We start from the raw sequence: 115343 nt of genomic DNA on the forward strand, positions 1-115343 counted from the left end.
GTTACAGCAGCCTGACCCCGGCCATCTGCACCGTGCAGACCAGCAGCGGCGTGATCACCAGTCTGGCCCCGGGCAACTGCAGCATTGCAGCCAACCAGCCCGGTGATGCCAACTACAACGCCGCCGCCCAAGTCAGCCAGACTCTGACCGTGGCCGACAGTGGCGCGGCCGTCACGCCACCGGGGGTGCCCACAGCGGTGGCGGCCAGTCTGGGTGTGGTGGCCAATACGGTGGAAGTCCGCTTTGTTGGCCCGGCGGTTAGTGGTGGCAGCCCCATCACCGGCTACAGCGTGGTCTCCAGCCCCGTGGGCCTGAGCGGCAGCGGAAACGCCTCGCCGATCAGGGTGACTTGCCCGACCGACTGCACCGGCTACAGCTTCACAGTGCAAGCCAGCAACAAAGCAGGTGCCAGTGCGCTATCAGCCCCGGCCGAGGTGCTGACGGACTACCAGATCAAGTCCACTTTTTTTGAGCCCGATACCCAGCCCCAAGACACCATCTTTACCGGCAGCTTCACACTCAATTCGACCACCCGCACCGTCACGGGCCTGAGCGGACTGCTGACCGAGTCAATGACCGGCCCGCCGATGATCACCGTGCCACTCACCTACCAGCTCGCATCGGTCAGCGACGGCCAGGGCGGTTTGCTGGTGAGCAGTTTTGCGCTGAACACCACCAACGTCTATTCAGAGGGTGGTTTTGCTGCCAATTCCGAGGGCTTTTACTACGGCTTTCCAACGGCCAAACACCCTGGTGCCCCCGGCGGAGTTGGCAATGCATTTGTGACGGTTTACATCAACCCGGCCGACCCCACGGCGGCGCTGACCACCGCGCAAATCAATCAGCTGGTGTACGGCGACTGCTACCCCGGCGGCATGATGGGCGACACCTGCATGACCGGCTACCGGGGGCGCGGCACCATGGGCGGCTACCCGGTGGCACAGGTGATCACCCGCCGCTAGGCAACATAATTGCCCATCAGGAGCAATGCGAGCGTTGGATTGGCGGGGGAAATGTTCTGTCGGCACCATTAATGCAATTGTGTTGCGTTAGAATCTAACGCAACCAAGTTGCAGTAAGACACCAGTCTTTTGGTGCACGCTGGTTTGGCGCCCCCACTTCTGACAAGGAACTCCATGAAACGCACCACCCTCAAGTTGTTGGCCCTGTCTGCCTTTGCAGCCAGTGGTCTGTTGACCACTTACGCCCGCGCCGTTGAGCCAGTCCCCGTGGTGGCCTCGTTCAGCATCCTCGGTGATTTGGTCAAGGTGGTGGGTGGTGACCGGGTTGCCGTCAGCACGCTGGTGGGTCCGGACGCCGACGCGCATGCGTTCGAACCCAAGCCGTCTGACGCCAAGATCCTGCTGGCCAGCAAACTGATGGTCGTCAATGGGCTGCACTTTGAGCCTTGGGCCGAGAAACTGGCCAAGTCGGCCAACTTCAAGGGCGACATTGTGGTGACATCCAAAGGCGTCAAACCGCGTGCCATGCCTGACGAAGAAGGGCATGGCCACGACACCGACCCGCACGCCTGGCAGAACCCCAATAACGTGATCCTTTATGTGCGCAGTATTGCCGCCGGTCTGGCCAAGGCCGATGCCAGCGGCGCGGCCACCTACAAGGCCAATGCCGAAGCCTATGTGAAAGAACTGCAGGCGCTCGATGCCAGCATCAGGACCCAACTGGCCGCCATTCCCATGGCCAAGCGCAAGGTCATCACTTCGCACGACGCGTTTGGCTATTTCGCCGCGCAATACAAGGTAACGTTTTTGGCACCACAAGGGGTTAACACCGATGCCGAGCCCAGCGCCAAAGAGGTAGCGCAGCTGATCCGGCAGATCAAGCGCGAAAAGGTTCGGGCGGTGTTTATTGAAAACATGCGCAACCCCAAAATGCTGGAGCAGCTCAGCAAGGATGCCGGTGCGACGGTGGGTGGAGCACTTTATTCAGATGCCTTGTCGGGTGGTGACCCGGCGGGATCCACTTACCTCAAGATGATGAACCACAACCTGATGCAATTGGTGGCCGGGATGAAGTTGAACTGACTTGCGGGTCGTTCATGGGGTAGAGATGATCAGTCGGCGCAACTGCATCCATTGGGTGTGGGTCAATGGATGGATACGGATCTCGCCGCCCTGGCCGGCGCGGACCTGATGCTCGCTGATGTCCCATCGTTCACCGGTGGCGGTCTCGACCGTGAATTGGACCGCCGCGACTCGCTGTTCAGGCAGGATCCGGTTATTGGATGAGCTGATCGCGCCGGCGCTCTCCCGGGCGTCTTGCGGGGCGTCGTGTCGGTTGAGTGTGTCACTGTCAGCTGCAGTTGGCGTTGGCAGCGCACGCAGGGTGGCCAGCAAGGCCATTGCCCTGTCTGTTGCCAGCGTGTGCGTTTTCCCGTCGATGCTGACACGCACATCATGACGATCCACTGAACGGGTGGGCGGCGCAGGTGATGTCTTGGCGGCAAGTGTGGGCTGAGGTATCGCTGCCTCGGCGGCACGGGCTGGTTTGGGCACGGCAGTGGGCGTCGGTGCAGGTGCCGCTGGCAGCGGCTCTTGTGTGGTAGCGGCGACTGGCGTTGGGGCCGCAGCGGTCATCGCGGCCCGTGTGCCCTCGGCCGCAGGCGGCGAAACCGTGTCGCCCTGCGGTTGCGCTTCTGGCAGGTCGCGGCCAGCCCACATGACCGTGATCAGACTGGCAATCAGCACGCTGGCCAATGCGCCCGCCCATGGAGCCCGGTCGCCAGGGTGCCCGAACAGCCAGCGCCACCCACTGAGTCTGGGTTTGGCATGACGTGGCGTCGGTGTTGCTTTGGTGGCGGCTTCGGTTGGAGCCGATGTGTTGTGCAGTGCTTGCTTGGCCGCCTGCAGAACGCTGGCGCCCAGTGCTGCATCGGGTTGCAGGTGCGCGTCGGGCATGTGCCGAAGTGCCTGCACCAGGCGGGCGTCGCGCAGCGCATCTTCTTGCGTGGACGGGTTGGGCTGTGGGTTCATGGTCGTCCTGTGGCCAGGGGCCACTCGTCCAGGTAGGCACCCATGCAGCCGCGCAGCTTGCTCATGGCATAGCGAAGCCGGCTCTTGGCGGCCTCTAGCGCAATTTGCAGGGTGGTGGCCATTTCTTGCAGGCTGCAGTCGTCTTCGTGATGCAGCAGGAAGGCGGCGCGCTGGGCGTGTGGCAACTGGTCCAGGCAACGCATCAACTGCTGGCCGGCGGCGCGCCAGTGCGCCGTGTCTTCGCTGCTGGGGTTGCTGCTGCCCAGGTTCGATTGCAGCCAGTCCATGGACGCGTCGCAGTCGCCGTCATCGGGCGCGAGATCACTTTGCAGCACCTCGCGCCCGCTCTTGCGGAGGCGGTCCAGGCAGGTGTTGTGGGCAATGGCAAAGGCCCAGGTGGTCCAGCGCGCCTGGCCGGGTTCAAACCGCGCGCGCGCCTGGATGATCTTCATCCAGGTGTCCTGAAAAACTTCATCGGCCTGAGCCGCAAGCGCTGACCCCAACACGCGGCGCACAAAACGAAACAGATGGCCTTCATGGCGGCGGTACAAGATCTCAAAGGCCGTGGCCTCTCCGCGGGCATAAGCCAGCATCAGTTCGTCGTCGGTCAGGTCGGTCCAGCGCATCGCGGTATTGTCACTCCGGGTGGGCGGCGTCGGCCTGGGTTGCCGGGCACCAAGTGATACGTCGGGGGCACCCCTGTGGGGTCAATTGGCGTCGAAGAAGAATATTTTCAGATGGTTAACCCCGGTGCTGCACCCGGCGCGTATCAGTCCTGCACGAATCATTTTTTTGTTCCAACCAGGAGTACACCATGCGTCATCCCATTTTTCAACGACATCTGATCGGCCTGATCATTGGTGCGCAACTTGCAATCTACACGGGTGTGGCCGTGAGTGCGGCTGCATCCGACAATGAATGGCCTGTTGCATCCCAGCCGACCGCTGCGGCAACCCAACGGCCCCCTGCATCAACCCAATGGCCTGGCGCAGCGCCGATGCCGGCATTTGGACCCTTGACGGTGCGTCCCAACTTTCAGGCACCTTCGGCAACCAGCTGCTCCTCCGGCATTCGTACGCGCCAGCTACCCGAACGCCAGGCAGCGCCGGGCTTTGGGCTATGGCCCCGGGATGTTTGGCCCCGCTCCGAGGTGCGCGGTCGTGATGCCAGGGCGGCGGGCGTCGTGTCGCCTGCCGTGGCGTCGGCCAAAGCCATGAACGAAGTGGCCAGTGCAAACAGCTCCTCAGATGCCCTCGCTGCCGCACCAGCGCCACTGCAGCAAGCCGAGCGGCGTGCGCAGCAAACTGCGGCCAATCCGATGGTCACGGCGGGTGTGGTGGATGACAACGCCAATTTTGCCGAATACCTGGCCTATCGGCAGCGCACCCAGGTGGCGCACCGGCCGCTGGACATTGCCGAGCGCTACCTGCTGCAGGTGCGCGACGCCACCGGGCGCAGCGTGCCGGACGCCGAAGTGCGGGTGCAGTCGCCAGGCGGACGGGCGATGTGGGCGCGCACCGACGCCGGTGGCCAGGTCTGGCTGTCGCCCGACGCCTTTGATGCCAGCCGTGCCAGCACCTATCAGGTCAGCGTGCGCAAGCCGGGCCGCTGGGGCATGACGCAGGCCACTGCGTTCCTGCAGCGCGGCCAGAAAAGCGCGGTCGACGTGACGCTGGACGCGGTCACACCGCAGCGCGCCCAGTTGGACCTGGTGTTTTTGATTGACGCCACCGGTTCCATGGGCGACGAGATCGACAAGCTCAAAACCACCCTGCGCACCATTGCCGCCGAGGTGGCCAAGTTGCCGGCACAACCCGACCTGTGTTTTGGTCTGGTGGCCTACCGCGACAAGGGCGACCAGTTTGAGCTGCGCAGCCACGACCTGACCCGCGACCTGGGCGCGTTTCAGGGGGTGCTGAACCAGTTGCGCGCGGGTGGCGGTGGCGACTACCCCGAAGCCATGAATGAAGCCTTGCACGATACAGTGCACAACCTGAGCTGGCGCGGCAACAACACAACCCGGATGGTGTTTTTGCTGGCCGATGCACCGCCGCACCTGGACTACGGCGGCCCTCAGTACGACGACGACATGCAGGCAGCGCTGGGCAAAGGCATCAAGGTGTTCAGCGTGGGTGCCAGCGGACTGGAGGCGCAGGGCGAATACATCCAGCGCCAGATTGCACAGTACACCGGTGGCAAGTTTGTTTTTCTCACCTACGCCCAGGCCAACAACCCCGCCAGCGGCCCGGGCCGTGAGACAGTTCACGATGTGCAGAACTACAGCGTCGACAGTCTGGACCGGTTGATCGTGCGTCTGGTGCGTGAAGATCTTGCCCGGCTGGGCAAGGGTTGAGCGTGCCGCTCTCGGGGATTCACTGGTCCAACGGCGCCCAAGGTTTGGGTAAGTTCAGCGCCAGCAGTTGATCCAGGTCATATCTATTAGCGGGCGGTGATGGAACAATCGCGCCATATGTCGCTCCTGCATACCCTGCGCAACACCCCCTGGATGGCCAAATTGGCGCTGCTGTGGTTTGCCCTGACGCTCGGGGTCGCGGTGGCCAGTCCGTTGGTCAACCCGCAGGACGACCTGGTGATCTGCACCTCGGCGGGCATGGTCAAGGTCAAGCTCCATGCCGATGGCTCGATCAGCACCGAGCCCAGCAGCGAGCTGACTTGCCCGCTGTGCGTGGTGGGTGGCGCAGCGCCGCCCGCTTTTGTCAGCCTGCAACCTGCGCCGCTGCAGGCGCTGGCGGATGTGCTGCCATGGCCAGTGGCAGTGCACGTCGCCACCTCAACGGCTGCACCGCCGCCTTCGCGCGGACCTCCGGTCTTTTTATAGCAATTTATTTTGTAGCGGTCAGCGCATGCCAGATATGGGCTAGAGGCTGATTTGATCTGCAATCTGCGCCTTTGCCGGGTGCCCGTCCGTTCCGTCCAACGCTTTTGAGTTGTCCATGTCCATGCGCTTCGATTCCATAGCCGTCCTTGGCTCCAGCAGCCGCCGTGCCTGGCTGGGCGGCTTGGCGGTGGCGGCCATGGCGTGGGGCTGCGCGCCCAGCGACAAGCCGGTACCGCACAGCCTGGACATCACGGGTGCGGCCTATGGTAAGGATTTCAGTTTGACGGACGCGCAGGGCCAGGCACGCACGCTGGCCGATTTCCGGGGCAAGGTGGTGTTGCTGTTTTTTGGCTTCACCCAATGCCCGGATGTCTGCCCGACGGCGCTGGCGGCTGCTGTGGAGGTGTTGCAAACGCTGGGGGAAGACGCCAGCAAGGTGCAAGTGCTGTTTGTCAGCCTGGACCCGGAGCGTGACACCCCAGCCATTTTGCAAGCTTATGTGAGCAGCTTTCACCCCAGCTTTATTGGCCTGAGCACCGACCTGCCTCGCACCACGGAAACCGCAGCGTATTTCAAGGTGTATTTCCGCAAGGTTCCCATGGGTGGCAGCTACACCCTGGACCACAGCGCCATCACCTATGTGTTTGATACCGCTGGTCAGTTGCGGCTGGCTTCCCCCCCCGGCCAGCAGTCTGCACGGCTGGCTGCGGATGTCCGGCAGCTTCTCAACGCTCCGGCCTGACCACGGTGCGTTTGTATTATTTTCAACCGGTCAATCATTTTCTTTCACAAGGAGTTCAACATGAACAAAACCCCATTCAATCGCCGCGACTTGCTTAAAACCGCCTCGGTCAGCGCGCTGGCACTCGGCAGCACCAGCGCCGCCCTGGCACAAGACCCCGGCAAGCCCGGTATGCCGCCGACCCAATGGTCTGATGCCTATGGCCCGGTGGCCAATCTGCCCAAAGACAAAGACCCGCTGACCAAGGAACTCGAAAAATACCCGCGCTGCCGCTACTGTGGCATGGAGCGCGCCAAGTTCAGCCACACCCGCCATCTGCTGGTGTACGAGGACGACAGTGTCGAAGGCACATGCTCGTTGCACTGCTCAGCCATCAGCCTGGCACTCAACATGGACCGTGGTCCCAAAGTCATTTATGCCGGTGATGCCGGTGCCGCAGGGGACATCAAGCCCCTGGTGGCGGTTGACAAGATGCACTATGTGGTGGACCCCAGCAAACCCGGCACCATGACCAAGGTCAGCAACTCGGCCTACGTCAATCGCGCCGCTGCTGAAGCCGCCGCAGGTGCCGAGGCTCCCAGCAAAGCCGGCGCGAAGATTGTTGATTTCAATGCCGCCTTGACCAGCGCATACCTGGTGATGGCTGAAGACACCGTCATGCTGCGCAAACGGCGCGGCGAAATGCGCAAAAAACTGGCTGCTGGCGCCTGATCGCCATGTGCCACACCTGCCCAGAAGCGGGTGCGGCGCAGCCCTTGCCAGACCAGGCCAGGGCTGCTGTTGCACACCCACTGAGTCGCCGCATCGTATTAGGGACGCTGGCGGTGGCCTTTGGCACGCTCGCCACCGGCCAAGCCGCGCACGCCAAGCCGGTGAAGCTGCCGGCACCTGGCCCGCGCGACACCTGCCCGGTGTGCGGCATGTTTGTTGCACCCTACCCGTACTGGATTGCCACCGTGCTATGGCGCGATGGCAAAGCGGTGCATTTTGACGGGGCCAAAGACTTCTTCAAGTACCTGCAGGATTTGAAAAAGTACGAGCCCGGCCGTGCCCTGGCCGAGATCAACGCCATGGGGGTCACCGACTACTACGCCACCGGGCGCATTGATGCCGGGCAGGCGTATTACGTCATCGGCTCGGATGTTCTGGGGCCGATGGGCCACGAGCTGGTGCCACACGACACGCAAGCCGAGGCCAAAGAGTTCATGACCGACCACAGCGGCAAACGCGTCGTGCGCTTTGCCGAAGTCACCCAGGCGATGCTGCTGGGGCTGGACGGCGGCAAGTTCTGATGAAAACAACCAGCGCACCCAGTACCGGCCAAGCCTTGCCCCGGCGTGGCTCCAGTCTGGCGCTGGGTTTTTTGGGCGTGCTGCTGCTGGCGTGTCTGGCGGCTTTGGCTCACACCGCATGGGCGCAACGCCAAGCTGCCCTTCGGCCTAATCTGTCGGTTGCCATGGTGCAGGCGCTGCGTCTGACCGACCTGGCGTTGTTCACCGAGGCACGCTACACCCGGCACCTGAGTCAGGCCGATGCCTTTTCAGCCTTCCAGGATGGCCCGGTGGCGCTGGAGCATTTCCCGGCCGGCTCGATGGTGATGCCCAACCGCACGTTCCCGCCATCGGGCTTTGCCAATGCTGCCCCTTTGCGCTGACCCGTCGCACACATCTCCCATGCAACACTGGTTTAACCGTCAACGCTACCTCATCGACTACACGGTAGCCGCCATGGCGCGTCAGCGTGGCAAAAACCTGGGGTTGTGGCTGATCTACACCACGCTGATCTTTGTGCTGGCGTCGGTGATTTTGCTGGGCAGCGCCTTGCGGCGCGAAGCCGCGCAGGTGTTTCAGGGCAGCCCCGATGTGGTGGCGCAAGGCCTGCGCATGGGCCGCCATGAGATGAGCCACACCGCCGACATTGAGAAACTGCAGGCTTTGCGCGGTGCACCCCGGGTTGAAGGGCGGCTGTGGGGTTATCTGTATGACACCTCCAGCGCCGCCAACTACACCCTGCAAGTGCCGTCACCCCAAGAGCCGCTGTACGCGCTGTCAGACGGCGAGGCCATCATTGGCGAAGGCGTGGCGCGGCTGCGCAAGGTGTCCGTGGGTCGCTCCATTTACCTGGTATCACCGGCCGGACCGTTTTTGAACCTCAAGGTCAAAGCCATTCTGCCCGAAGCCACCGCGCTGGTCAGCAGCGACCTGGTGCTGGTGTCGGATGCCGACTTTCGCCGCTTCTTTCAACTGGAGGCTGACGAGTTCACCGACATCGCCGTATTCGTGCGCAACCCCAAGGAAATCACCAAGGTGTCTGAAAAGGTCACCATTGCGCTGCGCCAGCACCGCGTGATCACCAAGAATGACGTGCTGCGCACCTATGAGGCGGTGTTCAGCTGGCGCGAAGGGCTGTTGTTGGCGCTGCTGTCAGGCGCGGTCCTGGCCTTTGGCATTCTGGCGTTTGACAAGGCCAGCGGCTTGTCGGCGCAGGAAAAGCGCGACATCGGCATCCTCAAAGCCATCGGCTGGGACACCGGCGACATCGTGCGCATGAAGCTGTGGGAGGCGATGCTGATCTCTTTGAGCGCGTTTCTGGCTGGGTTTGCGCTGGCCTATGCGCATGTGTTTTTCTTTTCCGCCCCGCTGCTGGAGGCGGTGCTGAAAGGCTGGTCCACGCTGTACCCGCGTGTGGCGCTCACCCCCAGCATCGACGGCTTGCAAATTGCTACTCTGGCGCTGTTAACCGTGCTGCCGTATCTGGCCGCGATTGTCGTGCCGGTGTGGCGCTCTGCCTCTGCCGACCCCGATGCGGTGATGCGTTAACCCGGGGCCCACCATGCTCGAACTGACCCAAGTCACCAAGCTTTACCACGAAGGCCAGCCCAACCAGCTGGCCGCTGTGTCCGAGGTGGACCTGTGCCTGCAGATGAGCGCGGTCACCGTGCTCGAAGGCCCCAGCGGCTCTGGCAAAACCAGCCTGCTGACGCTGATTGGCTGCCTGGCACGCCCCACCTCCGGGCGCGTGGTGCTGCACGGCGAAGCGCTGTCAGGCTTGCCCGAGCAACACCTGGCGCAGGTGCGGCGCAAGACCTTTGGCTTTGCCTTTCAGCGCTTTAACCTGATCCCCGGACTGAGCGTGCTGCACAACGTGATGCTGCCCGCCTACCCGCTGGGCTTGCCCTACGCCCAGCTGGTGGCGCGTGCGCATGATGTGATGGCGCAACTCAACATCGGACACCGCGCGGCGTTCAAGGTGGAATTACTCTCGGGTGGCGAAATGCAGCGCACGGCGATTGCCCGCGCCCTGATCAACGACCCGGCCATCGTGATTGCCGATGAGCCCACCGCCAACCTCGATGCCGCGCTGACCCAGCAGTTTCTGGATATCGTGGTGAGCCTCAAAGCCGGTGGCAAAACCATCATCCTGTCGAGCCACGACCCGCGCATCACCCGCTCTGCCGTGGTGGACCGGGTGGTGACGATGGCTGACGGGCGCATTGTGGGCAAAGCATGATCCTGCATCCCCCGGTGATGGCCCTGAGTCTGGCGGCGCTGCTGAGTGCTGGCACGTTGAGCTGGGCTGGTATTTTCTCGGTGCAACTGCTGCGCCACTGGAACCTGGCCAGCGGCGCGCGCCGTCAGATCGAACTGGAGCGCCGCACCTACCTGATCGCCACGACGCTCACCCTGGTGCTGGCCTTGCAGGGTTTTGCGTTGCTGCTGATGGTGTTCAACGCCGATGCCATGGCCCCGCTGCTGATCGGCGCGATGTGTGCGTTTGGCACCTTTAACGCCAGCGTGTTTGGCTTTCCGGCGCTGTTTGCCAAGATGGCGCTGTTTTTCGCGGCGATTGTCTGGCTGGCGATGAACCATGCCGACGTGCTGGCGCGTGACTACCCGCTGACTCGCCGCAAATACGCGCTGCTGCTGCTGATTGCTCCGCTGGGCTTGGCCGATGCGGGCTTGAGCCTGGCGTATTTTGCCGACCTCAAGACCGACACCCTCACGTCCTGCTGCGGCACCGTCTTCAACCCCGAAAAAGCCGGGCTGGGTGGTGAAGCCGCTGCGCTGGACCCTCGCACTGCGCTCATCCTGCTGGCAGGCAGTCTGGGGCTGACCACGGCGCTGGGCTGGCTGGCCGACCGCCGCCCCACCATGGCCATCGCTTACGGCGCGGCGAGCACGCTGTTCTTTGGCGTGGCACTGGCCGCTGTCGTCTCAGCCGTGTCGATCTATATCTACGAAAACCCGCACCACCACTGCCCGTTTTGCCTGCTCAAGCGCGAGTACAACTACATTGGTTTTGCGCTGTACGCGCCGCTGTTTGTGGGTGCTGCCTGCGGGCTGGCCTCGGGCGTGTTGAGCCTGCGCCCACCGCCGAGCCTGCAAACCCAGCTGGCCAACCTGACCCGGCAACTGCGCCGGGTGTCGATGGGCGGATTTCTGGTGTTTGGCGGACTGTGTGCGTGGGCCGTGGTGAGTTCAGGGTTGCGGATTTAGCCGAATTTGCGTGGCGGGTTTGACGCGGCCCAACGCCTGATGGCGCTGTCGTTGGGTACGCTGGCCGACGTGGCATTCAGCTTCGCGGCTGTCCCCCGCCCTTCGGGCTCCTCCTTGATGCCGCTACGCTGAATGCCACGCCAACCAGCGTCTGCGCGCGCTGTTGGCTGCAGTGTCATCGGCCAGCTCAGAGCATCCCGCAAAGCTCAATAGAATTTGCCCCTGTTTGTTTACCAAGGGCTCATGATGCGCGCATTGAAAAGTTGGTTGGTCGGCTTGGCCGCCTGCCTGCTGGCCCTGGCACCGTCGGTTTGGGCGGCGCAAGCCAAAGCCGGGCTGGCACTTGAAGCGGGGTTTACACCAACGCAAGACCTGACAGTCTGGCCGCTGCAAATTGCCCACGGCTACCCGCTGGTGCGCGCGCAGGTGGGCGAGGTGCAAGGGGTGTTCATGCTCGACACCGGCACCCCATGGGGCTTGCTGCTCAACAGTGCCCGCGTCAAGCTGCCTGATGCCACTCCAGTGGTGTCTGGCAGCGCCGGGTCGGGGCAAAAGCTGGAGATCAGCCGCTCCAGCCACATGCCGCCGATACAGATTCACGGCCAAAACTGGGCACAGGTGCGTGATGTGCATTCGGCTGATCTGGCGTTTATTGAACAAGGCACCGGCATGGGGCCTTACCTGGGTTTTATTGGGGCCAATTTTTTCAAGGATTCAGCGCTGACGCTGGACTACGCACGCCGCGTGGCTTTTGTGCAGCGCCTGCACCCCGACAACGGTACACCGCTGGCTGCGCTGCCCGCGGCGCAGTCGGGTGGCACGACAGTCGCCAGCCTGCACTACCGGGGCGCGCAACCCAACACACCCGTGTTGGATGCCATGCTGAGCAACACGGCGGTACGCGTCATGCTCGACAGCGGCAACCCCGGGGCCAATATCGACCGCGCCTGGCTTGCCACGCTGCAAGCCGCCGGCAGCGCCACGCCGTTTAGCCAGATGGACGGCAACACCACCTACCGCATCAGCCCACTGCTGCTGGGCGGCGCGGCCCTGGCGCTGGAAGACATCGCCAGTTACGAGGTGCCCGTCATGATCAATGGCCAGCCTGACCCACAGTTGGTCAAAATTGGCTACAGCCTGCTCAAGCACCTGGGCGTGACCTGGAACTACCGCCTGCAAACCATGACATTTTTCATGCCCTGAGCCGCTTGCGCATCGGCCACCGGCGCAGGCAACGACAATCCGGCGCTGATCATCACTCACTTACCTCCCGTTCAACCTGGGCATTCACAGCATGAATCACACCTTGCGCACCCTTACTGCCGCCGTCATGGCGGGCCTGGCCACCGCGTCGCTGGCTTGCACCGGCATTTCCTTGCAATCGCAAGACCAGGGCGTGGTCGCAGCACGCACCGTGGAGTGGGCGTTAAGCGACGCGCAGCACTACCGCATGGCGCTGTTTCCGCGTAACCAAAGCTATAGTTCGCTGACGCCAGAAGGGGCCAACGGCATGGCCTGGGCTGGCAAGTTTGGCTTTGTGTCGATGACCGCCTACGGGCAGAACTACGGCCCAGACGGCCTCAACGAAGCGGGCCTGTACGTTGGCATGTATTACCTGCCAGGTTTTGCTGAATACGCCGAGTACGACCCGGCGCAAAAAGCCAAGTCCTTGAGTGTCGGCGACTTCATGCAGTGGATGCTCTCAAGCTTCAAAACCGTCGCCGAGGTGCGCGCCAACCTCGACAAGATTCGCGTCATCAACGTCAAAGACGAGCGTTTTGGCGGCGCAGCGCTACCGTTTCACTGGAAGATTGGCGATGCCAGCGGCCAGAGCATCGTCATCGAGTCGGTGAGCGGCGGGCAACTCAAGGTCTATGACGCATTTTTAGGGGTCATCACCAACTCGCCCACCTACGACTGGCACCTGACCAATCTGCGCAACTACCTGCATTTGAGCCCCGATGCCCGCCAACCGATGGCGCTGGGCGATCTGAACCTGACCCCGCTGGGTGCCGGCTCGGGCATGCTGGGCCTGCCGGGCGACTACACGCCGCCGTCACGTTTTGTCCGAGCCACAGCGCTCACAGCCTCCGCCCGGCCGCTCAAAACCAGCACCGACGCAGTGTTTGAGGCCTTCCGCATTCTCGACAACTTCAACATTCCGCTGGGGGCCACGGTGCCGCGCAACGCGCTGCCGCAAGACATCACCAGCGCCACTCAGATCACCACCGCCGCCGACCTGAAACAGCGCAAGTTCTACTACCACACCATGTTCAACCGCGAAGTGCGCATGATCGACCTGAAAAAGATCGACTTTGGCAGCCTGAAAGCGCAAATCATCGACGACGACAGTGGGCGGCGTGACACGGTGCGCGAGCTCAAGCCGCAGTTGTAAGCGCAGCGGACTTGGGGTAGAGGCCAACCTGAAACCTGGTGCTCAGTCGGCACACGGCAATGGTGTGTTCTGTGGGTGACCGAGAAACTGTTTTTCCTGTGCTGAGACTTTGAGCCGGTTGGGCTCAAGTTTGTCCTGCAGCAGAACAGAAACATCCAGCGCAATTGATTTATGTCATTTATTGGGCTTGGGGGGTGGTGCCATAATCGCGCCCCATGACTCTATTTCATACCCTGCGTAGTATGCCGTGGCTAGCCAAACTGGCTCTGCTGTGGTTTGCCTTGACGCTCGGTGTGGCGGTGGCCAGCCCAATGGTCAACCCGCAGGAAGAACTGACCATCTGCACCTCGGCGGGCATGGTCAAAGTCATTCTCCATGCAGACGGCTCCATCAGCACCGAACCCAGCGGCGAATTGAGTTGCCCGCTGTGCGTGGTGGGCAGCGGCGCACCGCCAAGCTTCTCGATCGTGCTACCTGAGCCAGTGCAGCCCTTGGGCTATGTGCTGCAAAGCATTCCGGCGGCGCATATCGCTGCGTCCACCTCTGCACCGCCGCCATCGCGCGGCCCACCAAGCCTTCTCTAAACTATCAAGTTTGTAGCTTCTTGCGCTTATTCAGTAAGCGCTTGAAGTCGATTTGATCAGTATCTTTGGGCTATCGCGCCCGTCTTTTTGCGGCACTTTGCCAGTGCTGCCTGTTTGATTCTAATTTTGTAGCTTCCAGCGCAATCTGGATAAGGGCTACAGGATCATTTCTCATATTTTCTCGACACTTTCTCACGCCTTATCAGGTCCACCATGCCCACATTTCAATTCTCGAAACTACCCCGCGCCATCGCCTTGGCCTTGCCGGCACTGTCAATGCTCTGCAGCCAGGCACTGGCGCAAAGCACCAACACCCTGCCACCCGTGACCGTGAATGCCAACAAGACCAAGACCGCCCCAGTGCCCAGCCCCGAAGTGGTTAGCCCAGCCAGCCTGGCGGGTGGGCTATCCGCCACCAGCGACACCGCCAGCCTGTTGCGCGACGTGCCGGGCTTGAGCCTGTATGGCGCAGGCGGAGTTTCCAGCCTGCCCGCCATTCACGGCCTGGCCGATGACCGGCTGCGCATCAAGGTCGATGGCATGGACCTGATTGCCTCTTGCCCCAACCACATGAATCCGGCGCTGTCGTACATCGACCCGACCAGCGTCGGCGCGTTGCAGGTGTACGCCGGCATTGCACCGGTCAGCACCGGCGGCGACTCGATTGGCGGCACCATCGTTGCCGAATCGCGCCCACCCGTCTTTGCCGCACCCGGTGTTGGCAGCATCACCCAGGGTGAGATTGGCGCGTTTTACCGCAGCAACAACCAGGCCAGCGGTGCCAATGTCGCCGCCACCTACGCCACCGAAGCCTTCAGCATCAGCTACCGGGGCTCTACGGCCAAAGCCGACAACTACAGCGCCGGCGCCGACTTTAAAAACTACGACTTTACCGGCCGCGTGGGCCACACGCTCGCGCGCGATGAGGTCGGCTCCACCGCTTACGAGACAACCAACCACCTGCTGGCGCTGGCCTACCGCAACGACCGCCACCTGTTTGAGGCCAAGTTGGGCGTGCAAGACATGCCGTTCCAGCTCTACCCGAGCCAGCGCATGGATATGTTGGACAACCAGCAAAACAGCATCAACCTGCGCTACCTGGGTGAATTCGACTGGGGCCAGGTGGAAGCGCGCGTCTACCACGAGAAGGTTGACCATTTCATGGACTTTGGTGCTGACAAGCGCTACTGGTACGGCGGCTCCACCACCAATGGCGTGGTGGTTGGCTCGGGTGGTGCCACCGCCTTGAACGGCATCCCTTGCAGCCCGATCAGCATGACATGTGCGGCTGGCATGCCGATGTACACCGAAGGCAAAACCACCGGTGCCAGCGTGCGCGCCGACATTGCGCTCAGCCCGCAAAACCTGCTGCGCGTCGGTGGCGAACTGCAAAAGTACCGCATCAACGACTGGTGGACCCCCTCGGGTGGCGGCATGTGGCCGGGCACCTTCTGGAACATCAATGACGGCCAGCGTGATCGCACTGCGGCCTACGCCGAATGGGAGGCCCGCAGGAGCGACCAGTGGCTGACGCTGCTGGGGGCCCGCGTCGAGCAGGTCAAGATGGATGCGGGCACGGTGCGTGGCTACAACACGGCCGCTACCGCCATGGGTTTCCAGGCGCGTGACGCAGCCAATTTCAACGCGCTGGACCACAACACCACCGACAACAACTTTGACCTGACGGCAATGGCCCGCTACACCGCCAGCCCCAGCTACGAGATCGAGTTTGGTTACGCCCACAAGGTGCGCTCACCCAACGTCTATGAGCGCTTCCCTTGGTCCACCTGGCAGATGGCGGCGCTGATGAACAACTTTGTTGGCGACGGCAATGGCTACATTGGCAACCCCGACCTCAAGCCCGAGTCAGCCAACACGCTCTCAGCCACTTTCGACTGGCATGGCGCTGACCGCAGCTGGGGTTTCAAGGCCACGCCGTATGTCACGCAGGTCAGCAACTACATCGATGCGCAGCAGTGGAACGCCACCACCAATGCTCCCGCTACCGTGCTGGCCACCAACAAATTCAGTGTACTGCGCTATGTCAACCAGTCGGCGCGCCTGTATGGTGTGGACTTGTCGGGCTACCTGCCGCTGGCCAAGACCAGCATGGGCGACTTTGGTCTGAAAGGCTTGCTCAACTACACCCACGGCGGCAACCAGGACACCGGTGACGGCCTGTACAACATCATGCCGCTGAACGCCAAACTCATCGTGACCCAGAAAACCGGCGCCTGGGACAACAGCCTGGAACTGGTCGGCGTCAAGGCCAAGACTGATGTGTCAACCATGCGCAACGAAGTCAAGACACCAGGCTATGGTCTGGTCAACCTGCGCACCAGCTACACCTGGAAACAGGTGCGGGTGGACTTTGGCATTGAGAACCTGTTTGACAAGTTCTACTACTTGCCCACAGGTGGCATCTACACCGGCCAGGGCACCACCATGAGCAATCCGGCGCTGCCCAACTACCCGCAGTGGGGTACGGCCGTGCCGGGCATGGGCCGCTCGGTGTATGTGGGCTTGAATGTGAAGTTCTAAGCCCCAACTGCTCTTTGGCCCAAGCTGCAAGGCGCTTCTCTTCATATAGCTGGTAGCGCATTGCTCATAAGGGCTAGAGGCTTGTTTCATATGAAAACTGGAGTCATCATGAGTACCGCAACCCGCGACACCACTTGCCTGCACCTTGAGCCGCGCGAAGTGTTTGCACCCGATGCACCGCACCAACTGTGGCGTGTGGCCTCGGGCGCATTGCGCATTGACAGCGCCCCGCCGGATGAAGCCAACCGCTTTGTGCGCCTGGCGCTGCCCGGCGATGTGATTGGCGTGGAGCAGTGGGCGGGCACCAACGACCACCTGAGCCTGCGCGCGCTGATCGATGCCAGCCTGACCCCGGTGGAGGCCAGCGGCCCGCAGATGATGCAGGTTTTGATGGAAACCGTGGTGGTGGCACACCAGCGCTGCCGCGAGGTGGTCACACTGCGCTCGGGGCCGGTGGCGCAGCGCATCAAGGCCTTGCTGCTGATGTTTGCGCAGGGGCGGCGCGCTGGCAGCGGTTTGGTGGCCGATTGCCCGGTGCCCTACCTGGCCGACCTGAGCGACATTGTGGACGCCGCCCCCGAAACCGTCTCGCGCGTGCTCGCCAGCATGCGCGAGCACGACTTTTTGCAGGACCGCAAACCGCAAAAGGCGCGCTTCAGCAGCCAGGCACTCAAGGGCCTGGAGATGGTGGCGGGTATGTCGGCGGTGCGTCCAGCGCGCAAGTTGCGCGCCGTACCGGCCTGATTGCACTCTTGACGGGTGTCGGCAGGGCCGAACTGTTGCGCAGCGAGGGCCGCATTCGGTTAAGCTGCAGCTTGTGCAGTCTGGACAACCCTTTACGGAGACCTTTATGAGCGATTCGCAGAATTCCGGTTTTGGCAAATTTGTACCTGGTTTTGATTTTTTACAAAATCTGGCCAAGAGTGCGTCACAAACGGTGCCCCAAATGCCCAATATGGCCAACTGGATTGCGCCGACGATGAGTGTCGAAGAACTCGAAAAACGCATTGACGATCTGAAGGCGGTGCATTTCTGGCTCGACCAGAACGCCAAGGCGCTGGCCGCGACCATTCAAGCGCTTGAAGTGCAGAAGATGACGCTGGCCACCCTGAAGGGGATGAACTTCAACCTGGGTGACGTGGCCAACGCTTTCAAGCTCAAAGCGGCAGATTCGGTGTATTCCGGCGTGCAAAAAGTGACAGAAAAGGCTGCATCCACCGCCAAAACGGTGGCTGATGTGGCCGAACAGACCGAGGAAATCGCCAAGAAAGTGGGGGATGCCGCCAAACCGGCCGCCGCTGCGGCCATGGCCGGATTGGTCGACCCGATGCATTTATGGTCGTCACTGACACAGCAGTTCCAGACCATTGCGGCCAGTGCCATGAAGGAGGCCACACGCGCAACCGCCATGGACACGGCGATGGACATGGGCAAAAACCTGGCCCGCGGTGTAGCCAAAGGAGTGGTCAAGGAAGCCGAGAAAGCCGGCAAAAAGGCGGCTCAAGCGGCCGCAGCCAAAAAAACCGTGGTGAGGAATACTGCTGCCAGCAGCGTCACCAAGCCCGCCGCCAAAGCGGCTGCCAAAGGTGCCGCGCGTACAGCGGCCAAGCCTGCCGGCAAAGTGCCAGCTCAAGGTAGCCGTCGCAGCAGCCCGCGCAGTCGCTGAGTGTTATTGGGCAAACCGGCCCTGATTGTGCGCGGATGAAACTGTTTCCCTATGCCCATGCCACCCATCCGCAGTGGGTCATGGCGACCAATCTGGTGCTGGCGCAATTGCGGGCACAAATGGCGCTGCACGGGTACGCCAGCAACCCGACGCTTGGGCTGCTTTACATCACGGACCACTATGTGGCCGATGCCACCGCCATCCTGGCGCACCTGAGTGCCGAATTGCCCGAGTTGACCGATTGGTCCGGCACGGTGGGTGTAGGCATTGCCTCCAACAATGTGGAGTACATGGACGAACCCGCGTTGGCGGTGATGCTGTGTGAACTGTCGCCAGATCAATACCGGGTGTTTTCCGGGGTGTCGCCGTTGGGGTTGACGTTTGATGCCCACACGGCGCTGGTCCATGCTGACGGAGGCACCCCTGACCTGGCGGAACTGGTGAGTGAACTGGCGGAACGCACCGGTTCCGGATTTGTATTTGGCGGCTTGTCTTCCAGTCGTGCGGCTGCCGTGCAGTTTGCTGTTTCGGGGGATGGCAACGTCAAAGGGCAGGGGGCTGCCAGCGGGGTATTCAGCGGCGGACTCAGCGGTGTCGCTTTTGGTGCCGGCGTCAACCTGATTTCGCGGGTGACGCAAGGATGCCTGCCGGTGTCGCGGGCGCATCGCGTGACCGCGGCAGACCAGAATGTGGTGTTGGGTCTGGACCATGAACCGGCGCTTGAGGTGATGCTGCGTGAGCTCAAGGTTTCGCTGCAGCAGCCGCGTGAGGCGCTGCAGGCAGTGCGCGCCACACTGGTCGGACTGACGGCAGCGTCGGGTCTGCATGCGTCGCGGGAACTGCCAACGGTGACACGCACCGGCAATTTTGGCAGCGACGTGATGGTGCGGCATATCATCGGTCTGGATCCCGCCCGAGCCGGCATTGCGGTGGCGGCCAAGGTCCATGAAGGCATGGAGTTGGCCTTTTGCCGGCGCGACATGCAGGCGGCGCGTGCTGATCTGATGCGCGTGTGCGCCGAGATTCGCGAGGAACTTGAGCCGCAGGAACTGGCGTTGGAGTCCGCTACCGCGCTGGCGGCGTCAGAAGCCGAAGCAGCACCCCATCCCGCGCGCGGTATTGCGGGGGCCATTTATGTCAGCTGCACCGGCCGTGGCGGAGCGCATTTTGGTGGCCCCAGCGCCGAACTGCAGATCATTCGGCGCGCTTTGGGCGATGTGCCTCTGGTGGGGTTTTTTGCCGGCGGTGAGATTGCGCGTAACCATATCTATGGCTACACCGGCGTGTTGACGGTTTTTACCTGACACGGAACCGCTCAACCGCCGTTGGTGCTTAGCCCTTGCCTGCCGATGCGGGGTGACGTGCGGTCACCCGCAGCAGCACCTGTACCAAATGGGCCATGTTGAAGGGTTTACCCACATGGTCGTTCATGCCGGCGGCCAGACAGGCTTCGCGGTCGCTGTCCATGGCGTTGGCGGTCATTGCCACCACGGGTAACTCGCTGGCGTTCCAGCGGGCCCGAATGGCCAGTGTGGCCGCCAAACCATCCATCACCGGCATTTGCATGTCCATCAACACCACATCAAAGTGACTGCCGGGTGCTTGCAGCATGTCCAGTGCTTCCTGTCCATGGTTGGCAAGTTCAACCACGGCACCTTCTCCGGTGAGCAGTTCACTGGCAATCTGCTGGTTGACAAAGTTATCTTCGGCGACCAGCACCCGCATGCCCGCCAGGCTGCTGGGCAAGGGTGCCGACAAGGCTGATGCCGGGCCGGGCGCGGGCGCCGCTTGGTGACTCTCGGGTGCCAGATCCAACGCCAGGGTAAAGTAAAAGCGGCTCCCCTGCCCGAGGGCACTTTGCAATTCGAGTTTGCCACCCATCATCTCGATCAGGCGCTGGCTGATGGCCAGGCCCAAACCGGTGCCGCCGTAGCGCCGGCTGGTGGAGGCTTCGGCTTGTGTGAAACCACTGAAAATCCGGGACTGGTTCTCCGGCGCAATGCCAATGCCCTCGTCTTGCACGGCAAACTGAAGGCGTGCCCGGTGGCTGTCCAGATCCAGGCATTGGATGGACAGGCTCACCGTGCCGCGCTCGGTGAATTTGACCGCATTGCCACACAAATTGACCAGAATTTGCCGCAGGCGCATGGCGTCGCCGACCAATCGCTGGGGCAGCCCCGTTGCCAGATCAAGCCGCATGTCGACCGGTTTGGAGCCGATGTAGGCGTGCACGATGACACTCAGATCGTCCACCAGTTGACCCAGCACGAACGGCTGCAAGTCCAGCGTCATGCGCCCGGCTTCCGCTTTGGACAGGTCCAGGATATCGTCGAGCAAGCCCAGCAGTGAGCGAGCCGCCGACTCGCTCTTGGCGGCATAGTCGGCCTGACGCGGCGTCAACTCGGTTTTGCCGAGCAGGGTCAGCATGCCCAACACGGCGTTCATGGGCGTGCGGATTTCGTGGCTCATATTGGCGAGGAACTGGCTCTTGGAGCGTGATGCGTCCTGAGCGGCCTCGGTGGCCTGCACCAGTTCCGTGATGTCCACCCTAAACCCGACGGTATATCCATTGGGCATACGACGCTCGACAATGCGCAGCGTGCGTCCGTCACTGAGTTTTTGTGTCAGGTGGGACTGTGTTTGGCGGTGCTGGGCCAAGCGTTCACTTACCCATTTTTCGATCTCGCTGTCATTGGCGCTGTCAACTTGTGCAAACTGGCTGTGTTGCGCTGCATAGCGGATGATTTGTTCAAAACTATTGCCGACTTGCAGGATGTCCTGCGCCAGCGGGTAGAGGTCACGGTAAGGCTGGTTGAACATGGCCAGCCGGTCCTGATCATCGAACAGCACGAATGCTTCGTCAACCGCATCGATTGAGCCCTGCAACAGTTCAGCGTTGCGCTGCGCCAGATCTTCGATACGCCGACGTTCGCTGATGTCCTCAAACAGGTAAAAGCGTCCAAAGTACTGATCGTTCTCGTCGCGAATCTGGGTCGTGTAGCGCCTTATGATGCGTCCGCCAAGTAGTCTGACTTCGTCTTCCAGCACCACGCGGGCGTTGATATCCTGCAGCGGCAGGCATGAGGCGACGTAGGCGTCGGCATCTTCAATCCCTTGCAGGTAATACAGTGTGGTGTCGGAGTTCTTGAGTTTGCCGCTTTGCATGTCGTTCGCCAGGTGGCTGATGCCCCAGATCTCGCAGAAGCGGTGGTTGAAATAGAGGATGCGATCGTCACGCCCGTCCACCACCAGAAAGCCCAGCGGCGACGAGTTCGACATCTGTTGCAGCAGCGACTGATTCCAGCGCAACGCCTGTTCTGCCTGTTTCTTGTCAGTAATGTCGATGCGGATCGCCACAAACTTGACAATGGCACCGTCGTCACCAATGAAGGGGGCAATGAAGGTGTCAGCCCAAAACAGGCGACCGTCCTTGGCGCGATTGCAAATCTCGCCACGCCAGGGCAGGCCAGAGGAAATCTCGCGCCACATGTCGGCCCAGAACGCCTGGTTGTGAACGCCCGATCTCAACAGGTGGTGGTTCTGCCCGATCAACTCGCTCTTGTCAAAGCCGCTGATGCGGCAAAAGGCGTCATTCACGTCCAGAATGCTTCCGCGGCTGTCGGCGGTCGACACGATACCCAGCAAGTCCAGCGTGCTGAGCAGCGCATCGTTGTCGCGCTGGGCTGCTTCCAGCAGTGACTGGGCACGCAGGCTCTCGGTGATATCGGACTGAATGGCCATGAAACCGCTCAGTTCACCGCCATCGTCGCGCATTGGCTGGATTTCAATGGCCAGCCAGTAGTCGTGCCCCAGTTTGCTGCGGTTGAGGATTTTGCAGGTGAAGGCCTGCTGATGGTCCAGTGCGTGACGTATTTGGCGTACTGTGTTCTGGTCGGTTTGATCAGTTTGCAGCAGCGCCGGGGATCTGCCGATCACTTCCGCGAGGCTGTAACCCGAGATCCGCTCAAAGGCCGGGTTCACCCAGGTGATGTGTCTGGCCGTATCGGTAATGACCACGGCATTGGAGGTGTTCTGTGCCACCAGCGCCAGTCGCTTGAGGTCGGCTGTCATGTGGCGTGCCAGTTGCTCTGCCTTTCGGCGTGCGCTGGACTGCTGTTGCAACAGCAAGGCCAGCAGCATGCTGGTGAGGCAGCCGAACAGGCCGGTCAGCCAGGGCACATCACTGCTGACTTCGGCCTCAAAAAAGGCACTGCTGTCCGTTGTCAGCAGAAGTTGACGACCCAATACGTTGATGGTCTGCCTTGCATGAAACCGGCGTGAGCCCTCCAACTGGTTGGTGTGAAGCAGCGCATCGGACGGCTCATTGATACCGGTATCGGTCAGTGACATATGCAGTGCGAAGCCGGTTGCTTCATCCAGTCCCTTAAACAGCTCTGCCACAACCATGGGTGCCGAGAGCAGGCCAAGCAAAGCGTCCCGTCGCTCCAGTGCCGAATTCAGGCGGGCCACTTTTTTGTAAAGCGGCATGTAGATGATGACACCTGCAGACTCCCCGCGGTCCTGTACCAGTCGCAGCGGCGCCGTCATCGTTGGTTCCGCACTGTCCACAGCGAGTTCTATGGCAGCGCGTCGCGTGGCTTCGGACCCCAGATCCAGCCCGAGGACGCCGCCGTTGTCGATCGCTGGTTCAATCACCTTGACCACGTACAGGGTCGGATGCTGATCGTTACCCAGGCTGCGCAGTGCAAAGTCAGGCGAATCGTCGGCCCGCTCGCGCGCCAGGAACGCGTCGATTTGCTCGCGCTCAACCCGCTCCACAAAACCCAAGCCTCTCACCCCGGGGAATTCATTGGGCAAATCGCGTGAAAAGACGTAATCGGTAAATTCGCTGCGAGAGACACTCTCGCTGGCAATATAGAAACCGCGCAAACCACCAAGTCCCGAGACCGGATGTTTCAATCGGCGCACAATTTCGTCGACGAGGCGTTGATTGGCACGCTGGAACTGGGTGTTGGCTTGCGACTTGAACCGGTAATCAAGGTAGAAAGCAGCCGCCAGCGACATGGCCACGCCGACAATAAGCAGGCTCCAGGAAACAGCCGTTCCAGACGGCAACTGGCGACCAAGCCGAAGTTTCATTTTTTTGTTGGGTGTTCAACGAATAGATTTTTGGATTGATTATGCACTTCAGTTTTTGCGATGTGGGGGGTGCGACAGCGCCTGGCGGGTGGTTGGGGGGATGGCGCTCATGATGGCCCTGCTGCAACGCGTCAAGCAAGCGCACGTCGAGATTGCCGGCCAGGTTTGCGGGAGCATCGGTGCCGGTTTGCTGGTGCTGCTGTGTGCCGAGCCGGGGGACACACCTGGCCATGGTGAACGCATGTTGGCAAAAATCCTCAGGTTGCGCGTCTTTGCCGATGCCAACGGCAAAATGAACCACAGTCTGCAGGACATGGACGGGCAGGGCCAGGCGGGTGGTCTGCTGATCGTCAGCCAGTTCACGCTGGCAGCGGATACCACGCGCGGTAACCGGCCAGGGTTTACTGGCGCGGCTGATCCTGGTCTGGGGCAACAACTTTACATGGACTTCGTGGCGCTGGCGCGCCAGCAGCATGACCAGGTGCAGACCGGGGAGTTTGGTGCCGACATGCAGGTGCATCTGGTCAACGACGGCCCGGTGACGATTCCGCTGCGCATTGCACCATGACCGGCAGCCACCCGGCTTGACGATAATCGCGCCCCATGTCCAGGGTTTTTGATCGTCCTTCCTTGCTGCGCCGGCTGTCGCCCTGGTTTTCGGGTTTTGACGGACCGTTGGCCTTTGCCGTGTTTGTTCTGGCATGTGCGGGCCTGATGGTGATGTACTCCTCCGGCTTTGACCACGGCAGTCGCTTCGAGGATCACGGTCGCAACATGCTGATTGCGGGAGGCATCATGTTTGTGGTGGCGCAGATTCCACCACAGCGCCTGATGACCATGGCTGTGCCCTTGTACGCAGTGGGTATGACCCTGCTGATTGCGGTCGCCATTTTTGGCGTCAGCAAGAAAGGAGCCCGCCGCTGGCTCAGTGTGGGTGTCACCATCCAGCCCAGCGAGATTCTCAAGATTGCCATGCCGCTGATGTTGGCCTGGTGGTTCCAGAAGCGTGAAGGTCAACTGCGGATGCTGGATTTTTTGGTGGCGGGGGTTTTGCTGGCGCTGCCGGTTGGCCTGATCATGAAGCAGCCGGATCTGGGTACTGCCCTGCTGGTTTTGGCGGCCGGGCTGTCCGTCATTTATTTTGCCGGACTGAGCTGGAAATTGGTGGCGCCACCGCTGCTGCTGGGGGCCATCGGGATCGCGCTGCTGGTGCTGTATGAGCCGGAGTTGTGTGCCAAAGGGGTCGACTGGCCCTTGCTGCGCGACTACCAGCAGCAACGGGTGTGTACTTTGTTGGACCCGACCCGCGACCCATTGGGAAAGGGCTTTCACATCATCCAGGGCATGATCGCCATTGGCTCTGGCGGTTTTTGGGGCAAGGGGTTCATGCAGGGGACGCAAACACACCTGGAATTCATCCCCGAACGGACCACCGATTTCATTTTTGCCGCCTATTCAGAAGAGTTTGGCCTGTTTGGCAACCTGCTGCTGATTGCGACGTTTTTCTTTTTGGTGCTCAGGGCTTTGGTGATTGCGCTGGAGGCCCCCACGGTTTTCACACGCTTGCTGGCAGCTGCTATGGCGATGATTTTCTTTTGTTACGCCTTTGTCAATATGGGCATGGTCAGCGGCATCTTGCCGGTGGTCGGGGTGCCACTGCCCTTTATCAGTTATGGCGGCACCGCGATGGTGACCTTGGGGCTGGGTCTGGGCATCCTGATGTCGGTGGCCAAGTCCAAGCGGCTGGTGCAGTCCTGAGTTTTGGCGCAAGTCCTAGAATCAGGCGCATGATTTCACGCGAACCCACCATCGAACGCCTGGCGGTTGCCAAGTCCCTACTGCTGACACCTTTCGGGCTGGATGAGGTCCATTTGCGACGGGCCCTTGCCAACATCAAGACCCATCAGGTCGATGAGGCGGACCTGTATTTCCAGTACACCCGCAGTGAGGGATGGAGCCTGGAGGAGGGGATTGTCAAGACCGGCTCGTTCTCGATTGACCAGGGGATGGGTGTGCGTGCGGTCAGCGGTGAGCGCACTGCTTTCGCCTATTCGGACGACATTTCTGAGGCATCGCTGCTGGATGCCGCTCGGACGGTGCGAACGATTGGTGCTGCGGCGCAGGCACAGAAAGTGCAAGTTGCTTCCAGGAAGATCGCAAGTACGCGGACTTTATACAAAGGCGAGGACCCGATCGGCAGTCTGGATAGCGCCTCCAAGGTGCGTTTGCTGGAGCAGGTGGAGCAGCTTGCCCGGGCCAGAGACCCGCGCGTGGTGCAGGTGATGGCGGGTCTTGCCGCTGAGTATGACGTGGTCCTGATTGCACGGGCCGATGGTGTGCTGGCGGCCGATGTTCGCCCGCTGGTCCGGCTCAGTGTGACCGTGTTTGTGGAGCAGAAAGGACGGCGCGAAGCCGGCTCAGCCGGAGGTGGAGGGCGCTTTGGTTTTGCCCATTTTGACGACGTGCTGATCCGCCAGTACGTGAATGAAGCCGTGGACGCTGCACTCACCAATCTGGCAGCCCGCCCGGCACCGGCCGGGGAGATGAGCGTGGTGCTTGGGCCGGGATGGCCAGGTATTTTGCTGCACGAGGCGATTGGGCATGGGCTGGAGGGTGACTTCAACCGCAAGGGGTCAAGCGCTTTCAGTGGCCGAATCGGGCAACGGGTTGCCGCCAGAGGTGTGACGGTTTTGGACGATGGAACAATCGCTGAACGCCGCGGCTCGCTCAATGTGGATGACGAGGGCAATGCCAGCGCCCGCAATGTGCTGATTGAGGATGGCATCCTGAAGGCCTATATTCAGGATGGGATGAACGCCCGCCTGATGGGCGTCAAGCCGACCGGCAATGGTCGGCGGGAAAGTTATGCCCATGTACCGCTGCCCCGTATGACCAACACCTACATGCTTGGCGGTGACAAAAGTCCCGAGGAGATCGTGGCGAGCATGAAAAAGGGACTGTATGCGACCAATTTTGGTGGCGGGCAGGTGGACATCACTTCCGGCAAGTTTGTGTTTTCGGCCAGCGTTGCGTATTGGGTGGAGAACGGCAAAGTCCTTTATCCCGTCAAGGGAGCGACGCTGGTGGGCAGTGGCCCGGAGTGCCTCAAGCGTGTGCGCCTGATTGGCAACGACATGCAACTTGACAGCGGCGTGGGCAGTTGTGGCAAAGAAGGGCAGAGTGTGCCAGTGGGTGTGGGGCAACCCACGCTGCGGATCGACGGGTTGACCGTGGGCGGTACGGCTTGACCCAATCACCCTGCCTGGAGGGCGTTTGAAATGGCAGTGATCGGGTTTTGGGGTTGACACCTTGTGTCGTCTGTGCAGCGGGAGCGGATGCCCAATGGTGCTCCCCTTTTGATTTGATGTTGGCCATGAATCCACCCAGAACCGTGGAGGGACCATCCGCTGCTGTGTCAAACGCCAGTTGTTGGCAGCCACATAACGCCCTTCGACGGATCGCAAAGTCAGCGTTCAAGCAGATTCAACTCCCGAACATTTGTGCACTCGGATTTGCTGGCTCCATTGGCTTTGCAGTATCTGGTACTTCTGCCGATTGGCAGTTGATATCAACCAACATTGGTAATGAAGATGCGGTCGAGACTGTCACTTTGACGCACACCTCTCTCAAGAAAGTCGCCCTGAACATTGATGAATTTCAGGGGCGGTGGATCAAGGTGACTGGTCATGTTGATGACGCATCGGTATATACAAAACTCACAATGCAGGCCTTTAAGGATGCGAACCTGACATCGAGTTCTCTGGACACGATATGTTCCCGAAGGAAAGGTCCCGCGTACTGCGAGTCTGCTGGATGGGTGCCCTACGATGCCTCCAGCGCCACGCTAACCGTCTACAGTGAAAACACGCCGGCTGTTATCTCGGAGTTACGTGTCTACAGAAGTGCCGACAACATACCGATTCAGCCAAAATCATGGGTTCGGATGTCGCGATTGATCGTGAAGATGAAAGATCTTTACTATCGAACCGAGGAAGTCAACTGGGACGATCTTCGCATGCACACCAAAGCCGCAATGGCAGCTCCTGGGGATTTTGATCCTGTCCCTGGTGCTTTGACATATGTAAAAAACAATCTGCCAGGAAGTAAGCATACTTTCTTGGTCACCAAGGAACAGCGTGCATCCGGAGCCGAGGCGATATTCAAGGAAAAAGGGACAGCAGGTGTGCTGCCCTCATGCTCTGCTGTTGGACAAGGCACTTGGAAATTAGTCCTTCCGGCCACATCGACCCTCGCGCACAAGTTGAAAACAGCCTACGTGCGCGCGGCCAACCAATGCCTTCTGAGTCAGCCTTCCAGGACAAAATGGATCCTTGACCTGCGTGACAATGGCGGTGGAGACTCAGGACTGACGATCAGTGCGATCGCTCCCCTGTTCACAGCTGGCCTGTTGTTCACATGGGTGAACGGGCAAAAAGAAGAAGTGCAGGTTTTTATTACCAATGACAGTGTGAAGATGCGCGACAAGCAGGGATTTCACCAGGTCAGCGCTGACGCATCACACGTCGGTGTCCGTGCGAATGCGCATGTCATTGCGTGGATTGGGCCTGGTTGCGGCAGTGCATGTGAAGCGACGGCCGTCGCGCTGTTGGGTCGCCCGAAAACGCGTCTTGTTGGTCAAACCACAGCCGGGTATGCCACAGGCAACGAGACAATTTTCGTGAACAAGGAATACGATTTGGCTCTGACTGCGGGACGAATGAAAGACAAGTTTGGACGATTGATCGGCGACAGCGTCGAGCCGCAGGTTTTCAACGACTCAAACGATATTGCGGAGATATTGCTATCGGGAGAGAGGCAGCATGAACATTGAATGCCATGCTCGACATACGGGCAGGATTGGAAGACCGCCAGACCTGACCGCCCGAGGACTGTGCTACATTCGTGCCCCATGAATTCGGCCTGTTTCTTTTTTAGCTATTTCTGGTTCTCACGCGCCTGCGGCGGTAGAGAGAGTAGAACGTAGCTAAAAACAAGCGACCCGATTCCTCCAAAACCGCCGGCCACCCCGGCGGTTTTTTTATGTGTTTTTGAAACCTAACTTGCAAGGATGTTTGCCATGAATGCCAAAGCTGTTGCACCTGTCGATCAGGATTACTGGTCAGGGTCTACCAATACCCATGCCACCGACCGTACCGGTCAGACCGACAACGAGCGCATCAAGGACATCACTGTGTTACCCCCACCTGAACACCTGATCCGGTTCTTTCCGATCGCGGGTACTGCGGTCGAAAAGATGATCGGCCAGACCCGCCGCAACATTCACGACATCATGGCAGGACGCGATGACCGACTGTTGCTGGTGATTGGGCCATGCTCGATCCATGACCCGGCGGCTGCCATGGACTACGCCCGTCGTCTGAAGGTACAACGCGACAAGTACGCGGGCACGCTGGAGATCGTGATGCGGGTGTACTTTGAAAAGCCGCGTACCACCGTGGGCTGGAAAGGCCTGATCAACGATCCTTATCTGGACGAAAGTTTTCGCATTGACGAGGGTCTGCGCATGGCGCGCCAGTTGCTCATCGAGATCAACCGTCTTGGCCTGCCTGCTGCCAGTGAGTTTCTGGACGTTATATCGCCGCAGTATCTGGGCGATCTGATCGCCTGGGGCGCCATTGGCGCACGTACCACCGAGAGTCAGGTGCACCGTGAACTCGCCTCGGGCCTGTCGGCACCGATCGGGTTCAAGAATGGCACCGACGGCAACATTCGCATTGCCAGCGATGCCATCCATGCCGCTGCCGGCGGGCACCACTTTTTGTCGGTGCACAAAAACGGGCAGGTGGCCATCGTGCAGACCAAGGGTAACCGCGACTGTCACGTGATCTTGCGTGGTGGCAAAGCGCCCAATTACGATGCGGCAAGTGTTGCCGCAGCCTGTGCCGAACTTGAAAAATCAAAACTTCCGCAAACCCTGATGGTCGATTGCAGCCATGCCAATAGCAGCAAGCAACATGAAAAGCAGCGCGAGGTGGCCGCGGACATCAGCACTCAGATTGCCAGTGGTTCGCGTCAGGTGTTTGGTGTCATGCTGGAAAGTCACCTGCAGGCAGGAGCACAAAAATTCACGCCGGGCAAAGACAAGGCGGACAAGCTTGAATATGGCAAAAGCATCACCGACGCCTGTCTGGGTTGGGACGACTCGCTACCGCTGCTCGATCTGTTATCACAAGCGGTGCTCGCGCGGCGTGCCATCACCCGGTGAGGCAGGATCTTTGCTTCGGTCTGCGAGTGTAGACTTCATGAAAAAAATGAAGTCTAGCGCAATATCCATAAGGTTTTACAGCTATCGTTTTTGAATTATTTCAAGCAACTTGGCGGGCATTCCGCCAAAGCCGCCATTGCTCATGCAAACAATGTGATCACCGGGACGTGCACAGCGGCCGATGTGTGCCGCCAGCGTCTCGATGTTTTCATGAACCGTCACTTTGCTGCCCATGGGTTCCAGCGCCGAGGCCACGTCCCATCCCAGACCGCCGCTATGGCAAAACGCCAGATCCGCTGACGCCAGACTCCACGGCAACTGTGATTTCATGGTGCCCAGCTTCATGGTGTTGGAGCGTGGCTCGAACACCGCCAGGATGCGTTGCTGTGGGCCCAGCGTGTGTCGCAGACCATCCAGCGTGGTGCGCATCGCTGTGGGGTGGTGTGCAAAATCGTCGTACACGGTGATTTCGCCCGCATCGGTCTTGACGCGACCACGCACCTCCATGCGCCGTTTGACGTTTTCAAATCGTGCCAATGCCGCGCAGGCATCGGCCGGCAGGACGCCCACATGCTGCGCTGCGGCAATGGCGGCCAGCGCGTTGAGCTGATTGTGGGTACCACTCAGTGACCATTGAACCCGTCCTACGCCATCACCCTGATGGATGACTTCAAAGTCATCAGCTTCACCTGCCGCGTTGAAGTCAGAGACGGTTGTGCCAAAGCTGCGTTGCTCGCTCCAGCAACCTTTGTTCAATACCCGCACCAGGCTCTCTTCGAGGTCGTTCACAATGACTCGCCCGCAGGCGGGCACCGTGCGTATCAGGTGATGGAACTGGCGCTCAATGTCGGCCAGGGTGTCAAAAATATCAGCGTGATCAAATTCGAGATTGTTCAGCACGGCGGTGCGTGGCCGGTAATGGACAAACTTGCTGCGTTTGTCGAAAAACGCAGTGTCGTACTCGTCGGCTTCAATGACAAAAGTTTTCTGTTGCCCGAGTCTGGCGGAAACGCCAAAGTTGAGCGGCACCCCACCGACCAGAAATCCGGGCGCAAGGCCGGCAGACTCAAGAATCCAGCTGGTCATGGCGGTGGTTGTGGTTTTACCGTGAGTGCCCGCCACGGCGATCACGTGGCGGCCGCGCAGAATGTGCTCCTCCAGCCATTGAGGACCACTGGTATAGGGTAAACCGGCGTCCAGAATGGCCTCCATGAGCGGGTATCGGGCGCTTCCGTCTGCCAATCGGGCGCGACTGATCACATTTCCGATCACAAAAATATCGGGTTTGAACGACAGTTGGTTGGCACTGTAACCTTCGACCAGGTCAATGCCGAGCGCGCGCAACTGCTCACTCATTGGTGGGTAGACGCCCGCGTCGCAGCCAGTAACCTTGTGGCCCGCTTCGCGCGCCAAAGCGGCCAGACCACCCATGAAGGTGCCGCAAATACCAAGAATGTGAAGATGCATGTGCCCGATTTTAGGTGTCATCGGCGGAAGGGGCGCTCACTCCATCCTCGAGCCGGACTGGCGAAAGCAAGGCAAAATGCGCCGGGAATGCACCACAGCTCTGCGAAACATGCCGCCATGGCGGCACAACTTGTTGTTGAGGAAGGGCTCGAATACGGGCCGGCCAAGCGGCGCGCGGCGAAAATGCTGGGTACGCGCGGTCGCACCGCACTGCCTGGCAATGATGAGCTGGAAGCGGCTGTGCGCGACTATATTGCGGTTTTTTGCGCCCATACCCAGCCCGCAGAGTTGCTTGCCCTGCGCAGGCTGGCTCAGATCTGGATGCAGCGATTGACGGAATTCAGGCCCCATTTGAGTGGGGCTGTCTGGCAGGGCACGGCAACCCGGCGCTCCGATATTTACCTGCAGCTGTTTTGTGATGACAGCAAAGCGGCGGAAATTGCCTTGATCGACCAAGGTGTCAAATATCAGGCGCGCAGTGTCAACGGTTTTCGTGGCGAACCGGTGCCGACCTTGAGTCTGCATGTTTTTTGTACTGATTTTCAGGAGGAGGTTGGCGTGCATCTGATGATTCATGACCACGACGATGTACGTGGCGCGTTGAAGCCGGGCGCCAATGGGCGAGCGGCGCGAGGTGATGTGCACGCGTTGCAGCGTTTGCTGGCAGGGGAGTTGGCATGAGCGGGGCGTACGCGCCGTCGTCCCGCCGTGCCTGGCTGGCGGCGGGGGTGGGTGTGGCCGTGGCTTCAGTTGGCGCTGGCCTGGTGTTGCGCCGCCAACAGCAACAGGCGCGTGCGCTGACCGAGGTGGAGCAATCCCTTTGGCAACAAAAATTTGAGCAGATCGATGGAAACCTTTTGCCGATGTCCAGATTTCAGGGGGAGTCACTGATTTTGAACTTCTGGGCCACTTGGTGCCCGCCTTGCGTTGAGGAACTTCCGTTATTGAACGCTTTTTTTCAGGAAAATCGTGAAAAGGGTTGGCAAGTGCTGGGGTTGGCCGTTGATCAAGCGATACCAGTGAAAAGGTTCCTGCAGCATTCCCCGTTGGCCTTCCCGGTGGCCCTGGCAGGCTTTGCGGGTGTTGAATTGAGCCGTTCACTGGGAAATCTCAGCGGCGGTTTGCCTTACACGGTGGTTCTAGGGCGCGCAGGCGGGGTGCAGCACCGTAAAATGGGTCGTCTCAATCCCGCCGATCTAACGGCCTGGAGTGACTTGCCGGGGCGCTAGGCCGGTATTTTTCGGGCGAGTAGAATGCGCATCCCTGTCAAGATTTTTGGCTATTTAGCTAAGAGTTGCTGCTTTTTAAGATAAATTAAGCTGTTTTTGTTACTGTTCGTTGGAGACGCCATGGACCTTAGAAAACTTAAAACCCTGATCGATCTGGTATCAGAGTCAAACGTGTCGGAACTGGAAATCACCGAAGCTGAGGGTAAGGTGCGCATTGTGAAAGGCGGAGCGATTGCACCCGTGATGTATGCTCCGGTCAATGCGCCTGTGGCCGCTGCGGCCCCGGTTGCAGCGCCCGCCGTTGTGGTCGATCCCGGGGCAACGGCAGCCGAGGTCGCTGAGTCCGGCCACCTGACCAAGTCGCCGATGGTTGGCACGTTCTACCGTTCGGCCTCACCGGGTGCCAAGTCCTTTGTGGAAGTTGGTGACGCCGTGAAGGAAGGTGACACCATTTGCATCATCGAGGCCATGAAGATCCTCAACGAGATCGAAGCAGACAAAACTGGCACCATCAAACGCATTCTGGCAGAGAACGGCCAGGCTGTTGAGTACGGCCAAGGCCTGTTCATCATTGAATGAGCTCAGGCAATATCCATGTTTAAGAAAATACTGATTGCCAACCGTGGCGAGATTGCCCTGCGTATCCAGCGTGCTTGTCGCGAACTGGGTGTCAAGGCGGTCATGGTTTACTCTGAGGCAGATCGCGAGGCCAAATACATCAAGCTGGCAGAAGAAGCGGTGTGTATCGGGCCGGCGGCATCGGGTCTGAGCTATCTGAATATGCCCGCCATCATCTCAGCCGCCGAGGTCACGGACGCGGAGGCGATCCATCCCGGCTACGGTTTTTTGAGCGAAAACGCGGACTTTGCCGAGCGGGTTGAGCGCAGTGGCTTTCAGTTCATTGGTCCTACGCCAGAGTCGATCCGCATCATGGGCGACAAGGTTTCCGCCAAACAGGCCATGATCAAGGCGGGTGTGCCTTGTGTGCCGGGTTCAGAAGGGGAACTGCCGGACGATCCGGTACAGATCAAACGGATCGCCAAGAGCATCGGTTATCCGGTCATCATCAAGGCCGCTGGCGGCGGAGGTGGGCGGGGGATGCGGGTGGTACATACCGAGGCGGCGTTGATCAACGCGGTGGCGATGACCAAGAACGAGGCAGGCGCGGCCTTTGGCAACCCTGCCGTGTACATGGAGAAGTTTCTCCAGAATCCGCGCCACATCGAGATCCAGGTTCTGGCCGACAAGTACCGCAATGCGGTGTATTTGGGCGAACGTGATTGTTCGATGCAGCGGCGTCATCAAAAAATCATCGAAGAGGCTCCTGCACCTGGCATCGTGCGCAAGATCATTGATCGCGTGGGTGACCGTTGTGTCGCCGCGTGCAAGAAAATTGGCTACCGTGGTGCCGGTACCTTCGAGTTCTTGTATGAGGATGGTGAGTTTTACTTCATCGAGATGAACACCCGGGTTCAGGTCGAGCATCCAGTCACTGAAATGACCACCGGGATTGATATCGTCAAAACCCAGATCATGGTGGCAGCAGGGGAGAAGCTACCCTTTACCCAGCGGCAGATCCAGATTCGCGGGCATGCCATTGAATGCCGCCTGAACGCGGAAGATCCGTATAAGTTCATTCCCTCGCCCGGGCGGATCACCATGTGGCATCCACCAGGCGGACCGGGTGTGCGGGTGGATTCCCATGTTTATACCAACTATTTTGTCCCCCCCAATTACGACTCAATGATTGGCAAGATCATTGTGCACGGAGACACCCGCGAGCAGGCTCTGGCGCGGATGCGCACCGCATTGGGTGAAACGGTGGTGGAAGGCATCAACACCAATATCGCGCTGCATCGGGAGTTGATGATCGATGCCAAATTCATGTCCGGAGGGACCAACATCCATTATCTGGAAGGCTGGCTGGCGGATCACCCCCGCTGAGCTTGCGGCTGTATGTACGAGTTGCGCCTGATGTGTCCCGAGGAACAGGTGGAGTGGCTCAGTGATGCGCTGGATGCCCTGGATGTCTTGAGTGTCAGCGTCGAAGACGCCGATGCGCAAACCGATGCCGAACAGGCCTTGTTCGGCGAGCCCGGGATGCCGCCTCCCAAAGACGGCTGGCAGCGCTCACGGATATTGGCCCTTTTTGCCCAGCGGGCGCAGGCGACCGACGCTTATGCACTGTTGCGGCAACAAGATCAGTTCACGGGGTGTGAGTTCCTTGGGATTGAGGAGGTTCCCGAACAGGATTGGGTGCGTCTGACGCAGTCCCAATTTGCTCCGGTTGAAATCACCCCGGATTTCTGGATTGTGCCAAGCTGGCATGAACCACCGGAACAAGCGGCGGTCGTGATACGGTTGGACCCAGGTTTGGCATTTGGCACTGGCACTCATCCGACCACGCGCATGTGTCTGCGCTGGATCGCCGGGCAAGCCCGCGCCCAACCCACCGGTGCTATCGCAGAGCGGGTTCTGGATTACGGCTGTGGCTCAGGCATCTTGGCGATTGGTGCTGCCAAGTTGGGTGCCATCGATGTGGATGCTGTGGATATTGACCCCGCTGCGCTGGATTCGGCGGTGCAGAATGCGCAAGCCAACGGGGTGAAGATTCGTACTGGAATGCCAGAACTTGCCCGTGGAGCTTACGAGCTGGTGCTGGCCAACATTCTGGCCAGTCCGCTAAAGGTTCTGGCACCCTTGCTGTGCGGGCATGTGGCTGACGGGGGTGAGCTGGTGCTGGCGGGCATACTGGATCGGCAGGAACAGGAGCTGATTGAAGCGTATGCACCGTATTGCCAATTGACGGTGGCCGATCGTGAAGATGGCTGGATTCTGATGAGCGCCCGACTCGGGTAGTGCGCACATGAGTTTGTTGACGCGCTGCCCGGCTTGTGAAACGCTTTACCGGTTGGTGCCGGATCAACTGCGAATCTCACAGGGCTGGGTCAAGTGCGGCCAGTGCTCTGAGATATTTGATGCGTCTCAGCACCTGATAGAACTTGCTCTTGAAGAAGAGGAGGCCGTTGGGAAGGAGGATGTTCCGGCTGATCCCTTGGCTGTAACTTTGCCTGCACCGGAGCGTTCAACCCCCGGCGTCGTTGAGACCATTGTCGAACCCCTTGCAGCGCAGGTTACAACCGGTTCGGCCCAGGAGAGCATACCGGTTGATGATCCGATGATCGTCGCGGTGCCGGACGCCAGTTGTGTTGTGCAACATCCAGAGATTTCGCCTGAAACAATCGGTGTATTGCCACCGGTGGATGAAGCGGTGTTGGTCGGTGCGCCAGCAACCGTTGAAGCGACCGAAGCGGTCACTTTCATGCTGGAGCCACGGACTGGACGTTTGGTTGGTGCGGCTTGGATTCGTTCCGCCTTGTGGCTCGCCTTGCTGCTGCTTTTGGCAGCTTTGCTCGGGCAGTGGTTCTATTGGGAACGCGATCGGCTTGCAGCCACCCATCCTGACTGGAAACCCTTGTTGGAGAGGTTTTGCGTGCCGATCGGTTGCTCGGTCCATGCGCTCAGACGCATCGAGGCCATTACACTGGACGCAGCGGCGTTTAACAAGCTCAACGAAGACACCTACCGGTTGGCTTTTGTCATCAAAAACCAGACGGCTCTACCGCTCGCCTTGCCCAGTGTGGAGCTGAGTCTGACGGATGTTCAGGAGCAAACCATCGTTCGACGTGTGCTGTCACGCGGCGAATTGTTTGATGTGGCGCTTGAATTGCCCACCGGTAAAGAGTACGCAATAAGCCGAATCGTGCGGATCAAGCACAGCGAACCCGGGCAGCGGATCGTGGGATACCGGCTGCTGGCGTTTTATCCCTGACCAAGCGAAATACCGGAGAGGTGATGCCCCGGCTTTGTTGCTGATCTGAGAGCCGTTGTCAGGGTTTTGTGCCGGTCGGAAAGGGCCACGCAGCTTGCGGATTAAGCTTGGTTTTGGCGGCTGGAGCTGCTTTTTTTGCAGGTGCCTTGGCCTCTTTTTTGGCTACTGGTTTTGCCGCTGCTTTTTTGGCAGGTGCCGCAGCTTGAGCTGGCGTTGCCTTGACCGCTGCTGCCTTTTTGACAGCTGCGGGCTTGGTGGCCGGCACCGCTTTTTTGGGCGCAGCGGTTGGTGCGACCGGTGCCGTGGCTTTCACCGCGACCGGTTTTTTGGCCGGTGCCGCTTTTTTGGCAGGTGCGGCCGCCTTGACTGGCGCCGCGGCCTTTACGGGTGCAGCAGGTTTGGCCGATGCAGCAGTCTTGGCTGATGCTTTGACCTTTGCTGGCGCTGCCGCCTTGGCCGCAGGCGCTGCCTTTACGGGAGCAGCGGCCTTGACCGGGGCTGTCGTCTTGGCTGGCGCAGCTTTTTTGGCGGCAGCGACTTTGGGAGCGGGAGCCGTTTTGGGAGCGGCTGGTTTTTTTGCAGTTGCCATTCAAATCTCCTTGATCAGTTAACAAAGAGCACTTCGCGCCATTCGATCAGCGCCAAGCGATTCATGCTGCTGGACTGAACCCAGCAGCATGAATGGGGTATCACAAGCGGATGACTTGTGGAATAAGGGGTGTCAGGCGGAGTTTTCAGTCCCACGATAACGCACCGCCAGACTGGTACTCAATGACACGGGTTTCAAAGAAGTTACGTTCCTTCTTCAAATCAATCATTTCACTCATCCAGGGGAACGGATTGTCCTCATTGGGAAAAAGCGCCTCCAAGCCGATTTGAGTGGCACGGCGATTGGCGATGTAACGCAGATATCCCTTGAACATCGATGCGTTCATGCCCAGCACACCACGAGGCATGGTGTCTTCCGCATAGCGGTATTCCAGGTCGACCGCCTGCTCAAAGAGAGACCGGATCTCAGCCTTGAAGGCGGGCGTCCAAAGTTGTGGATTCTCCAGTTTGAGCTGGTTGATCAGGTCGATGCCAAAGTTGCAGTGCATGGACTCATCGCGCAGGATGTACTGGTATTGTTCTGCTGCGCCCGTCATCTTGTTTTGCCGACCCAACGCCAGAATTTGGGTGAAGCCCACATAGAAGAACAATCCTTCCATAAGGCAGGCGAACACGATCAGGGATTTCAAAAGAGTCTGATCCGTTTCCGGTGTGCCAGTCTTGAACTGGGGATCCATGATGACTTCGATAAACGGCAACAGGAATTCGTCCTTGTCGCGGATGGACTTGATCTCATGATAGGCGCTGAAAATCTCGCCTTCATCGAGTCCAAGGGACTCGACGATGTACTGATAGGCGTGGGTGTGAATGGCTTCCTCAAAAGCCTGTCGCAACATGAATTGCCGACATTCCGGTGCGGTGATGTGCCGGTAGGTTCCCAGCACAATGTTGTTGGCAGCGAGCGAGTCTGCTGTGACAAAGAAACCAAGATTGCGTTTGATGATCCGGCGCTCGTCCTCGCTCAACCCGTTGGGATCTTTCCACAACGCAATGTCACGCGTCATGTTGACTTCCTGAGGCATCCAGTGGTTGGCACAGCTGGAGAGGTATTTCTCCCACGCCCATTTGTATTTAAACGGGACCAGTTGATTGACATCGGTCTTGCCATTGATGATTCGTTTGTCGGCCGCCACGACACGCCGTGATACCGACGCTTGCGTGCTGTTTTTTGCCGTGATATTGTGGGGTACTTGAGCGGTAACCCGGTCTGAGATTTGTGCCGACGGGCCATTGAACTGCTCGGCCAGCAGGGGCTTGAGCTGATCACGTGCAGAGATCGCGGTGGCGGTGGGTGTGACTTCTTCGTCCCAGGACAACATATGAATTTCCTATCGTTGGATTATCTGAGGGTGTTCAAAAAATAGATAGCATTGAAGTCTCAGTCGGTGCTCATGTTGGACACGATGTTGTGCTTGCGCATCGTCGACAGAAGCCACTCGGTATTGGCTACTGACATGACTCACAGGTAGGGTCGTCAACACCACAGAATTTCACATCGGTGGCGGGTGTGGCGGCCAATTGGTGATGCGCTGCAGCGGCGGCCAAATCCAGCGCAGACATGGTGCCTTGACCTTTTGGCTCGTTGCCAGAAGATACGGCGTTCAGTCGCCCTGCCGCCACCGTGGACTTTTCAGCATGGGTGGCCGACTGGGTGCGCAGGTAATACGTGGTCTTCAGACCACGCAACCAGGCCAGCTTGTAAGTGTCATCGAGCTTTTTGCCAGACGCACCCGACATGTAGATGTTGAGCGATTGGGCCTGATCGATCCATTTTTGTCGCCGTGAGGCGGCCTCGATCAGCCAGCGCGTCTCAATCTCAAAGGCGGTTGCGTAGAGCGCCTTGATTTCGGCTGGAACCCGGTCAATCGGTTGCAGCGAGCCATCAAAGTGTTTCAGGTCCATCACCATCACATCGTCCCATAGGCCCAGACGCTTGAGGTCGTGCACCAGATAGCTATTGATGATGGTGAACTCCCCTGAGAGGTTTGACTTGACCGACAGGTTGCCAAAACTCGGCTCTATGGATGCATCCACCCCGATGATGTTGGAGATGGTTGCTGTGGGTGCAATCGCGACACAGTTGGAGTTGCGCATGCCGTCCTGCGCGATTTTCTTGCGCAGGGCATCCCAATCCAGCCTGGTGCTGCGATCTACCTCCACATAACCGCCACGCTGCTTGGCCAGCATGTCGAGTGTGTCAAGTGGCATGACGCCCTGGTCCCACAAGGAGCCCCGATAACTTGAATACTTGCCACGCTCGCGGGCAAGTTCGGTGGATGCCCAATAGGCGTAATAGCAAATGGCCTCCATGGATTCGTCTGCAAAAGTCACGGCAGACTCGCTGGCGTATGGAATTCGCAACTGGTACAAGCTGTCCTGAAATGCCATCAGACCAAGCCCAACGGGCCGATGGCGCAGATTGGAGTCGCGCGCTTTCTTGACCGCGTAATAGTTGATGTCGATCACGTTATCGAGCATCCTCATCGCGGTGGTCACGGTCTGTTTGAGCTTCACATGGTCGATGGCACCGTCCTTGAGATGGTGCAACAAATTCACTGACCCCAAATTGCACACCGCAGTTTCGGTCCGGCTGGTGTTGAGTGTGATTTCTGTACACAGGTTGCTTGAATGCACTACCCCGGCGTGTTGCTGAGGTGAGCGGATATTGCACGCGTCTTTGAATGTGATCCAGGGATGACCGGTTTCAAACAACATGGTCAGCATCTTGCGCCACAAGTCGGTGGCAGCGAGGGTTCGCGAGGGTTGAATTTCGCCTCTCGCGGCCTTCTCTTCGTAGGCCAGGTAGGCTGTCTCGAAGGCTGTGCCAAACTTGTCATGCAGGTCTGGCACATGGTTGGGCGAAAACAGCGTCCACTGGCCCTTTTCCATCACCCGGCGCATGAACAGATCGGGAATCCAGTTGGATGTGTTCATGTCATGAGTGCGCCGCCGATCATCGCCGGTATTCTTGCGCAACTCCAGAAACTCCTCGACATCGAGGTGCCAGGTCTCGAGGTAAGTGCACACCGCGCCCTTGCGTTTGCCGCCCTGGTTGACGGCAACAGCGGTGTCGTTGACGACCTTGAGAAACGGAACCACACCTTGCGATTCGCCGTTGGTGCCTTTGATATGGCTGCCCAAAGCGCGCACCGGGGTCCAGTCATTGCCGAGCCCGCCGGCGAACTTCGACAGCAAGGCGTTTTCCTTGATGGCTTCGTAAATGCCATCCAGATCGTCTGGCACCGTTGTCAGATAGCAACTCGACAATTGGGAGCGCAAAGTTCCACTGTTGAACAAAGTGGGTGTGCTGGACATGAAGTCAAAGCGTGATAACACCTCATAGAACTCGATGGCACGTGCCTCGCGGTCAATTTCATTGAGCGCCAGTCCCATGGCAACCCGCATGAAGAAGGCTTGTGGCAGTTCGATACGGGTTTTGCCAATGTGCAAAAAGTAACGGTCATACAGAGTTTGCAAACCGAGGTAGTCAAATTGCAGGTCGCGCTCAGCCTTCAGTGCTGACGCCAGTCGGGGCAGGTCGAACTGCATCAGCTTCTCGTCGAGCAATTCGTTCTCTACCCCGCGCTGGATAAAGGGGGCGAAATAGTCCTGATACGCCTGTGCCATGTCGGACTGGGCCACATCCTGCCCCAAAACCTCTTTGGCAATGGTGTGAAACAGCAAACGTGCGGTCGCAAAGGTGTAGTCGGGATCCCGTTCAATCAACGTGCGCGCCGCCAGCACCGACGCCTTGTAGACCTCGTCCATCGGAACGCCGTCGTACAGATTGCGCATGGTTTCAGCAAGAATTGGCTGAGGTTTGACGGACTCTCCCAGTCCCTGGCAGGCATCTGTGATGATGCTGTTGAGTCGGTCCAAGTCCAACACCACACGCTCACCGTTTTCAGTAGCGTGCAAAAGCGGTGCCGCAGGTGCGGCCTGCATGGTCTTTTGCGCCCGTTCCTGTGTGCGCTTTTCACGGTACAAAACGTAAGCTCGGGCAATTTCATGGTGGCTGCCGCGCATCAGCCCCAGTTCCACCTGGTCTTGCACGTCCTCGATGTGGAATGTTCCGCCAGCAGGGCGAGAACGCATCAAGGCGCGAATGACGCCTTGCGTCAGATCTTCGACGGTTTCGCGCACGCTTGCCGAGGCTGCACCTTGTGTGCCATGCACTGCCAGAAACGCCTTCATCATGGCAACGGCGATCTTGTTGGGCTCAAACGGCACCACAGCTCCGTTGCGGCGGATGATCTGGTACTGGCTGAGTGAGACTGAGCCAGTGGGAGACAGTGGGCCAGTGGCTTCAAGATGAAGCGCGCTGAAACCCGCGGGCGTAGGTGTAGACAGGCTGTGGTGCATGGACTCTCTCGTAACGGGCGCAAAAGGGGATTTTTGGATGCTGGCCAGTACATTTGCTCGAAGCCAACGTTGCCTGCATTCGTGCAAGCTTAACACTATATCTGTGGATCAAAAGGGTGGTCAGACGCTACCCGTAGTGTTTCCTACGCGATGGCCGTGCTTCGGAAATCTGTTCCATCTCTTGATTTCATAGCGATCAACGGACGCTCTGCTTCGGATTTGAAGCGTTGGGGATGGCAAGTTAAGGGTTGGGCGACTGCGTCAGGTTGATGGCACAGGTCTTTTCTGTTAAGGGTAAACACCGATCCTCAATTTGCAGCGAAGTCTGCAATCGCGGCCAATCAAACCCTGGCCCTGGATCTGCCTTTCTACCTGGCGCAATATGCTGATGACCTGCGATATGGGCAATCGGGTAACGCTGAAAGATGGCGCGACACAAGCGACTCAGTTGTGTGTACTGGGCGTCCTCGAAGGCATCGCCTTCGAGTCCTTCAAGCTCAATGCCAATACTGTCATCGTTGCAGTTGTTGCGACCCCGGTAAAACGACTGGCCCGCATGCCATGCCCGGTCATCGCAGCTGACGAACTGCCAAAGTGCGCCATCTCGCCGGATAAAAAAATGGCTTGAGACACGCATACCCTCAATCTGCTTGTAATACGGGTGTGCGTCCCAATCCAGGCGGTTGGTAAAAAGTCGGTGGACCGCATCGCCGCCGAATTGACCGGGTGGCAGGCTGATCGAATGCAGCACCAGCAAATCAATGTTGGCATGAGCGGGTCTCGGACCAAAGTTCTCGGATGGCGATGTTGCGGCAGACAATAACCAGCCATCTTGCCAACTGGCGCGTCCAACGACCGGGTCAGGCATGTGTGTCACTGTCGTCGCCGCTTTCTGCATTGACCGGCAGATCAATCTGCAAGCGGGTGATTCGGTAACGCATTTGTCTGAGGCTGATTCCCAGGCGTGCTGCGGCAGCGGTGCGATTGAAGTTGGTGTCTTGCAGCACTTGCAGCAAGATGGCGCGCTCCAACGTGTCCAAATGCTCCTGCAAGTCGTCCGGTACAAGTGGTGCCCGAGTCGTTTCGACAGCGGTCGGTAGCGGGTTGGCGCGGGCGGTGTGATGAGGCAGCAGCGCCCCCGCCTCAAGTTGCAGACGCTGGCCGTCGCCCAGCGCGACTGCCCGGTACAGCAGATTCTCCAGTTCGCGTACGTTCCCCGGCAAGGGCAACTGAGCAAGTTGGGCTATGGCAGCAGGTGCCAGGTCGGGCACCGGTATTGCCGATTCTTCGGCAATGTGTGCCAGCAGCGCCGCACACAGCTCTGGCAGATCTTCCTTGCGCTCACGCAAGGGTGCTATCACCAGATCGATGACATTCAGACGGTAGAACAGGTCTTGCCTGAATCGGGACTCCAGCACTTCCTGAGCCAGGTTTTTGTGGGTGGCACTGACGATGCGAACATCCACCGGATCCTCCACCGTTGAACCCAGGGGGCGTATGCGACGCTCTTGTATTGCGCGCAGCAGTTTGGACTGCATCGCCAGCGGCAAGTCACCAATCTCGTCGAGAAACAGGGTGCCGCCACGGGCAGCCTGGAAAAAACCTTCCCGATCCTGTTGTGCGCCGGTGAAGGCGCCCTTTTTGACGCCAAAAAACTCAGCCTCCAGCAAGTTCTCCGGGATGGCACCACAGTTCACGGCCACCCACGGACCCTTGGCACGGTGACTGTTGGCATGAATGGCATAGGCGACAAGCTCCTTGCCGGTGCCTGATTCGCCGGTGATCATCACCGGAGCCATGCTGGCAGCCACCTTGAGGATGCGCTCTTTGGTGTTTTGCATGCATTCGGACCGACCCACCAGTTTGGCCAAGGCTCGCTGACCCAGCGCGCTGGTGCTGGTGGGTGTCATCGCTTTGCCAAACCCGGCCGCCTCTGGTGCAGCAGGTGATCCGTGTGCAGCCGTTGCAATGACATGGCGGAACTGTTTCAGATCAACGGGTTTCGTGAGGTAATCAAATGCACCTGACTTGAGGGCTTCGACCGCATTCTGGGCCGAGCCATAGGCGGTGATGACCACACTGCGCTCGGGGCGGTGCTGGGATTTGATCTCGGTGATCAGGGCCATCCCCGATCCATCGGGCAGACGCATGTCGGTGATCACCACCTCATAGTGTTGCGCGCCCAGGAAGGCACGCGCCTGCGCCAGGTCTTGTGCCGTATCCACGAGATACCCTTCGCGCAGCAGCGTCAACTCGTAGAGCGCACGCAAGTCGGGCTCATCGTCCACGACCAGAATTCTGGCGGATTTGTCAGGCATGGTCATGCTGCTTCACGTACTTGCCCCTTGTCAGTTGGGTCGATTTCGCTGGCTCTCAGTAACAGGATGAATGCATTTCCCTCACTGGCAAGTCCCTGGGCCAGCCGGGTGCTCCGGTCGTAGGCAATGCTTGCACCATGGCGCTCGCAGAGTTCACGGCAAATGTACAGCCCAAGCCCACTGGAGCGACTCTCCGATGAAAAAAACGGCTCAAACAGATGCTGCTCAACCGATGGTTCCAGCGCGACCCCTTTGCTCCAGACGCACAGCCTGACCTGCCGCTGAGACGTGTAGGCGTCGCTAACGTCCACACTGACCTGGATGCTGTCGGGTGCCTGTTGGGTGTAGCGTCTGGCGTTATCAAGCAAGTTGAACAATACGCGGCGCAGGTGTTCAGGGTCAAACGTCACATGGATGGCATCGGCGGGCAACCGGACTTGCAATTCCGGTCCAACCCGGTTTTGCGTCTTCCAGTCCTGGCAAAACCTCTGCATATTCTCGCAAAGCGCCAGTGGCTGTGTGTACTCTTGGGACTGAGCTGACCCAACATGTGCCAAGTTCAATACATCGTGCACAATTTTCTCAAGTCGCTGCGCGTTTTGCGCCACCATACCGGACAGTCGCAATTGCGCCGTGTCGTGCAACTCCTCCGAAAGCAGGGCGTTGGCCTGCGTGATGGCGGCCAGCGGGTTGCGAATTTCATGCGCCACTGCCGCCGACATGCGCCCCATGCTCGCCAACTTCTCTGAGCGGATCCGCGCCTGAATCTCCCGCTGGTCCTGCAAAAATACCACACACAGTTGCTGGGCATGTCGGTCTTGCGGGGGGGTCAACTGCGTCCGAACGCGGAGCTGGCGCGACCCCTGGTTGCCATAACGGATTGAAATATCGTCTTGTTGTGCCTGCCTCTGACCAAAACAGGTTGCAATGACTCGAAACAGGGCTTGCCAGTCTGGTTGGGCGTTGAGGTTGAGCTCGGTGTCCGGCATCCATCGGCTGATCCCCAGCAAGCGCTGTGCGGCCGGGTTGGCCGATCTCAGTTGTCCCTGTGCATCCACCACCAGAACCGCATCAGCGAGCGACTCGATCACCAGCTCGTTGACCTGGCGCTGTACTTCAGCGGCCAGCTGATTGTGCTGCGCTCGCTGTTCCACCCGCGCCAGACGTGAGGCCATTTGGCTGGCAATGAACGAAACAGCAAAACACGCGGCACCGGTCAGGGCAGCCTGCAGAAAAAAAGTGCTGTTGTCGCCTTCGGTCGACGCCAGCAGTGACTGCCACCCTGCATAGGCAAAAAGCAACAAAGTCACACCGGCGGCAGCTGCCAAAGCCAACAGTTCGGAGCCCAAAACACTGGCCATCAGCACAGGAAGTGCCAGCAACGGGGTGTAGTTGATGCCGGAGTTTTGAACAATCTGCAGCGCAGCAAAGGTAATGACATCCACCCCGACGGTTGGTGCCCATTGACCATCGATTCGGGCACTGAGCCGCTGCGGCTGGGCCAGCACCCGTACCATCAGCGCCGCCATCACATAGGCCAGGCAGATCAACAAGGGCCAACGGTTTGGCGTGCTGGACATCAGGTAAATGCCCGTGTGCAACAGCGTAAAGGTCAAGCCAAGCGCAACCCGGCCGGTCATAAAGCCAAGCCAAAGGCGTTCAAACTCCTGAGTTGCGCCATCCGGTGCTCCACCCGAGGCCGTCGCCGTCAGCCAGGACGGCATCACGGGATGCAAGCGCATTCAGGGTTCCCGCTGGTGCAAGTGTGCGTCACTGCAGTAAGCCCCATTTTTGCCAAGAACAAGTTCGCCCTCTGGTACATGCACACCGCAAAGAGAACAGCGGGTCATGTTGATCGGTTCCGAGTCACTTTGGGGCGGCGGGTCGGCAGAGCGCTGATCGGCTGGCAGGCGGTTGCGCCATAGCCATACCACCCCGATTACTGCAACCAGCACCAACAGCAACTTCACAGGCTTCGCCCCAGGATGACTTCGAGGACAAAACGGGAACCCGCATAAGCCAGCAGCAGCAGACCCGATCCGATATAGAGCACCCGTACCGCGCGACGCCCGCGCCAGCCAAAACGGGCACGGCCAATCAGCAGCGCCGCAAAAGTCAGCCAGGACAGCACCGAGAAAGCGGCTTTATGGTCCCACTTGAGCGCATGGGGATTGCCGTAAAGCTGGGTGCCAAAGAAAAAGCCGGCCAGCAGGGTGGCCGATAGAAGAACAAAACCGACACCCACAAAGCGGAAGGTCAGACGTTCCATGGTCAACAAAGGCAGACCGGTATGGGCATCGGCGGCCCGGCGTATGCGTACCTCGGCTCGGGTCATCAGCCAGGCATGCACCACGGCGACGGCAAAAAGCCCATAAGATGCGATACCCAAGGCCCAATGCAATGGCAACCAGCCTGAGGCGGCCGTGTGCAGCAAACTACCCGGAAACAGCAGTCCCAGCAAAACTGCGCCGGCACCCACACCAGCCAATAACCATGGCGTGCGCAGTTGCGGGTAGACGTGACTCTCAACCGCATACACCAGACCCACCAGCCACGCCGTGACCGACAACGCGGGCGCGAAACCAAATCGTGGCTCGGCACCCCACAGGCTCGAAACCAGCAGCAACCCGTGCAACCCCCAGGCGAGCCAGACCGCCAGCCGTGACAGTGTCTGGCTGGAACGGGCAGCACCCGTGGCTGCCGCCGCATAGGCTGCGGCTGCCCCAAGGGCAAGCGTCAGCGTCAAAGGAGAGGCACTGGCTAAAATCATGCGTACAGTTTAGCGTTTTGTACCCCGCCGCTCATCGAGTGGTTTCAACCCAGGCTCCGCTTGCCGGAACACCCTCTGCTATGGCATCCGCACTTACCGACAAACTCTCCCGACTGGTCAAAGAGATCCGTGGACAGGCACGTATTACCGAAAGTAACGTGGCCGATATGCTGCGTGAGGTCCGCATGGCGCTGTTGGAGGCCGACGTGGCATTGCCTGTGGTGCGAGACTTTGTCGCCCGTATCAAGGAAAAGGCCCTGGGTCAGGATGTCATGGGGTCTCTCACCCCGGGTCAGGCGTTGGTTTCCATTGTCAACAAGGAGCTTGCGGCCACCATGGGGGACGGCGTGTCCGATATCAATCTGGCCGCACAACCCCCCGCGGTGATCCTGATGGCGGGTTTGCAGGGTGCTGGCAAAACCACCACCACGGCCAAGTTGGCCAAACACCTGATCGAAAAGCGCGGTAAAAAAGTGTTGACGGTATCGGGGGACGTGTACCGACCGGCCGCCATTGAGCAGCTCAAAACCGTTACCGCCCAAGCCGGTGCGCAATGGTTCGCCAGCACCCCGGATCAAAAACCGGTCGACATCGCTCTGGCAGCGCTGGACTTTGCACGCAAACATTACTTTGACGTATTACTGGTCGACACGGCCGGTCGGCTGGCCATTGATGAGGCATTGATGCGTGAGATCCGGGACCTGCACGCTGCCATCCATCCAGTCGAAACCCTGTTTGTGGTGGACGCCATGCAGGGTCAGGACGCCATCAACACGGCGCGTGCGTTCAAGGAGGCATTGCCGCTGACGGGCATCATTCTGACCAAACTCGACGGCGACTCGCGCGGTGGTGCGGCGCTGTCGGTGCGACAGATTACGGGTGCCCCGATCAAATTTGCCGGCACCAGCGAAAAGCTCGATGGGCTTGAGGTGTTTGACGCCGAGCGCCACGCCGGGCGGGTGCTGGGCATGGGCGACATCATGGCCCTGGTTGAACAGGTGACATCTGGGGTGGATCTCGCAGCCGCGCAAAAGCTGGCGGCCAAAGTCAAGAGTGGGGCCACGTTTGATCTCAATGACTTCTTGAGTCAAATCCAGCAAATGAACCAGATGGGCGGGCTGAGCAGCCTGATGGACAAGCTTCCCTCGGCGATGGCGGCCAAGGCCGGTCAGGTCGACCTGGGGCGGGTTGAAAAAGACATCAAACGCAAGGAAGGCATCATCCACAGCATGACGCCGCTGGAGCGTGCCAAGCCCGAGCTGATCAAGGCAACGCGCAAACGCCGCATTGCTGCGGGCGCGGGTGTTCAGGTGCAGGAGGTCAACCGGATGCTCAAAGAATTCGAACAGATGCAGGACATGATGAAAAAAATGAAAGGCGGTGGCATGATGAAAATGATGAAACGTCTGGGCGGCATGAAGGGTATGCCCAAGATGCCGTTCTGAGACCTGCCTTGGAAGCTTGGCATGCGCTTCTAATATCAAGAACGTTTTATGCTTTAGCGCTTACCGGTATTCGATTTACAGCTATTTAGTTAATAGTGATTCGCAACTTCATTGGAGGTTTAAGGTATGACGGACCCTGAAAAACCAGACGAACAGGCCAATTGGTGTCGCCGTTTTGCTTCGTCTGCCAATAACCGTGCCTGGACCTTGTCAGAGCAAGAAAAGCGCACTGCCACGGAAGATCAGGAAATGCTCCATGCGGCGCACGCGGCTGCATACCTGTGGCAGCAAGTGGGTACCGAGCACCATGCAGCAGTGGCCCAACTTCTGCTGGGCCAGGTGCACGCCTTGCTGGGCAATGCCCACCTGGCACAGACCTATGCACTGGGTGCGCATCAATATTTTCTTGGTCGCGACAGCGAGGCATGGGAAACGGCTCTGTCCCATGTCGTCATGGCCAACGCGGCCTGTTGCTCTGGCCAGTCCGCGCCGCACCACGAGCATTACCGCTTGGCCGTCGGTTTGATTGAGGCGCTGGCAGATCCGCAGGACAAGAGTATTCTCATGGCCAGCTTGCGCGTGGTACCGGTACCGCAAGCGTCTGGAGCACTGACCTGAGCGGTCGATAATGTGCTGACACCTACTGACCTGATATGACCAATGATCTGATTGCGGTTTACCCTGGCACTTTCGACCCGATCACCCTGGGCCACGAAGATGTTGTGCGGCGTGCTTCTGCGCTGTTCGGTCGTCTGATTGTGGCCGTTGCCGCAGGGCACCACAAAAAGGCCATGTTCAGCCTGGACGAACGCTTGCAGATGACGCGTGACGCCTTGTCGGCCTACCCGCAGGTGCAGGTCGAAAGTTACCAGGGCTTGATGCGTGACTTTGTGATTGCGCGGGGTGCCAAGGCGATGGTGCGTGGTTTGCGTGCGGTCACTGACTTTGATTACGAGTTCCAGCTCGCGGGCATGAACCGCGCCCTGATGCCGGAGGTCGAGACGGTGTTCCTGACACCCGGCGACAAGTACCAGTTCATATCCAGCACCTTTGTGCGCGAGATTGCCAGCCTGGGTGGCGAGGTGGATAAATTTGTCTCGCCCGGTGTGCATCGGTGCTTGCTGGAAAAAGTGCGTACTTTGCGCGCGTGTTGACAGTTTTGAATGGAGCAAGCATGAAGATTCTTTTGCCTTTTGACGGTTCCGCCGTCGCGCTGGAGGCGGTCCGTTTTGCCATCCGCCTGGGCTCAGATGGGCTCGACAGCAGCGTCGTGCTGGCCAATGTGCAAGAGCCAGCCAGCCTGTACGAGCTGATGGTGGCACATGATCCGCGGGTGATCGAGCAGGTCAGCGCGGCCGCTGGCGCCAATACGCTGCTGCCCGCACAGGCCTTGCTGGACGCGGCCGGCGTGGCCTACGAGACCGAAGTGGCCACCGGGGATCCAGCCCACACGCTGGTGGATATTCTGGAGAACTATGGCTGCGACCTGGTGGTGATGGGTGCCAGCGGCACCAGCACCCTGCGTCGTGCGCTGTTGGGCTCGGTGTCCAATGAAGTGCTCCATGCAGCCGGTGTACCGGTGATGATTGTCAAGGCAGCCGAGGCCGCCAACCCGGACATCAGTGCTTGAGTATTTCGCAAGATAAGTCGCCATGGCCTTGCTGATCACCGATGCGTGCATCAACTGCGACGTGTGTGAACCCGAGTGCCCCAATGACGCGATCTACATGGGCCGCGAAATCTACGAGATCGATCCTCAACGCTGCACCGAGTGTGTTGGCCATTTTGACGAACCCCAATGTGTGCAGATTTGCCCGGTCAGCTGCATTCCAGTGCATCCAGAATGGATAGAGGATGCAGACAGCTTGTGGCGCAAATACCATCGGCTGCAGGCGATGGCCGGCGGTCGCGAGTCGGTCGCATCGAACGCGTCCGAAGTGCCGTTGAAGCCCACGCCGCCGGTGGTTTGACTCAACTTATTTGTCAAGGGTCTTTTTGACGGTCGGCTTTTTCGGTTTGGCTGCGCTGGTGCCTGAACCCGGAACCTCGGCCACAAACTGCTGCGGCTTTTTGGCCAGCCTGGTGATGGGGGTTGCCGATGGTCGGGACACGGCCGGTGCCATCGGTTTGGCCGGTGTGGCAGGGCCTCGCCCGACTTTTTTGGGCGATGTTGCTTTCGCTGCCGGACTTGGCCTTGCGCTGGTGTTTTCTTGCTCCAATCGTGTCTTCTCCAATTGATCGGCGCGCAATTGATCGCGTTGGCTTGCTGCCGTGGTTTGTTGCTGCTGCGCCACGCTGCGTCCATCGTCGACCGGCAAGATCCGCGCGTCGGGGCAGGGCGTCTGGCTGTAAGTGCTGCCACATTTGTAGACTGTTTGTGCTTCAGCCCAATGATTGAGAGCGTTGATTGCTATCAATAAAATGGCGATTCGACGAATTCTCATGACGCATTCACTTCATTGGGTGAGGATGCAGGTGGCACGGCTGACAGTGGCGTCCCGGCCGGTCGGGGTGGTTTTGGACGCGGTGGCTTGCTGGTGTGGATCAGGCGGGTGGCGGTTTCCAGCTCACCCCGGACCAGATGCCCAAGCGCCGTCACGGCTCGGTCAATGCTGTGGGTGATGGCGATGCGATCATCTGGTGAAGGCTTTTTTAGTACCCAGTGAATCACATCAGCCCGGTTACCCGGATGTCCGATCCCGAGTCGCAGCCGCCAATACTGGTCGCTGCCGAGCTGGGCATGGATATCACGCAAACCGTTATGTCCGGCATGACTGCCGCCGAGCTTGAGTTTGGCCTCACCCGGCGCAATATCCAGCTCATCGTGGGCAACCAGAATCTCCTGCGGTGCGATCTTGAAGAAGTTGGCCAACGCAGCGACTGATTTGCCACTTTGGTTCATGAACGTTTGCGGTTGCAGCAACCAGATGGCTTGACCTTCCACCGAGGTGCGCGCCACCAGGCCGTGAAACCCCTTTTCCATCAGCAGTGTCGCCTTGGTGAGTTGCGCAAGTGCATCGATCCACCAGAAACCAGCGTTGTGCCGGGTGGCGGAATATTCAGGGCCGGGGTTTCCCAAGCCTACAAAAAGTCGGATCATGCGTTCATTATGTCAAGGCGAGAACGAAAAGGGCCCACCGAAGTGGGCCCCTGGCAGATGGCGTTGGCCGGTTTATTTTTTGGCAGGTTTGGCAGCCGGTTTGGCGCCAGCCTTGCCGGCTGGTTTGGCCGCTTCAGCGCCGTCAACGACTGCGTCTGCGGCGGGTGCATCTGCGGCGGCAACCACCACCACCGACACCACCACCGGATTCTTGTTGCTGCCACGGGTCACCGCTTTAACACCCTTGGGCAGCGGGATTTCCGCCAGATGCAACGAGGTACCTTTGCGCATGCCACTCAGGTCAACCTTGATAAATTCAGGCAGGTCAACCGGCAGGCACAGCACCTCGATTTCGTTGATCACGTGGTTGGCAATACAGCCCTCGGTCTTGACGGCAGGAGACTGGTCATCACCCACAAAGTGCAGTGGCACCTTCATGTGCAGTTTGGTGCTGGCATCCACGCGCTGGAAGTCGATGTGCAGAATCTGCTGTTTGAACGGGTGCACCTGCACGTCGCGCAACAGCACGTTGCTTTCGGCTCCGCCCATTTCCATGGTCAGAATGCTGGAATGGAAAGCTTCTTTTTTCAGTGCGTGCCACAAGGCGTTGTGGTCCACCTCAATCAGCTGGGGCTCAGCGGAACCACCGTAAATGATGCCCGGCGTGCGGCCGGTGATGCGCAGACGGCGGCTCGCACCCGTACCGTGCTTGGAACGCTCAAAAGCGATAAATTTCATTGACTAACTCCATTAAGGGCCGACCGCGACCAGTGCGACCCTGATTAAAAAAAGCCCGTCACCCCGATGGGAACGACGAGCCACTCGAAATTTCTGATCAGAACAGGTTGTCCTGGTCAGAAAACAAACTCATGACCGATTTACCTTCGGCAATGCGCTGAATGGTCTCGGCAATCAGCGGTGCCACGTTGAGTTGACGAATCTTGGTACACGCCAACGCCGCCGGGCTCAGCGGAATGGTGTTGGTGACCACAATCTCGTCAAGCGCGTCACCCTGGCTGATACGACTGATCGCCGGGCCGGAAAAAATCGGGTGGGTGCAGTAGGCGTAAACTTTTTTTGCACCGCGTTGCTTGAGCACCTCGGCTGCCTTGACCAGAGTGCCAGCGGTATCGATCATGTCGTCCATGACCACGCAATTGCGCCCCTCGATCTCGCCGATCACGTGCATGACCTCACTCACATTGGCACGCGGTCGCCGTTTGTCGATGATGGCCAGATCGCAGTCAAGCTGCTTGGCCAGTGCACGCGCACGCACGACACCACCAACGTCTGGCGACACCACAATCAGATCTTCGTATTTTTTTTGCTTCAGGTCACCCAGCAAAACCGGTGATGCATAAATGTTGTCAACCGGAATGTCAAAAAAGCCCTGAATCTGGTCGGCATGCAAGTCCATGGTCAGCACCCGCGCCACTCCCACCGCTTGCAGCATGTTGGCCACCACTTTTGCCGTGATGGGTACCCGGCTTGAGCGCGGGCGACGGTCTTGCCGGGCATAGCCAAAATAGGGGATGACGGCACTGATCCGCTCGGCTGAGGCACGCTTGAGCGCGTCCACCATGATCAGCAACTCCATCAGGTTTTCGTTGGTCGGCGCACAGGTTGACTGAACCACAAATACATCGCGGGCGCGCACGTTCTGCTTGATCTCAACGGTGACCTCACCGTCGGAGAAGCGGCCCACCTCGGCGGCACCCAAGTCGGTCTTCAGATAATGCGCAATGTTCGCCGCCAACGAGGGATTTGCATTGCCGGTAAAAACCATGAATTCAGGGGGTTGATCGGCTTGCATGTATATCCCAACGAGTTGATCGCCTAAAGCTTTCACATGTCTGAAACATGCGTCAAATTTGGCAGGGGAAGAAGGATTCGAACCTTCGCATGCTGGAATCAAAATCCAGTGCCTTAACCAGCTTGGCGACTCCCCTACACGGGTAAAGCGCGAAACGCTTTACCGACAAACCAATCTATGCAGCCCAACCCAGCAAGGGATGAGCCGCCAATCCATCGCAAACCCTGACCTGATACTCACCAGGCACATTGTCAAAAACCATTGCAGACTTCAGTTCAGCGAACACTGCGCTCCCCGACCCAGTCATGCGGCCACTCAGTCCTTGGATCCGGAGCCAGTCTATGGCTTCATCGATATCCGGGCAAAGTGATCGAGCAACTTCCTGCAAATCGTTGCGACAAGACCAGTCAGCGTTTGCAGCGAAGCCTGTGATTATAGTAGTTTCAGAATCTCTTTTTAGCTGGGGGTGAGAAAAAATTCGCCCGGTGTCCAGCCCGGTCTGAGGTTTGACGACCAGATACTGCGCCGGTGGAAGAAGGATTGGGTGCAGATTTTCGCCAATTCCGGACACGAACGCATTGTTGCAACCCAGAAAAAAAGGCACATCGGCGCCCAGTTGGAGCCCGATGGCCATCAGACTTGATCGATCAAGGCCAAGCCGCCAGAGCCGGTTCAGTGCCAGCAGGGTGGATGCCGCATCGCTGGAGCCGCCACCCAAACCGGCCTGAGCCGGGATGCTCTTGTGGACGCCAATATGCGCACCGAGTGGTGTGCCACTGAATTGCTGCAGTGATCTGGCGGCTCGCACGATCAGGTCTTGCTCGGGGAGCGTGCAATTCAGGTCTTCACGGCTGATCTCACCATCGGTGCGGATCTCAAAATGCAGTGTGTCGCACCAGTCAATCAGCCGAAACACTGACTCCAACAGGTGATAGCCGTCACTTCTCCGGCCGACCACGTGCAGGAACAGGTTGAGTTTGGCGGGCGCGCTGACATCGTAAAGAGACTTCATGGTTTGAAATTGTGACCGACCATCGCCAACGTCAAGGTTCAAGCAACAGGCGCAATTCTGCGCTTGGCGCAGGGTAGTTTCGGCGCGCGGTGATTTTGCCCTGCTCCTGCTGGCTCAAGTCGACTGTCCAACCGTCGACCGGGCGATCTTGCCCTGCCAGCCAATCAAAAAAACTGGCCACAGGCACATGGGTACCCAGCAGGTGCCGGCTCAATGTGTTCAGGTCTGCAAAGGACTGCGTCACGCCGTTCGCGGTCAGCGTGGCTTGGTGCGGCATCCAGTCAACCAGGGCCGCCGTGGTGCCCAGCGGCGTTGTCAGGCGCAGCTGCCCGGTTTGCGCGTCGCCCTGGAGATCAAAGCCGGCGTTGTGCACCTGTGCCTGCGCGTCAGGCTGTTCATGGTCTGCAGGTATGCGCAGCGAGAGTTTGCCCGACCAAGTCATGACCGGGACATCATTTTTGGCTGTAGCGCTTATCCGGTTTGCACATCCAGCTACAAAAAAAGAAGCAACTGGAAGACTGGTCAAGCGCAGGACGTGACGTCGGATCACAGTGGAACACGCAGCCGTTTCAGCGTTTCTTGAAGGGTCTCGTTGTCGCGGTTGAGCTTGACTGCCTCACGAAATACATGCAAGGCTTCGGCCTGGCGCTGGCTGACCCATAAAACCTCACCCAGATGGGCCGCAATTTCAGCGTCCGGCTTGTCCTTGAAGGCGGCTTGCAACAACTCCAATGCGCGGGCGTGGTTGCCACTGCGAAACTCAGCCCAGGCCAGACTGTCGGTAATGAATGGGTCGCCAGGTGCCAACGCAAGTGCTTTGGCAATCAGGTCCCGGGCTTCGGGCAGCCGCATGTTGCGGTCGGCCAGCGAATAACCCAGCGCGTTATAGGCGTGGGGATCCTCGGGCTTGGCTGCAATCAGGCTGCGCAGCAAGCGCTCCATCTCTTCCATCTCCCCTAGTTTCTCACTGACCATGGCCAGGTCATACATCAGGTCAGTGTCGTGCGGATTCTGGGTGATGGCCGCTTTGAGGCGGTCACGGGCGCGGTCAAACAGTTTGTGCTCGCGTAACAGTGCCACCTCGGCCATGCGTTTGAGTCGCACGTCGGCTTCAGAATGTTCGGTTTGGTTTTGTATCAGCGTCAGCGCATCTTCGGTTTTGCCTTGCTGCGCCAACAGATTGGCACGCTGAACCTGCGCCCGCAGCACATCGTCCGGATTGTCGACCCTTTGTAGCAGAGCATCCGCCTGCACCAGGTCCTTGCGCAACTGCGCGACTTGAGCCAAAGACATTAGCGCCTGCGAACGTCCACGCCGGACTTCTGCGGAGCGCTCGGCTTGAGGCAGCGCCTCGACCAGGTCCAGATAACGCTGCAATTGCCGTTGGGCCGGATCAAGCTGTTGTTGCTGCAGATCCAGCGCACCGTGAATCAACCAGGCCTCGGCAAAATCGGCCTGACTGCTCTGAAGATGCGCCAACTCGGCGCGTGCCTCGACTTCGCGTTGCTGGCCGAGCAGGGCCTTGATAAACGCGATGCGAAATTCGGCGCGCGCCTGTGGCAGATGCTGTCTGACCAGTTGTTCTGCCTGGGGAGTGTCAGACCCGAGCATGGACATGGCCAGCAATGCCGGGTGCTCTGCATTTGGGTTCAGCGACAACGCTTTGCTGGCCGCTGCCAGCGCCGCGGTCTTATCGCCGGCACCAAGCCACATGCGCCCGATGACGGCTCCGGCCGTGGCACCCAAGGATGGATCGTCGGTCAGTTTCTGCAGCGCATTTTGTACGGTGGCAGCAGCAAGTTGGCGGTCAGAGACACGGTCGAAAAAATGAGGCAGACGCCACAGGAACTCGCGCTGTTCGGCAGCGGGCGTCAGGGTAATTTCATGCTGAATGGGCTCCACGGTATCGGCAACCCGGTTCAAGCCCAGCAGTATCTGCAGCACAAACAAGTTGGCCTCACTGGATGTCGGCTCAGCGTCCCGCCACGCTTTGGCAGCTTGCAGGGCGGACTCTCCGGCACGCGCCTGGATGGCGATCTGCACTGCCCGCCTGAACACGTTCGGGTCACCGGTTTTGCGTGCTGCATCCAGCAGCAGCGAGAACGCGGTGGCTGATTCATGGTTGCGGGCATTGAGTTCGCCAAGCAGCAGTTGGTAAAAAAGCCCGCTGTCCATGGCTGACACTTTGGCGCTGCGCTGCGGCGCATCGGCGCTGTGGACCGACAGGCTGAGCATGCAGCCCAGCGCCAGGGGGGTGATGGCACGAAGAAATAGGGAATTGAAACGCATCTGTTCATAATAATCCATGCACCACAGAAAGCGTTTGTATGCCTGAATTACCCGAAGTGGAAGTAAGCCGCCGCAGCTTTGCCAACGCCATTGCCGGCGCGCAGGTGACGGGGGTGCGGGTTGGAAAACCGTTGCGCTGGCCACTGGGCATCCAGGGCGGTGAGTTGGTGGGGCGTCGTGTTGATGCCGTGACCCGGCGCGCCAAGTATCTGGTGATTCACCTTGACCGTGGGTACCTGCTGTTGCATCTGGGGATGTCCGGGAGCCTGTTGTTTGCGCCAGCTCTGCCTGAGCCCGGCTCACACGACCATTTTGATCTGCGCACCACACAGGGCACTTTGCGACTGCATGACCCCAGGCGTTTTGGCGCGATGGTGTATGTGGACAGCCTGACCGACCCGATGGCACGCAAGTTGCTGGACCATTTGGGTATGGAGCCACTCGGGGACGAATTTTCCCTGGCACTGTTTTCTTCGGGCTTGAAACGACGCACGACCAGCGTCAAGCAGGCATTGATGGCCGGCGATCTGGTCGTGGGTGTGGGCAATATCTATGCGTCGGAAGCACTGTTTCTGGCAGGAATCCGGCCCAACGCAATAGCCAAGACCCTGAGTCGGGTAAGGGTGGCGCGTCTGCATCAGGCAATCGTTGACGTATTGTCCGCAGCGGTGGCCAAAGGGGGCAGTACCTTGCGTGATTTTTCCAGTGCCGATGGGCAGGCGGGTCATTTTCAGCTGGAGGTGATGGTGTACGGCCGCGCCAATTTGCCGTGCAAGCGCTGTGAGACAGCGGTCCGCCTGATCCGTCAGGGCCAGCGATCCAGCTTTTATTGCCCGCAGTGCCAACAGCGGTGAGCCACAGGGTCGTGGGACTTTGCCGGGCGAGGGTGCTATATTGACCCTCAGCAAGTTCGGAGGCGGATTGGGAACTTCATTCAATGAGAAATTTGACCAACATGGCGCATGGCGACGTGAGTTTGCGCTGCGCCTGAGGTTGCTGGCGCAGTGGCTCAAAGAGCAGGACATGCTCGACGCCTCGGTGGAAGAACGTCTGCATCAACTGGAGACGCAGGTCCGCGTGGATAAGGTGATGGTGGCGTTTGTCGCCGAGTTTTCCCGCGGCAAGTCCGAGCTGATCAACGCAGTTTTTTTTGCCGGGTATGGTCAACGCATACTGCCAGCCAGTGCCGGTCGCACCACCATGTGCCCAACCGAGATGGCCTATGACCCGAGCCTGCCGCCCTGTCTAAGACTGTTGCCAATCGAAACCCGGATGCAGCCACAGTCGTTGATGGAGTGGCGCATGGTGCCTGATCGATGGGAGCATACGCCGCTTGAGGTGAACAATCCGAAGCAATTGGCGCAGGCATTTGCGCGCGTCTCGGAAACCCGACGAGTCAGCACAGATGAGGCGCGGGCACTCGGCTTCATGCATGGTCAGAATCCGGATGATCTGTTCACCGCCAATGCGGATGGCGGAGTTGAGATCCCCAGATGGCGACATGCGCTGGTCAACATTGCGCACCCTTTGCTGCGCCAGGGTTTGGTAATTCTCGACACTCCAGGATTGAACGCGATCGGCGCCGAGCCAGAACTGACCGTGAATTTGATCACGCAGGCGCAGGCGATTGTCTTTGTGCTGGCCGCTGACACCGGCGTGACGCAGTCAGATTTGACCATCTGGCGTGAGCATTTGCTCGATGATCAGCGTGATGCGGCGGCACGGCTGGTGGTACTCAACAAGATCGACACCCTTTGGGATGCGTTGGACAGCGAAGAAGAAGTGCAGGCGCAAATTGATAAACAAATGCGTGATGCGGCGCACATTCTTGGTGTCAATCCAGGGCAAGTGATGGCCCTCTCTGCTCAAAAGGGCTTGCTGGGCAAGTTGAGCAATGATCAGGCATTGAGCCAGCGAAGCGCGCTTGCCGTGTTTGAAACCGCTTTGAGTCAGGGTGTTGTTGAGCGCCGACGGCAGTTGCTGGGGCGGCAGGTCACTTCGGCCATGGAGGGTTTGCAAAGTGAGACGGCAAGGGTGATCCAGATCCGTCGGCGTGAAATTGCCGAGCAATCGATTGAGCTCAAAGGACTGCAGGGGAAAAACCGGCCGGTCATCAGGAGCATGCGATCCAGAATTGCCGCTGAACAGGCAGAGTTTGATGCGGCAGGCACTCGGATACACGCAGTGCGCTCGGTACACCTGAAACTGCTGAGGGATATCTTTTCCTTGTTGGGGGCCTCGCGTTTGAAGCAGGAAATAGCCGCTTTGACGGGTTCACTGAATCAAAAGGGCTTCAAACTTGGTATCAGGCACATCTATGGTGAAACCTTTGCGCATCTGCGTGCCAATTTGCAGCAGGTCCAGGCCAGGGGCCAGGAAATTCACGCCATGCTGGAGGCCACGTTCTCACATCTGAACACCGATTACGGTTTCTCGCTGCGCGTCGCGGATGCGCCGGATGTGACGGGCTACCTGAATGAACTCGATCTGATCGAGCGCAGCCATCTCCAGTACCTGGGTGTTGGCAACACATGGAGGCTGGCGCAGCTTGAGTTCGCACAGAATGTTGTCAGGGCGTTGTCGACACGTTTGCGCAGGGTTCATGAAACTGCCTTGGCCGACGTCGAGGCCTGGAGCAAATCGGCGGCGTCGCAGCTGGACTCCCAGTTGCGCGGGCGTCGACGTAATTTCGTCCGTCGGCTGGAGGCGATTGATCGCATCGCCCAGGCGTCTGAGGGCTTGGACGAGCGCATCGCCGAGGTGCAGGGGCGTGATGCCGACCTGCAGCAGGCGCAGCAAAAACTCGATGAACTGACCGGGTACCTGATGCGGATGGCCGCCCAGCGGCCGATTGATGTGGCCGATGGTGCAGCGGGTGCGTGAGGCACCCCGGGCCGGGTTTCAGCTGGCGCAGGCCGTTGTGACGTGGCAAGTCAGGCACGGTCGCAATGACTTGCCTTGGCAAGGCACGACCGACCCGTACCGGGTGTGGCTGTCCGAAATCATGTTGCAGCAAACCCAGGTGGTCACGGTTCGGGTCTACTTTGAGCGGTTTTTGGCCCGATTTACCAATGTTGGCGTGCTCGCGAGCGCGCCACTTGACGAGGTATTGAGCCTCTGGGCGGGTTTGGGCTATTACAGCCGGGCGCGCAATTTGCACCGTTGTGCGCAAGAGATCGTGCACCACCACGGCGGCGTGTTTCCGCGCAGTGCACAGATGTTGCAGACCCTGCCGGGAATTGGCCGCTCCACCGCCGCTGCCATCGCTGCCATTTGTTTTGGTGAACGCGTTGCAATTCTGGACGGTAACGTCCGCCGGGTGTTGACGCGTTTCTTGGCCTATGAAGCTGATTTGGCCCGTCCCGCGAATGAGCGCCAGTTGTGGGATCTGGCGACGCAGCAGTTGCCACAACAAGACCTGTCCGTGCAGATGCCTCGTTACACCCAAGGCATGATGGATTTGGGTGCCACGCTCTGCACTGCCAGGCGGCCCGCCTGTGAGGTGTGCCCATTGGCCGGTGCCTGTCAGGCTTTTAGGCGGCACCAGGTTGAGCACTTCCCGGTCCGGAGTCGCCAGGTCAAGCGTCATGTGCAGTCGATCTGGATGCTTTGGGCGCGTACTGACAGCGATGCACTGTGGTTGCAACGCCGCCCGACCCCAGGCGTTTGGGCAGGCCTTTTCTGTTTTGCGCTGTTTGACGATCTGGCCAGTTTGAGGGTGGTGCTGCCAGCAGCGCATCCGATCGTTGAACTGCCGGTGGTCAAGCATGTGTTGACTCACAAAGACCTCTATTTGCATCCGGTGCAGACCCATCTGCAGCACCCGCTCAGGCCCAGCCTGGATGGCGATTGGCTGGACCGGAATCAATGGATGAGTCTCGGGTTGCCAGCCCCGATCAAGAAAATGCTGATGTCCTAGTCTTTGGCAGAGCGGGCGTCCATTTCGCGGTGTCTCCTGAGGGTGACCCAGTGTGCCTGGTAGTGTGCCGTCAGCTGCTCCACCAAATAGACCGACCGGTGCTGGCCACCCGTGCAACCAATGGCCACGGTGACGTAGCTGCGATGGTTTTGTGCCAGTGCGTTAAGCCAGCCATCCAGAAACCTGCAGATATCTGAGAACATCCGCGCCACTTCGTCCTGCTGCCCCAAAAAACTGACCACAGCGGCATCCTTGCCGGTCAGGGCGCGCAAGGCCGGCTCGTAGTGCGGGTTGGGCAGCATCCGAACGTCAAACACATAGTCCGCGTCACTGGGTATGCCACGTTTGAAGGCAAATGACTCAAACACTAGCGTCAATTGCTCAGCTGGCGCCTCGATGAATGATTTGACATAACTTTGCAGCTGGGTGGGGCGGATGATGCTGGAATCGATGACGTGCGCCTGGGCGCGCAGGTCGCTCAGCAATTCGCGCTCAAGCTCGATGGCATCCGCCAGTGCGTGCCGGTGGTCACGCTGATCGGCCCCCGCTGCAATGGCTGATAGCGGATGGCGCCTGCGTGTTTCCGAAAAACGGCGGATCAAGGTGTCGGTGGTGGCGTCAAGAAAAATCGAATCGATACAGATCTTGCTGGCCTTGAGCTGCTTGAGCAGTTCGGGCACCAATGGCAGTGCCTGTGCGCTGCGCACGTCCATGGCAATGGCCAGACGTTTGCAATGCTGGTGACGCTCAAGCTCCACCAGCGGCATCAACAACTCAGGCGGCAAGTTGTCCACGCAGTAAAAGCCAAGGTCCTCCAGCGCGTGCAAAGCGACCGATTTGCCAGAGCCCGACATGCCGGTAATCAGCACGATCTGCAAGTCGGTCAGCGCTTTGGGCATGTCAATCACCTTGGGTCTGAAGCATATCGCGGGCATGTGCCAGCGTGCTTGCCAGAATACGTTCACCCCCCAGCATACGCGCCAGTTCGGCCACACGCTCGTCACCACGAACCGGGTGGACCGAGCTGACTGTGGCGCCGGCTTCTAGTTGCTTGTGAACAAGCAGATGTTGGTCCGCGCAGGCGGCAACCTGCGGCAGGTGGGTCACCGCCAGTACTTGACGGTCAGCCCCGAGTTGCTGCATCAAGCGCCCCACGGTTTCTGCCACAGCACCACCGACTCCTGCGTCCACTTCATCAAAGATCAGGGTCGGGGCGCTGCCGAGCTGGCTGGTGGTGACGGCGATGGCCAATGCGATGCGCGACAACTCGCCCCCTGAGGCCACTTTGTTAACCGGCCTTGGCGTACTGCCGGCGTGTCCCGCCACCAGAAAACTGATCTCGTCCATGCCACTTTGTAGCGGCTGGGCAGATGGCTGCACCTCAACCTTGAACTGTCCGCCCGACATGCCGAGCCCCTGCATGGCGTTGGTGATGCTGTCGGCCAGACCTTGCGCAGCCTGACGTCTGGATTGTGTCAATTGCCGGGCTGCCTGTTGGTAAGCTCGCCAGGTACGCTCCTGTGTCTGTTCCAGCGACTGCAGATCGGCGGCGGCGTCAAGAGCGGCAAGGTCATGCCGCCACTGCAACAGCAGGTCTGGCAAGTCTTCCGGGTTGCGTTTGAAACGGCGCGACAGCGTCACCCATAGTGCCAAGCGTTGGTCCAGCAGGTTCAGGCTGTCCGGGTCCGGTTCGGTTTTGCGCAGGTAAACGCGCAGCGACCGCGCGCTGTCCTCAGTTTGCGCAAGACTTGAAGCCAAAACCTCACCTAGCGTTTTAAATTCGGGCTCTATATGCTCTTGTTTTTGAAGTAATTCGAGTGCCTGACCAAGCGGACGGGTGGCATTGCTTTCGTCTCCATCAAGGGCTGCCAGTGCTGCCTGCGCGGCATCAATCAAGGCCTGTGCGTTGGAAAGCCGGGTATGGTCGGCATTGAGGGTGGGCCACTCGTTGACTTGGGGCGACAACTTCTCCAGTTCGCCGATTTGCCAGCTCAACCGTTCGCGGTCTTGCAGCAAGGACTCCTGAGCGGCGTGTGCGCACTTGAGTTGCTCCTGCGCGGCGCGCCATTGTTGCCACAGTGTGGCAACCTCGGTTTGCGAGAGTTTGGCATAGGCATCGAGCAGGCCGCGCATGGCGTCAGAGCGGGTCAGGCTTTGCCAGGCATGCTGACCATGAATGTCGAGCAGTTGTTCACCGGCGGCACGCAATTGCGTGGAAGTGGCTGGGCTGCCATTGATCCAGGCGCGGCTTTTGCCTTGCGAATCAAAGGTGCGTCGCAGCATCAGCAGGCTGTCAGTGGCAAATCCGGCATCCTCGAGCCAGGCCAAGATCGTCTGCGTGACCTCAAACTCGGCGCAAACCTCGGTGCGGGAAGCGCCCTCGCGGATCAGGTTCAAGTCGGCACGGCCACCGGTGGCCAGTTGCAATGCATCAATGAGGATCGACTTGCCAGCCCCGGTTTCTCCCGTCAGTACCGTGAAGCCTGACGCCAGGTCCAGATCAAGCTCGCGCACGATGACAAAGTCGCGCAGGACAATGCGTCGCAAACTCACGTCGTGGTTACTCCCTCGTTCCAATGTAATTTTTCGCGCAAGGTGTCGTAATACGACCAACCTTTGGGGTGCAAGAACCGGACATGGTGCTTGGACTGGCTGACCTCAATGCGGTCGCCGTGCATCAGCGATGCGAGAGACTGCGTATCAAAACTGGCGCTGGCATCGCGGCCGGCCACAATTTCAATGGCGATGCAGGAAGTATTGGCCAGCACAATAGGGCGATTGGACAAGGTGTGAGGCGCGATCGGTGCCATCACCCAACCTGCTATCGATGGGTGCAGCAATGGACCACCAGCCGACAAGGCATAGGCAGTAGACCCGGTTGAGGTGGCAATGATCAGCCCGTCCGCGCGCTGGTTGGCAACAAAATGGCCATCCACCTCCACCCGCAATTCGACCATACCCGACGCAGCGCCCCGGTTCACCACCACGTCGTTCATGGCCATGGCTTTGTATACACAATGTCCATCCCGCATGACGCGGGCGTTCATGAGGCTGCGTAGGTCTTCAACATACTCACCCTGCAGCATCTTGCCCAGACTGACTGCAAAATTGCCATAGGGAATGTCGGTGATGAAGCCGAGCCGCCCTTGATTGATGCCAATCAGCGGCACACCGTACGCAGCCAGCTTTCGGCCAACACCCAACATCGTGCCATCGCCACCAACCACCAGACAAAGGTCACACTGTTGACCAATTTGCTCCACGGTGAATTGCTGATATCCCGTCATCCCCATGTTGAGTGCGGTGTCGTGTTCCAGCACCACTTCACAACCCTGGTTGTGTAAAAAATGTGCAACCGCTTCGATCGCGCTGCGTGCGTTGGCAACCGAGGCACCGGTTGCCAGCGTTTGGTACTTGCCGACGAGGGCCACGAGCTGGAATTTGGGGTTCATTTTCAAATTACATCACTAAAATGAAATCATGCTCGATGATCGTGCCAAGTTATTGCTGAAAGCGCTGGTAGAACGCTACATTGCCGACGGTCAACCGGTAGGTTCGCGCACCTTGTCCAGGGCGTCGGGGCTGGACCTGTCGCCGGCCACCATTCGCAATGTAATGTCTGACCTGGAGGAGTTAGGGCTGATTGTCAGTCCCCACACCTCGGCAGGCCGTATACCCACCGCGCGGGGCTATCGCCTGTTTGTCGACACCATGCTCACTGTACAACGAGGTCATTTGGGCACGCACCATCTGGCGCCTGATCAGCCACAACGGGTTATTTCAAACGCAGCCAACTTGCTGTCCAGCCTGTCGCAGTTTGTCGGGGTGGTGCTTGCACCGCGGCGAACGTCGGTGTTTCGCCACATTGAATTTCTGCGGTTATCGGAGCGGCGTTTGCTGGTGATCATTGTGTCGCCAGAAGGGGATGTGCAAAACCGCGTCATCTTTACCGAGGTGGATTACGCCCAGTCCCAACTGGTGGAGGCGGCCAATTTTCTGAATGCCAACTATGTTGGCATGGCTATCGAGCAGGTGCGTGAGCGCATCAAGGGCGAGATCGATTCGTTGCGGACCGAAATTGCAGGTCTGATGAATGCCGCTGTAGCGGCCAGCTCCGATGTGTTGAGCGAGGCGCAAGACGAGGTCATCATCTCGGGTGAGCGAAATCTATTGTCGGTCAGTGACTTTTCCAACGACATGAACCACTTGCGTCGGGCCTTTGAGCTATTTGAGCAAAAGGCGCAGTTGATGCGCCTGCTGGATGTGACCGGGCGGGCCGAAGGGGTGCGCATCTTCATCGGTGGGGAAAGCCAGGTGGTACCGTTTGAGGACCTGTCCATCGTCAGTGCGCCCTACGAGGTCGACGGCCAGGTGGTCGGCACGCTCGGCGTTATCGGGCCTACCCGCATGGCGTATGACCGGATGATCCAGATTGTCGATATCACATCCAAACTCGTCAGCAATGCGCTGAGCCACCACAAGTAGGCCTTTACAATCGCCAGCTCGGTTGGGGCGTTAGCTCAGTTGGTTAGAGCAGAGGACTCATAATCCTTTGGTCCACAGTTCAAGTCTGTGACGCCCTACCAATATGGTAAAGGAAAGCCTGCTACTTAAAAACTAGCAGGCTTTTTCAATCCCAGCGAATTGCTGACTTTTACAGACTCCGGTGCAGGGTTTTGTACCGATTCCAGCGCCGGGAAAGCCTCGCGGCGCGGAACGGTGTCGACATCGCCGCTTCTAAAGCGCTGTGCGTAATTGCCATGCACCATGCGAACTTTGCGCGTGAAATGGTCATGTCTTGGCCTTGGTCCGTTATCCGGTCGCAAACCATTCAATCGCTCGGCCAGTTCATGGCTGGTGACGGTAGTCGTGTCAAAGAGACTGCTCTGAGAGCAGTTCGTCGGACAGCGATGTGAACGCCGTGACCGACAATAGCTGCCCTTTGTGGTGTAGGTCAAGCGAACAGGTTGATGTCACAGAAGTACGAGCGGACAACAGGAGACCGCCAAAACTCCATTACAGTGCGTCATGAAATTTCTACGGCTGTTGGTATTTTTGTTCTTGTCCTACTTTCTGTCCAATGCGGCAGGGTACGCCGCGGCTCCAATTCAGGCTGTTCGTATCGGTCCGATCGATGCCGTCAAGTTCGATATCGCGCTGATTCTTTCGTCCAATGCGGTCAAGAAATGCGCTGGGCAGTTTCGAGGACAACTCAAGGCGTATGACGTGGCGATGACAGTCGCTTTTGCGGGCAACTTAAAGTCAGCCGCCGGTGCGTGTGAGTTAAGCGCGGCTGTTCCATGGCGCGGCATTTCGGAGAAGGTTGCTCAGCAGGCGCGTGGCGACGTCTTACACCTCAGTTTTGTTGGGGAACTGGTCGATGGCAAGTCGATCAATACAGTGAACTGGGCGGTTGCGGCGACCAAGGCCAATCTGGTGTTGAAAGAGCCCATGAAGGAGACGGTTAAGCGCTTTGCCAGGGCCACTGACGTTCAGGTGGGCACCATCAGCCTGCGAGACTCTACGGTAAACGCAGACATCAATGTTCAGTCACCTTTGGGTTTTGATCTGAGGGTGCCGAAAATCTCTTGTTTGCTCGAGATTCATGGTGCCGTCGTGGCAATGGGTTCCAAGGAGTCGTTTGTATTGGCCTCTGCCGGTCGTCCAACCGCATTGCGGGTTCCGGTGACCATTGACCATAAGGCTCTGCTGTCGGCCACTGGCAACGTGATTATGCAAATGGGCAAGGTCAGCGGAAAGCTCTCGGGGTCGGTGCGAGTCCGAACGCCGAGTGGCGAAGTAGACTTTCCGATGGAGTTTCCTGTGCAGTTGAAGTTGATTTGAGACTTGCGAAAGTCAACTGCGCGTGCTCGGTGCGAGGATGTGACCCCTGCGATGTTCCACGCCTTCACTCCGAGATTTGCAATCAATGGCGTGAAATCAAGTCGTCAGGGCATTCTTGAGGCGCTGGATCGCCTCTTCAACGCCCGAGGAGCATAGCGCCAGCTCCGCGTCGTCGCTAAGGTAGGTCTTCGCCAACGCATACTGCTTTTCATTGACGATTTCTGCCACAGCGCCGGTGAGCAAATGAAACTCGCGGTGATGCAGCACAAGGTCCTGGAAGGCCGGACTGTGACCATAGTGCCGATCACCCTCGGTGCACAGCCATCGACCCAGATTGCAAAGATCATCCCGGCCAATGGTGTCTGCATGGATGGGTTCCATTGCATCGACCGCAGCCAGTAACTTGTCTTTCCATTCGCGGTGCCACCGCAGTGCCTGATCCAGCATGATCACTTCGTCATCGCGGCGTTGATTGCTCTGTGCCATTCGGTGATCTTAGCCCTGAATTTGGTGCTTGAACAGTCTGGTGCTGGACTTGGCCTCCACTGATTCAAAAAAAGTGTCGCGGTCCATCGGGACGTTCTGCAGTTCGTCTCCTGAATCCGCAGTTCATCGCAATCAACGTGCAATCCGGAACTAAGATACCTACATTCTCTTCAACGGGCCGTTTGGGCCGGTCAACTGGAGAGTCAAGATGAACACTACCAACCGCATTCGTTTCACTGCAATCACCGTCGCTATTGCCATTACAGCGATCGTCCAAGGAACCATGCTTTGGAGTTTTGACGCTGTCGCACAGCAGGCTACTCAGCAGCCTGAAGTTCAGGTAACGATGAAAGCTGCGACAGGCCAGAATTCATGAGGCTGCTGCCAGCTCATGTTGCCAACCTGCGTGGCGAGTCATTCGGGCCAGAGAATGGCTCTCTTGAAGAGTATTGGGTTGTATTGCAAAAACGCTCGGGCACTAGCCTCGCGGTGCGTAAAGGAATCCCTTTTGAACGCGCCAGTCGGTGCAGATGAGATGCCCACGATTGAAAAGTCTGTTGGAGATCATTGACACAATATTGCCGTCGTCGTCATAAATGACGGTACCGTCTTTGCAGAGCATGACAGTGTCGTCGGTCGGGATGGCGTCAAGCACCTTCGCCAAGATCATGCTGTCTCGCATTCCAACGTAAACGACGAACAGTGTGACGAGCATTCCAAGATAGATCGCACCATCGCGCAACACCTTGCCCCACACATTGGGCACGGTTCTGGTGGTCTCAAGCGGCTCAATCCGGCTTGCGAGGTCAAAAATGTCAACGCGTTGTGAACCTGATTCGGTTTCGTCTGAGTGTTTCTTGGACGCTGGTTCGTCAGCGGACTTGGCTGTTGTTTGACCAGGCTCCGAGAGGGGAATATGGGCACGCCCAAAGGGTTTTGTTTGCTTCACGATGGTTCCTTGAGTTGACAAAGCAGCAACGCGAAGCAGTCAAAGCGGCGTCCAACGAAAGCCTGACCGGCAACCCCGCTATCCTTTCCTAATTTAGGAATGTTGGACCGGAGGCTTTGCGTCTCTGCTTTCCAGCAGATTTGCCAAAAAAAGGGGTGCATTTTAGGGTAGGCGATTCACCGGCGCAAATCGATAGGGCGGAAAATGCGTTACGTCACGAAAGCATTACGCGTAAAAAAACCCAGCGGTTTCGACTGGGTTTTGTCCTCAGCATCCACTGATTCGCTCAGTAGGACCGCTTTGATGCGTGACGAATGCGACTTTATCGGGCATTGCTCAGTTGGTATGTGCGCTACCGAACATTGGGGCCGGCAGCACCTTCCCTGGCAGGTGGAGATCTAGAAAAAGAGCTCTCGCCAGCTGATGCGATTGGTGCCAGATGGTGGTGGTGTCAAGGGTGGTTCCACGTCGGCACCGTTCGCACCCGTCACGTCGGTGGTTGCACCCTTGAATTTTGTTTTTGTTCCACCATAACCTGATCCGTCTGCGACGATTTCACGGACATAGGTGACCCCCACAATGCCGTTGGAGCTGAGTATTCTGCCGGGGGCTGCGGTTTGCCCGTTGTCGCCTTTGGCGTAATACACACGGGTGTTGCTGCCAGCGGTGCACACACCTGCCTTGGGCTCATTGGTCACAATCACCATCGTCGTTCCAACCAGGGTCAGGGGCAAATTCACACGCTCTTTGGATACCATCAAGTCAACCATCCAACCTTTGGCGTTGTTGGCCGAACAGACCGCCGGGGTGGCACTGCATTCAAGGGTGAAGTCCGATTTGGTGATGTAGGGTTTGAGCGTTGTCCGCAGATTGCTGATGGTGGCAGCCGACGTCAAATCGTCCACGATCGCATAAACAGACTGCCTTTGTGTGTTGGATAAATCCGAGTCGCCAAGCAGTTGGCCGGTGCCCACAAAAACGTAAGGCAGTTTGTTCCAGGTGCCGATTTCCGGTGCTGTTGTGATGGGTTGAACAACCGCACTGGCATCCTTGGCGGTAGCCATCAATTTGGCTTCATACCCGGCGGGCGCGATGAGATCATTGATGTCAAAGCGCCAGATGTTGCCAAACAGGTCACCACCGTAAGCGCGCTGAATGGTGTCGTTGATGCCCGGAAAATCCACCCAGGCGCTGACCTGTGCCAGTCCGCTCGGGTTGGCGGCGGTGCCGACACCGGTGTCAATCGAGCGAATCAGAGCACCCGACACAGCGTCCAGAACAAACAGCAGGCCCTTGCCGGTGGCATTGTTGTAGCCCGACGTCAACAGAACGACCCAAGTACCGTTCTTGAGTTTGCCAATCACGGGTTTGCCGAAACTCAGGCCGACATCGCATGCTCCACAACTGGAAGCGTCAAACTCCCACAAGCTCTTGGGTTGCAGGGGATTTGTGATGTCAAGTGCATAGAAGGCCTTGCCGCCAGCGTTGAGACCACCGACCAGAATGGTCCGCCAGCCACTTGCATTCTTGACGTCACCGACAACCGGTGTGCCATCCACGAAGAAACGATGGTTGGCTGAATAATTGTTGTCCGCCAACTGTGTCAGTTTCGGGATGACAGCGGACGGAACGTAAGCCCAGGCTTCCTTGCCGGCAAGTGCCTGATCGGCGGCGGGTGCACTGGCCGTAGGCGCGTGAAACGCGTGCAACATGCCGTCGTTGGCACCGACGTAAATCATGGGTTTGCGGGCTGACCAGGTTGACTTGAATGCAGCGTACCCTGCATCGGTGAATTGCCGGTAAGGTGCAGCGACATACTGGGGTTTCGAGTTGATGATGTCACCCAGTACAGCGTCTCGCTGGCGATAGAGCTTGCCACTGATGCCCGGCGCAAAACCCTCAAATTGTCTTTGGCCGCGGATATAGTTGACCAGGCTTTCACCCGTTGCCTGACCGACCTGACCAAGCGACATGTCCATATACTGGGTGAGCCCGGTGGCGGCAAAAAGTGCTTTGCGCGCGGTGCTCAACTGATTGGAGACAGCGGCTGTTGCGCACTTGGTGGTGTTCCAGGTGAATTCCCCCAGACTGTTGGTCGCGCTGGTGTCGCGAACATAGATGTTCCGGTCGTCGCAGGCGTTTTGAACCTGCCCATTGAGCAAAGTACGCGCCGACCACGCTACCGTTGAGGTTGCCGCTTCGCGCGCCTGCAAGTCCCCGGTCCAGCGCCCGCTGACATAGGTTGATGCAAAGCTCAGACCTCCAACGGTGAATCCGGCCAGATCCGAGATGGCGACGCTCGTGCCTGCGGCGACACTGGCGTCGATCGCGGCCAATGCACCGCGAATGCCAGAAACCACAGAGTCCGGATTATTGGCACTGAAGTACTTGCCCCGGCCATTCACAGCGGTGTGCCAGAAATCATCAATGGAGCGTGGATCGTTGTACAGCTGAGCATAAGTTGCATAGTCCAGGCTGGGCTCCGGCCACCGGGGCCAGCCCAAGGTACCCAGGCGAACTTTTGAGAAATCACCGGTGATGGCGGTAGCGTAGTCTTCCTGGTAATTGAGCGTCCCAGAAACACCCAGGCCCACGACAAAAGTGGTCATGTGCTGCCAATTGGCCCGGTCGGCACCCCAACTCGTGCCAGAGGCCCGGACATCATTGATGAGGGCAGGTCGTAAATCGTTTTTGTAATAGTACTGGGCGACATCTGCCAGTGAATTGGAGCTTCCGGTGGAGAAAGTGCTGGCAACGACCACGGGAGCATGGTTCACCGTGACGTCGGCGGGCAGTGCTGGCGCCGTTGCAGAATCAATACACGCCGTCGTATAACTGGAGTTGACTGCAGTGGTCGGGCCGGTGACCGTGCCATCCAGATAGGTACGGGTGGTGAGCGTTGTATCGGTCTTTTTCGCTTTGACGCCCGCCACCGACACTGTCCCGGTGCAAAGTGTTGCCATCCAGTTCGGAGCTGTGGCCGGAATCGGCGCACAGGCCGCGTCCACCACAGCGGCACTATCCTGATTGGCGCAGGTGGTGCCAATCCAGCCATTGCCTGCGCTCGGTGTTGGGTCGTTGACACAGGTCGCAGGGTCCACTGGCGTGGGGCCGGCGGTGGTAATCAGCGTGCAGGTGGTGTTGCCGCTGGGGGTGCAACTGCCGCCTACGGTGGTCACGGCGGTGGCAGAGCAGTTGTTGTTGGTCGAATCGGGGATGCAGTAACTGATGGTTTGGCAGTCTGTCTTGGTCGGAGGCGAACCCACATAGGCTCCGCCCGAACTGCTACAACTGGCTACCGTGCCCCAGCCGGAATCGTTCACGCTGCTGCAAGTCTGATTTCCGGAAGCCGAATACACCGTCCCTGAACAACTGCTGACCAGCGCTGTCACATCATTGGTGACGGTACAGGTATTGAAGACGTAGTTGCTGCCCCACCCGTTCGGGCAGGCATTACCGGCCACCGCAGTGGGCCCGGTGGTGAGGTGGGTACACCCGGCACCTGAACAGGAAGCCACAGGTGTGTTGGCGGTGTTGGTATTGCAGGTGACATGGATGTAGTCGGGTGCACTACCGGTGGCGGCATTGCAGGACGACACGACGTTGGGGCCGGTGGTTTGGGTTGTACAGCCTGTCAGACCGGAACAACTTGCAACCGGGGTCGTTGTCTCTGTGGCTGGGTTGTACCACTTGCTTTGCGAGGTCGACTTGGTGATCGTGGTGGTTTCCAGCTTGTACTGTGACGTTGCAAGGGTGGTATTCCAGGTGCGGCGCGACAGCTGCGAGGTGCGCCTTTCTATACGCGTTGCGTTGTTGACCGGCGCGGTGGTGACGGTTTTTTGCCATTGCTTGGACGTCTTGCGGACCACCCGCGTGAATTTTCCGGTCACGTTTCTTGCGCAAGCCTCATAGTTGTAGTGTGTTGTGGTCGAGCTGGTTTGCGTATAGCCGACGGTGCTGGTGACGCCGTCAAACACCCCTCGGGGAGCGATGCCGCTATCGTCGGTCAACGGACTGTCCTGCTGACCGACCCAGGCATTGCCGGCAATATTGGTGGGGCCGCCCCCATTGCCTGTTTTCTCTGCCTCCGTATTCCAGTAACCATCGGTGGTCAGGATGGTGAAATTGGGCTGACAGGAATACTGTACCGGGTCTTCAGCCATACCCTGGTTGATGCCGTCGGTTTTGCCAGCGTAGTGTCGGCCAACACGTGCCAGTGCTTCGCGGGTAGGCGAACTGCCTGCCGGATACTGGCCATAAAGTTTTGAAAACCAGCGCACTTTCTGAGCCGCGTCAAAGTCGCCAATCTTCTCGTAGCGCGGACTCTGCACTGAGGTGCTGGGTGTGATGCTGGTGCCGGTACCCACAATGGTTGGGTTTCCGTTCAGAAATCCAACCCGGTAATTGTCATTGAGGGGTGAGAAAGCCAGTCCGATGGCGCTCTTGGCCAGCGCCATGCGGGTTCGATAGTAGGTGTACCAGATGGCGAAATTCTCACGTTCGGCCACTGAAACCAGTTTGCGGGTCCACGTGCCGCCAGTGGTCCCAACATTGCCCGTAGTATTGGCTGCCATCGTATCGGCTGCGATGCAGGGGCCACTGTTGTAAGTCAGGCTCGCAGTGCCGGTGTAAACATAATAATAGGCAGCCTGCGGCGTATCGGCCACGGTCAGAACAACGGAGCGCACCGTGTTTGCATCGTGCGCCTGAAAATTGGTCGACAAATTGACCGTGGTGGTGGCATCCACGTAATAGTTATAAGGTGCGGCGGTAAAACTCGGGATCGGCAGCAGTGAATTGGCCGCGTCCTTGGGCAGTTTGTAAACCTGCGCCGGGTTGAAATAAAGGGAGTTGCATTGACTGCTCTTGTAACCAATCGACTGCTTGGCACCTTCAACCTCCATCTGATCGGGCATGTGCGTCCACGACATCGAATTCGAGGTATCCATCAGCAACATGATGTTGGGTTTGACCCCCGCACCAATACCACCCAGCAGCGGAATATTGGAAATATCGGTCGTCGCTGCGGTCACAGACAAAGCGGCACATAGCGAGACAGGTAGCAGCAGCTTCTTGGACAGCCGGCTGGTTGTTGTTGCACTGGGTGCGTTTTCACGAAATGGTTTCATGGCGGTTGCCCTTTAATATATCGTGGCCTGTGTAAAGCTGACGGTGTTGCGCGGCCCGTCCACCCGAACGGTCACACGAAACAGCGCAATCAAAGACTCATTAAAAACGTTACCTTCGCCCCCGAGCTGCTTGGAGCCGTTGCCGCTGACACTGGTGGGTGAAACACATTCCTGGTTGGCCACATCGGTCGCTCCGGCCAATGAGCACATGCGATGAATGACATAACGTACCCGATTGCCAGTCCCGTCATTGGCTGTCGACTCCAGAGAGTTGGCATCCCAATCAAAGGTCTCAGGGTCAAAAGCCAAATCCCAGGTAGGAGAATACCCCTGAGCGGCGACTGCTGCAAGCAGCGTTGCCGGGGCCTGCGCCCGCAGCCAGGTCCTGGCCGCTTCCACACCCTGATCACTGACGGATGTCGCATTTTGCTTGAACCCCAAATTGCCGACAATACCCAAGCTCGCATTGGAGTTGCGCAAAATACCCACGGTGGTGGTCATCATGACCACAAGCACCAGCAGAACCACAATGAGCGAAACGCCTTTTTGAAGATTTGGCGTTTTCACAGCGCTTGCCCCCATAGTACGTTGCGCATCGGAATCACGCCCTCGTAAACCATATGGCGGTAGGCTCGCCAATTGTTCGCGCCCAAAGGGTTTGAGTCGGCACCGCCCGGTGAATTGGATATGTCTGCCATCACAAACTGCCCACCGGACCACGTCGGATTGGGGGCCCTGAATGGCAAGGCTTCATAGTTGCGACTGCGTGCCAGCAGTCCGTACCTTACCGCCAGCAACCGACTCCAGTCGGGCACCGCTGGGGCGGCATTGAGCCATTCATTGGCGGCGATCTGTCCATTGCCATCGGCATCGTAGCCGTACTGTGCTTGCAGATTGACAATGCCCTCCGCAACCTCTACCGCGGCGGAAGCAACGCCATTGGTTGGAAACCGGTTGGTTCTTTGCAACACCGGTCTTAGCGGTGACGCACCACCGATACGCCAACTGTTGGCTTGTGGCGCCGGCCCTAAATTGAAGGCCTGGTCAAATTCGTTGACTCCAGTGCCGGCAGCATCATTCATCGTGGCGTTAGTGAGCACTCCAACCGCGTTGTAGGCGCTTTGATAGGCGCCAGTGGCGTGCCAGAAGCTGCGCGGGTCGCCCACCAATGCCGTCGTTGCAGCGGTAATTTCAACCAGTTGGCAGGTGTTGGCTACCACCGAATTCGACAGTACGACATGGTCGCCCGCCATAAACCCTGCCCGGTTGATCAGCGTCTTGGTGGTGGCGGTTGATCCAACCACCCACTCTCTGGTCGAACGGTGTCCAGAGGAGCCATAGATCACATTGATCTGGTCTGAAGCCCCGGCTGCCCCATTGATGATTTCTACCGGCATCAGGTTAAAGGTGAAAACGGCGCCAAAGAAGGCGCTGGTCAAACAGCCAGTACGCAACTCGGTCGGCGAACTGGCGGGGCCGAAGCCATGTGCCGCCTGCCGCAAATCGTGTTCCAAAGAGACTGCCGCTAGCGTTCCAACCATTTGGGCGTCATTTTTGGCGCTGCCGGTGCGTTGCCGGCCGTCCCAGGTGCCATAGATCTGGAATACTGCCAGCAAGATCACCAGCCCGATGGCCAGGCCCACCATCAGCTCAATGAGGGTGACGCCACGGTGACGTTGAAGGTTCGAGCTGCGCATAGAGTCAGTTGATATAGGCACGCATCACATGTTGCCGCGCCACTTCGTCGTTGCCTGAGCGCCAGCAGACGCGAACTGTCACTTCGTTGTTATTGGCTGCATTGAAGATAATCTGCTGCATCGAAGCGCTTGAGCCGGGCAGTCGAGTCGCCGGGTCTGCGATCACTGCAGGCGGCGTGATGGATCCGTTGCGAATTTTGTTCACCCAGGTAGTGACCATCGCATTGGCGGACACGGCGCCGTTAAAGTTGCAGTTGGCCCCACCTGGCAAATGCTGGAACGTCAGCAACGAGGCGCTGGTGGCAGCAGGTGACGAGCGATCCACATTCAGCCACATGGTGTCAATCATTTCAGACGCGTGTTTGGTGGCCTCGGTACGGTACTGAATGTCGGACTGTGTCACCACACTTTTGCCAGAAACACCGACCAGACCCATCAACCCGACAATGAACAGCAAGGCAGCGACCATCACTTCGATCAGTACTGAGCCTTTCTGCTGGCCCCTGATAGCGTGAATACTCGGCATCAACAACTCCGTGCGTCGGTCGCTGGGCGTCCAGGTTCGCACAGGCGACTCTGCCCGCCAACACTCACCAGCACATTGATGCAGCGTACGCCATGGCCAAGATCGCAAGTGGTATTCAAGGTCTGGTGGGTGAACGAAATGACCGCAGCCGCTGCCGCGGTGGTGCCACCAAGTCCGTTGAAGACCCAACGGTTCATGCCGCCGGCATTGACCACCACGGCATCTCCGCCCCCTTCAGTCCCCAATCGGGAGTCGAGCAGGGTGTAGGTGGGCGGCACGGTGATGGGTGTGTTCGGGACACGAATCGCCCAGTTTTTGCCCAGGCCTGAGAGCGTCAGGCCGTTCACGTTGGCGACGGTCGGGATGTCGGTTGTCAGCACAAACTCCACCGGCAAATTGGTACGAATCGCCTCAGCGCGCGCCTTCTGTATACCGCCATACACGCTGGTGGCAGCATCTCGCACGCGCGCACTCGCCAGATAGGTGACAAAACTGGGTGCACCCAAGCCGAGCAGCAACGCCAGGATGGTGATGGTCACCATCAGTTCGACCAGAGTAAAACCGCGTGAGCGAGAACTTTCCGTCAGCACGTTCCGTCTTTCTTGACAATCCAGCAGTTGTTGGGTGCCGGCAGCGCCCAGCCTGCAGGCACACTCACCGTTGATCTTGTCACCGCGCCACCAGCCAATGCGAGCCGGAAGGTAAAGCCGGTCATGGCGGCCTTACCGGTCGCGTTGACCTGGTATGTGTTGGCCGCCAATGCAGCACATGCAAAATCAAAATTGGTGGTGCTCGCCGGGACGGGTGCCAGTGTTCCTGCGGCGCAGGCACCAACGTAGGTTCTTTGATCCTGAAAATACTGTTCAAGCCTGGCTTGCATGTCCCCCAGCGGCGTGATCGCTTCGACAATCCTGCCACGCTGACCATACTCGGTGTAAGCCGGTACTGCAATCGCCGCCAGGATGGCAACGATGGCCACGACGATCATCACTTCGATCAGGGTAAAACCACGCGTCATGGCAGCACCACGGGCCTGCGGCGATTTCAGCACCGCATTCCAATGCAGAGCGAGGCTGATTTGGCTGTTTTGGCGGTTGCGCATGGAGACCCTCGATCAAAATTCAGATAGTACGATTTTACGAAGTCCATTACAACAGAGTCGGCTGACGCTGAGGGGCGCGCAAGCCTAGCCTGACCGCAATACTGAAGCTGGTGGGTTGCCCTGCGCGTGACAACGCAGTGAAATCAGTCGTGTTTGGGAACTTGGCCAGCGAAATTCGATGCTAGAATCTGCGCTTTCGCGGCTGTAGCTCAGCTGGATAGAGTACTTGGCTACGAACCAAGGGGTCGTGGGTTCGATTCCTGCCAGCCGCACCAAAATAGTTGAAGGGTTACAGATTTCGGTCTGTAACCCTTTCGCTTTTCTGCCGTGGGTTGCGCTTCAAAGGTTGTTTTGTGCAGCGTTTTTGGACCGTTGCACTTTGATCACGGCAGCTGCTCTGCGCAGATTCTTGAACACCAGATCAAGTTGGCTGATGTCCCGCACCGCGATGACAAAGCGAATGTCCATTGCGCCTTGTGGAGACTCGTCGGCCAGGTCCACATGGGTAATGTCGGCTTCGGCTGCCGCCAATGCGCCTGCGACGCGTGCTAGCACACCCTTACCATTGTTCACAGTCACGACAATGCCGGTTTCAAAGGTCCTGACCGGTTCATCCGACCACTCGACGGCGATGAACCGTTCGCTGTCCTTGTACTGGAGCTTTTTCGCAACCAGACAATCCGCCGCATGGATGGTCAATCCCTCGCCGCGTCCGAGATAGCCCACGATGGTGTCGCCGGGAATCGGCCGGCAACAGGATGCAAACCTGACCGAGGTGCTTTCACTGCCATCAATGCAGACGCCGCCCTGCGCCACGTTCTCGGTGGCTGAAAAGCGCTCGCGCGTGATCAACAAGGTATCGGTTTTTTGACCGGCGTCGGTCAGCAGTTTGGCCAGACGCTTGGCAACAATGCTGGCAATGCGTTTCCCCAGGCCAATATCGGTGAGCAGTTCGGAGCGTGTTTTGTTGCCGCTGAAGCGCAGCAACTTGTCCCAAATGGCATGGTTGGTGTTGTTGTCCTCGGGCAAGCTTTCCAGGCCTTCGGCGCGTAGCGCCTGGGTCAGCATTTTTTCGCCCAGATTTTCCGACTCGGTTTGCGCCAGGGTTTTGAGGTGTTGGCGTATCTTGGATCGGGCGCGAGCGGTGCGCACGAAACCCAGCCAAACCGGGTTGGGCCTGGAGTCGGGGGACGTCACGATCTCGATCACATCACCATTCTTGACTTCGGTGCGCAATGGAACCACTTCGCCGTTGACCTTGGCGGACACGGCCCGATCACCCACATTGCTATGAATGGCGTAAGCAAAATCGACAATCGTCGCACCGCGTGGCATGGCCATAATCTGGCTCTTGGGTGTAAAAACATACACCGCATCGGGAAACAGGTCCACCTTGACGTGGTCCCAGAACTCCGCCGCGTCACGGGTTTCGTCCTGTATATCGAGCAGGGACTGAAGCCACTTTGAGCCCATGCGATCACTGCGACTGATGTCGTTTTGGTCGGCTTCCTTGTACAGCCAGTGTGCCGCGACACCTGACTCCGCCACCAGATGCATGGCTTCGGTGCGAACCTGAAACTCCACGTTGACGCCAGCCGGACCCACCAGTGTGGTGTGCAGTGACTGGTAGCCGTTGATCTTGCTGATGGCGATATGGTCTTTGAACTTGCCAGGTACCGGTTTGTAAAGCTGGTGCAGCAAACCAAGAGCGGTGTAGCAGTCTATGATGTTGGGCACGATGACTCTGAAACCGTAAATGTCGGTAACCTGAGCAAAACTCAGGTTCTTTTCGGACATCTTGTTGTAAATCGAGTACAGGGTTTTTTCGCGCCCGTCGATCTTTACCGTCATGCCATGGCCCAGGAACACGCTCTCCAGATCGGATTTCACCTTCTGGATCAGGTCCCGCCGGCGCCCCCTGGCTCGCGTCACGGCCTTGGCCAATACCCCGTACCGCCATGGCCGCAAATGGCGCAAGGACAAGTCCTGCAACTCACGGTAAGTCTGGTTGAGACCCAATCGATGGGCGATCGGCGCATAAATTTCCAGTGTTTCCGAAGCGATTCGGGCCCACTTTTCGCGCGGTGTGTTCGACAGGGTCCGCATGTTGTGGCTGCGGTCGGCCAACTTGATCAGAATGACGCGTACATCGCGCGCCATGGCCAACAGCATTTTGCGAAAGGACTCGGCCTGGTTTTCTTCGCGGGTATTGAAGTGCAGTTTTTCCAGCTTGGTCAAACCGTCGACCAGGTCGGCCACTTGTGAGCCGAAGCGCTCGATCAAATCGGTCTTGGTGATGCCGCAGTCTTCCATGGCATCGTGCAACAGGGCGGCCATCAGGGCCTGGGCATCGAGTTTCCAGTCGGCGCATTGCGCAGCAACCGCAATCGGATGCGTGATATAGGGTTCGCCACTGTGCCTGAGTTGTCCCAGGTGTGCCTCGTCGGCAAATCGGTAGGCCTGGCGCACACTTTGCAGGTCGGTGGCGCTGAGGTAGTCGAGCTTGCTGGTCAGGCCAGCGAAGCTGGCAGCCACTGCGTTGGCGCTTGCCGATCCCACCCCGCCCAGCGCCAACGGCTTGGGTTTCTTGGGGTCGGGTGGGGGCACGTCACTCATGCCCCAAATATAGCGTACCAGACCTCTGGCGGACCACAAAAAGAAAAAGCACCGCAAGCGGTGCTTTCAAGCGCCCGGTTGGATCGAAGCAGCCGCTTAAAGTGGAACTTTCTTGAGCATTTCAATGCCCACCTTGCCGGCGGCGATTTCGCGCAATGCGGTTACACCGGGTTTGTTTTTACTTTCAACTTTGGCGGAATGGCCATGACTGAGCATTCTGGCGCGGTAAGACGCCGCCAATACCAGCTGAAAACGATTAGGAATCTGCTGCAGGCAGTCTTCAACGGTGATACGGGCCATGAAATCTCCAAAACAAAACGCTGGGGTAAGAGGACAGGGCACTATTCAATTCTGAGTGCCCTGAAAGTTTCTGCACGTGCACGACGCTGCGCAAGATACTTCAGACGCTGTGAGTGCACGATGGCCTTGAGGTCAAACAGAGCGCGATCAAACAGCTCGTTGATTATAACGAAGTCGAATTCATGGACCTGGGCCATTTCTATGGCAGCATTGTGCAGACGTGTTTCGATCACCTGCGAAGTGTCTTCACCGCGGCGCTCCAGCCGTGAGCGCAGTTCATCCCAACTGGGCGGCAATATGAAAATGGTCACTGCATTGGCAAAAATCTTCTTGATCTGCAGCGCGCCCTGGAAATCGATCTCCAGCACCACATCGGCACCTTGTGCCATGCGTTCTTCGATGGCCTTCTTTGAGGTGCCATAGCGGTGGTTGTGCACATGTGCCCACTCCACAAAGGCATCCGCCTGCACCATCGCATTGAATTCGGACTCGGAGACAAAAAAATACTCGCGTCCGTGTTTCTCCTGGCCGCGTGGTGCCCGGGTGGTGTGTGATACCGACGGCTGCACCAGTGAATCCACCTCCATGAGGGCTTTGACCAGACTGGACTTGCCAGCGCCGCTGGGTGCTGCAACCACAAACAAATTACCTGGATACTCCATAGTGATGCCTTGATGGGTCTTGGGCCGTGCCCGGCTATTCGATGTTTTGAACCTGTTCGCGCATTTGTTCGATCAGCACTTTCATGTCAACCGAGATGTGCGTCAGTTCCAGTGCCGCAGATTTTGAACCCAGCGTGTTGGCTTCGCGGTGCAACTCCTGAATCAGGAAGTCCAGGCGCTTGCCAATCTCGCCGCCTCGGTTGATCAGCCGCTCCAATTCCTGCAAATGTGAGTCCAGTCGCGTCAGTTCTTCGGCCACATCAATGCGAATGGCAAAGGTTGTCGCCTCGGTCAGGGCTCGGTCTTGCGCCATTTCGGGTAGTGCGTTGCCCTCCGCGAGGGCCATGGCGTCCGACCAGCGGTCCAGAAAACGCTGGCGCTGCTGGGCCACCAGCAGGGGTATCAGCGGTGCGGCTTGGGCAGCCAGCGCGCGCAACTGGCCAATGCGGTCCAGCAGCATGAGCGCCAGCCGGGCACCCTCGCGTTCGCGCGCAGACAGCAGGGCAGTTAGCGCAGTTTCACACAGGGATTCGATCTCGGGTTGCCAGTTGTGTTCCGCTGACGGCTGATGGCTGCACAGCGCCATCACCTCGGCCACACTCAATGCCCGTGCGTCAGGTAACCAGGCTTTGACGTTATCCTGCACCGCGTTGAGCTTTTGCAGCAGGCGCGTGGTGGGTTCGGCCACCTGGGTCTGCGTGTTGCCTTCCAGGGCGGCACGCAACTCGACCTTGCCGCGCTTGAGTCGGGCACCGAGTTTTTCGCGTAACAAGGGCTCGAAATTGCGCAGTTCTTCGGGCAGCCTGAAAGACACATCCAGAAATCGGCTGTTGACTGACCTGATTTCCATGCCCAGGCGCGCTGTTGGGCCAGACTTGTTCTCCGGGTCGGTGGGGGTGGTGGCGCTGCTGTGCTGGGCACTGGCATAACCGGTCATGCTGTAAACTGACATTGGGCTTTCCGGCAATCAAATGAATTCGAGAATAACCCGGTTCTGCTGCCATCAGCAGCGCTTTTTTTGAAAATATGTCCAAGCTCAAGCCCTCACCACTTCCTGCAGACACGCTGATCGGCGGTTACCGCGTGGTGCGGCGCGTCGCCGCCGGTGGTTTTGGTGTGGTTTACCTGGCGCTGGGGCCAGACGGTCAGCAGGTGGCGATCAAGGAATATTTGCCCGCGTCACTGGCGACCCGCGAGCCGGGTGCGTTGTCGCCCCAGGTTCCGGCGGAAAAGCTCTCGCTGTATCGGCTCGGTCTGAAGAGTTTTTTTGAGGAAGGGCGCTCGCTGGCACAGATTTCCCATCCGTCAGTGGTCAGTGTCATGAATTTTTTTCGGGAAAACGACACTGTTTACATGGTGATGAATTATCTGGAGGGTGCCAGCCTGCAGGACTACATCATCACTGCGCGCGATCTGAAGCAGCTCAAGGTGTTCCGCGAGTCCACCATCCGCTCGCTGTTTGACGAGATACTGCGTGGCCTGCGGATTGTTCACCAGCACAAGATGCTGCATCTGGACATCAAGCCGGCCAACGTGTTCATCACCGACGACAACAAGGCGGTATTGATTGACTTCGGTGCCGCCCGTGAGGTGCTGAGCAAAGAGGGCAATTTCATCCGCCCGATGTACACCCCCGGTTTTGCCGCCCCAGAGATGTACCGGCGCGACAGCACGATGGGTCCGTGGACCGATATCTACGCCATTGGTGCCTGTATCTATGCCTGTATGCAGGGCTACCCGCCCAATGAGGCCACGCAGCGGGTACCGACAGACCGCATGGTGGTCGCGCTGAAGCGTCTGCAAGGGGTCTACTCTGACAACCTGATCGAGGTGGTGCAATGGTGCATGGCGCTGGATGCGCAGGCGCGGCCGCAGTCGGTATTTGCCTTGCAGAAAGAACTCAACCGTGCCGGCGAGCGCCAGTACACCCGGCTGAGCGTGGGCGAAAAGGTGCGTATGCGCTTTGACGACATGGTGGAGGGCACCAAAAAGAGTGTGATCAAAGCCACCGACCCGGGCAATCGCTCTCCATGAAGTTCTCGGTGTTTCAGGTCAGCCGCAAGGGGGGGCGTGCGCAGAACGAGGATCGCATGGGTTACTGCTACACCCGCGAGGCGGCACTGCTGGTGCTGGCCGATGGCATGGGGGGCCACCCGGACGGTGAAGTGGCGGCGCAGTATGCCGTGCGCACCGTCACCGATTTGTTTTTGCAGCAGGCGCAGCCTGAAGTGCCGGATGTGGCAGGTTTTTTGAGTGCATCGCTGCTGGCCGCGCACCGGGAAATACTGCGATACGGTGTGACCCAGCATCTGCACGACTGCCCCCGAACCACCCTGGTGATGGCGCTGTTGCAAGCCGGTCGGGTGCATTGGACCCACTGTGGCGACTCGCGCTTTTACCTGCTTCGACGCGGTGCCGTGTTGGCGCGCACGGTTGATCACTCGCTGGTTGAGCAGAATGCACGCCGACCGCTGGCGTCGCGCATCACCGAGCGCCTCAATCGCAATGTGCTGTTCACTTGCCTGGGCTCGCCGGTGCATCCGATTTTCAAGATCGACGGCCCCATCCCCTTGCAGGAGGGTGATCGCATCATGCTGTGCTCTGATGGCCTGTGGTCTGTGGTGCCCGAGCCGCAGATCCTGCGTGAACTCAGCTGTCATCCGGTGGACTCGGCCGTGCCAGAGCTGGTCGAAAGTGCGCTGCGATTGGCCGGTGCCGCATCCGACAATGTGACCTGTCTGGCGCTGGCTTGGGAAAGCCCCGATGGATTTGACACCATCCGCATGGTGGACGATCACCACGCCAGTGCCGCTGCGACGAGCGAGGACTTACCCGCCGAAATGGACGATGCTGCCATTGAACGCTCGATCGAAGAAATCAACGCTGCCATCCGTCGTTCGCTGGCGCGCAAACATTGATACTTTTTAAGGATACCCATGACAGAATTTTTGCGGACCGACAACCGCGCACGGAACGCTTTGCGTCCGGTGCGCATCACACGCGGCTACACCATCCACGCCGAGGGCTCGGTACTGATCGAGTTTGGCCAAACCCGGGTCTTGTGCACCGCATCGGTGGAAGACAAGGTTCCCGGTCACAAGAAAGGAAGCGGTGAGGGTTGGGTCACCGCCGAATACGGCATGTTGCCGCGTGCCACCCATACCCGGGGTGAGCGAGAGGCGGCGCGTGGTAAACAATCGGGCCGCACGCAAGAGATTCAGCGGCTGATCGGGCGCTCGTTACGCAGTGTTTTTGATCTCAAGGCGTTAGGTGAGCGCACACTTCATCTGGACTGTGATGTATTGCAGGCCGACGGTGGCACCCGCACTGCGGCCATCACCGGTGCTTTTGTTGCCGCGCAAGACGCGGTGAATGGCTTGCTGGCGCAAGGCAAGTTGCTGCAATCACCGATCCGCGACCATGTGGCGGCGGTGTCGGTGGGCATTGTGCAGGGCACACCCTTGCTGGATCTGGCCTATGTAGAAGACTCGGCCTGCGATACCGACATGAATGTGGTGATGACCGGTGCGGGGCACTTTGTCGAGGTGCAAGGCACGGCAGAAGGCGCTGCGTTCAGCCGAGGCGAAATGGACGCCTTGCTGGCACTGGCTGATAAAGGTATAGCCGAGCTGGTACAAATACAGAAAGCATCACTTCAATTAAAGTAGCATAAAAACCAATATGGATATGCGCTGAAGGCCTATTTACTATGAAAATCATGTTGGCATCCAACAACCCTGGCAAGCTGGCTGAACTGCAGGCCATGTTTGCCCCCCTGGGTTTTGAGCTGATCACGCAGGGCAGCCTGGGCATCGCCGAGGCCGCCGAACCGTTTCACACCTTTCTGGAAAACGCGCTGGCCAAGGCACGCCATGCAGCACAGCACAGTGGGCTGGCCGCCGTGGCTGACGATGCCGGGCTGTGTGTGGACGCTTTTGGCGGTCTACCCGGCGTGCAAACCGCGTACTACGCGACACAGTTTGGCTATGCCAAAAGTGATGACAACAATGTGCGAGCGCTGTTGGAGCAGATGCAGGGCATTAGCAATCGACGTGCCGCCATGGTCAGTACGCTGGTGGCAGTGCGTTCTGCGCAAGACCCTGAGCCGCTGGTGGCGGTGGGCCGGGTGGTGGGCGAGATTGCCCGCGAGCCGATGGGGAGTCATGGTTTTGGCTTTGACCCGGTGATGTTCATCCCTGAATTTGGCAAGACGTTTGCCCAGTTGCCGGTGGAGGTGAAAAATGCCAACAGCCACCGGGGGCGCGCGGCGGCGGCGATGGTTGCCCTGATGCGAGAGCGTTGGGTTTGAATGATCCACCCCGCTCGATGCAGTATGTGAATACCTTGGTCTGCATTCGATGATCTCTATTCAACCTGAGTTGCCCATAACTGAAGATGGGGGGCAAGCGCAAGACGTTCAGCACTACATGCGCCCAGGCACGCTGCAATTGGGCAGTCTGCCGCCGCTGTCGCTTTACGTCCATCTGCCCTGGTGTCTGAAAAAATGCCCGTACTGCGACTTCAACTCTCACGAACAGCGCGCCGCTGACCTGCCTGAAGCGCGCTACCTGGCGGCCCTCATGGCGGACCTGGAAGGCGCGCTGCCACTGGTGTGGGGGCGTGCGGTGCACAGTATCTTTATTGGCGGTGGCACGCCCAGCCTGTTTGCACCGGGGGCGATCGAGCAGTTGCTCTCGGGCATCCGCGCGCGTGTGCGGCTGGTGCCCGGTGCTGAGATCACGCTGGAGGCGAATCCGGGTACTTTTGAGAAAGACCGCTTCAAGGGCTACCGCGCGGCAGGGGTGACGCGTTTGTCGGTGGGGGTGCAAAGTTTTGACGACCGTTTTTTGCAAACACTCGGTCGTGTGCACAATCGGGCTCAAGCGCTTTCTGCACTTGAGGAGGCAGCTACTTGTTTTGATACGTTTAACCTGGATTTGATGTACGCGCTGCCCGGGCAGACCTTGGACGATCTGCGCGCCGACCTGCGCACCGCATTGGCGCTGGTGCCGCCGCACCTGTCGATTTACCACCTGAGCATCGAGCCCAACACCTACTTTGCCAGGCATCCCCCCGCCCCCGTGGACGACGATCTGGCTGCCGACATGCTGGACCTGATCACCGAGCTGACCGGGCAACAAGGACTGCAACGCTACGAGGTGTCGGCGTTTGCCAGACCTGGCCACCGCTGTGCGCACAACCTGAACTACTGGCAGTTTGGTGATTACCTGGGCATCGGTGCCGGCGCGCACAGCAAGCTGAGTTTTGCCCACCGGGTGCTGCGCCAGGTGCGTCTGCGTGATCCTGCGCGCTACATGACGCAAGCGCTGCTGGGGCGGGCGCTGGCACAGGCGCACGAAGTCAGTCGCAATGACTTGCCATTTGAGTTCATGCTCAATGCACTGCGTCTGGCCGAGGGGTTCGAGTTGGCGCGGTTGACCGAGCGCACCGGCTTGCCTCTGACGGCCATCGACGCAGCTTTGCAGCAAGCGCAGGACCAGGGTCTGCTGGTGCGCAACCTGACCCACGCCTGGCCAACGCCGCGCGGATTTGACTTTTTGAACGACCTGCAAGCGCTGTTTTTGCCAAATCCTGCGTGATGCGGTACAAACCGGGACCCAAGGCGCGTTGAAAATGGCACGCGCTGCTTGGCATAGGAGCAGACCATGTTTTCGGTTTACGGCACAACGGGGCGCTTGTTTCGCGGCACTCTGGAGCAGCTGCGCCAGGTCGGTGGTGTGGGTGCGCTGGCGCGTAGCCGGGCCATTCTGGCCACCGAACGGGATGGCCGCGACAGCGCTGCCGAATCGGCCGGGGTGTTTATCGAATCGCTCAGCAATGCGGGTCCACGCGCGGGTGGCCTAGACGACGCCAATCGCAATCCGCTGGCGGCCTATAGCGACGCCCGGGTGAATGTGTCGCCGCGGCGGCCTTTGAGCACCGTGCGCGACGTGATGAGTCAGAGCATCATCACCCTGCGCGACAGCGCCACCGTGTTGCAGGCCTGGCAGGTGCTGTGTGAAAAAGGTGTCGGGCAGGCACCGGTGGTGGATGGTGGCGGGTTACTGGTGGGTTTGCTGACACGCGCCGAACTGCTCAAACCCGAGCGTCTGCCCACCCCCGACAGTCAGGCGCTGGTCTGGCGTGCGCTGATGCAGCAAAACGTCACCACCATCATGTTCACCCCGGTCCCCAGCGTGGCCGCTGATTCTGATTTGCGCCGGGTGGCGGGGGTATTGCTCGACACCGGGTTGCCCGGCCTGCCGGTGGTGGATGAGCAAGGTCTGGTGATCGGTTTTGTGTCGCGCTCGGACATCCTGCGCGCGGTGGTCACCGACCCGCCGCTGGATTTGTGGGGCTGACGCCATCATTTAGAGGAAAAACAGGCCCTGGCGCTTGTCAGACCTTTGTCGCTAGCTATCAAAGTTGACATGCTTTGGCAACGCCCGTTAGCACACCAGTCGTAGTCGGCGGTGAATTCAGAACGGGTCAGGCGCAACTCTGAGACGATGGTTTGCTGTGGCGTGTATTCAAACCAGCCGTTTCTCAGCACCGCGCCATCAGGCGGCTCCATGCCGGCGGCAGAGCCCTTGATGCGGGCCTTCAGGGCGATCAGCAGCGGTGGCTGACCGGGTGTGGGGCCTTTTTTCACCGCGTAGTCTTCTTCCCAGCGTACTTTTTCGATGGAGTGGGTCCACGCCAGCGTGAAATGGGTCACCGGTACAAAGACCTCGGGCGTGCCCTGTAGCGCGGCGGCCAGGCTCAGGCAGACGCCCAGGGTGCTCATCGCTGTGCTCAGGTCGGGCGCTTGCTGCGCCAGACATGCCACGCCACAAAGGCCGCGACGGCGGCGAAGCCGATTTCGTCAGTCAACGGCAGTGCCACCACCAGGAAGCTGGCCGCCACAATCACGTAAATGCGCTCCATCCAGTTCAATGGCGTAATCAGAAAACCGATGGCACCGGCACCCCACATGGCAATGGCCACCAGTGCTTTCAGCAACACATAAGCGGTGTCTGTCCAGCCACCCGCTTGCAGCATCAGGGCCGGGCTGTAGACAGCCATGTACGGGACGATGAATCCGGCAATGGCGATGCGTACCGCTTGAATGCTGATCTTCAGGCCACTTTCGCGCGCAATGGGTGCGGCGGCAAAGGCGGCCAGCGCCACCGGCGGCGTCAGGTCGGCCATGATGCCAAAGTAAAACACAAACATGTGCGATACCAGCAACGGCACACCCAGCTTCAACAGCACTGGTGCTGCCAGTGAACTGGTGATGATGTAATTGGGAATGGTCGGGATGCCCATGCCCAGCACCAGGCAAATCATCATGGTCAAGAACAGCGCGGCAAACAGGCTGCTCTCGCCAATGCTGATGATGCGCCCACCCAGCTCGGCAGCCACTCCGGTCAGGTTGATCATGCTGATGATCACGCCCACCAGCGCACAGGCAATGGCCACCGGCAGCGCGTGGCGCGCACCGTCCACCATGGCCTGCACGGCCAGTTTGCGGGCATCTCCCCCGGTGCGACGAATGTAGGTCGTGGCCACCAGCAAGGCCACCACCAACGCAAAGGTCCCTACGCCAAACTTGAAAAAGCCGGCGCAAGCCAAACCTAGCAAAGCCCAGAACAGACTCCGCAATGCCAACCCCTGGACGCCGGTCAACGCCGCCGCGCCAAAAATCAACACCACCGTCAGGGCCAGGCCAATGGTGCCTGAAAACAAGGGTGTATAGCCAGAAAACAACAGCACCACCAGGCCGACCAGTGGCAACAGCAAAAACCAGCGTTCGCGCACAGCGGTCCATGGGTTGGGACACTCGTCCTTTGACAAGCCCAGCAGGCCTTTGCGACCTGCCTCCAGGTGCACCATCCAGAACGCGGTGACGAAGTACAAAATGGCCGGAATCAGGGCCGCCTTGACGATCGCCACATACGGCACATCAATGGTCTCGGCCATGATGAAGGCCACCGCACCCATCACTGGCGGCATGATCTGCCCGCCCATGCTGCTGGTGGCCTCGACCCCGCCGGCGAAGGCCGAGCTGTAACCAAAACGTTTCATCAGTGGAATGGTGAATTGGCCGGTGGTCACCACATTGGCCACGCCCGAGCCGTTGATGGTGCCCATCAGACCGGAACTGATCACCGACACCTTGGCTGGCCCACCACGGGTGTGGCCCACCGTGCCCATGGCAAAGTCGTTGAACAGGTTGATCATGCCGGCCTGCTCCAGAAACGCACCAAACAGGATGAACAGAAAAATGTAGCTGGACGATACATAGGTGGGCGTGCCGTAAATGCCCTCGGTGCCAAAACCCAAGGCGCTGACCACCTGATCAACACCAAAACCTCGGTGGGCCAAGGCACCGGGCAGATAGTTCCCAAACAGTCCGTAGAGCAGAAAAATGCCGCAAATCACCGGCAAACCCCAGCCCATGACCCGACGCGCCGCCTCAAACACCAGCGTCACCGAGACCACACCAATCACCCAATCGGCATGAGTCAGTTCACCGGCGCGCTGCGTCAGGTCGGCCTCAAAAGCCCAGTGGTACAGGCTGAAGACAAAACCGGTCAGCCCCAGCACCCAGCCGAGCACTCGGCCAAGACCCTCCTTGGCCGTGTCAGCCAGCGGTGGGTACATCGCAAAAATCAGCAGGATCACAAAACCCACATGCACGGCACGCACCACCTGGCTGGACAGTGGACTGAACGCCGCCGTGATCAGCTGGAAGCTTGAAAACAGCAATGCCACCCAAAAAACGGCGCGGCCCATGCCAGGCGCCGCTGCATCGTGCAAATCACTCATCGAGACCTCGAATCCAACTGAAACAAAAACGGCCCCCTTGCAGGAGCCGATCGCTGATCTGGCAAAGTCCGCCGTAAGGGGATTACTTGATCAGGCCAATCTCTTTGTAATATTTGGTTGCGCCCGGGTGCAGCGGCACCGGCATGCCCTTGAGCGCGTTTTCACGTTTGATGGCCTTCGCAGCGTTGTGTGCGGCATAGAGCGTGTCAATGTTGTCGTACAGGCTCTTGGCCATCTGGTAGGCCAGCTCGTCCGACACACCGCTGTGGGTGATCAGGAAGTTGGGGATGGCCGCCGTGGCAATGTCAGTGGTCTGCCCGGTGTACGTGTTGGCCGGAATCATGGCCGGCTGGTAAGCGGCATCACCCACCTTGGCCACCACATCGGCGGGCACGGCCACCACCACAATCTTGATGGCGGTGGCCAGGTCGCGGATCGAGGCCACACCCAGGCCGGCCGACTGCAAGGTCGCATCGAGCTGGCGGTTTTTCATCAGCTCGACCGACTCACCAAACGGCAGGTATTCCACCTTGCCCAGGTCGGCGTAGCTCAGGCCAGCGGCCTTGAGAATGGCACGGGCATTGAGTTCGGTGCCCGACTTGGCAGCCCCGACCGAAATGCGTTTGCCTTTCAGATCGGCCAGGGTCTTGATGCCTGATTCGGCGTTAGCAACGATCTGGATGTAGTTGTTGTAGGTGGCCGACAGGCCCCGCAGTTTGTCGAGCTTGGTCTTGAAGCCGGCTTCTTCGTCGCCTTTCCAAGCATCAGACACCGCATCACCCAGGCTGAAACCCAGTTCGCCGCGACCGGCTTGCAACAGGTTGAGGTTTTCAGCGGAGGCCTTGGTGACCTGGGCGGTGGAGCGCACGTTCGGGATTGCCTTGGCATAAATCTGCGACAACGCCACCCCCAACGGGTAGTACACCCCGCTTTGGCCGCCGGTCAGCACGTTGACAAACTGCTGCTGGGCGATGGCACCAGTGGCCAGCGCCAGACTGGCTCCCAGCACCAACGCGATTCTTCTGATCAATTGCATACATTGTTCCTTTCAGCGGTGAGTAAAACTGCCAGCAGCGCGAACGCTACATATCAGCTCTCGATTATTTGCCCAAAGATAAGGCTTGGTCGCTAGTGTTTTCCCGCGCCAATCGACAAAACAGCTGTTTTTCAACTGGCCGCAGTGCCCACGCGCAGCGTCAAACCACCCGCCTGACGCTTTTGCTCGCCCAGCGACGCCCGGGTGATGTGGGTGCTATAGCGGCTGCGCAAGGTCTGTACCCGTTCTGCCAGGTCGTGCACATCGGTCATCTTGTCGGCGTATCGGTGCAGCACCAGATACGCAGTTTCAATGAGCTTTCCACTCAGGGTGCTGCTGCCATGCTGGATCAGGTTGTTGACGGCAGCTCTGGGGTCGCCCGACAGGCTCAGGGTCATGGCGCTTTCGGCCAGTTTGAGGACCTGTGCATGCGCGCTGCGAATGCGCGCGGCATACGCTGGATGGGCGCTGGCGGCCCCGGCCAACAGCTCGGACAAGGCGCGCGTGCCGGCAAAGCGCAAGCCCAGGGCGTCGATCACCGCGTCAACCTCTTCCAGCTGAATCGCCTTGTCGGCCAGTTGTGCCAGCAGCGACACCAGATTGGAGGCCGACTCGTAGTCAAACTCCGGGTCTTTGATCTGCTTGCACAAGGTTCGCACCACTTGGATCATCTGCGCATATTGACGTTGCGCGATCAGCAGCAGTGCGTCGACCGTGCCGGCAAGGCGCTGGTGGCGACGGCTGTCGGGGTAACGCTCCATCAGGCGGGAGAAGTCGTCGCGGCAGCGCTGCAAGCCTTTGCTGTCACCGCGCCCCAGCCGCACAAATGCCAGCAACACCAAGGTCTGGCAGTCAAACATTTTCGAATCCAGACCCAGGCGTGTGGTGCGATCCAGGTAGTGTTCGGCCTGCGCCGATTTGCCGGCAAAGTAACTCATCATGCCAAGGTTTTGCAGCCGGGTGATGGACGATGGGGTTAGTTCGCTGGCCATTTTGTAGGTTTCCAGCGCCGCCTCGAAACGGCCCTGCTCGAACTGGGCACGCCCCATCACGTCGTAGGCGTCGGTGTAGCTGGGGTCTTCCTTGATCAGGTTCTCCAGTGTGCTGACGGCCTTGCCGGTTTGCCCCTCATCCAGTAGCGAGCGAGCAACACCCAGCTTGGCCCAGGGCAGGGTTTTGGCATCCACAACGGCTTGATACAGTTTCTGTGCCTGGTCGTACTTGCCCACCCGCAACAACAGTTCGGCCCCCACCCGTGCGGCATAAAGCCAGAATCTGCCCCGTGTGATGAAACGCTTCAGGCACAGGTTAGCCGCGAGTTCAAAGTCCTGGGATTCGATGGCGCTAAAAATTTCCTGCAGCGAGGCTTTGCGAACGCGTGCCTGGCGCAGGCGCTCACCCAACTGGGTGGCTTTGTGGGGTTTGAGCAGGTAGCCGTCCAGCGCAGATTCGGCAGCCTCGGCCACCTTGGTGTAGGTGGCCTCACCGGTCACCATGATGAAAACGGTCGAAAACGGCAGCAGCTGGTTGCGCCGCAGATCATCGAGCAGGTCCTGCCCTGAGGTGTTCTCGCCCGCAAAGTGATGCTCACACAGTACCACATCAAATTTGCGGTATTCCAGCTGGCGCCGTGCGTCGGTCAGGCGCGCACACTGCACCACCGCGCCCATGCCAAAGTCACGCAGCTGCGACACCAGAATGGAGCGCGAAGTTGGGTTGGCATCGACCACCAGTGCGCTGCTGGCGGACAGGTCGTCGTCAAGCATGTCCATCATCTTTACCGCAATATTGACGCGCTGCCGGTGGCAGCGTAGGTCTGTCTCTCGATTTGTGTACGAGATGACAATGTAGCACCATGGCGTTCGCTCACCAGGCGGCAGCAATGGCCAGATCGCTTGATTCTTGTGTGGCCGATATTGGCTTTAGCGAGCTGAGAGCATGCCGCGTTGTTCGATGAATGCCACAACCTCAGTCAAACCAGCGTTAGTTTTCAGGTTGGTCATGACGAATGGCTTGACACCTTTTGGCGTGTTGCGCATGCGCATGGTGTCTGCGCGCATCACGTCCAGGTTGGCACCCACATGGGGGGCCAGGTCGGTCTTGTTGATGACAAACAGGTCGCTCTTGGTGATGCCCGGGCCGCCTTTGCGCGGGATTTTTTCGCCGGCGGCCACGTCGATGACGTAAATGGTCAGGTCACTCAGCTCGGGGCTGAAGGTGGCGGCCAGGTTGTCTCCGCCGCTCTCAATAAAGACGATGTCAGCGTTGGGAAAGTCCACCAGCATGCGGTCAATGGCTTCGAGGTTGATCGAGGCGTCTTCGCGGATGGCGGTGTGCGGGCAGCCGCCGGTCTCCACCCCCATGATGCGTTCGGGTGGCAGCGCGCCGCTGACGGTCAGCAGGCGCTGGTCTTCCTTGGTGTAGATGTCGTTGGTGATGGCGACCAGGTCGTATTGCTCGCGCATGGCTTTGCACAGCATTTCAAGCAGGGTGGTTTTGCCCGAGCCGACCGGGCCGCCAATGCCCACGCGCAGGGGTGGCAGTGGTTTGGTGCGATTCGGGATGTGGTGCAAGGGGGAATTCATGGTGTCAGGTTGATATAAAAATAAGAGTCATAAAGGCTTACTGGATATGCGCTAGGACCTGAAAAGTCTTGAATATTGCACTTCATGCTGGCTGCTCAGAATGGCCAGCATCGGGTTAAAGGCCTGGCGTTCGTCGTCACCCAGCGTCAGGGCATGGTCCACCGCAGCTGGAATGTCGGCCGCCAGCGCCGACAAGATGCGTTGCCCGGCGCTTTGGCCCAACGGCACCGCCTTGATAGCGGCCTGCATCATGTTCTCGGCCCAGCCAAAGGCATAGGTCAGCAGGCAGTCCCGCAGCGCGGCGCCGGTGCTGCTCGCCGCCAGCGCAAACGCCAGCGGGTAGGTCGGCTGTAGATCAGCCAGCCGCTGGATCTGTGCGGGTGGTGCGGTGGTGTGGTTGCGCAGCCACTCCAGCAGGGAGCGGCCCATTTGTTCGGTTTGCGCGCGCAGTTCGCTGCTTTCCCGGGTGCACAGTACCCAGCTGTTGAGCTGCGCGATGCGCACCATATCGCTTGCCTGCCAGGCGGGAACAGCCTGTGCGATCAGTGCCAGATCGGCCCGCGCCAGGCTGCTGTGCAGTTGCGCCAGCAGCCACTCCGATGCATCTGCTTCTGTAGCGACCAGCCCGGCATCCACCGCCGCTTCCAGGCATTCCGAGTATGAAAACCCCCCTACTGGCAAGGCTGGCGAGGCCAGCCACATCAATTGCAGCAGGCTGCTGGGGTTCATCGGTGCGGCGGGTTCAATGGCTGTGGGTGCAGCCCGGGCCATGCTCATGGGCGTCGCTCTTGCTGTGGTCATGTCGGTGCCCGCCAAAATGCCCACCGGTGGCGTAGGCACCGTTCTCTGGCTCAAACGGCTCGCCCACCTCGGTCACGATCAGGTGCATGGCGCGCAGCATGTCGGCCAGCACGTGATCGGGTTCGATCTTCAGGTGATCGGGCTGCAGCTCAATGGGGACATGCCGGTTGCCAAGATGGTAGGCGGCGCGGATGAGGTCAAACGCCGAGCCATGCTTGGGGCAGTGGGTGATTTTGAGCACCGGCTGTGGCGCGGCCAGCACGCGAATCAGCGAGCCGTCTTGCGCCACCAGCACATCACTTCCGCGTGCGACAGTGCCGCGTGGCAGAAAAACTCCCAGAATGCGGCCCGCTGAATCAGTGACCTCAAAGCGGCTCTTCTGTCGAATATCCCAGTCCAGCTCGACGGTGCTGGCACGTTTGAGCAATGCCGCCGCCAGACCGGCGCCTTGAGGAATGAGTTTGGAGACCTGGAGCATGGGTGAAGTTGGATCTAGAGCAGGGTCTGTGACAATGAGATGGACTGGATTGTTTCGGAGAAATCTATGCGCTGGATCGCCATCTTTTCAGACCTTCCTGCGACGCCACACAGACGAGATCCTGATTGCCGGTGGTTGTCGTGAGTCGCCCGTGTCCCCGTTTGTGGGTGGCATGTGGGTCATGGAGGTATGTCGTCGTGAGCGGGCCGTTGAACTGATTGAACAGGATCCCTATTGGGTACCCGAGCATCGCACCGTGCGTTTGCTGACTTGGGGGAAAGGGCTGGAGGATCGGGTGGTGGTTCTGTAATTCAGCATGTAAATCAAAACAGGAAATACCGCTGCGCCATCGGCAAACTCACTGCGGGTTCGCAGGTCAGCAGTTGCCCATCGGCACGGACACTGTAGGTTTGGGCATCAATCTCCATGCTGGGCAGGTAGTGGTTGTGCACCATGTGTTGTTTGCGCACGCCGCGGATGTTTTTTACCGCGCTCAAGGTCTTGGCCAAGCCGAAGCGCTCCTTGATGCCCGCAGCCAGCCCTGCCTGCGAGACAAAGGTGAGCGAGCCACGCGCCAGCGCGCCACCAAAGGCACCAAACATCGGCCGATAGTGCACTGGCTGCGGGGTCGGAATACTCGCGTTGGGGTCGCCCATGGCGGCCATGGCGATGAAGCCGCCTTTAAGGATCAGCGCTGGTTTCACGGCAAAAAATGCAGGCTTCCACACCACCAGATCGGCCCATTTGCCGACCTCGATGCTGCCGACCTCATGACTGATGCCGTGCGCAATCGCCGGGTTGATCGTGGTTTTGGCTACATAGCGTTTGGCGCGAAAGTTGTCATTGCGCTCTTTATGCTCCACCAGCGCGGCCTCGGTCTGGATGCTGCCCAGCACCAGCGGCGGGGCCAGCCAGCCGCGCTGCGTCTTCATCTTGCTGGCGGTCTGCCAGGTGCGGATGATGACCTCGCCCACGCGGCCCATGGCCTGGCTGTCGCTGCTCATCATGCTGATGGCACCCAGGTCATGCAACACGTCTTCGGCGGCGATGGTTTCCTTGCGGATGCGGCTTTCGGCAAACGCCAGGTCCTCGGCAATGCCTGCATTGAGGTGGTGGCAGACCATCAGCATGTCAACATGCTCGTCGAGCGTGTTGACGGTGTAGGGCATGGTCGGGTTGGTGGAACTCGGCAAAAAGTTGGCCTCACCCACCACTTTCAGGATGTCGGGCGCATGGCCGCCACCGGCGCCCTCGGTGTGAAAAGCGCACAGGCCGCGCCCTTTGGTGGCGGCAATGGTGTTTTCGACAAAGCCCGATTCATTGAGCGTGTCGGAGTGGATTGCCACCTGCACATCGGTCTGGTCGGCCACGTCCAGGCAATTGCTGATGGCTGCCGGCGTGGTGCCCCAGTCTTCGTGCAACTTCAGGCCGATCACGCCGGCATTGACCTGTTCGTGCAAGGCGGCAGGCAGGCTGGCGTTGCCCTTGCCCAGAAAACCCAGGTTCATCGGAAAGGCATCAGCCGCCTGCAGCATGCGCTCAATGCTCCACGGCCCGGGCGTGCAGGTGGTGGCAAAAGTGCCGGTGGCGGGCCCGGTGCCACCGCCCAGCATGGTGGTAACGCCTGACGCCAGCGCTTCTTCAATTTGCTGCGGACAGATGAAGTGGATGTGGCTGTCGATGCCGCCAGCGGTGACGATATTGCCCTCGCAACTGATCACCTCGGTGCCCGGGCCAATGATGATGTCCACGCCCGGCTGGGTATCAGGGTTGCCGGCCTTGCCGATGGCGGCAATGCGCCCGCCCTTCAAGCCGATGTCGGCCTTGACGATGCCCCAGTGGTCCAGGATCAGTGCGTTGGTCAGCACCGTGTCAACGGCACCTTCAGCGCGTGTGCGTTGGCTTTGCGCCATGCCGTCACGGATGGTTTTACCGCCGCCAAACTTGACCTCTTCGCCATATGAACCAGCGCGCAGGGTGTAGTCCTGCTCCACCTCAATGATCAGAGCGGTATCGGCCAGGCGCACCCGATCACCCACGGTGGGGCCAAAAATCTCGGCGTAGGCGCTGCGTCCAATCGTGGCCATGTCAAAACCTTCAAAAAAGAGAGCTGTTATCGCTTACTGGATATGCGCTAGAGGCCGAAATCATCGCAATCAGAGGGCCCCCATCAGCTGTCCGCGAAAACCATGCACCACACGGGCACCGGCATAGTCCACCAGTTCCACCGTGCGCTGTTGACCGGGCTCAAAACGCACCGCCAGCCCTGAGGCGATGTTCAGCCGCATACCGCGCGCCGCCGTGCGGTCAAAGTTCAGCGCGCCGTTGGTTTCGGCAAAGTGGTAGTGCGAGCCCACCTGAATGGGACGCTCGGAGCCATTGCTCACCACCAGCGTGCAGGTGCGCCGATGCGCATTCAGCACATGCTCCCCTGCGTCGGTGATGATTTCGCCCGGGATCATGCTGCGCCCGTCAGACTTGGCTGAACAGGTACAGGCCAGCCATACCCAGCGCCGCACCCAGCCCACCCAGAACGCTGACGCTGCGCGCTGCGAGCCAGCAGCGCAGGCTCAACCCCATGCCCACACCGCTCAGGTGCAACACGCCGGTGACCAGCAAGAAGCCGGCGGCGTAACCCACAAAGCCGGCCTCTGGCGTCTCAGCGCCATGGGCCAGGCCGTGCAGCGACGCCGCCAGCGCGATCAGACCCAGGCCGAACGCTGTGGGCATGGGCTTGGTCGCCAATACCAGCATCAAGCCAAACAGCACGACCGACAAGGCAATGGCGTGCTCGAGGTAGGGCACAGTCACGCCACTGGCACCCAGAACCGCACTCAACAACAACGCCAACATGAACGCCGCCGGCCCCTGCCAGACTTTGCCGGACGGCAGAGCGCTGACCGACCAGACACCCACCGCCAGCATTGCCAGCAGGTGGTCAGCACCGAAGGGATGGGCCAATCCGTCCATCAGGCTCAAAGTTGCATGGCCGGTATGAGCACTCGCGGCCGTCGATATTGCACAGGCAGCGATGAAAAGAGATGTTTTTGCCAATTGAATGCTCATGATGCCAAGGTCTCCAGTGTTGTGGTTGGGAAGTGCGGTGTAGGGTGAAAAAACTCAAACAATCGGTTGGTGCACGGTCACCAGTTTGGTGCCATCAGCGAAGGTCGCCTCGACCTGAATGTCCGGAATCATCTCGGCAATGCCGTCCATCACATCGGCGCGGGACAGCACGGTGCGCCCGGCGCTCATCAACTCGGCCACGGTTTTGCCGTCGCGTGCGCCCTCCATCACGGCGGCACTGATCAGCGCCACAGCCTCGGGGTAGTTGAGCTTGAGGCCACGCGCCCTGCGGCGCTCGGCCAGCAGCGCAGCGGTGAAAAGCAAGAGCTTGTCTTTTTCACGAGGAGCCAGTTCCATTTCGTTTTACTCAATGCTTTGATGAATTGGCCTGTTCGGTCACCCATGCCGGCCGAACAAGCAGAACGAGGAGGAGTTTCATACCTTCATTATGCAAAACTTGTGCCGCTCAGTCAGGGCGTGTGGCACGAAAACTGCACCCATACTACATGTGAGCTCCAACACCGCTACTGTTGCCCCTGAAACCGCGTCTGCCGCCAAAGCGGTGCAGCGCATCACGCTGGTGCGTCGCGACTACAACGGCTGGGTGGCCAGCGAAACCATGGAAGACTACGCGCTGCGCTACACCCCCCAGCGCTTTCGTAAATGGTCGCCGTGGCGGGTCGCCAACACGGCGTTCGGCGCCGCGTCCTTTCTGATTCTGGAGGCGGTGGGCGCGACTCTGTTGGTGCAGTATGGTTTTGCCAATGCCCTGTGGGCCATTCTGGTCACCGGGTTGATCATCTTCATGGCCGGTTTGCCGATCAGCATCTATGCGGCGCGCTATGGTGTCGACATGGATTTGCTCACCCGTGGTGCCGGGTTTGGGTACATCGGCTCGACCATCACCTCGCTCATCTACGCCTCCTTTACCTTCATATTCTTTGCGTTGGAGGCAGCGGTGATGGCCTATGCGCTGGAGTTGGCGCTGGGTATTGAGCCACGCTGGGGTTACCTGGTTTGCGCCCTGGTGGTGATTCCGCTGGTCACGCACGGGGTCTCGACCATCAGTCGCCTGCAGGTGTGGACGCAACCGCTGTGGCTGGTGATGCTGGTGGTGCCATTTGTCTATGTGCTGCTGCGTGACCCCGGTGCGTTCTCCGGCGTGGCGCACTACATTGGTGAGCGTCAGGGGGCGGATGCCTTCAGTCTGCCTCTGTTTGGTGCGGCGTTGACAGTGGGCATCGCTTTGATGACGCAAATGGGCGAGCAGGTGGACTACCTGCGGTTCATGCCGCCGGTCACGCCGGCCACCCGCTGGCAATGGTGGCTGGGGGTGTTGATCGGCGGGCCGGGCTGGGTTTTGCTCGGCGTCTTGAAAATGCTCGGTGGCGCACTGCTGGCGTATCTGGCCATCAGCCATGCCGTGCCGCTGGACCGTGCAGTCGACCCCAACCAGATGTACCTGGCTGCCTATGAATATGTGTTTCCCCACTACGGGTGGGCGGTGGCGGCCACCGCGCTGTTCGTGGTGTTGTCGCAGATCAAGATCAATGTCACGAATGCCTACGCAGGCTCGCTGGCCTGGAGCAATTTCTTCTCGCGGCTGACACACAGCCACCCGGGGCGGGTGGTGTGGGTGGTGTTCAACACGCTGATTGCTTTTGCTTTGATGGAGCTCAACGTGTTTGCCGCGCTGGGTGATGTGCTGGGTTTGTATTCAAACCTGGCGATTGCCTGGATGATGGCGGTGGTGGCGGATCTGGTGATCAACAAGCCTTTGGGTCTTTCGCCGCCAGGCATTGAGTTCAAGCGGGCCCACCTGTACGACATCAACCCGGTGGGTGTCGGCGCCATGGTGCTGGCCTCGCTGTTGTCGGTGTCGGCCTACCTGGGTGCGTTTGGTGCCATGGCACAAGCCTTTTCGGCCTTGATCGCTTTAGGCACGGCGTTAGTTGCTTCACCATTGATAGCTTTTGTGACGCGCGGCAAGTATTACCTGGCGCGCGCGGCGGTGCTGGCACCGGGCGATGTAGCCAGTGACCAACGTCTGCAGGTGCAACGCTGTGTGATCTGTGAACGTGACTATGAGGCGCCTGACATGGCGCATTGCCCGGCGTATCAGGGTGCGATCTGCTCCTTGTGCTGCACACTCGATGCGCGCTGCGGCGACCTGTGCAAGCCCCAGGCCAGCCTGTCGAGCCAATGGCAAAGCAGTTTGCGCTGGCTGCTGCCCAGGCCGGCCTGGGCCTATCTGGACAAGGGCCTGGGCACGTTTTTGTTGTTGATGCTGGTGATCGCGCCGCTCCTGGCCTGTGTGCTGGGTCTGCTGTACCACCAGGAATCGCGCGCGCTGGCCGACTCGGTGTTTCACCTGGCCTCGCGCGACATCACCCGCGATGTTCTGCGCACCGCCTACATCAAGCTGTACCTGGCGCTGATCCTGATCGCCGGGCTGGTGGCCTGGTGGGTGGTACTGGCGCACCAAAGCCGACGGGTGGCGCAGGAAGAGTCGAACCGCCAAACCCGTCTGCTGCTTCGTGAGATTGAGCTGCACCGCCAAACCGACCAGGCGCTGCAGCAGGCCAAACAGGTGGCCGAGCAGGCCCGTGCTGCCGCCGACCTGGCCAACCAGGCCAAAAGCCGATACATCAGCGCCATCAGCCACGAGCTGCGCACCCCGCTGAACAGTATTTTGGGTTACGCGCAGCTGATGGGTGAAGACAGCGCCATTCCACCGCATCGCAAACAGGCCGTGAACGTGATCAAGCGCGGCGGTGAACACCTGCTGTCGCTGATCGAAGGCACGCTTGATATAGCCCACATCGAGGCGGGTCGTCTGACGCTCACGCCCAAGCCGATGCAGTTTGCCGAACTGATCCACGACATTGCCGGACTGTTTGAACTTGAGGCACAAGCCAAGGGTCTGGCGTTCAACCTGGAGATTGAGGGGGTGCTGCCCCTGGTGGTACGTGCCGACGAGAAGCGTGTGCGCCAGATTCTCATCAACCTGTTGGGAAATGCGCTCAAATTTACCAGCAAAGGGCATGTCCTGTTGCGGGTGCGCCATGCGCGGGAAATGGCCTGGCTGGAAATCGAAGACACCGGTCCAGGGCTGTCCGCACAGGAGCATGAGCGGATTTTTGAGCCTTTTACCCGTGGCGGCAGTCATGGCAGTACGGGCAGCCCACCCGGGGCCGGATTGGGTTTGACCATCGCCAAAATGCTCACCGACCTGATGGGTGGCGAACTCACGGTACGCAGTGCACCTGGTGAAGGCTCCGTGTTCAAGGTTAAATTGTTCTTGCCCGAGGTGCGGGTGGCGGCCAGCGGAACCGTGTACTCACCCGCATCCAAACATCAGAACCGCCTGTTTGTGCGCCGCCCACGCCTGAGTTACGCCGGACCGCGACGGCGCATCCTGGTGGTGGACAACGAAGAGGCTGACCGGGAGCTGCTGGTGCAAGTGTTGCAACCGCTCGGGTTTGAACTGCGACTGGCCGCCAGTGGCCATGATTGCCTGGACCTGCTGGCCGCCGGCTACCAGCCCGCAGCGATCCTGATGGACCTGGCAATGCCCGGTATCGACGGCTGGGAGACGATTCGCCGCCTGCGTGTGCTGCAACAGGGCAGCCCTCATCCACCGCCCTGCATCGCCATCGTGTCGGCCAACGCCTTTGACCGTGGGCTTGACAACGACGTTGGTATCCCTTCAGAAGATTTCATCCTCAAACCGGTGCGCCATGCGGACTTGCTGGACTGGCTGGAGCGACGCCTGACGTTGACGTGGCTCGATACCCCACCTGAGCCGCCGCGAGGCGAATCGGTCGCAGGCGCGGCCGAGGTGTGCATTCCGCCGCGCCAGCCACTTGAAGCCCTGCGTGAACTGGTGGCACTGGGCTATTACCGGGGCATCTTGAACCAGCTCGATGAGATTGATCGACTTCATCCTGATTGCGCCGGGTTTGTCAACGACATGCGTGCGCTGGCCAAACAGTTCCAGTTTGAATCCATGGTCGGCAAGTTGGCCGCTGTGCCCCATGAAAGCTGATTTGCTCACCACCCTGCCGCGCCCGCTGCTTGATCGCACCCTGGACCGCGCCAACAGCGATGTGGTGCTGATCGTCGACGACGTGCCCGACAACCTGGCGATGCTGCATGACGCGCTGGATGAGTCAGGGTACACCGTGCTGGTGGCCACGCACGGCGAGGCGGCATTGCAGCGTGCCGCTCAGGTGTTGCCGGACATCATTTTGCTGGACGCCATGATGCCGGGTCTGGACGGTTTTGAAGTGGCGCGCCGGCTCAAGGCCACAGCGCAGACCGCGCACATCCCGATTGTTTTCATGACCGGGTTGACCGATACCGAATACCTGGTGGCCGCGCTGGAGTGTGGCGGGGTTGATTACGTGACCAAGCCGATCAAACCCAAGGAAGTGCTGGCGCGCATGGCAGTGCATTTGCAGGGTGCGCGTGAAAAGCGCCAGGCACGCAGCGCCCTGGATGCCTTTGGTTATGCCAGCATCACGGTGCGGGTGAGTGATGGCCGTCTGATGTGGCAGACACCGTTGGCGCGTGAGTTGTTGCTGCGCTATTACGGCACCGACGCGCCCACCACGCCGATTCCGGTGCTGGCCTGGTTGCGCCGTCATGTACAGGCCAAAGAGGTGCTGGCCGAGCCGCCGCGCCTGAGCATTGAGCTGGGCTCGCAACGCCTGACCTTCCGTTTGCATCAGCAGATTGGCGACAGCGACGGTGGCGGAGACTGGCTGATCATCATGCAGGAGGTGAGCGACGCCAGCGTGATCGAGAGCATCGCTCTGAGCTTCAAACTTACCCCGCGCGAGGCAGAGGTGCTGTACTGGGTGGTCAAGGGCAAGATCAACCGCGACATTGGCGACATAGTGGGCAGTAGCCCGATGACCGTCAAGAAACACCTGGAGCGCGTGTTTGTCAAACTCGGCGTCGAAACCCGCACCGCCGCCGCGGCCATGGTGCTGAGCCGCATCCGGCAGTTGCAGCCGCAGTTCGAGCAGTGATCTTTGGTGCGCTCGGGGTTGGGTCCTCGTGGGCGCGGCACCCTTGTTCAGCTGCCCCGCTCAGGCAGGTTTCTGGCCAGGCTTGTAAGCCGTGACATCCATCTCCACCTTGGCGTCAATCATCAATCGCGACTCTACCGTGGAGCGCGCGGGGCGGTGATCGCCAAAGCACTCCATGTACACACGGTTGAAGCTGCCGAAGTCGCGCGCATCGTCCAGCCACACACTCACCTTTGCCACATCGGCCAGGGTGCAGTCAGCCAATGCCAACGCCTGTTTGATGCGCTCGAAGACTTGGCGGGTCTGCGCTTCGATGCCACCGACAATGACTTGACCCTGGTCGTCCGTGGGCACCTGACCTGAGACAAATACAAAATCACCCGCACGTGTGGCGGGCGACAGCGGTCGCGCCAGGCGGTCGGACGCCAAAGGGGCCTGACCCAACATTTCAACATTTGACATTGAAGACTCCAGTTGTAAAAAATTTACATTGAATAAGGAAAAATACCGTTGACAACAGGAAAACTCAAGCTTAGCATCAATAATTGTAATTTTATTACTTTTTAATTGAGGAGTCATGATGCATCGCCAGTCACCAAGTACCCCCGAGTTCCCTTTTTCTGCGCCTTCTGCGGTTCGCCCTCAGAGCAGACGTCACCTGCTCGGCCTGATGGCCGCTACCAGTGCGCTGAGTTTCGCGTTGGCGGGTGTGGCTGTGGCAGCGCCGGCCAGAGGCGGGGCTGCCAATCTGGCGATGGTTGGCGAGCCGCAAGGATTGGATCCGATGACCAGCACGGCAGACCTGGTTGGCACCATCATGCAGCACGTCTACGAGCCGCTGTACACCTTTGATGCCAATTGGGGCATTGCACCCATGCTGGCCGAAAGCCTGCCGGTGGTGTCCAAGGATGGGCTGACCTACAGCATCACCTTGCGTAAAGGCGTGATGTTGCACAACGGGCGTGAGCTCAATGCCGATGACGTGGTTGCATCACTCAACCGCTGGATGGAGCTGGCACCCCGGGGCAAAGCGGTTGGCAAGGAGGTCGCTTCTCTGACAGCCAAGGGAACGCACGGTCTCGAGCTTCGCCTGAAGACGCTCTATGCCCCGTTATTGGCACAACTGGCATTGCCAAGTGGCATGGCGGTCATCATGGCCAAGGAAAGCATTGCCCCGCAATTGAAAGACTTCATTGGCACAGGCCCCTACAAGTTCAAGGAACGCAAGCCTGACCAGTACACCGTGCTGGTCCGCCATGATGGTTACAGTGCGCGCAAGGAGGCCCCCAGTGGCTATGCAGGTCGTCGTGAAGCGGTGCTGGACGAGCTTCGCTTTATTCCGGTGCCCAATGCCAATACCCGGGTCGAGGGTGCTTTGTCCGGGCAGTTTCACTACGCGGACCTGTTGCCGGTTGAAGCCATTGGTCGAGTCGAGAAGGCTGGCGCCAGTGTGGTGCCTATCGTGACCAAGAACTTTGGCTTTCCGTACATCGTGTTCAATACCAAAGAGGGTGTGATGGCCAGCCAACCCATGCGCCGTGCGGTGCAGGCTGCCTCGGGCCCAGGGGAAATGCTGGCGGGCGGATTTGGCGACAACCGGTTCTTTGTGGTCGAGCCCAACTTTTTCCCCAAGGGCACGCCCTATTATTCGTCTGCCGGAACAGATCTGTACAACCAGCGCAACCCGATCGTTGGCAAGGATCTCGCTGTCAAAGCGGGCTACAGCGGTCAGCCCATTCGCATCATGGCCAGTCGCCAATACGAGTTTCACTACAACATGGCCCTGGTCATGGCCGAACAGCTCAAGAAAGCCGGATTCAAGGCTGACCTGCAAATCGTCGATTGGGCCACCCTGGTGCAAAGACGCAACGACTCCAAGCTGTGGGATGTTTACTTTACCCATTCCGGCCTGTTCCCGGAGCCAATGCTGTCACCGCCGCAATTGGGCGATGGTGCGCCCGGTTGGTGGGATAGCCCGGCCAAGAAAGCCACATTGGCCGCCTTTAATCAGGAAACCAATCTGGCCAAGCGCGGCCCGCTGTGGAGCAAGGTGCAGCAAACCATTTACGACGAAGTGCCTTTTATCGAGGTCGGTAAATTCAATGCCTTGTCGGTTCGGTCGGCCAAGCTCGAAGGCTATACCCCGTCCACCTGGCCATTCTTCTGGAACACCGGCCTGACCAAGTAAGCACCTTTAGACCATGCGGTTTCTGCTGAATCGGCTGGCCGGAGCCGCGGTGGTGTTGATGATTGTGGCGGTGCTGGTCTTCCTTCTGACCCGTCTGGCTTCTGGCGACCCCATGGCGCTGATGCTGGGCGATCAGGCCACGGTGGAAGATGTCGCCAAGGCCCGCACGCAGTATGGTCTGGACAAGCCGCTACCGACACAGTTTGCGTTGTGGATGGGCGAATTGCTGCAGGGCAACCTGGGACAGTCTATCTTTCTGCAACGACCCGTGGCCCAGGCGCTGCTCGAGCGTGCCGAGCCAACCTTGTTTCTGGCATTTTTTGCGGTGACCATCGCGGCCGCCATCGGCATTCCCTTTGGCATGGTGGCCGCCATCTGGCGTGGCAGTTTGCCTGATCAACTCTTGAGCGGCTTGGCCATGCTGGGTGCCAGCATTCCAAGCTTCTGGATGGGGCTGATCCTGATCCAGTTTTTTGCCGTGCATTTGGGCTGGTTTCCCGCCTCCGGCTATGGCGACCCGGGCATGGGTCTGAGTGCGCGTCTGTATCACCTGGTGCTGCCAGCGTCTGTTTTGGGCTTGCTGAATTCAGCGCTCATCATTCGTTTTACGCGCGCCTCGATGCTTGACATTCTGGGTGAAGATTTTGTGCGGACCGCCCGCGCCAAGGGCTTGCCGGAGCGGGTTGTAATGTTCAAGCACGTGCTGAGAAATGCCTTGGTTCCCATCATCACCGTGCTGGGACTGACCGTGGCGCTGATGATTGGCGGCACGGTGGTGACTGAAACAGTCTTCAACTTGCCCGGGGTTGGCAATCTGGTGGTCCGCGCGGTGCTGCGACGTGACTACCCGGTGATTCAGGGCACGTTATTGGTGATTGCGGGCATCTATGTGTTCATCAACCTGATGATCGATTTGCTTTACACGCTGGTGGATCCCCGAATCCGGCTGGAGGGCAGATGAGCGCCGTCGTGGCTCCCCTGACCAACGGGCTGGACCGATGGTTTCCCCTGGCCGCACCGGTGTTGCGTCGCCTGTTTGCCCGCAGGGTGGTGCTGATGGCCGCCCTGTTACTGACCTTCGTGGTGAGCGTGGCCACGGTTTATCCCTGGCTGTCGGCGGCAGATCCGAACGAGATCAACGTCAGCGAGCGCCTGTTTGCGCCATCTTGGGCGCATCCGGCCGGCACGGATGAGCTCGGTCGGGACGTGCTGCTGCGCATTGTGTATGGTGCGCGGTACTCGCTGCTGATCGGGTTTGTCACGGCTGCCGGTGCGGTGCTGCTGGGAACCCTGATGGGTGTGATGGCGGGCTTTTTCCGGCGTCTGGATGCGCCCTTGATGCGCTTGGTCGATGCCATGATGTCATTTCCCGACATCCTGCTGGGTATCGCCCTGGTGTCGATTCTGGGCGTGTCACTCTGGAATGTGATGCTGGCGCTGGTGATTGTTTACACACCCCGTGTGGCACGGGTGGTGCGGGCTGCCACCCTGGTGCTGAGGGAACTGCTCTTTGTCGATGCGGCGCGGGCTTTGGGCGTGGGCACCCCGCGCATCTTGTGGTCACACATCCTGCCCAACCTGATGTCACCGATTCTGGTGCAGGTGACTTTTATCTTCGCTTATGCCATTTTGGCTGAGGCCGGGTTGTCGTTTTTGGGCGTGGGTGTCCCGCCCGATATTCCAACCTGGGGCACCATGATCGCGGGCAGTCTGGAGTATTCCGACAAGGCTTTCTGGACCATTTTGTGCCCTGGCCTTGCCATCATCCTGACCGCCGTGTCCTTGCAAATGCTGGGCGATGGTGTGCGCGACCTGCTGGACCCGAAGCTGAAGAAAGCCGTATGAAAGCCGATGTGATCCAGCAACCCCGGCTGGCGGTGCACGCACTGTCCACCTCGTTTGCCACCGATGCAGGACGCATTCAAAGCGTGGCCGATGTGTCCTTCAGCATTGCGCCGGGCCAGACGCTGGCACTGGTTGGCGAGTCGGGGTCGGGCAAGTCGGTCACCAGCTTGTCCTTGATGGGCCTACACGCCAAAACCTCGCAAGCCCGGGTGGACGGCCAAGCCTGGTTTGTCCGGCGCGATGGACAGCGCGTCAATCTGCTGGCTTTGCCCGAAGACGCGCTGCGACGTCTGCGCGGCAATGAGATGGCCATGATTTTTCAGGAGCCAATGACCAGTCTTAATCCGGTGCTCACTATAGGAGAGCAGATTGCCGAGTCCGCGCGACTGCATTTGAAGATGGATCGCGCTACCGCGTGGGCGCACGCACTTCGCATGCTGGACCTGGTGGAGATTCCGGCAGCGCCCCGACGGATTTCGGAGTATCCGCACCAGCTCTCGGGGGGCATGCGCCAGCGCGTGATGATTGCCCTGGCGGTGGCCTGCCATCCGACCCTGCTGATTGCCGATGAGCCGACCACCGCGCTGGATGTCACGATCCAGGCGCAGATCCTGGCCTTGATGGGGCGCTTGCTGAAAGAAACTGGCATGAGCCTGCTGTTCGTGACCCACAACCTGGCGGTGGTGGCGCAGTATGCGGACGCGGTGGCGGTGATGTATGCCGGTCGGGTGGTCGAGACCGCCCCGGTGCACGCGCTTTTTGCCCAACCCCAACACTCCTATACCCGAGGTCTGCTGGCGTGCCTGCCCGGTGTGGCGCGACGCCGAGCGTTGAACGATGGACCGGCCTTGGGGCGGCGCCCGCAGCTGGTGGCCATTCCGGGCCAGGTGTCCAGTCCGCTGGCACCGCCGCCCGGGTGCGCCTTTGCACCCCGTTGTCCGCAGCGCCAGGCGGCCTGTGAGGTGCAAATGCCCATCCTGGAGCCGATGGGCGACCGGCGTCAGGTGCGCTGCCTCCAGTGTCAGGACGGCAGCAAACAGGAGTCACTGCATGAGCGTTGAAGACATCCTGGTTGACATACGGGGCCTGAGCAAGTATTTCGGTGACGGTCCACAACCCGTGCGCGCCGTGGACGACGTGAGTTTTTCGATTCTCCGGGGCGAAACTTTGGGTCTTGTCGGCGAGTCCGGCTCCGGCAAAAGCACCATTGGCCGCTTGTTGACGCGACTGCTCGACCCGACGGCAGGTCAGATGCTGTACCGTCCGGCGGGTGGCGCGAATCAGGAAACCGCTGTGGATCTGGCGCGACTATCGCAAGGGCAATACCGCCCGCTGCGCTCCAAGATCCAGATCATTTTTCAGGACCCCTACGCCAGTCTCAATCCGCGCATGCGTATCCGCCAGGTGCTGGCAGAGGCCCTGGACACCCATGGCCTGGCCCGGGGTGCCCAGCGCGGGCCACGGATTGATGCCTTGCTGGAACAGGTTGGCCTACGACCGGAGCACGCGCAGCGCTTCCCGCACGAGTTCTCGGGCGGCCAGCGTCAGCGCATCGGCATCGCACGGGCGTTGGCCGTGGCCCCCCGTTTCATTGTGGCCGATGAGCCTTTGTCGGCACTCGACGTCTCGATTCAGGCGCAGGTGGTGAATTTGCTTGGGGAACTCAAGGAGCAACTTGAACTGACCTTGCTGTTTATCTCGCACGACCTTGATGTGGTGGAATACCTGTGCGACCGTGTCGTGGTGCTTTACCTGGGGCGGGTGATGGAAATTGCACCGACCCGTGCCTTGTACGCAAGGCCGCAGCACCCCTATACACGGGCCTTGCTGGCCGCAGCCCCGGTTCCTGACCCGGCGCAGCGGCGCGAGATCCCCTTGTTGCACGGCGACTTGCCCAGCCCTGCCAACCCCCCATCCGGATGCGTTTTTCGGACCCGTTGTCCACATGCCCTGGACCTTTGTTCAAGTACCGGGACACCTTTGCGCGAAGTCAGTCCCGGCCACTGGAATGCCTGCTGGCGTCAAGACCTTAGCCCTTCATCATGACCACCGATTTCACTCTGGATCACAGCTTCAAAAGCTACCCCCTCAACGCCAGCCCCTGCAAAGCCAGTGAACTGGCATCCAAAGGTTGGAATGTGCTGGCCAACGACCTGGCTTTTCCTCTGGCGGCGATACGGCGCAGCGCGCTGGTCCACAACATCGCCTGGATGCAGGCGTATGCCAACCGTCAAGGCGTTGCGCTGGCACCGCACGGCAAAACCACCATGTCTCCCCAGTTGTTTCAACAGCAGTTGGCGGGCGGTGCCTGGGGGATGACCTTTGCCACGCTTTACCAGGCCGCGGTGGGTGTTGAGGCTGGTGTGCGCCGCATCATCATCGCCAACCAGGTGCTCAGCGATGTCGATCTGGACGCCTTGGCCGCCCTGCTGGCGCAACATGCCGATTTGCGCGTCTGGTTTCTGGTGGACTCTGTGGCCCAGCTCGCGCTGATTGAAGACTGGGTGACGCGCCGCACGGCCACGCCGGTTTTTGATGTATTGCTCGAAATGGGGATTGCCGGTCAGCGCACCGGTTGCCGCACGCTGGAGCAGGCACTGGAACTGGCCAAGCGGCTGGCAGCGTCCCCGGTGGTGCGGCTCAGTGGGGTTGAGTGTTACGAAGGCAGCGTGGCACGATGTGACAGCGCACTTGACGCGCGTGAGGTCTCCGCACTGGTGCGTCGGGTCATCGAGGTCGTTCGGGCGTGTGACGCCGAAAACCTGTTTCAGGGTGATGAACTTCTGATCACCGCGGGTGGCTCGGCGGTGTTTGACCTGGTCATTCCGCTGTTGCAGTGGCACGACTTGAAGCGCCCGATGCGTGGGGTGTTGCGCTCCGGCTGCTACGTCACGCATGACCACGGCAACTATGCGCGATTTCTGCGCCTGGTCGAACAACGTGAGGGGCTCGATGCCTCGCTGCGGCCCGCACTGGAAGTCTGGACCATGGTGCAGTCAGTGCCTGAGCCAGGACTGGCGCTACTCACCTGTGGCCGGCGTGACATTTCCTACGACCTTGAGATGCCGCTGCCGCAACGCCTGGCTGTGCGGGGCTCCCGATCGACCCAGGCGGTTCCGTCAGACTGGAAAATCAGCGCGCTCAACGATCAGCACGCCTACCTGCGCTTTGATTCCGCGGGGCCGCACCCTGCCGTCGGCGACCGGGTCAGCCTGGGGATCTCGCATCCCTGTACCACTTTTGATAAATGGCGCTGGCTGGCCTTGGTGGAAGATGACGGGGCGGTGACGGGTGCCGTTTCCACCCGGTTTTGACGCTCATGGTCAGCTCGTCACCCGGGTTGTTGCAGCAGTTGCGCGAGCGGCTACCTGCCCTGCCCAATGCGCAGGGCAAGGTGGTGCTCCAAATGCTGGCCGACCCGCACCAGGTCGCGCGTGCCACGGTGGAACAGTTGGCACAGCAGGCGCAGGTGTCTATGCCCACGGTGGTGCGTACCTGCCGCAGCTTTGGGTATGGATCGGTGCGTGATTTCATGCTGGCATTGGCACAAGACCTGGCAGTGTCGGGTTCGCACTTGCATCGCAGCGTGCTCGATGAAGACAGTGCCCAGCAGGTGTCAAGCAAGATCATCCAGGCGGCGGTCGCCTCACTGAGCGAGCTGGGGCGGCGCATCGACACGGTGATGATTGACAAAGTTGCCGAACACCTGGCACTTGCCAGACGTATCGATTGTTATTCGGTGGGTGCGGCCTCGACCTTTATGGCCAATGAGCTGCAGAGCCGCCTGTTTCGGTTGGGGCGCAATGCCAATGCCATCTTTGATGCCCATCAGCAACTGGTCTCGGCCAGCACCTTGGGGGCCGACGGTGTGGCTTTTGTCATCTCCCATGTGGGTCGTATGCCGTACACGCTCGAAGCGGCCAGATTTGCCCGTGCGCAAGGAGCCACCGTGGTTGCCATGACCCAGCCCGATACACCGCTGGCCGAAATGGCAGACCTGGTGCTGGGGGTCTCGGTTCCGCCCGACGCGGTGATGCGGGTGGGTACCGAGGCCTACCTGGCCCATCTGTTGGTGCTCGAGATACTGATGGTTCGACTGGCGCAACGGCTCGGTCCTCAGGTTGCGTATGGCTTGCAGCAGTTCAAGCAACTGCTGCACAAGCACGGGTTTGACAGTGCCGAATATGCCGGCTTTACCGATAGCGCCGCGGAGTGTGAGCCGCGAATCGCAACAAGCCTTGTCCAACCTGCGAGAAGCAACTGAGATGGCATACGCAACTTTGTTGAGAAATGGACTGATCGTCGATGGCGACAACCATCCGGCGCATTTGGGCGACCTGTTGCTGGTGGGTGACCGTATCGTGGCGTTGTCGCCGCCTGGTCAGATGGCATACGGTGAACAACTCGCGTCTGGCATGACGATTGAGGACATTGACTGCACCGGAAAAGTCATTGCGCCTGGGTTTATTGATGTACACACCCATGACGATGCGGCCGTGCTGGATACGCCTGCCATGCTGCCGAAACTGTCGCAAGGCGTGACCACGGTGGTGGTTGGGAATTGCGGCATTTCATTGGTTCCAATGGTGACCGATTCACCAATGGCACCGCTGTCGCTGCTGGGAAACAAGCAGTTCCGATTTGGCAGCGTTGGTGCCTACATGCAGGCCATTGAGGCCCATTCACCGGCCGTCAATGTTGCTGTCCTCGTGGGGCATACCACGCTGCGGATGCGGCACATGACGCAGCTGGATCGACCGGCGCATAGCGACGAGCTGGCGGCCATGGTGGCCGATCTGGAGGATGCCATGGCAGGCGGTGCCCTGGGCCTGTCCTCGGGTGTTTTCTATCGCGAGGCCTATGCCGCCGATCCGGCCGAGTTGATCGCCCTGGCATGCGCCGCTGCCCGCGCCGGTGGCATTTATGCTACCCATATCCGCGATGAGCTGGCAGGCATTCTGCCCGCCATGCTGGAGGCAGCGCAGACCGCGCGCCAGGCAGGTTTGCCGCTGGTGCTGTCGCATCACAAATGTGCCGGACCTGCCAACTGGGGACGAACCCGGGAAACCCTGCCCCTGATAGAGCAACTGGCGCGCCAGCAGGACATCGGCATGGATGTGTACCCCTATACCGCCGGCTCCACAGTGTTGCGCGAAGACCTGGTGGACGGTGTGATCGACATCCTGATCACCGGTAGCCAGCCGCATCCTGAAATGGTGGGGCGTTATCTGGCGAACATTGCCTCGGACTGGGGTGTGTCGCAACAGGAGGCCTGTCGGCGCCTCATGCCCGGTGGTGCCTGTTACTTTCAGATGCGCGAAGATGATGTGCAGCGCGTCATCACACACCCCTTGTCCATGATCGGATCCGACGGCTTGCCTCATGACGACCGACCGCATCCGCGCCTGTGGGGCGCTTTTCCGCGGGTACTGGCCCGCTATTGGCGTGAGAAAGGCGTTTTGCAACTGGAGCAGGCGATCCACAAAATGTCGGCGCTGTCGGCGCGGCGGTTCCAGCTTGATCAAAGGGGAAAGTTGCTGGCAGGCTATTACGCCGATGTGGTGGTGTTTGATCCTCAATCGGTTCAGGATCTGGCGAGCTTTGAAAACCCGGTGCAATTCAGTGCGGGCATCGAACAGGTGTGGGTTAACGGGGTTTTGAGTTACACAGCGGAACACCGCGGCGCAACCGTACGCTCGGGCCGCTTCCTGAAACGTGGCGGGAATGCGTTGCCCGAAGTTGTTTGCACGCCCTGACCGGCCACCTTCGCCGGCACTGTGGTTTGCGGGCGAATGGCCGAGGTCCAAGCGCCAACGCAGCCGCCGAATCGGTCCGACAGAGCGCTAGGTCGATTCGGTCGTTTGACTCAATGCTTCGCCGCGCAACGTATAGGTGCGCGTTTCGGTGATGTTCACTTCCAGCAAATGACCAATCAGCCGCGGCTGACCGACAAAGTTCACCACCCGGTTGCACTCGGTTCGGCCCATCAGCTCGTTGCTGTCACGCCTGGAAGCCCCTTCGACCAGAATGCGCTGGCGCGTGCCGACCAGGCTGGCACTGATGCGCGCCATGTTGGCGTTGATGGCGGCCTGCACATCCTGCAGGCGCCTGAGTTTGACGTCGTGGGGCGTGTCATCGGGCAGGTTCGCGGCTGGCGTGCCGGGGCGTGGACTGAAAATAAAGCTGAAGCTGTTGTCAAACCCCACGTCCTCGATCAACTGCATCATCTTGCGGTGGTCGTCATCGGTCTCGCCAGGAAAGCCGACGATGAAGTCGCTGCTCATCGCCATGTTCGGACGAATGGCGCGCAGCTTGCGGACCGTGCTCTTGTATTCCATAGCGGTGTAGCCACGCTTCATGGCCATCAGAATGCGGTCTGAGCCGTGCTGCACCGGCAGATGCAGGTGGCTCACCAGTTTGGGCAACCTGTTGTAGGCGGCAATCAGCGCGGGGGTGAACTCGTTGGGGTGGCTGGTCACATAGCGCAGGCGCTCGATACCAGGGATGTCCGACACATATTCCAGCAGGGTGGCAAAGTCGGCCACCTCGGCCGTGCTGCCCATCGGTGCGCGCCAGGCATTCACGTTCTGGCCCAGTAGTGTGATCTCTTTCACACCCTGATCCGCCAGACCCGCCACCTCAACCAGAATGTCGTCAAACGGGCGGTGAATCTCTTCGCCGCGCGTGTAGGGCACCACGCAGTAGCTACAGTATTTGGAGCAGCCTTCCATGATCGACACAAAGGCACTGGCGCCTTCGACACGGGCTGGCGGCAGGTGGTCGAACTTCTCGATTTCAGGAAAGCTGATGTCCACCTGTGACGCGTTCAGCCGAGCACGCTCGGCCAGCATCTGTGGCAGGCGGTGCAGCGTTTGCGGGCCAAACACCAGATCGACATAGGGCGCGCGCTCGATGATGGCCGCACCCTCCTGGCTGGCCACACAACCACCAACCCCGATGAGCGCGCCTTTTTTCTTCAAATGTTTGACGCGACCCAGGTCGGAGAACACCTTTTCCTGCGCCTTTTCGCGCACCGAGCAGGTGTTGAACAAAATCAGGTCGGCCTGCTCGACATCGTCGGTTGGCTCGTACCCTTGAGCGGCACCCAGCACGTCGCTCATCTTGTCGGAGTCGTACTCGTTCATCTGACACCCATAGGTTTTGATGAAAACTTTTTTGTTCATAGATGATGTTAAAAATTTAGAAGCATGAAACGCTTCAATATAAAGCGGTTGACGCCAATGGGTTCAACATTCAAGCCGCCTGGCTGAAAGTGCTGGACCGACGTCTTTTGGCCCGCGAGACGCTGCGGTAGCCAGGCCGCTTGGGCCAAACAGCAGCCATTGAAAAAAACGCCAGCTTGACGTGTCAGCGAGTCATGGTGTGTATCCAGAGGCTGTGAAAGATGGCCGCAATTTTAGTTCGACCAGCGTGATCCTTGCTGCCACCGGCGCGGCGGCGAAGCTCTCAGGTCAAAAGTCAATGCATTCGGCCAAAGCCATGCCCATGGCGCTTGTCGACGCGATTCCGCCAAGGTCAGGAGTTCGGGGGCCGCGTTTCAAGACTTGCTCGATGGCTGTCACCATCACATCGTGGGCCAGCCGGAACTTGCCCTGTCCATGCCCAAGAAAGTCAAGCATCAAGGCACCCGACCAGACCATCGCCACCGGATTGGCAATGTTCTTGCCGTAAATATCGGGTGCCGAGCCGTGCACCGGCTCAAACAGCGAGGGGAACTTGCGCTCCGGGTTCAGGTTGGCCGAAGGGGCCAGCCCAATGGTACCGGTGGTGGCTGGCCCCAGATCCGACAGGATGTCGCCAAACAGGTTGGTGGCGGCTACTACGTCAAAACGCCCTGGTTGCAGCACAAAGCGCGCGCACAAGATGTCGATGTGCTGTTTGTCGAGCATCACTTCGGGGTAGTCACGGCTCACCGCATCAGCACGCTTGTCCCACCACGGCATGGCGATGGCAATGCCGTTGGACTTGGTGGCCAAGGTGAGGTGTTTGCGCGGCCGGCTTTGGGCCAGCTCAAACGCGTATTTCAGCAACCGGTCAGCGCCATGACGCGAATAGACCGACTCCTGAATCACCATCTCACGTTCAGTGCCCTCGTACATGATGCCGCCCAGCGCGGTGTATTCACCTTCGGTGTTCTCGCGAACCACAAAATACTCTATGTCGCCGGGTTGGCGTCCGGCCAGGGGGCAAGGCACGCCTTCAAACAGGCGCACTGGACGCAGGTTGATGTACTGGTCAAACTCGCGGCGGAACTTCAGCAGCGAACCCCAGAGTGAAATATGGTCTGGCACCGTGGCCGGCCAGCCGACCGCGCCGAAATAAATCGCATCAAAACCCGCCAACTGCTGCTTCCAGTCATCAGGCATCATCTGGCCATGCGCCAGGTAATAGTCGCAATGCGCCCAGTCAAAAGGGGTGAACTCCAGACCCAGGTCAAAACGCCGATTGACCGCCTGCAACACCCGCAGGCCTTCAGGCATGACTTCTTTGCCAATGCCGTCACCGGCGATGACAGCAATTTTGTGAATCGGTTGCATAAGGTCCTTGTGGTGCGTTGTGGTCGGATTTTCGTTGCATGGCAGCAGTGTGACAGACACACCCTGTGGCCTTTTGGGGTCAGGCTGGCGAGCACCTTGCCGCCATGTCCTTTATATTCCGGGGCAGCATCACTACGCTCTTATTGCACTGCCCCCACATGACTGAGTTCACCCTGCCTGCCGGCGTCACTGTGCTGGAGCGCGGATGGCTCTCCAGCAACAACATTCTGATCCTGGGCGCTGGCCCGGCTGCCCTGATAGACAGTGGCTATTGCACCCATGCGCAGCAAACCCTGGCATTGGTGCAGGCGGCGCTGGGGCCTTTGCCCCTTGATACGCTGATCAATACCCATCTGCACAGTGACCACTGTGGCGGCAACGCGGCCCTGCAAGCGGCCTACCCGAGCCTGCAGACGCTGATACCGCCAGGCCTGTCAAATCACGTGCAGAACTGGAACCCCGAGGCGCTGGGTTTCGGACCGACCGGACAGTGTTGCCCGGCATTTCAATTTGACACCGTGTTGCGGCCCGGTACGCCATTGCCCTTGGGTGACGGGCAGTGGCAGGTGCACGCCGCGCCTGGCCACGACCCACATTCCGTGATTCTGTTCGAGCCGGCCAGTCGGACGCTGGTGTCGGCCGATGCGCTGTGGGAGCGTGGCTTTGGCGTGGTGTTCCCCGAGCTTGACGGTCTCGATGCGTTCGACGAAGTGGCGGCCACACTGGACCTGATCGCCGCGCTGCAACCCGCGATGGTGATTCCCGGGCACGGCCGTCCATTCGGCGATGTGGCGGCTGCCCTGCGCGTGGCGCGGCGGCGGCTCGATGATTTTGTGGCCAGTCCACAGCGGCACCGGCGATATGCCGCCAAGGTGCTGCTCAAGTTCAAACTGCTGGAAGCGCAACGGCTCACGCGCAGCGAGCTGCTGGCCTGGGCGGGCAGCACCACCTATTTGCAGTCGTTACTGGGTGCGCTGGCCCAGGGGGTGCCATGGCCCGAGGCACTCGATGGACTGGTGCAGGACCTTGAGCATGCCGGTGCCGCCGTGCAGGAGGGCGAGTGGTTGTGCAACGCCTGAAGCCGGGTGGTGACCCGGCTATGATTTGACTTTTACAAGGTCTGGGCATGCGAATTCTGATTTTGGGCGCCGGGCGCGTCGGGGAGAGTGTGGCTGAGAGTCTGGTCTCCGAGCAGAATGACATCACGGTCATTGACCCGGACCCCGAGCGTTTGCGCTTGCTGGAAGACAAGCTGGATCTGCGCGGGGTGGCGGGCAACGGCATCCAGCCCTCGGTGTTGCGCCGTGCGGGTGCTGATGATGCCGACATGTTCATTGCCTGCGCCGCACTGGACGAGACCAATCTCACCGCATGCAAGGTCGCGCATGACGTGTTCAACATTGCCACCACCATCGCCCGCGTGCGCTCGCCCGAGTTTCTCGAAGGTGATGCTTTGCTGGGCAAGAACGGTTTTGCGGTGGACCATGTGATCTGCCCTGAAGAGTCGGTCATGCACTACATCCATCTGCTGATCGACTACCCCGAGGCACTGCAGGTGCTGGAGTTTTCGCAGGGGCGGGCCCACCTGATCGCGGTGCGTGCCTCGGCCGAGGGTCAGCTGGTCAACCACACCATCAGCGAATTCAAGGCCTTGTTTCCTGTGGCCACCATGCGGGTGCTGGCAATCTACCGGCAAGACGCCGAGCTGCATGTGGAGCCTGGCACCCGCGTATTGCCTGGTGATGAGGTGTTTGTGCTGGCCGACAAGGACAAGATTCGCCACGTCTTGGGGGCCATTCACAACTTTGACCAACCGGTGCGACGCGTCATGATTGCGGGTGGGGGCAAAGTGGGCTTGCGGCTGGCGCGCAGCCTGGCCGG

The 115343-nt window shown here is 59.4% G+C and carries 107 protein-coding genes, 3 tRNA genes, 1 pseudogene and 1 riboswitch (1 of these 112 running past the window's edge); of the genes and pseudogenes, 61 read left to right on the forward strand and 50 right to left on the reverse strand.

All coding sequences use genetic code 11. From position 1 onward, the window contains the following. Positions 1-962: fibronectin type III domain-containing protein (locus tag KBF66_RS00620; protein ID WP_296650370.1), on the forward strand; the 962-nt coding region annotated here is incomplete at its 5' end. Between the two features lie 174 nt (positions 963-1136). Beyond that, complete coding sequence (locus KBF66_RS00625; RefSeq protein WP_296650373.1) at positions 1137-2045, forward strand: metal ABC transporter substrate-binding protein; 909 nt, start codon at positions 1137-1139, stop codon at positions 2043-2045. Between the two features lie 12 nt (positions 2046-2057). Here KBF66_RS00625 and KBF66_RS00630 read toward each other — a convergent pair whose 3' ends face one another. Continuing rightward, positions 2058-2993, reverse strand: coding sequence for a hypothetical protein (locus KBF66_RS00630; RefSeq protein WP_296650378.1), 936 nt, complete (start codon positions 2991-2993; stop codon positions 2058-2060). Next, on the reverse strand, positions 2990-3619 hold the full coding sequence (locus KBF66_RS00635) for a sigma-70 family RNA polymerase sigma factor (protein WP_296650382.1): 630 nt from the start codon (positions 3617-3619) through the stop codon (positions 2990-2992). The genes KBF66_RS00630 and KBF66_RS00635 overlap by 4 nt, the downstream gene beginning before the upstream one ends. Positions 3620-3807: 188 nt before the next feature. Between KBF66_RS00635 and KBF66_RS00640 the strand changes: the two genes are divergently transcribed. From KBF66_RS00640 to KBF66_RS00715, 16 genes are all read left to right on the forward strand, one after another. After that, entirely contained in the window at positions 3808-5346 is a 1539-nt protein-coding gene (locus tag KBF66_RS00640) for a carboxypeptidase regulatory-like domain-containing protein (protein ID WP_296650385.1), read from the forward strand. A gap of 117 nt (positions 5347-5463) precedes the next feature. Beyond that, positions 5464-5832: a DUF2946 family protein gene (locus KBF66_RS00645; protein WP_296650395.1), complete on the forward strand. Its 369-nt coding sequence runs from the start codon at positions 5464-5466 to the stop codon at positions 5830-5832. Between the two features lie 115 nt (positions 5833-5947). Beyond that, a complete protein-coding gene (locus tag KBF66_RS00650) occupies positions 5948-6574 on the forward strand; it encodes an SCO family protein (RefSeq protein ID WP_296650399.1) in 627 nt (208 codons plus the stop codon). Between the two features lie 60 nt (positions 6575-6634). Further along, on the forward strand, positions 6635-7285 hold the full coding sequence (locus KBF66_RS00655) for a nitrous oxide reductase accessory protein NosL (protein ID WP_296650404.1): 651 nt from the start codon (positions 6635-6637) through the stop codon (positions 7283-7285). Positions 7286-7290: 5 nt separating this feature from the next. After that, the gene (locus tag KBF66_RS00660) at positions 7291-7866 is read left to right on the forward strand and encodes a nitrous oxide reductase accessory protein NosL (protein WP_296650409.1); all 576 of its coding nucleotides are present in this window, start codon (positions 7291-7293) and stop codon (positions 7864-7866) included. Beyond that, positions 7866-8228: a hypothetical protein gene (locus tag KBF66_RS00665; RefSeq protein ID WP_296650413.1), complete on the forward strand. Its 363-nt coding sequence runs from the start codon at positions 7866-7868 to the stop codon at positions 8226-8228. Before KBF66_RS00660 ends, KBF66_RS00665 begins: the two co-directional genes overlap by 1 nt. 19 nt (positions 8229-8247) lie before the next feature. Then, positions 8248-9393, forward strand: a complete 1146-nt coding sequence (locus KBF66_RS00670) for an FtsX-like permease family protein (RefSeq protein WP_296650418.1) — start codon at positions 8248-8250, stop codon at positions 9391-9393. A gap of 13 nt (positions 9394-9406) precedes the next feature. Further along, positions 9407-10084, forward strand: coding sequence for an ABC transporter ATP-binding protein (locus KBF66_RS00675; protein ID WP_296650421.1), 678 nt, complete (start codon positions 9407-9409; stop codon positions 10082-10084). Next, positions 10081-11070 carry a hypothetical protein gene (locus tag KBF66_RS00680; RefSeq protein ID WP_296650424.1) on the forward strand — a complete coding sequence of 330 codons (990 nt, stop codon included), beginning with the start codon at positions 10081-10083 and terminating at the stop codon, positions 11068-11070. Before KBF66_RS00675 ends, KBF66_RS00680 begins: the two co-directional genes overlap by 4 nt. A gap of 246 nt (positions 11071-11316) precedes the next feature. Next, on the forward strand, positions 11317-12273 hold the full coding sequence (locus KBF66_RS00685) for a hypothetical protein (RefSeq protein WP_296650427.1): 957 nt from the start codon (positions 11317-11319) through the stop codon (positions 12271-12273). A gap of 91 nt (positions 12274-12364) precedes the next feature. After that, positions 12365-13465, forward strand: coding sequence for a choloylglycine hydrolase family protein (locus KBF66_RS00690; protein WP_296650430.1), 1101 nt, complete (start codon positions 12365-12367; stop codon positions 13463-13465). Between the two features lie 215 nt (positions 13466-13680). Further along, a complete protein-coding gene (locus KBF66_RS00695) occupies positions 13681-14049 on the forward strand; it encodes a DUF2946 family protein (RefSeq protein ID WP_296650434.1) in 369 nt (122 codons plus the stop codon). A 213-nt stretch (positions 14050-14262) separates the two neighbouring features. Continuing rightward, on the forward strand, positions 14263-16590 hold the full coding sequence (locus KBF66_RS00700) for a TonB-dependent receptor (RefSeq protein WP_296650439.1): 2328 nt from the start codon (positions 14263-14265) through the stop codon (positions 16588-16590). 108 nt (positions 16591-16698) lie between these two features. Beyond that, positions 16699-17334: a Crp/Fnr family transcriptional regulator gene (locus KBF66_RS00705; RefSeq protein ID WP_296650442.1), complete on the forward strand. Its 636-nt coding sequence runs from the start codon at positions 16699-16701 to the stop codon at positions 17332-17334. A gap of 106 nt (positions 17335-17440) precedes the next feature. Further along, complete coding sequence (locus KBF66_RS00710) at positions 17441-18256, forward strand: PhaM family polyhydroxyalkanoate granule multifunctional regulatory protein (protein ID WP_296650445.1); 816 nt, start codon at positions 17441-17443, stop codon at positions 18254-18256. 35 nt (positions 18257-18291) lie between these two features. After that, the gene (locus KBF66_RS00715) at positions 18292-19560 is read left to right on the forward strand and encodes an FIST C-terminal domain-containing protein (RefSeq protein WP_296650448.1); all 1269 of its coding nucleotides are present in this window, start codon (positions 18292-18294) and stop codon (positions 19558-19560) included. 28 nt (positions 19561-19588) lie between these two features. On the opposite strand, the gene KBF66_RS00720 is transcribed toward KBF66_RS00715, so the two are convergent. Then, positions 19589-23356, reverse strand: coding sequence for a CHASE domain-containing protein (locus KBF66_RS00720; RefSeq protein WP_296650451.1), 3768 nt, complete (start codon positions 23354-23356; stop codon positions 19589-19591). A gap of 109 nt (positions 23357-23465) precedes the next feature. Here KBF66_RS00720 and dtd point away from each other — a divergent pair, with 109 nt between their 5' ends. The 5 genes from dtd to KBF66_RS00745 all read left to right on the forward strand — a co-directional run bounded on the left by dtd (position 23466) and on the right by KBF66_RS00745 (position 29582). Continuing rightward, positions 23466-23924 (forward strand): D-aminoacyl-tRNA deacylase, encoded by a 459-nt coding sequence (dtd, locus tag KBF66_RS00725; protein ID WP_296650454.1) that lies wholly within the window; start codon positions 23466-23468, stop codon positions 23922-23924. Between the two features lie 35 nt (positions 23925-23959). Then, positions 23960-25114: a rod shape-determining protein RodA gene (gene rodA, locus KBF66_RS00730; RefSeq protein ID WP_296650458.1), complete on the forward strand. Its 1155-nt coding sequence runs from the start codon at positions 23960-23962 to the stop codon at positions 25112-25114. 29 nt (positions 25115-25143) lie between these two features. After that, positions 25144-26604, forward strand: coding sequence for a metalloprotease TldD (tldD, locus tag KBF66_RS00735; RefSeq protein ID WP_296650464.1), 1461 nt, complete (start codon positions 25144-25146; stop codon positions 26602-26604). A 125-nt stretch (positions 26605-26729) separates the two neighbouring features. Continuing rightward, positions 26730-28187, forward strand: coding sequence for a S41 family peptidase (locus KBF66_RS00740; protein WP_296650468.1), 1458 nt, complete (start codon positions 26730-26732; stop codon positions 28185-28187). Between the two features lie 246 nt (positions 28188-28433). Next, the gene (locus KBF66_RS00745) at positions 28434-29582 is read left to right on the forward strand and encodes a 3-deoxy-7-phosphoheptulonate synthase (RefSeq protein ID WP_296650474.1); all 1149 of its coding nucleotides are present in this window, start codon (positions 28434-28436) and stop codon (positions 29580-29582) included. Between the two features lie 81 nt (positions 29583-29663). Here KBF66_RS00745 and mpl read toward each other — a convergent pair whose 3' ends face one another. Further along, positions 29664-31049: a UDP-N-acetylmuramate:L-alanyl-gamma-D-glutamyl-meso-diaminopimelate ligase gene (gene mpl / locus KBF66_RS00750; RefSeq protein WP_296650479.1), complete on the reverse strand. Its 1386-nt coding sequence runs from the start codon at positions 31047-31049 to the stop codon at positions 29664-29666. Between the two features lie 87 nt (positions 31050-31136). On the opposite strand from mpl, the gene KBF66_RS00755 reads away from it, so the two are divergent. The 6 genes from KBF66_RS00755 to KBF66_RS00780 all read left to right on the forward strand — a co-directional run bounded on the left by KBF66_RS00755 (position 31137) and on the right by KBF66_RS00780 (position 36110). Next, positions 31137-31730, forward strand: a complete 594-nt coding sequence (locus KBF66_RS00755; RefSeq protein WP_296650483.1) for a hypothetical protein — start codon at positions 31137-31139, stop codon at positions 31728-31730. Then, positions 31727-32278 (forward strand): TlpA disulfide reductase family protein, encoded by a 552-nt coding sequence (locus KBF66_RS00760; RefSeq protein ID WP_296650486.1) that lies wholly within the window; start codon positions 31727-31729, stop codon positions 32276-32278. Before KBF66_RS00755 ends, KBF66_RS00760 begins: the two co-directional genes overlap by 4 nt. Before the next feature lie 120 nt (positions 32279-32398). Beyond that, on the forward strand, positions 32399-32857 hold the full coding sequence (gene accB, locus KBF66_RS00765; RefSeq protein ID WP_296650489.1) for an acetyl-CoA carboxylase biotin carboxyl carrier protein: 459 nt from the start codon (positions 32399-32401) through the stop codon (positions 32855-32857). Positions 32858-32872: 15 nt separating this feature from the next. After that, complete coding sequence (gene accC / locus KBF66_RS00770; protein ID WP_296650492.1) at positions 32873-34222, forward strand: acetyl-CoA carboxylase biotin carboxylase subunit; 1350 nt, start codon at positions 32873-32875, stop codon at positions 34220-34222. A gap of 12 nt (positions 34223-34234) precedes the next feature. Beyond that, positions 34235-35137 carry a 50S ribosomal protein L11 methyltransferase gene (gene prmA / locus KBF66_RS00775; protein ID WP_296650495.1) on the forward strand — a complete coding sequence of 301 codons (903 nt, stop codon included), beginning with the start codon at positions 34235-34237 and terminating at the stop codon, positions 35135-35137. Positions 35138-35144: 7 nt separating this feature from the next. After that, positions 35145-36110 (forward strand): zinc-ribbon and DUF3426 domain-containing protein, encoded by a 966-nt coding sequence (locus KBF66_RS00780; protein WP_296650498.1) that lies wholly within the window; start codon positions 35145-35147, stop codon positions 36108-36110. 58 nt (positions 36111-36168) lie between these two features. Here KBF66_RS00780 and KBF66_RS00785 read toward each other — a convergent pair whose 3' ends face one another. The 8 genes from KBF66_RS00785 to ccsA form a co-directional block, all read right to left on the reverse strand. Next, positions 36169-36699, reverse strand: coding sequence for a histone (locus KBF66_RS00785; protein WP_296650501.1), 531 nt, complete (start codon positions 36697-36699; stop codon positions 36169-36171). 145 nt (positions 36700-36844) lie between these two features. Further along, a complete protein-coding gene (locus tag KBF66_RS00790; RefSeq protein WP_296650506.1) occupies positions 36845-38038 on the reverse strand; it encodes a ribonucleotide-diphosphate reductase subunit beta in 1194 nt (397 codons plus the stop codon). Positions 38039-38165: 127 nt separating this feature from the next. Further along, positions 38166-41081: a ribonucleoside-diphosphate reductase subunit alpha gene (locus KBF66_RS00795; protein ID WP_296650510.1), complete on the reverse strand. Its 2916-nt coding sequence runs from the start codon at positions 41079-41081 to the stop codon at positions 38166-38168. Between the two features lie 241 nt (positions 41082-41322). Next, positions 41323-41949, reverse strand: coding sequence for a 1,6-anhydro-N-acetylmuramyl-L-alanine amidase AmpD (ampD, locus tag KBF66_RS00800; RefSeq protein WP_296650515.1), 627 nt, complete (start codon positions 41947-41949; stop codon positions 41323-41325). Continuing rightward, positions 41942-43399 (reverse strand): sigma-54 dependent transcriptional regulator, encoded by a 1458-nt coding sequence (locus tag KBF66_RS00805; protein ID WP_296650518.1) that lies wholly within the window; start codon positions 43397-43399, stop codon positions 41942-41944. The genes ampD and KBF66_RS00805 overlap by 8 nt, the downstream gene beginning before the upstream one ends. Positions 43400-43401: 2 nt before the next feature. After that, a complete protein-coding gene (locus KBF66_RS00810) occupies positions 43402-45141 on the reverse strand; it encodes an ATP-binding protein (RefSeq protein ID WP_296650523.1) in 1740 nt (579 codons plus the stop codon). Next, positions 45142-45369, reverse strand: coding sequence for a PP0621 family protein (locus KBF66_RS19595; RefSeq protein WP_365732523.1), 228 nt, complete (start codon positions 45367-45369; stop codon positions 45142-45144). Then, positions 45366-46169 (reverse strand): cytochrome c biogenesis protein CcsA, encoded by an 804-nt coding sequence (ccsA, locus tag KBF66_RS00815; protein WP_296650527.1) that lies wholly within the window; start codon positions 46167-46169, stop codon positions 45366-45368. Before ccsA ends, KBF66_RS19595 begins: the two co-directional genes overlap by 4 nt. 80 nt (positions 46170-46249) lie before the next feature. Here ccsA and ffh point away from each other — a divergent pair, with 80 nt between their 5' ends. The 5 genes from ffh (at position 46250) to KBF66_RS00840 (ending at position 49584) form a co-directional block, all read left to right on the forward strand. Continuing rightward, entirely contained in the window at positions 46250-47614 is a 1365-nt protein-coding gene (gene ffh, locus KBF66_RS00820) for a signal recognition particle protein (protein WP_296650531.1), read from the forward strand. A gap of 126 nt (positions 47615-47740) precedes the next feature. Next, positions 47741-48232: a hypothetical protein gene (locus KBF66_RS00825; RefSeq protein ID WP_296650535.1), complete on the forward strand. Its 492-nt coding sequence runs from the start codon at positions 47741-47743 to the stop codon at positions 48230-48232. A 35-nt stretch (positions 48233-48267) separates the two neighbouring features. Then, entirely contained in the window at positions 48268-48768 is a 501-nt protein-coding gene (gene coaD / locus KBF66_RS00830) for a pantetheine-phosphate adenylyltransferase (RefSeq protein ID WP_296650543.1), read from the forward strand. A 20-nt stretch (positions 48769-48788) separates the two neighbouring features. Next, entirely contained in the window at positions 48789-49244 is a 456-nt protein-coding gene (locus tag KBF66_RS00835) for a universal stress protein (RefSeq protein WP_296650547.1), read from the forward strand. Between the two features lie 22 nt (positions 49245-49266). Continuing rightward, complete coding sequence (locus KBF66_RS00840; protein WP_296650550.1) at positions 49267-49584, forward strand: YfhL family 4Fe-4S dicluster ferredoxin; 318 nt, start codon at positions 49267-49269, stop codon at positions 49582-49584. A 6-nt stretch (positions 49585-49590) separates the two neighbouring features. Here KBF66_RS00840 and KBF66_RS00845 read toward each other — a convergent pair whose 3' ends face one another. The 8 genes from KBF66_RS00845 to KBF66_RS00880 all read right to left on the reverse strand — a co-directional run bounded on the left by KBF66_RS00845 (position 49591) and on the right by KBF66_RS00880 (position 55828). Beyond that, positions 49591-50058 carry a hypothetical protein gene (locus tag KBF66_RS00845; protein ID WP_296650555.1) on the reverse strand — a complete coding sequence of 156 codons (468 nt, stop codon included), beginning with the start codon at positions 50056-50058 and terminating at the stop codon, positions 49591-49593. Further along, positions 50055-50714: an aminoacyl-tRNA hydrolase gene (pth, locus tag KBF66_RS00850; RefSeq protein WP_296650559.1), complete on the reverse strand. Its 660-nt coding sequence runs from the start codon at positions 50712-50714 to the stop codon at positions 50055-50057. Before pth ends, KBF66_RS00845 begins: the two co-directional genes overlap by 4 nt. 72 nt (positions 50715-50786) lie before the next feature. Continuing rightward, on the reverse strand, positions 50787-51452 hold the full coding sequence (locus tag KBF66_RS00855) for a 50S ribosomal protein L25/general stress protein Ctc (protein WP_296650563.1): 666 nt from the start codon (positions 51450-51452) through the stop codon (positions 50787-50789). Positions 51453-51549: 97 nt separating this feature from the next. Further along, positions 51550-52527, reverse strand: a complete 978-nt coding sequence (locus tag KBF66_RS00860; protein ID WP_296650566.1) for a ribose-phosphate pyrophosphokinase — start codon at positions 52525-52527, stop codon at positions 51550-51552. A 59-nt stretch (positions 52528-52586) separates the two neighbouring features. Beyond that, a tRNA-Gln gene (locus KBF66_RS00865) sits at positions 52587-52663 on the reverse strand. Positions 52664-52702: 39 nt separating this feature from the next. Next, positions 52703-53539, reverse strand: coding sequence for a 4-(cytidine 5'-diphospho)-2-C-methyl-D-erythritol kinase (ispE, locus tag KBF66_RS00870; RefSeq protein WP_296650569.1), 837 nt, complete (start codon positions 53537-53539; stop codon positions 52703-52705). Positions 53540-53570: 31 nt separating this feature from the next. Next, positions 53571-53981 carry a lipoprotein insertase outer membrane protein LolB gene (locus KBF66_RS00875; protein ID WP_296650571.1) on the reverse strand — a complete coding sequence of 137 codons (411 nt, stop codon included), beginning with the start codon at positions 53979-53981 and terminating at the stop codon, positions 53571-53573. 104 nt (positions 53982-54085) lie between these two features. Beyond that, entirely contained in the window at positions 54086-55828 is a 1743-nt protein-coding gene (locus KBF66_RS00880; RefSeq protein WP_296650576.1) for a tetratricopeptide repeat protein, read from the reverse strand. Between the two features lie 38 nt (positions 55829-55866). On the opposite strand from KBF66_RS00880, the gene mutM reads away from it, so the two are divergent. The 3 genes from mutM to mutY all read left to right on the forward strand — a co-directional run bounded on the left by mutM (position 55867) and on the right by mutY (position 59747). Then, positions 55867-56682 (forward strand): bifunctional DNA-formamidopyrimidine glycosylase/DNA-(apurinic or apyrimidinic site) lyase, encoded by an 816-nt coding sequence (gene mutM / locus KBF66_RS00885; protein ID WP_296650580.1) that lies wholly within the window; start codon positions 55867-55869, stop codon positions 56680-56682. Positions 56683-56749: 67 nt separating this feature from the next. Beyond that, positions 56750-58711 carry a dynamin family protein gene (locus tag KBF66_RS00890; RefSeq protein ID WP_296650583.1) on the forward strand — a complete coding sequence of 654 codons (1962 nt, stop codon included), beginning with the start codon at positions 56750-56752 and terminating at the stop codon, positions 58709-58711. Then, a complete protein-coding gene (gene mutY, locus KBF66_RS00895; RefSeq protein ID WP_365732524.1) occupies positions 58683-59747 on the forward strand; it encodes an A/G-specific adenine glycosylase in 1065 nt (354 codons plus the stop codon). The genes KBF66_RS00890 and mutY overlap by 29 nt, the downstream gene beginning before the upstream one ends. On the opposite strand, the gene rapZ is transcribed toward mutY, so the two are convergent. The 3 genes from rapZ to KBF66_RS00910 are packed head-to-tail and all read right to left on the reverse strand — an operon-like array spanning position 59744 to position 63199. Next, on the reverse strand, positions 59744-60646 hold the full coding sequence (rapZ, locus tag KBF66_RS00900; protein WP_296650588.1) for an RNase adapter RapZ: 903 nt from the start codon (positions 60644-60646) through the stop codon (positions 59744-59746). The genes mutY and rapZ overlap by 4 nt on opposite strands. Position 60647: 1 nt before the next feature. Further along, positions 60648-62300, reverse strand: coding sequence for a DNA repair protein RecN (gene recN, locus KBF66_RS00905; protein ID WP_296650592.1), 1653 nt, complete (start codon positions 62298-62300; stop codon positions 60648-60650). Beyond that, a complete protein-coding gene (locus tag KBF66_RS00910; RefSeq protein ID WP_296650598.1) occupies positions 62297-63199 on the reverse strand; it encodes an NAD kinase in 903 nt (300 codons plus the stop codon). The genes recN and KBF66_RS00910 overlap by 4 nt, the downstream gene beginning before the upstream one ends. 28 nt (positions 63200-63227) lie before the next feature. Between KBF66_RS00910 and hrcA the strand changes: the two genes are divergently transcribed. Continuing rightward, positions 63228-64232: a heat-inducible transcriptional repressor HrcA gene (gene hrcA, locus KBF66_RS00915; protein WP_296650602.1), complete on the forward strand. Its 1005-nt coding sequence runs from the start codon at positions 63228-63230 to the stop codon at positions 64230-64232. 24 nt (positions 64233-64256) lie between these two features. Next, a tRNA-Ile gene (locus tag KBF66_RS00920) sits at positions 64257-64333 on the forward strand. Positions 64334-64357: 24 nt separating this feature from the next. Here KBF66_RS00920 and KBF66_RS00925 read toward each other — a convergent pair. Then, positions 64358-64516: a hypothetical protein gene (locus KBF66_RS00925; RefSeq protein WP_296650605.1), complete on the reverse strand. Its 159-nt coding sequence runs from the start codon at positions 64514-64516 to the stop codon at positions 64358-64360. A 259-nt stretch (positions 64517-64775) separates the two neighbouring features. On the opposite strand from KBF66_RS00925, the gene KBF66_RS00930 reads away from it, so the two are divergent. After that, positions 64776-65591 (forward strand): LEA type 2 family protein, encoded by an 816-nt coding sequence (locus KBF66_RS00930; RefSeq protein WP_296650607.1) that lies wholly within the window; start codon positions 64776-64778, stop codon positions 65589-65591. Between the two features lie 96 nt (positions 65592-65687). Here KBF66_RS00930 and KBF66_RS00935 read toward each other — a convergent pair whose 3' ends face one another. Beyond that, positions 65688-66077, reverse strand: a complete 390-nt coding sequence (locus tag KBF66_RS00935; protein WP_296650609.1) for a CZB domain-containing protein — start codon at positions 66075-66077, stop codon at positions 65688-65690. 208 nt (positions 66078-66285) lie between these two features. Here KBF66_RS00935 and KBF66_RS00940 point away from each other — a divergent pair, with 208 nt between their 5' ends. Continuing rightward, positions 66286-66453 carry a hypothetical protein gene (locus tag KBF66_RS00940; protein WP_296650615.1) on the forward strand — a complete coding sequence of 56 codons (168 nt, stop codon included), beginning with the start codon at positions 66286-66288 and terminating at the stop codon, positions 66451-66453. 102 nt (positions 66454-66555) lie between these two features. Here KBF66_RS00940 and KBF66_RS00945 read toward each other — a convergent pair whose 3' ends face one another. From KBF66_RS00945 to KBF66_RS00975, 7 genes are all read right to left on the reverse strand, one after another. Further along, positions 66556-67026: a hypothetical protein gene (locus KBF66_RS00945; protein ID WP_296650618.1), complete on the reverse strand. Its 471-nt coding sequence runs from the start codon at positions 67024-67026 to the stop codon at positions 66556-66558. 65 nt (positions 67027-67091) lie between these two features. Continuing rightward, a riboswitch (cyclic di-GMP riboswitch) is annotated at positions 67092-67181 on the reverse strand. Between the two features lie 243 nt (positions 67182-67424). Next, the gene (locus KBF66_RS00950; RefSeq protein ID WP_296650624.1) at positions 67425-72155 is read right to left on the reverse strand and encodes a PilC/PilY family type IV pilus protein; all 4731 of its coding nucleotides are present in this window, start codon (positions 72153-72155) and stop codon (positions 67425-67427) included. 12 nt (positions 72156-72167) lie between these two features. Continuing rightward, the gene (locus tag KBF66_RS00955; RefSeq protein WP_296650629.1) at positions 72168-72659 is read right to left on the reverse strand and encodes a hypothetical protein; all 492 of its coding nucleotides are present in this window, start codon (positions 72657-72659) and stop codon (positions 72168-72170) included. Between the two features lie 59 nt (positions 72660-72718). Next, positions 72719-73852 (reverse strand): PilW family protein, encoded by a 1134-nt coding sequence (locus KBF66_RS00960; protein ID WP_296650632.1) that lies wholly within the window; start codon positions 73850-73852, stop codon positions 72719-72721. Positions 73853-73856: 4 nt separating this feature from the next. Then, positions 73857-74378 (reverse strand): hypothetical protein, encoded by a 522-nt coding sequence (locus tag KBF66_RS00965; protein WP_296650635.1) that lies wholly within the window; start codon positions 74376-74378, stop codon positions 73857-73859. After that, entirely contained in the window at positions 74378-74968 is a 591-nt protein-coding gene (locus tag KBF66_RS00970; RefSeq protein ID WP_296650639.1) for a prepilin-type N-terminal cleavage/methylation domain-containing protein, read from the reverse strand. The genes KBF66_RS00965 and KBF66_RS00970 overlap by 1 nt, the downstream gene beginning before the upstream one ends. After that, complete coding sequence (locus KBF66_RS00975; protein ID WP_296650642.1) at positions 74962-75480, reverse strand: type IV pilin protein; 519 nt, start codon at positions 75478-75480, stop codon at positions 74962-74964. Before KBF66_RS00975 ends, KBF66_RS00970 begins: the two co-directional genes overlap by 7 nt. Before the next feature lie 198 nt (positions 75481-75678). Between KBF66_RS00975 and KBF66_RS00980 the strand changes: the two genes are divergently transcribed. Continuing rightward, a tRNA-Arg gene (locus KBF66_RS00980) sits at positions 75679-75755 on the forward strand. 64 nt (positions 75756-75819) lie between these two features. Here the strand turns inward: KBF66_RS00980 and KBF66_RS00985 are convergent. The 4 genes from KBF66_RS00985 to KBF66_RS01000 all read right to left on the reverse strand — a co-directional run bounded on the left by KBF66_RS00985 (position 75820) and on the right by KBF66_RS01000 (position 80010). Continuing rightward, positions 75820-78096 carry a bifunctional (p)ppGpp synthetase/guanosine-3',5'-bis(diphosphate) 3'-pyrophosphohydrolase gene (locus KBF66_RS00985; RefSeq protein ID WP_296650645.1) on the reverse strand — a complete coding sequence of 759 codons (2277 nt, stop codon included), beginning with the start codon at positions 78094-78096 and terminating at the stop codon, positions 75820-75822. A 96-nt stretch (positions 78097-78192) separates the two neighbouring features. After that, on the reverse strand, positions 78193-78396 hold the full coding sequence (gene rpoZ / locus KBF66_RS00990) for a DNA-directed RNA polymerase subunit omega (protein ID WP_296650648.1): 204 nt from the start codon (positions 78394-78396) through the stop codon (positions 78193-78195). 41 nt (positions 78397-78437) lie between these two features. After that, the gene (gene gmk / locus KBF66_RS00995) at positions 78438-79058 is read right to left on the reverse strand and encodes a guanylate kinase (RefSeq protein ID WP_296650651.1); all 621 of its coding nucleotides are present in this window, start codon (positions 79056-79058) and stop codon (positions 78438-78440) included. A gap of 34 nt (positions 79059-79092) precedes the next feature. Further along, entirely contained in the window at positions 79093-80010 is a 918-nt protein-coding gene (locus KBF66_RS01000) for a YicC/YloC family endoribonuclease (protein ID WP_296650653.1), read from the reverse strand. A gap of 74 nt (positions 80011-80084) precedes the next feature. Between KBF66_RS01000 and KBF66_RS01005 the strand changes: the two genes are divergently transcribed. From KBF66_RS01005 to KBF66_RS01030, 6 genes are all read left to right on the forward strand, one after another. Further along, complete coding sequence (locus KBF66_RS01005) at positions 80085-81092, forward strand: serine/threonine-protein kinase (RefSeq protein WP_296650656.1); 1008 nt, start codon at positions 80085-80087, stop codon at positions 81090-81092. Next, entirely contained in the window at positions 81089-81976 is an 888-nt protein-coding gene (locus KBF66_RS01010; RefSeq protein WP_296650660.1) for a PP2C family serine/threonine-protein phosphatase, read from the forward strand. The genes KBF66_RS01005 and KBF66_RS01010 overlap by 4 nt, the downstream gene beginning before the upstream one ends. Positions 81977-81994: 18 nt before the next feature. After that, positions 81995-82726, forward strand: coding sequence for a ribonuclease PH (gene rph, locus KBF66_RS01015; protein WP_296650663.1), 732 nt, complete (start codon positions 81995-81997; stop codon positions 82724-82726). A gap of 41 nt (positions 82727-82767) precedes the next feature. Next, a complete protein-coding gene (rdgB, locus tag KBF66_RS01020; protein WP_296650665.1) occupies positions 82768-83367 on the forward strand; it encodes an RdgB/HAM1 family non-canonical purine NTP pyrophosphatase in 600 nt (199 codons plus the stop codon). 49 nt (positions 83368-83416) lie between these two features. Continuing rightward, on the forward strand, positions 83417-84658 hold the full coding sequence (gene hemW, locus KBF66_RS01025; protein WP_296650667.1) for a radical SAM family heme chaperone HemW: 1242 nt from the start codon (positions 83417-83419) through the stop codon (positions 84656-84658). Between the two features lie 66 nt (positions 84659-84724). Continuing rightward, the gene (locus KBF66_RS01030) at positions 84725-85420 is read left to right on the forward strand and encodes a CBS domain-containing protein (RefSeq protein ID WP_296650671.1); all 696 of its coding nucleotides are present in this window, start codon (positions 84725-84727) and stop codon (positions 85418-85420) included. Positions 85421-85425: 5 nt separating this feature from the next. Here KBF66_RS01030 and KBF66_RS01035 read toward each other — a convergent pair whose 3' ends face one another. From KBF66_RS01035 to ureE, 7 genes and pseudogenes are all read right to left on the reverse strand, one after another. After that, positions 85426-85845, reverse strand: a complete 420-nt coding sequence (locus KBF66_RS01035) for a DUF1850 domain-containing protein (protein ID WP_296650675.1) — start codon at positions 85843-85845, stop codon at positions 85426-85428. A gap of 8 nt (positions 85846-85853) precedes the next feature. After that, complete coding sequence (locus KBF66_RS01040) at positions 85854-87869, reverse strand: TRAP transporter permease (RefSeq protein ID WP_296650680.1); 2016 nt, start codon at positions 87867-87869, stop codon at positions 85854-85856. 82 nt (positions 87870-87951) lie between these two features. Further along, on the reverse strand, positions 87952-88905 hold the full coding sequence (locus KBF66_RS01045) for a TAXI family TRAP transporter solute-binding subunit (RefSeq protein ID WP_296650683.1): 954 nt from the start codon (positions 88903-88905) through the stop codon (positions 87952-87954). A gap of 131 nt (positions 88906-89036) precedes the next feature. Then, a complete protein-coding gene (locus KBF66_RS01050) occupies positions 89037-90680 on the reverse strand; it encodes a response regulator (protein ID WP_296650686.1) in 1644 nt (547 codons plus the stop codon). A gap of 147 nt (positions 90681-90827) precedes the next feature. Beyond that, positions 90828-91490 carry an urease accessory protein UreG gene (gene ureG, locus KBF66_RS01055; RefSeq protein ID WP_296650690.1) on the reverse strand — a complete coding sequence of 221 codons (663 nt, stop codon included), beginning with the start codon at positions 91488-91490 and terminating at the stop codon, positions 90828-90830. A gap of 51 nt (positions 91491-91541) precedes the next feature. Then, entirely contained in the window at positions 91542-92219 is a 678-nt protein-coding gene (locus KBF66_RS01060) for an urease accessory UreF family protein (RefSeq protein ID WP_296650831.1), read from the reverse strand. Positions 92220-92295: 76 nt separating this feature from the next. After that, positions 92296-92769: pseudogene (ureE, locus tag KBF66_RS01065) on the reverse strand (urease accessory protein UreE); the annotation flags it as partial. Between the two features lie 151 nt (positions 92770-92920). On the opposite strand from ureE, the gene KBF66_RS01070 reads away from it, so the two are divergent. Next, positions 92921-93079 carry a hypothetical protein gene (locus KBF66_RS01070; RefSeq protein WP_296650697.1) on the forward strand — a complete coding sequence of 53 codons (159 nt, stop codon included), beginning with the start codon at positions 92921-92923 and terminating at the stop codon, positions 93077-93079. A 13-nt stretch (positions 93080-93092) separates the two neighbouring features. On the opposite strand, the gene ureC is transcribed toward KBF66_RS01070, so the two are convergent. From ureC to KBF66_RS01090, 4 genes are all read right to left on the reverse strand, one after another. Further along, the gene (ureC, locus tag KBF66_RS01075; RefSeq protein ID WP_296650704.1) at positions 93093-94856 is read right to left on the reverse strand and encodes an urease subunit alpha; all 1764 of its coding nucleotides are present in this window, start codon (positions 94854-94856) and stop codon (positions 93093-93095) included. A gap of 69 nt (positions 94857-94925) precedes the next feature. Then, positions 94926-95231, reverse strand: a complete 306-nt coding sequence (locus KBF66_RS01080; RefSeq protein WP_296650707.1) for an urease subunit beta — start codon at positions 95229-95231, stop codon at positions 94926-94928. Positions 95232-95241: 10 nt separating this feature from the next. Continuing rightward, positions 95242-95835: a HupE/UreJ family protein gene (locus KBF66_RS01085; protein ID WP_296650713.1), complete on the reverse strand. Its 594-nt coding sequence runs from the start codon at positions 95833-95835 to the stop codon at positions 95242-95244. Positions 95836-95889: 54 nt separating this feature from the next. After that, the gene (locus tag KBF66_RS01090) at positions 95890-96192 is read right to left on the reverse strand and encodes an urease subunit gamma (RefSeq protein WP_296650717.1); all 303 of its coding nucleotides are present in this window, start codon (positions 96190-96192) and stop codon (positions 95890-95892) included. A gap of 151 nt (positions 96193-96343) precedes the next feature. On the opposite strand from KBF66_RS01090, the gene KBF66_RS01095 reads away from it, so the two are divergent. Together KBF66_RS01095 and KBF66_RS01100 are read left to right on the forward strand one after the other, a co-directional pair. After that, on the forward strand, positions 96344-99883 hold the full coding sequence (locus KBF66_RS01095; protein ID WP_296650718.1) for an ATP-binding protein: 3540 nt from the start codon (positions 96344-96346) through the stop codon (positions 99881-99883). After that, positions 99873-100871 (forward strand): response regulator, encoded by a 999-nt coding sequence (locus tag KBF66_RS01100; protein WP_296650721.1) that lies wholly within the window; start codon positions 99873-99875, stop codon positions 100869-100871. Before KBF66_RS01095 ends, KBF66_RS01100 begins: the two co-directional genes overlap by 11 nt. 60 nt (positions 100872-100931) lie before the next feature. Here KBF66_RS01100 and KBF66_RS01105 read toward each other — a convergent pair whose 3' ends face one another. Then, on the reverse strand, positions 100932-101333 hold the full coding sequence (locus KBF66_RS01105) for a RidA family protein (RefSeq protein WP_296650725.1): 402 nt from the start codon (positions 101331-101333) through the stop codon (positions 100932-100934). A gap of 118 nt (positions 101334-101451) precedes the next feature. Here KBF66_RS01105 and KBF66_RS01110 point away from each other — a divergent pair, with 118 nt between their 5' ends. Genes KBF66_RS01110 through KBF66_RS01145 form a run of 8 tightly spaced genes read left to right on the forward strand, consistent with a single transcriptional unit; the run spans position 101452 to position 110660 of the window. Then, positions 101452-103059 (forward strand): ABC transporter substrate-binding protein, encoded by a 1608-nt coding sequence (locus KBF66_RS01110; protein WP_296650729.1) that lies wholly within the window; start codon positions 101452-101454, stop codon positions 103057-103059. 13 nt (positions 103060-103072) lie between these two features. Next, the gene (locus tag KBF66_RS01115) at positions 103073-104020 is read left to right on the forward strand and encodes an ABC transporter permease (RefSeq protein WP_296650734.1); all 948 of its coding nucleotides are present in this window, start codon (positions 103073-103075) and stop codon (positions 104018-104020) included. A gap of 47 nt (positions 104021-104067) precedes the next feature. Further along, positions 104068-104904: an ABC transporter permease gene (locus KBF66_RS01120; RefSeq protein ID WP_296650834.1), complete on the forward strand. Its 837-nt coding sequence runs from the start codon at positions 104068-104070 to the stop codon at positions 104902-104904. Beyond that, positions 104901-105965 carry an ABC transporter ATP-binding protein gene (locus KBF66_RS01125; protein ID WP_296650739.1) on the forward strand — a complete coding sequence of 355 codons (1065 nt, stop codon included), beginning with the start codon at positions 104901-104903 and terminating at the stop codon, positions 105963-105965. The genes KBF66_RS01120 and KBF66_RS01125 overlap by 4 nt, the downstream gene beginning before the upstream one ends. Then, positions 105955-106950 carry an oligopeptide/dipeptide ABC transporter ATP-binding protein gene (locus tag KBF66_RS01130; protein WP_296650741.1) on the forward strand — a complete coding sequence of 332 codons (996 nt, stop codon included), beginning with the start codon at positions 105955-105957 and terminating at the stop codon, positions 106948-106950. Before KBF66_RS01125 ends, KBF66_RS01130 begins: the two co-directional genes overlap by 11 nt. After that, a complete protein-coding gene (locus KBF66_RS01135) occupies positions 106947-108218 on the forward strand; it encodes an amino acid deaminase (RefSeq protein ID WP_296650744.1) in 1272 nt (423 codons plus the stop codon). Before KBF66_RS01130 ends, KBF66_RS01135 begins: the two co-directional genes overlap by 4 nt. 5 nt (positions 108219-108223) lie before the next feature. Continuing rightward, entirely contained in the window at positions 108224-109168 is a 945-nt protein-coding gene (locus KBF66_RS01140) for a MurR/RpiR family transcriptional regulator (protein ID WP_296650770.1), read from the forward strand. Between the two features lies 1 nt (position 109169). After that, a complete protein-coding gene (locus tag KBF66_RS01145) occupies positions 109170-110660 on the forward strand; it encodes a D-aminoacylase (RefSeq protein ID WP_296650773.1) in 1491 nt (496 codons plus the stop codon). Positions 110661-110747: 87 nt separating this feature from the next. Here the strand turns inward: KBF66_RS01145 and miaB are convergent, their stop codons facing one another. Both miaB and KBF66_RS01155 read right to left on the reverse strand, forming a co-directional pair. Further along, entirely contained in the window at positions 110748-112088 is a 1341-nt protein-coding gene (miaB, locus tag KBF66_RS01150) for a tRNA (N6-isopentenyl adenosine(37)-C2)-methylthiotransferase MiaB (RefSeq protein WP_296650776.1), read from the reverse strand. Between the two features lie 288 nt (positions 112089-112376). Then, positions 112377-113462: a tartrate dehydrogenase gene (locus KBF66_RS01155; RefSeq protein ID WP_296650780.1), complete on the reverse strand. Its 1086-nt coding sequence runs from the start codon at positions 113460-113462 to the stop codon at positions 112377-112379. A gap of 158 nt (positions 113463-113620) precedes the next feature. Here KBF66_RS01155 and KBF66_RS01160 point away from each other — a divergent pair, with 158 nt between their 5' ends. Together KBF66_RS01160 and trkA are read left to right on the forward strand one after the other, a co-directional pair. Next, positions 113621-114541 (forward strand): MBL fold metallo-hydrolase, encoded by a 921-nt coding sequence (locus KBF66_RS01160; protein WP_296650783.1) that lies wholly within the window; start codon positions 113621-113623, stop codon positions 114539-114541. A 47-nt stretch (positions 114542-114588) separates the two neighbouring features. Next, positions 114589-115343 carry the 5' portion of a Trk system potassium transporter TrkA gene (gene trkA, locus KBF66_RS01165; RefSeq protein ID WP_296650786.1) on the forward strand. The gene runs 634 nt beyond the window's last position, so the window shows 755 of its 1389 coding nt (coding positions 1-755); it begins with the start codon at positions 114589-114591; its stop codon lies beyond the right edge, outside the window.

This window comes from Rhodoferax sp., assembly GCF_018063565.1.
Taxonomy (GTDB): domain Bacteria; phylum Pseudomonadota; class Gammaproteobacteria; order Burkholderiales; family Burkholderiaceae_C; genus Rhodoferax.

Bases quoted from the DNA above. Each gene is read 5' to 3' on its own strand.
- KBF66_RS00935 (WP_296650609.1), bottom strand. From the start codon at position 66,077: ATGGCACAGAGCAATCAACGCCGCGATGACGAAGTGATCATGCTGGAT.
- KBF66_RS00690 (WP_296650430.1), top strand. From the start codon at position 12,365: ATGAATCACACCTTGCGCACCCTTACTGCCGCCGTCATGGCGGGCCTG.
- KBF66_RS01110 (WP_296650729.1), top strand. From the start codon at position 101,452: ATGCATCGCCAGTCACCAAGTACCCCCGAGTTCCCTTTTTCTGCGCCT.
- KBF66_RS00930 (WP_296650607.1), top strand. From the start codon at position 64,776: ATGAAATTTCTACGGCTGTTGGTATTTTTGTTCTTGTCCTACTTTCTG.
- KBF66_RS00985 (WP_296650645.1), bottom strand. From the start codon at position 78,096: ATGAGTGACGTGCCCCCACCCGACCCCAAGAAACCCAAGCCGTTGGCG.
- KBF66_RS00785 (WP_296650501.1), bottom strand. From the start codon at position 36,699: ATGGCAACTGCAAAAAAACCAGCCGCTCCCAAAACGGCTCCCGCTCCC.
- KBF66_RS00960 (WP_296650632.1), bottom strand. From the start codon at position 73,852: ATGCGCAGCTCGAACCTTCAACGTCACCGTGGCGTCACCCTCATTGAG.
- tldD (WP_296650464.1), top strand. From the start codon at position 25,144: ATGATTTCACGCGAACCCACCATCGAACGCCTGGCGGTTGCCAAGTCC.
- KBF66_RS00625 (WP_296650373.1), top strand. From the start codon at position 1,137: ATGAAACGCACCACCCTCAAGTTGTTGGCCCTGTCTGCCTTTGCAGCC.
- KBF66_RS00670 (WP_296650418.1), top strand. From the start codon at position 8,248: ATGCAACACTGGTTTAACCGTCAACGCTACCTCATCGACTACACGGTA.
- KBF66_RS00860 (WP_296650566.1), bottom strand. From the start codon at position 52,527: ATGCAAGCCGATCAACCCCCTGAATTCATGGTTTTTACCGGCAATGCA.
- KBF66_RS01145 (WP_296650773.1), top strand. From the start codon at position 109,170: ATGGCATACGCAACTTTGTTGAGAAATGGACTGATCGTCGATGGCGAC.
- KBF66_RS01160 (WP_296650783.1), top strand. From the start codon at position 113,621: ATGACTGAGTTCACCCTGCCTGCCGGCGTCACTGTGCTGGAGCGCGGA.
- KBF66_RS00695 (WP_296650434.1), top strand. From the start codon at position 13,681: ATGACTCTATTTCATACCCTGCGTAGTATGCCGTGGCTAGCCAAACTG.
- rodA (WP_296650458.1), top strand. From the start codon at position 23,960: ATGTCCAGGGTTTTTGATCGTCCTTCCTTGCTGCGCCGGCTGTCGCCC.
- KBF66_RS01130 (WP_296650741.1), top strand. From the start codon at position 105,955: ATGAGCGTTGAAGACATCCTGGTTGACATACGGGGCCTGAGCAAGTAT.
- KBF66_RS00760 (WP_296650486.1), top strand. From the start codon at position 31,727: ATGAGCGGGGCGTACGCGCCGTCGTCCCGCCGTGCCTGGCTGGCGGCG.
- KBF66_RS01040 (WP_296650680.1), bottom strand. From the start codon at position 87,869: ATGAGTGATTTGCACGATGCAGCGGCGCCTGGCATGGGCCGCGCCGTT.
- KBF66_RS00925 (WP_296650605.1), bottom strand. From the start codon at position 64,516: ATGGTGCATGGCAATTACGCACAGCGCTTTAGAAGCGGCGATGTCGAC.
- KBF66_RS00780 (WP_296650498.1), top strand. From the start codon at position 35,145: ATGAGTTTGTTGACGCGCTGCCCGGCTTGTGAAACGCTTTACCGGTTG.
- KBF66_RS00715 (WP_296650448.1), top strand. From the start codon at position 18,292: ATGAAACTGTTTCCCTATGCCCATGCCACCCATCCGCAGTGGGTCATG.
- mutY (WP_365732524.1), top strand. From the start codon at position 58,683: ATGTGGCCGATGGTGCAGCGGGTGCGTGAGGCACCCCGGGCCGGGTTT.
- accC (WP_296650492.1), top strand. From the start codon at position 32,873: ATGTTTAAGAAAATACTGATTGCCAACCGTGGCGAGATTGCCCTGCGT.
- KBF66_RS00685 (WP_296650427.1), top strand. From the start codon at position 11,317: ATGCGCGCATTGAAAAGTTGGTTGGTCGGCTTGGCCGCCTGCCTGCTG.
- mutM (WP_296650580.1), top strand. From the start codon at position 55,867: ATGCCTGAATTACCCGAAGTGGAAGTAAGCCGCCGCAGCTTTGCCAAC.
- rph (WP_296650663.1), top strand. From the start codon at position 81,995: ATGACAGAATTTTTGCGGACCGACAACCGCGCACGGAACGCTTTGCGT.
- KBF66_RS00640 (WP_296650385.1), top strand. From the start codon at position 3,808: ATGCGTCATCCCATTTTTCAACGACATCTGATCGGCCTGATCATTGGT.
- KBF66_RS00875 (WP_296650571.1), bottom strand. From the start codon at position 53,981: ATGACTTGGTCGGGCAAACTCTCGCTGCGCATACCTGCAGACCATGAA.
- ureG (WP_296650690.1), bottom strand. From the start codon at position 91,490: ATGAATTCCCCCTTGCACCACATCCCGAATCGCACCAAACCACTGCCA.
- KBF66_RS00880 (WP_296650576.1), bottom strand. From the start codon at position 55,828: ATGCGTTTCAATTCCCTATTTCTTCGTGCCATCACCCCCCTGGCGCTG.
- KBF66_RS01105 (WP_296650725.1), bottom strand. From the start codon at position 101,333: ATGTCAAATGTTGAAATGTTGGGTCAGGCCCCTTTGGCGTCCGACCGC.
- KBF66_RS01045 (WP_296650683.1), bottom strand. From the start codon at position 88,905: ATGCAATTGATCAGAAGAATCGCGTTGGTGCTGGGAGCCAGTCTGGCG.
- KBF66_RS00645 (WP_296650395.1), top strand. From the start codon at position 5,464: ATGTCGCTCCTGCATACCCTGCGCAACACCCCCTGGATGGCCAAATTG.
- KBF66_RS00845 (WP_296650555.1), bottom strand. From the start codon at position 50,058: ATGAGAATTCGTCGAATCGCCATTTTATTGATAGCAATCAACGCTCTC.
- KBF66_RS00950 (WP_296650624.1), bottom strand. From the start codon at position 72,155: ATGAAACCATTTCGTGAAAACGCACCCAGTGCAACAACAACCAGCCGG.
- mpl (WP_296650479.1), bottom strand. From the start codon at position 31,049: ATGCATCTTCACATTCTTGGTATTTGCGGCACCTTCATGGGTGGTCTG.
- rdgB (WP_296650665.1), top strand. From the start codon at position 82,768: ATGAAAATCATGTTGGCATCCAACAACCCTGGCAAGCTGGCTGAACTG.
- KBF66_RS01060 (WP_296650831.1), bottom strand. From the start codon at position 92,219: ATGAACCCCAGCAGCCTGCTGCAATTGATGTGGCTGGCCTCGCCAGCC.
- KBF66_RS00720 (WP_296650451.1), bottom strand. From the start codon at position 23,356: ATGAAACTTCGGCTTGGTCGCCAGTTGCCGTCTGGAACGGCTGTTTCC.
- KBF66_RS00740 (WP_296650468.1), top strand. From the start codon at position 26,730: ATGAATCCACCCAGAACCGTGGAGGGACCATCCGCTGCTGTGTCAAAC.
- ampD (WP_296650515.1), bottom strand. From the start codon at position 41,949: ATGCCTGACCCGGTCGTTGGACGCGCCAGTTGGCAAGATGGCTGGTTA.
- KBF66_RS01090 (WP_296650717.1), bottom strand. From the start codon at position 96,192: ATGGAACTGGCTCCTCGTGAAAAAGACAAGCTCTTGCTTTTCACCGCT.
- KBF66_RS00805 (WP_296650518.1), bottom strand. From the start codon at position 43,399: ATGCCTGACAAATCCGCCAGAATTCTGGTCGTGGACGATGAGCCCGAC.
- KBF66_RS01125 (WP_296650739.1), top strand. From the start codon at position 104,901: ATGAAAGCCGATGTGATCCAGCAACCCCGGCTGGCGGTGCACGCACTG.
- KBF66_RS01005 (WP_296650656.1), top strand. From the start codon at position 80,085: ATGTCCAAGCTCAAGCCCTCACCACTTCCTGCAGACACGCTGATCGGC.
- KBF66_RS01155 (WP_296650780.1), bottom strand. From the start codon at position 113,462: ATGCAACCGATTCACAAAATTGCTGTCATCGCCGGTGACGGCATTGGC.
- KBF66_RS00745 (WP_296650474.1), top strand. From the start codon at position 28,434: ATGAATGCCAAAGCTGTTGCACCTGTCGATCAGGATTACTGGTCAGGG.
- KBF66_RS00940 (WP_296650615.1), top strand. From the start codon at position 66,286: ATGAACACTACCAACCGCATTCGTTTCACTGCAATCACCGTCGCTATT.
- prmA (WP_296650495.1), top strand. From the start codon at position 34,235: ATGTACGAGTTGCGCCTGATGTGTCCCGAGGAACAGGTGGAGTGGCTC.
- KBF66_RS00755 (WP_296650483.1), top strand. From the start codon at position 31,137: ATGCACCACAGCTCTGCGAAACATGCCGCCATGGCGGCACAACTTGTT.
- ispE (WP_296650569.1), bottom strand. From the start codon at position 53,539: ATGAAGTCTCTTTACGATGTCAGCGCGCCCGCCAAACTCAACCTGTTC.
- hemW (WP_296650667.1), top strand. From the start codon at position 83,417: ATGATCTCTATTCAACCTGAGTTGCCCATAACTGAAGATGGGGGGCAA.
- KBF66_RS00910 (WP_296650598.1), bottom strand. From the start codon at position 63,199: ATGAACCCCAAATTCCAGCTCGTGGCCCTCGTCGGCAAGTACCAAACG.
- hrcA (WP_296650602.1), top strand. From the start codon at position 63,228: ATGCTCGATGATCGTGCCAAGTTATTGCTGAAAGCGCTGGTAGAACGC.
- KBF66_RS00955 (WP_296650629.1), bottom strand. From the start codon at position 72,659: ATGATGACCACCACCGTGGGTATTTTGCGCAACTCCAATGCGAGCTTG.
- KBF66_RS00635 (WP_296650382.1), bottom strand. From the start codon at position 3,619: ATGCGCTGGACCGACCTGACCGACGACGAACTGATGCTGGCTTATGCC.
- accB (WP_296650489.1), top strand. From the start codon at position 32,399: ATGGACCTTAGAAAACTTAAAACCCTGATCGATCTGGTATCAGAGTCA.
- KBF66_RS00675 (WP_296650421.1), top strand. From the start codon at position 9,407: ATGCTCGAACTGACCCAAGTCACCAAGCTTTACCACGAAGGCCAGCCC.
- KBF66_RS00680 (WP_296650424.1), top strand. From the start codon at position 10,081: ATGATCCTGCATCCCCCGGTGATGGCCCTGAGTCTGGCGGCGCTGCTG.
- KBF66_RS01050 (WP_296650686.1), bottom strand. From the start codon at position 90,680: ATGATGGACATGCTTGACGACGACCTGTCCGCCAGCAGCGCACTGGTG.
- KBF66_RS00700 (WP_296650439.1), top strand. From the start codon at position 14,263: ATGCCCACATTTCAATTCTCGAAACTACCCCGCGCCATCGCCTTGGCC.
- KBF66_RS01135 (WP_296650744.1), top strand. From the start codon at position 106,947: ATGACCACCGATTTCACTCTGGATCACAGCTTCAAAAGCTACCCCCTC.
- ureC (WP_296650704.1), bottom strand. From the start codon at position 94,856: ATGGCCACGATTGGACGCAGCGCCTACGCCGAGATTTTTGGCCCCACC.
- KBF66_RS01035 (WP_296650675.1), bottom strand. From the start codon at position 85,845: ATGAGCACCCTGGGCGTCTGCCTGAGCCTGGCCGCCGCGCTACAGGGC.
- KBF66_RS00825 (WP_296650535.1), top strand. From the start codon at position 47,741: ATGACGGACCCTGAAAAACCAGACGAACAGGCCAATTGGTGTCGCCGT.
- KBF66_RS00655 (WP_296650404.1), top strand. From the start codon at position 6,635: ATGAACAAAACCCCATTCAATCGCCGCGACTTGCTTAAAACCGCCTCG.
- KBF66_RS00660 (WP_296650409.1), top strand. From the start codon at position 7,291: ATGTGCCACACCTGCCCAGAAGCGGGTGCGGCGCAGCCCTTGCCAGAC.
- KBF66_RS00835 (WP_296650547.1), top strand. From the start codon at position 48,789: ATGAAGATTCTTTTGCCTTTTGACGGTTCCGCCGTCGCGCTGGAGGCG.
- KBF66_RS00790 (WP_296650506.1), bottom strand. From the start codon at position 38,038: ATGTTGTCCTGGGACGAAGAAGTCACACCCACCGCCACCGCGATCTCT.
- KBF66_RS00810 (WP_296650523.1), bottom strand. From the start codon at position 45,141: ATGCGCTTGCATCCCGTGATGCCGTCCTGGCTGACGGCGACGGCCTCG.
- KBF66_RS00705 (WP_296650442.1), top strand. From the start codon at position 16,699: ATGAGTACCGCAACCCGCGACACCACTTGCCTGCACCTTGAGCCGCGC.
- KBF66_RS01030 (WP_296650671.1), top strand. From the start codon at position 84,725: ATGTTTTCGGTTTACGGCACAACGGGGCGCTTGTTTCGCGGCACTCTG.
- pth (WP_296650559.1), bottom strand. From the start codon at position 50,714: ATGATCCGACTTTTTGTAGGCTTGGGAAACCCCGGCCCTGAATATTCC.
- KBF66_RS01100 (WP_296650721.1), top strand. From the start codon at position 99,873: ATGAAAGCTGATTTGCTCACCACCCTGCCGCGCCCGCTGCTTGATCGC.
- KBF66_RS00795 (WP_296650510.1), bottom strand. From the start codon at position 41,081: ATGCACCACAGCCTGTCTACACCTACGCCCGCGGGTTTCAGCGCGCTT.
- rapZ (WP_296650588.1), bottom strand. From the start codon at position 60,646: ATGCCCAAAGCGCTGACCGACTTGCAGATCGTGCTGATTACCGGCATG.
- KBF66_RS01010 (WP_296650660.1), top strand. From the start codon at position 81,089: ATGAAGTTCTCGGTGTTTCAGGTCAGCCGCAAGGGGGGGCGTGCGCAG.
- KBF66_RS00665 (WP_296650413.1), top strand. From the start codon at position 7,866: ATGAAAACAACCAGCGCACCCAGTACCGGCCAAGCCTTGCCCCGGCGT.
- KBF66_RS00965 (WP_296650635.1), bottom strand. From the start codon at position 74,378: ATGCCGAGTATTCACGCTATCAGGGGCCAGCAGAAAGGCTCAGTACTG.
- KBF66_RS00710 (WP_296650445.1), top strand. From the start codon at position 17,441: ATGAGCGATTCGCAGAATTCCGGTTTTGGCAAATTTGTACCTGGTTTT.
- KBF66_RS00650 (WP_296650399.1), top strand. From the start codon at position 5,948: ATGTCCATGCGCTTCGATTCCATAGCCGTCCTTGGCTCCAGCAGCCGC.
- coaD (WP_296650543.1), top strand. From the start codon at position 48,268: ATGACCAATGATCTGATTGCGGTTTACCCTGGCACTTTCGACCCGATC.
- KBF66_RS01115 (WP_296650734.1), top strand. From the start codon at position 103,073: ATGCGGTTTCTGCTGAATCGGCTGGCCGGAGCCGCGGTGGTGTTGATG.
- KBF66_RS01080 (WP_296650707.1), bottom strand. From the start codon at position 95,231: ATGATCCCGGGCGAAATCATCACCGACGCAGGGGAGCATGTGCTGAAT.
- KBF66_RS01085 (WP_296650713.1), bottom strand. From the start codon at position 95,835: ATGAGCATTCAATTGGCAAAAACATCTCTTTTCATCGCTGCCTGTGCA.
- KBF66_RS01140 (WP_296650770.1), top strand. From the start codon at position 108,224: ATGGTCAGCTCGTCACCCGGGTTGTTGCAGCAGTTGCGCGAGCGGCTA.
- gmk (WP_296650651.1), bottom strand. From the start codon at position 79,058: ATGGAGTATCCAGGTAATTTGTTTGTGGTTGCAGCACCCAGCGGCGCT.
- rpoZ (WP_296650648.1), bottom strand. From the start codon at position 78,396: ATGGCCCGTATCACCGTTGAAGACTGCCTGCAGCAGATTCCTAATCGT.
- KBF66_RS00855 (WP_296650563.1), bottom strand. From the start codon at position 51,452: ATGAAATTTATCGCTTTTGAGCGTTCCAAGCACGGTACGGGTGCGAGC.
- ccsA (WP_296650527.1), bottom strand. From the start codon at position 46,169: ATGATTTTAGCCAGTGCCTCTCCTTTGACGCTGACGCTTGCCCTTGGG.
- dtd (WP_296650454.1), top strand. From the start codon at position 23,466: ATGATGGCCCTGCTGCAACGCGTCAAGCAAGCGCACGTCGAGATTGCC.
- miaB (WP_296650776.1), bottom strand. From the start codon at position 112,088: ATGAACAAAAAAGTTTTCATCAAAACCTATGGGTGTCAGATGAACGAG.
- ffh (WP_296650531.1), top strand. From the start codon at position 46,250: ATGGCATCCGCACTTACCGACAAACTCTCCCGACTGGTCAAAGAGATC.
- KBF66_RS00975 (WP_296650642.1), bottom strand. From the start codon at position 75,480: ATGCGCAACCGCCAAAACAGCCAAATCAGCCTCGCTCTGCATTGGAAT.
- KBF66_RS00630 (WP_296650378.1), bottom strand. From the start codon at position 2,993: ATGAACCCACAGCCCAACCCGTCCACGCAAGAAGATGCGCTGCGCGAC.
- KBF66_RS01000 (WP_296650653.1), bottom strand. From the start codon at position 80,010: ATGTCAGTTTACAGCATGACCGGTTATGCCAGTGCCCAGCACAGCAGC.
- KBF66_RS00840 (WP_296650550.1), top strand. From the start codon at position 49,267: ATGGCCTTGCTGATCACCGATGCGTGCATCAACTGCGACGTGTGTGAA.